Annotated in this window: 109 protein-coding genes, 5 tRNA genes and 2 pseudogenes (1 of these 116 running past the window's edge); 47 read left to right on the plus strand and 69 right to left on the minus strand. The window is 59.3% G+C overall.

Annotated elements, in window-relative coordinates:
- The 3 genes from HU727_RS16010 to HU727_RS16025 all read left to right on the plus strand — a co-directional run.
- The coding region (locus HU727_RS16010; RefSeq protein ID WP_217847134.1) for a hypothetical protein at positions 1–427 on the plus strand (427 nt) is incomplete at its 5' end.
- Positions 428–430: 3 nt separating this feature from the next.
- On the plus strand, positions 431–736 hold the full coding sequence (locus tag HU727_RS16015) for a hypothetical protein (protein WP_186532522.1): 306 nt from the start codon (positions 431–433) through the stop codon (positions 734–736).
- Positions 737–1,061: 325 nt separating this feature from the next.
- Complete coding sequence (locus HU727_RS16025) at positions 1,062–1,889, plus strand: glycosyltransferase family 2 protein (protein WP_186532689.1); 828 nt, start codon at positions 1,062–1,064, stop codon at positions 1,887–1,889.
- Positions 1,890–2,403: 514 nt separating this feature from the next.
- Here HU727_RS16025 and HU727_RS16030 read toward each other — a convergent pair.
- From HU727_RS16030 to HU727_RS16055, 6 genes are all read right to left on the minus strand, one after another.
- The gene (locus HU727_RS16030) at positions 2,404–2,604 is read right to left on the minus strand and encodes a hypothetical protein (protein ID WP_186532523.1); all 201 of its coding nucleotides are present in this window, start codon (positions 2,602–2,604) and stop codon (positions 2,404–2,406) included.
- 11 nt (positions 2,605–2,615) lie between these two features.
- Entirely contained in the window at positions 2,616–2,858 is a 243-nt protein-coding gene (locus HU727_RS16035; RefSeq protein WP_186532524.1) for a hypothetical protein, read from the minus strand.
- 96 nt (positions 2,859–2,954) lie between these two features.
- A complete protein-coding gene (locus HU727_RS16040) occupies positions 2,955–4,022 on the minus strand; it encodes a lipocalin-like domain-containing protein (protein WP_186532525.1) in 1,068 nt (355 codons plus the stop codon).
- Positions 4,012–6,483: an ABC transporter permease gene (locus HU727_RS16045; RefSeq protein WP_186532526.1), complete on the minus strand. Its 2,472-nt coding sequence runs from the start codon at positions 6,481–6,483 to the stop codon at positions 4,012–4,014. Before HU727_RS16045 ends, HU727_RS16040 begins: the two co-directional genes overlap by 11 nt.
- Positions 6,480–7,133, minus strand: a complete 654-nt coding sequence (locus tag HU727_RS16050; RefSeq protein ID WP_186532527.1) for an ABC transporter ATP-binding protein — start codon at positions 7,131–7,133, stop codon at positions 6,480–6,482. The genes HU727_RS16045 and HU727_RS16050 overlap by 4 nt, the downstream gene beginning before the upstream one ends.
- 231 nt (positions 7,134–7,364) lie before the next feature.
- The gene (locus HU727_RS16055) at positions 7,365–9,062 is read right to left on the minus strand and encodes a sulfatase-like hydrolase/transferase (RefSeq protein WP_186532528.1); all 1,698 of its coding nucleotides are present in this window, start codon (positions 9,060–9,062) and stop codon (positions 7,365–7,367) included.
- Positions 9,063–9,450: 388 nt separating this feature from the next.
- Here HU727_RS16055 and HU727_RS16060 point away from each other — a divergent pair, with 388 nt between their 5' ends.
- The 16 genes from HU727_RS16060 to HU727_RS16135 all read left to right on the plus strand — a co-directional run bounded on the left by HU727_RS16060 (position 9,451) and on the right by HU727_RS16135 (position 27,311).
- Positions 9,451–10,803, plus strand: a complete 1,353-nt coding sequence (locus HU727_RS16060) for a UDP-glucose dehydrogenase family protein (RefSeq protein ID WP_186532529.1) — start codon at positions 9,451–9,453, stop codon at positions 10,801–10,803.
- Entirely contained in the window at positions 10,800–11,834 is a 1,035-nt protein-coding gene (locus HU727_RS16065; protein ID WP_186532530.1) for an NAD-dependent epimerase, read from the plus strand. The genes HU727_RS16060 and HU727_RS16065 overlap by 4 nt, the downstream gene beginning before the upstream one ends.
- Positions 11,835–11,848: 14 nt before the next feature.
- On the plus strand, positions 11,849–12,595 hold the full coding sequence (locus tag HU727_RS16070) for a sugar transferase (protein WP_186532531.1): 747 nt from the start codon (positions 11,849–11,851) through the stop codon (positions 12,593–12,595).
- Positions 12,595–13,242 carry a CpsD/CapB family tyrosine-protein kinase gene (locus HU727_RS16075; RefSeq protein WP_186532532.1) on the plus strand — a complete coding sequence of 216 codons (648 nt, stop codon included), beginning with the start codon at positions 12,595–12,597 and terminating at the stop codon, positions 13,240–13,242. The genes HU727_RS16070 and HU727_RS16075 overlap by 1 nt, the downstream gene beginning before the upstream one ends.
- 21 nt (positions 13,243–13,263) lie before the next feature.
- Positions 13,264–14,286 carry a polysaccharide biosynthesis/export family protein gene (locus HU727_RS16080; protein ID WP_186532533.1) on the plus strand — a complete coding sequence of 341 codons (1,023 nt, stop codon included), beginning with the start codon at positions 13,264–13,266 and terminating at the stop codon, positions 14,284–14,286.
- Between the two features lie 16 nt (positions 14,287–14,302).
- The gene (locus HU727_RS16085) at positions 14,303–15,895 is read left to right on the plus strand and encodes a GumC family protein (protein ID WP_186532534.1); all 1,593 of its coding nucleotides are present in this window, start codon (positions 14,303–14,305) and stop codon (positions 15,893–15,895) included.
- On the plus strand, positions 15,892–16,983 hold the full coding sequence (locus HU727_RS16090) for a glycosyltransferase family 4 protein (RefSeq protein WP_186532535.1): 1,092 nt from the start codon (positions 15,892–15,894) through the stop codon (positions 16,981–16,983). The genes HU727_RS16085 and HU727_RS16090 overlap by 4 nt, the downstream gene beginning before the upstream one ends.
- Positions 16,980–18,347, plus strand: a complete 1,368-nt coding sequence (locus HU727_RS16095) for an O-antigen ligase family protein (RefSeq protein ID WP_186532536.1) — start codon at positions 16,980–16,982, stop codon at positions 18,345–18,347. The genes HU727_RS16090 and HU727_RS16095 overlap by 4 nt, the downstream gene beginning before the upstream one ends.
- Positions 18,344–19,312 (plus strand): glycosyltransferase family 2 protein, encoded by a 969-nt coding sequence (locus tag HU727_RS16100; protein WP_186532537.1) that lies wholly within the window; start codon positions 18,344–18,346, stop codon positions 19,310–19,312. The genes HU727_RS16095 and HU727_RS16100 overlap by 4 nt, the downstream gene beginning before the upstream one ends.
- Complete coding sequence (locus HU727_RS16105) at positions 19,305–20,441, plus strand: glycosyltransferase (RefSeq protein ID WP_186532538.1); 1,137 nt, start codon at positions 19,305–19,307, stop codon at positions 20,439–20,441. The genes HU727_RS16100 and HU727_RS16105 overlap by 8 nt, the downstream gene beginning before the upstream one ends.
- A gap of 13 nt (positions 20,442–20,454) precedes the next feature.
- Positions 20,455–21,456, plus strand: coding sequence for a polysaccharide deacetylase family protein (locus HU727_RS16110; RefSeq protein ID WP_186532539.1), 1,002 nt, complete (start codon positions 20,455–20,457; stop codon positions 21,454–21,456).
- A complete protein-coding gene (locus HU727_RS16115; RefSeq protein WP_186532540.1) occupies positions 21,453–22,760 on the plus strand; it encodes a lipopolysaccharide biosynthesis protein in 1,308 nt (435 codons plus the stop codon). Before HU727_RS16110 ends, HU727_RS16115 begins: the two co-directional genes overlap by 4 nt.
- Positions 22,757–24,676 (plus strand): hypothetical protein, encoded by a 1,920-nt coding sequence (locus HU727_RS16120; protein ID WP_186532541.1) that lies wholly within the window; start codon positions 22,757–22,759, stop codon positions 24,674–24,676. The genes HU727_RS16115 and HU727_RS16120 overlap by 4 nt, the downstream gene beginning before the upstream one ends.
- A gap of 61 nt (positions 24,677–24,737) precedes the next feature.
- Positions 24,738–25,427 carry a GNAT family N-acetyltransferase gene (locus HU727_RS16125; RefSeq protein WP_186532542.1) on the plus strand — a complete coding sequence of 230 codons (690 nt, stop codon included), beginning with the start codon at positions 24,738–24,740 and terminating at the stop codon, positions 25,425–25,427.
- Between the two features lie 4 nt (positions 25,428–25,431).
- Positions 25,432–26,622: a GNAT family N-acetyltransferase gene (locus HU727_RS16130; RefSeq protein WP_186532543.1), complete on the plus strand. Its 1,191-nt coding sequence runs from the start codon at positions 25,432–25,434 to the stop codon at positions 26,620–26,622.
- Complete coding sequence (locus HU727_RS16135) at positions 26,619–27,311, plus strand: GNAT family N-acetyltransferase (protein ID WP_186532544.1); 693 nt, start codon at positions 26,619–26,621, stop codon at positions 27,309–27,311. Before HU727_RS16130 ends, HU727_RS16135 begins: the two co-directional genes overlap by 4 nt.
- Positions 27,312–27,464: 153 nt before the next feature.
- Here HU727_RS16135 and HU727_RS16140 read toward each other — a convergent pair whose 3' ends face one another.
- A complete protein-coding gene (locus tag HU727_RS16140) occupies positions 27,465–28,262 on the minus strand; it encodes a class I SAM-dependent methyltransferase (RefSeq protein ID WP_186532545.1) in 798 nt (265 codons plus the stop codon).
- Positions 28,263–28,578: 316 nt separating this feature from the next.
- Between HU727_RS16140 and relB the strand changes: the two genes are divergently transcribed.
- A complete protein-coding gene (relB, locus tag HU727_RS16145; RefSeq protein WP_186532546.1) occupies positions 28,579–28,770 on the plus strand; it encodes a type II toxin-antitoxin system RelB family antitoxin in 192 nt (63 codons plus the stop codon).
- Positions 28,760–29,029, plus strand: coding sequence for a type II toxin-antitoxin system RelE/ParE family toxin (locus HU727_RS16150; protein WP_186532547.1), 270 nt, complete (start codon positions 28,760–28,762; stop codon positions 29,027–29,029). The genes relB and HU727_RS16150 overlap by 11 nt, the downstream gene beginning before the upstream one ends.
- 81 nt (positions 29,030–29,110) lie before the next feature.
- Here HU727_RS16150 and HU727_RS16155 read toward each other — a convergent pair whose 3' ends face one another.
- The gene (locus tag HU727_RS16155) at positions 29,111–30,010 is read right to left on the minus strand and encodes a LysR family transcriptional regulator (protein ID WP_186532548.1); all 900 of its coding nucleotides are present in this window, start codon (positions 30,008–30,010) and stop codon (positions 29,111–29,113) included.
- A gap of 249 nt (positions 30,011–30,259) precedes the next feature.
- On the opposite strand from HU727_RS16155, the gene HU727_RS16160 reads away from it, so the two are divergent.
- A complete protein-coding gene (locus tag HU727_RS16160) occupies positions 30,260–31,276 on the plus strand; it encodes an alpha/beta hydrolase (protein WP_186532549.1) in 1,017 nt (338 codons plus the stop codon).
- Between the two features lie 162 nt (positions 31,277–31,438).
- On the plus strand, positions 31,439–32,866 hold the full coding sequence (locus HU727_RS16165) for a mechanosensitive ion channel family protein (RefSeq protein WP_186532550.1): 1,428 nt from the start codon (positions 31,439–31,441) through the stop codon (positions 32,864–32,866).
- A 178-nt stretch (positions 32,867–33,044) separates the two neighbouring features.
- On the opposite strand, the gene ycaC is transcribed toward HU727_RS16165, so the two are convergent.
- The 6 genes from ycaC to HU727_RS16195 all read right to left on the minus strand — a co-directional run bounded on the left by ycaC (position 33,045) and on the right by HU727_RS16195 (position 38,845).
- Positions 33,045–33,668 carry an isochorismate family cysteine hydrolase YcaC gene (gene ycaC / locus HU727_RS16170; protein WP_016774080.1) on the minus strand — a complete coding sequence of 208 codons (624 nt, stop codon included), beginning with the start codon at positions 33,666–33,668 and terminating at the stop codon, positions 33,045–33,047.
- A gap of 68 nt (positions 33,669–33,736) precedes the next feature.
- The gene (locus HU727_RS16175; RefSeq protein WP_186532551.1) at positions 33,737–35,575 is read right to left on the minus strand and encodes an amidohydrolase; all 1,839 of its coding nucleotides are present in this window, start codon (positions 35,573–35,575) and stop codon (positions 33,737–33,739) included.
- Between the two features lie 41 nt (positions 35,576–35,616).
- Entirely contained in the window at positions 35,617–36,243 is a 627-nt protein-coding gene (locus tag HU727_RS16180) for an antibiotic biosynthesis monooxygenase (protein WP_186532552.1), read from the minus strand.
- Positions 36,236–36,649 carry a DoxX family protein gene (locus HU727_RS16185; protein ID WP_186532553.1) on the minus strand — a complete coding sequence of 138 codons (414 nt, stop codon included), beginning with the start codon at positions 36,647–36,649 and terminating at the stop codon, positions 36,236–36,238. Before HU727_RS16185 ends, HU727_RS16180 begins: the two co-directional genes overlap by 8 nt.
- A gap of 242 nt (positions 36,650–36,891) precedes the next feature.
- The gene (locus tag HU727_RS16190; RefSeq protein ID WP_016774077.1) at positions 36,892–37,815 is read right to left on the minus strand and encodes a LysR family transcriptional regulator; all 924 of its coding nucleotides are present in this window, start codon (positions 37,813–37,815) and stop codon (positions 36,892–36,894) included.
- 55 nt (positions 37,816–37,870) lie between these two features.
- A complete protein-coding gene (locus HU727_RS16195) occupies positions 37,871–38,845 on the minus strand; it encodes an MBL fold metallo-hydrolase (protein WP_225919856.1) in 975 nt (324 codons plus the stop codon).
- Between the two features lie 246 nt (positions 38,846–39,091).
- Between HU727_RS16195 and HU727_RS16200 the strand changes: the two genes are divergently transcribed.
- On the plus strand, positions 39,092–39,523 hold the full coding sequence (locus HU727_RS16200; protein WP_186532555.1) for a helix-turn-helix domain-containing protein: 432 nt from the start codon (positions 39,092–39,094) through the stop codon (positions 39,521–39,523).
- A gap of 134 nt (positions 39,524–39,657) precedes the next feature.
- On the plus strand, positions 39,658–42,483 hold the full coding sequence (locus tag HU727_RS16205; protein ID WP_186532556.1) for an ATP-binding protein: 2,826 nt from the start codon (positions 39,658–39,660) through the stop codon (positions 42,481–42,483).
- Here the strand turns inward: HU727_RS16205 and HU727_RS16210 are convergent.
- Both HU727_RS16210 and HU727_RS16215 read right to left on the minus strand, forming a co-directional pair.
- Complete coding sequence (locus HU727_RS16210; protein ID WP_186532557.1) at positions 42,448–43,908, minus strand: ATP-binding protein; 1,461 nt, start codon at positions 43,906–43,908, stop codon at positions 42,448–42,450. The two genes, HU727_RS16205 and HU727_RS16210, sit on opposite strands and share 36 nt — an antisense overlap.
- A gap of 90 nt (positions 43,909–43,998) precedes the next feature.
- Entirely contained in the window at positions 43,999–44,949 is a 951-nt protein-coding gene (locus HU727_RS16215; protein ID WP_186532558.1) for a GlxA family transcriptional regulator, read from the minus strand.
- Positions 44,950–45,166: 217 nt separating this feature from the next.
- On the opposite strand from HU727_RS16215, the gene HU727_RS16220 reads away from it, so the two are divergent.
- On the plus strand, positions 45,167–45,889 hold the full coding sequence (locus HU727_RS16220) for a pirin family protein (protein WP_186532559.1): 723 nt from the start codon (positions 45,167–45,169) through the stop codon (positions 45,887–45,889).
- Between the two features lie 88 nt (positions 45,890–45,977).
- Here HU727_RS16220 and HU727_RS16225 read toward each other — a convergent pair whose 3' ends face one another.
- Positions 45,978–46,853: a LysR family transcriptional regulator gene (locus tag HU727_RS16225; RefSeq protein WP_186532560.1), complete on the minus strand. Its 876-nt coding sequence runs from the start codon at positions 46,851–46,853 to the stop codon at positions 45,978–45,980.
- Between the two features lie 110 nt (positions 46,854–46,963).
- On the opposite strand from HU727_RS16225, the gene HU727_RS16230 reads away from it, so the two are divergent.
- The 3 genes from HU727_RS16230 (at position 46,964) to HU727_RS16240 (ending at position 50,280) form a co-directional block, all read left to right on the plus strand.
- A complete protein-coding gene (locus HU727_RS16230) occupies positions 46,964–48,163 on the plus strand; it encodes a YbfB/YjiJ family MFS transporter (protein WP_186532561.1) in 1,200 nt (399 codons plus the stop codon).
- 60 nt (positions 48,164–48,223) lie between these two features.
- Positions 48,224–49,222 (plus strand): NAD(P)H-quinone oxidoreductase, encoded by a 999-nt coding sequence (locus tag HU727_RS16235; RefSeq protein WP_186532562.1) that lies wholly within the window; start codon positions 48,224–48,226, stop codon positions 49,220–49,222.
- Between the two features lie 113 nt (positions 49,223–49,335).
- Positions 49,336–50,280, plus strand: coding sequence for an alpha/beta hydrolase (locus tag HU727_RS16240; protein ID WP_186532563.1), 945 nt, complete (start codon positions 49,336–49,338; stop codon positions 50,278–50,280).
- A 103-nt stretch (positions 50,281–50,383) separates the two neighbouring features.
- On the opposite strand, the gene HU727_RS16245 is transcribed toward HU727_RS16240, so the two are convergent.
- Positions 50,384–50,713, minus strand: a complete 330-nt coding sequence (locus HU727_RS16245) for a hypothetical protein (RefSeq protein ID WP_186532564.1) — start codon at positions 50,711–50,713, stop codon at positions 50,384–50,386.
- Between the two features lie 176 nt (positions 50,714–50,889).
- Between HU727_RS16245 and HU727_RS16250 the strand changes: the two genes are divergently transcribed.
- Positions 50,890–51,105 carry a hypothetical protein gene (locus HU727_RS16250; protein ID WP_186532565.1) on the plus strand — a complete coding sequence of 72 codons (216 nt, stop codon included), beginning with the start codon at positions 50,890–50,892 and terminating at the stop codon, positions 51,103–51,105.
- Between the two features lie 88 nt (positions 51,106–51,193).
- Here the strand turns inward: HU727_RS16250 and rtcA are convergent, their stop codons facing one another.
- The 3 genes and pseudogenes from rtcA to HU727_RS16265 all read right to left on the minus strand — a co-directional run bounded on the left by rtcA (position 51,194) and on the right by HU727_RS16265 (position 53,869).
- Positions 51,194–52,219, minus strand: coding sequence for an RNA 3'-terminal phosphate cyclase (gene rtcA / locus HU727_RS16255; protein ID WP_186532566.1), 1,026 nt, complete (start codon positions 52,217–52,219; stop codon positions 51,194–51,196).
- Positions 52,220–52,228: 9 nt separating this feature from the next.
- Positions 52,229–52,483 (minus strand): annotated as a pseudogene (locus tag HU727_RS26130) (DNA polymerase beta superfamily protein); the annotation flags it as partial.
- 159 nt (positions 52,484–52,642) lie between these two features.
- Positions 52,643–53,869, minus strand: coding sequence for an RtcB family protein (locus HU727_RS16265; RefSeq protein ID WP_186532567.1), 1,227 nt, complete (start codon positions 53,867–53,869; stop codon positions 52,643–52,645).
- Between the two features lie 193 nt (positions 53,870–54,062).
- Here HU727_RS16265 and rtcR point away from each other — a divergent pair, with 193 nt between their 5' ends.
- Positions 54,063–55,667 carry an RNA repair transcriptional activator RtcR gene (rtcR, locus tag HU727_RS16270; RefSeq protein ID WP_186532568.1) on the plus strand — a complete coding sequence of 535 codons (1,605 nt, stop codon included), beginning with the start codon at positions 54,063–54,065 and terminating at the stop codon, positions 55,665–55,667.
- 434 nt (positions 55,668–56,101) lie between these two features.
- On the opposite strand, the gene HU727_RS16275 is transcribed toward rtcR, so the two are convergent.
- Positions 56,102–56,431, minus strand: a complete 330-nt coding sequence (locus HU727_RS16275; RefSeq protein WP_225919855.1) for a hypothetical protein — start codon at positions 56,429–56,431, stop codon at positions 56,102–56,104.
- A 757-nt stretch (positions 56,432–57,188) separates the two neighbouring features.
- Here HU727_RS16275 and HU727_RS16280 point away from each other — a divergent pair.
- Positions 57,189–57,440 (plus strand): hypothetical protein, encoded by a 252-nt coding sequence (locus HU727_RS16280; protein WP_186532570.1) that lies wholly within the window; start codon positions 57,189–57,191, stop codon positions 57,438–57,440.
- Positions 57,441–57,452: 12 nt separating this feature from the next.
- Here the strand turns inward: HU727_RS16280 and HU727_RS16285 are convergent.
- Positions 57,453–57,874: pseudogene (locus HU727_RS16285) on the minus strand (cell wall hydrolase).
- Positions 57,875–58,010: 136 nt separating this feature from the next.
- On the opposite strand from HU727_RS16285, the gene HU727_RS16290 reads away from it, so the two are divergent.
- Positions 58,011–59,081 carry an acyltransferase family protein gene (locus HU727_RS16290; protein WP_186532571.1) on the plus strand — a complete coding sequence of 357 codons (1,071 nt, stop codon included), beginning with the start codon at positions 58,011–58,013 and terminating at the stop codon, positions 59,079–59,081.
- A 110-nt stretch (positions 59,082–59,191) separates the two neighbouring features.
- On the opposite strand, the gene HU727_RS16295 is transcribed toward HU727_RS16290, so the two are convergent.
- Positions 59,192–59,524: a hypothetical protein gene (locus tag HU727_RS16295; protein ID WP_186532572.1), complete on the minus strand. Its 333-nt coding sequence runs from the start codon at positions 59,522–59,524 to the stop codon at positions 59,192–59,194.
- Positions 59,525–60,017: 493 nt separating this feature from the next.
- Here HU727_RS16295 and HU727_RS16300 point away from each other — a divergent pair, with 493 nt between their 5' ends.
- Positions 60,018–60,245, plus strand: coding sequence for a hypothetical protein (locus HU727_RS16300; protein WP_186532573.1), 228 nt, complete (start codon positions 60,018–60,020; stop codon positions 60,243–60,245).
- Between the two features lie 55 nt (positions 60,246–60,300).
- On the opposite strand, the gene HU727_RS16305 is transcribed toward HU727_RS16300, so the two are convergent.
- On the minus strand, positions 60,301–60,444 hold the full coding sequence (locus tag HU727_RS16305; protein ID WP_186532574.1) for a hypothetical protein: 144 nt from the start codon (positions 60,442–60,444) through the stop codon (positions 60,301–60,303).
- A 72-nt stretch (positions 60,445–60,516) separates the two neighbouring features.
- Between HU727_RS16305 and HU727_RS16310 the strand changes: the two genes are divergently transcribed.
- Genes HU727_RS16310 through HU727_RS16315 form a run of 3 tightly spaced genes read left to right on the plus strand, consistent with a single transcriptional unit; the run spans position 60,517 to position 62,464 of the window.
- Positions 60,517–60,951, plus strand: coding sequence for a hypothetical protein (locus tag HU727_RS16310; protein ID WP_186532575.1), 435 nt, complete (start codon positions 60,517–60,519; stop codon positions 60,949–60,951).
- 44 nt (positions 60,952–60,995) lie between these two features.
- On the plus strand, positions 60,996–61,412 hold the full coding sequence (locus tag HU727_RS25755; protein ID WP_189673824.1) for a hypothetical protein: 417 nt from the start codon (positions 60,996–60,998) through the stop codon (positions 61,410–61,412).
- Positions 61,313–62,464 carry a tyrosine-type recombinase/integrase gene (locus HU727_RS16315; protein WP_189673815.1) on the plus strand — a complete coding sequence of 384 codons (1,152 nt, stop codon included), beginning with the start codon at positions 61,313–61,315 and terminating at the stop codon, positions 62,462–62,464. The genes HU727_RS25755 and HU727_RS16315 overlap by 100 nt, the downstream gene beginning before the upstream one ends.
- Positions 62,465–62,543: 79 nt before the next feature.
- Here the strand turns inward: HU727_RS16315 and HU727_RS16320 are convergent.
- From HU727_RS16320 to thrS, 9 genes are all read right to left on the minus strand, one after another.
- Positions 62,544–62,620: transfer RNA gene (locus HU727_RS16320), tRNA-Pro, on the minus strand.
- An 88-nt stretch (positions 62,621–62,708) separates the two neighbouring features.
- On the minus strand, positions 62,709–63,065 hold the full coding sequence (locus HU727_RS16325) for a MerR family transcriptional regulator (RefSeq protein ID WP_003179985.1): 357 nt from the start codon (positions 63,063–63,065) through the stop codon (positions 62,709–62,711).
- Positions 63,046–63,348: an integration host factor subunit alpha gene (gene ihfA / locus HU727_RS16330; protein ID WP_002553164.1), complete on the minus strand. Its 303-nt coding sequence runs from the start codon at positions 63,346–63,348 to the stop codon at positions 63,046–63,048. The genes HU727_RS16325 and ihfA overlap by 20 nt, the downstream gene beginning before the upstream one ends.
- A 3-nt stretch (positions 63,349–63,351) precedes the next feature.
- Positions 63,352–65,730, minus strand: coding sequence for a phenylalanine--tRNA ligase subunit beta (pheT, locus tag HU727_RS16335; protein ID WP_186532577.1), 2,379 nt, complete (start codon positions 65,728–65,730; stop codon positions 63,352–63,354).
- Positions 65,731–65,756: 26 nt separating this feature from the next.
- Positions 65,757–66,773: a phenylalanine--tRNA ligase subunit alpha gene (gene pheS, locus HU727_RS16340; protein ID WP_047300473.1), complete on the minus strand. Its 1,017-nt coding sequence runs from the start codon at positions 66,771–66,773 to the stop codon at positions 65,757–65,759.
- A gap of 109 nt (positions 66,774–66,882) precedes the next feature.
- On the minus strand, positions 66,883–67,239 hold the full coding sequence (gene rplT / locus HU727_RS16345; protein ID WP_002553161.1) for a 50S ribosomal protein L20: 357 nt from the start codon (positions 67,237–67,239) through the stop codon (positions 66,883–66,885).
- A gap of 27 nt (positions 67,240–67,266) precedes the next feature.
- The gene (gene rpmI, locus HU727_RS16350; RefSeq protein ID WP_002553160.1) at positions 67,267–67,461 is read right to left on the minus strand and encodes a 50S ribosomal protein L35; all 195 of its coding nucleotides are present in this window, start codon (positions 67,459–67,461) and stop codon (positions 67,267–67,269) included.
- 60 nt (positions 67,462–67,521) lie between these two features.
- Positions 67,522–68,073: a translation initiation factor IF-3 gene (gene infC, locus HU727_RS16355; RefSeq protein ID WP_172604547.1), complete on the minus strand. Its 552-nt coding sequence runs from the start codon at positions 68,071–68,073 to the stop codon at positions 67,522–67,524.
- Entirely contained in the window at positions 68,073–69,995 is a 1,923-nt protein-coding gene (gene thrS / locus HU727_RS16360; RefSeq protein ID WP_186532578.1) for a threonine--tRNA ligase, read from the minus strand. The genes infC and thrS overlap by 1 nt, the downstream gene beginning before the upstream one ends.
- A 369-nt stretch (positions 69,996–70,364) precedes the next feature.
- On the opposite strand from thrS, the gene HU727_RS16365 reads away from it, so the two are divergent.
- Both HU727_RS16365 and HU727_RS16370 read left to right on the plus strand, forming a co-directional pair.
- Complete coding sequence (locus HU727_RS16365; RefSeq protein WP_186532579.1) at positions 70,365–70,667, plus strand: hypothetical protein; 303 nt, start codon at positions 70,365–70,367, stop codon at positions 70,665–70,667.
- 290 nt (positions 70,668–70,957) lie between these two features.
- Positions 70,958–71,170, plus strand: a complete 213-nt coding sequence (locus HU727_RS16370) for a cold-shock protein (protein WP_047229330.1) — start codon at positions 70,958–70,960, stop codon at positions 71,168–71,170.
- A gap of 65 nt (positions 71,171–71,235) precedes the next feature.
- On the opposite strand, the gene HU727_RS16375 is transcribed toward HU727_RS16370, so the two are convergent.
- Both HU727_RS16375 and HU727_RS16380 read right to left on the minus strand, forming a co-directional pair.
- Positions 71,236–71,553 (minus strand): I78 family peptidase inhibitor, encoded by a 318-nt coding sequence (locus HU727_RS16375; RefSeq protein WP_186532580.1) that lies wholly within the window; start codon positions 71,551–71,553, stop codon positions 71,236–71,238.
- Positions 71,554–71,720: 167 nt separating this feature from the next.
- Positions 71,721–72,023, minus strand: a complete 303-nt coding sequence (locus tag HU727_RS16380; RefSeq protein WP_186532581.1) for a hypothetical protein — start codon at positions 72,021–72,023, stop codon at positions 71,721–71,723.
- A gap of 129 nt (positions 72,024–72,152) precedes the next feature.
- On the opposite strand from HU727_RS16380, the gene HU727_RS16385 reads away from it, so the two are divergent.
- On the plus strand, positions 72,153–72,353 hold the full coding sequence (locus HU727_RS16385; RefSeq protein ID WP_186532582.1) for a hypothetical protein: 201 nt from the start codon (positions 72,153–72,155) through the stop codon (positions 72,351–72,353).
- Between the two features lie 33 nt (positions 72,354–72,386).
- Here the strand turns inward: HU727_RS16385 and HU727_RS16390 are convergent, their stop codons facing one another.
- The 8 genes from HU727_RS16390 to HU727_RS16425 all read right to left on the minus strand — a co-directional run bounded on the left by HU727_RS16390 (position 72,387) and on the right by HU727_RS16425 (position 79,981).
- Positions 72,387–73,415, minus strand: a complete 1,029-nt coding sequence (locus tag HU727_RS16390; RefSeq protein ID WP_186532583.1) for a nucleoside hydrolase — start codon at positions 73,413–73,415, stop codon at positions 72,387–72,389.
- Positions 73,416–73,446: 31 nt separating this feature from the next.
- Complete coding sequence (gene rbsD, locus HU727_RS16395) at positions 73,447–73,851, minus strand: D-ribose pyranase (RefSeq protein WP_186532584.1); 405 nt, start codon at positions 73,849–73,851, stop codon at positions 73,447–73,449.
- Positions 73,848–74,765 carry a ribokinase gene (rbsK, locus tag HU727_RS16400; RefSeq protein WP_186532585.1) on the minus strand — a complete coding sequence of 306 codons (918 nt, stop codon included), beginning with the start codon at positions 74,763–74,765 and terminating at the stop codon, positions 73,848–73,850. The genes rbsD and rbsK overlap by 4 nt, the downstream gene beginning before the upstream one ends.
- 24 nt (positions 74,766–74,789) lie before the next feature.
- Entirely contained in the window at positions 74,790–75,809 is a 1,020-nt protein-coding gene (locus tag HU727_RS16405; RefSeq protein ID WP_186532586.1) for a LacI family DNA-binding transcriptional regulator, read from the minus strand.
- Positions 75,810–75,812: 3 nt separating this feature from the next.
- The gene (locus HU727_RS16410; RefSeq protein ID WP_186532587.1) at positions 75,813–76,790 is read right to left on the minus strand and encodes an ABC transporter permease; all 978 of its coding nucleotides are present in this window, start codon (positions 76,788–76,790) and stop codon (positions 75,813–75,815) included.
- Entirely contained in the window at positions 76,787–78,340 is a 1,554-nt protein-coding gene (locus HU727_RS16415) for a sugar ABC transporter ATP-binding protein (protein ID WP_186532588.1), read from the minus strand. Before HU727_RS16415 ends, HU727_RS16410 begins: the two co-directional genes overlap by 4 nt.
- A 55-nt stretch (positions 78,341–78,395) precedes the next feature.
- Positions 78,396–79,352 carry a sugar ABC transporter substrate-binding protein gene (locus HU727_RS16420; protein ID WP_186532589.1) on the minus strand — a complete coding sequence of 319 codons (957 nt, stop codon included), beginning with the start codon at positions 79,350–79,352 and terminating at the stop codon, positions 78,396–78,398.
- Between the two features lie 179 nt (positions 79,353–79,531).
- Entirely contained in the window at positions 79,532–79,981 is a 450-nt protein-coding gene (locus tag HU727_RS16425; protein WP_186532590.1) for a hypothetical protein, read from the minus strand.
- Between the two features lie 346 nt (positions 79,982–80,327).
- Here HU727_RS16425 and HU727_RS16430 point away from each other — a divergent pair, with 346 nt between their 5' ends.
- From HU727_RS16430 to HU727_RS16440, 3 genes are all read left to right on the plus strand, one after another.
- Positions 80,328–81,416, plus strand: coding sequence for an asparaginase (locus tag HU727_RS16430; protein WP_186532591.1), 1,089 nt, complete (start codon positions 80,328–80,330; stop codon positions 81,414–81,416).
- Between the two features lie 195 nt (positions 81,417–81,611).
- Entirely contained in the window at positions 81,612–81,881 is a 270-nt protein-coding gene (locus tag HU727_RS16435) for a DUF1654 domain-containing protein (protein WP_186532592.1), read from the plus strand.
- Between the two features lie 4 nt (positions 81,882–81,885).
- Positions 81,886–82,575 carry an endonuclease gene (locus HU727_RS16440; protein ID WP_186532593.1) on the plus strand — a complete coding sequence of 230 codons (690 nt, stop codon included), beginning with the start codon at positions 81,886–81,888 and terminating at the stop codon, positions 82,573–82,575.
- Between the two features lie 96 nt (positions 82,576–82,671).
- Here HU727_RS16440 and HU727_RS16445 read toward each other — a convergent pair whose 3' ends face one another.
- The gene (locus tag HU727_RS16445; RefSeq protein ID WP_186532594.1) at positions 82,672–83,040 is read right to left on the minus strand and encodes an SPOR domain-containing protein; all 369 of its coding nucleotides are present in this window, start codon (positions 83,038–83,040) and stop codon (positions 82,672–82,674) included.
- 250 nt (positions 83,041–83,290) lie between these two features.
- Here HU727_RS16445 and csrA point away from each other — a divergent pair, with 250 nt between their 5' ends.
- The gene (csrA, locus tag HU727_RS16450) at positions 83,291–83,485 is read left to right on the plus strand and encodes a carbon storage regulator CsrA (protein ID WP_186532595.1); all 195 of its coding nucleotides are present in this window, start codon (positions 83,291–83,293) and stop codon (positions 83,483–83,485) included.
- A gap of 805 nt (positions 83,486–84,290) precedes the next feature.
- Here the strand turns inward: csrA and HU727_RS16455 are convergent.
- Positions 84,291–84,367: transfer RNA gene (locus HU727_RS16455), tRNA-Val, on the minus strand.
- A 183-nt stretch (positions 84,368–84,550) separates the two neighbouring features.
- Between HU727_RS16455 and HU727_RS16460 the strand changes: the two genes are divergently transcribed.
- The gene (locus tag HU727_RS16460; RefSeq protein WP_186532596.1) at positions 84,551–85,834 is read left to right on the plus strand and encodes an NAD(P)/FAD-dependent oxidoreductase; all 1,284 of its coding nucleotides are present in this window, start codon (positions 84,551–84,553) and stop codon (positions 85,832–85,834) included.
- A gap of 42 nt (positions 85,835–85,876) precedes the next feature.
- Here HU727_RS16460 and HU727_RS16465 read toward each other — a convergent pair whose 3' ends face one another.
- The 23 genes from HU727_RS16465 to leuC form a co-directional block, all read right to left on the minus strand.
- On the minus strand, positions 85,877–86,848 hold the full coding sequence (locus tag HU727_RS16465; RefSeq protein ID WP_186532597.1) for an XdhC family protein: 972 nt from the start codon (positions 86,846–86,848) through the stop codon (positions 85,877–85,879).
- A 1-nt stretch (position 86,849) separates the two neighbouring features.
- Complete coding sequence (locus HU727_RS16470) at positions 86,850–88,085, minus strand: c-type cytochrome (RefSeq protein ID WP_186532598.1); 1,236 nt, start codon at positions 88,083–88,085, stop codon at positions 86,850–86,852.
- Between the two features lie 2 nt (positions 88,086–88,087).
- Positions 88,088–88,627, minus strand: a complete 540-nt coding sequence (locus tag HU727_RS16475) for a (2Fe-2S)-binding protein (protein WP_186532599.1) — start codon at positions 88,625–88,627, stop codon at positions 88,088–88,090.
- A complete protein-coding gene (locus HU727_RS16480) occupies positions 88,620–91,451 on the minus strand; it encodes a xanthine dehydrogenase family protein molybdopterin-binding subunit (RefSeq protein WP_186532600.1) in 2,832 nt (943 codons plus the stop codon). The genes HU727_RS16475 and HU727_RS16480 overlap by 8 nt, the downstream gene beginning before the upstream one ends.
- 479 nt (positions 91,452–91,930) lie before the next feature.
- Positions 91,931–92,007 (minus strand) — tRNA-Asp (locus HU727_RS16485).
- A 93-nt stretch (positions 92,008–92,100) separates the two neighbouring features.
- Positions 92,101–92,177 (minus strand) — tRNA-Asp (locus HU727_RS16490).
- Positions 92,178–92,232: 55 nt separating this feature from the next.
- Positions 92,233–92,308 (minus strand) — tRNA-Val (locus HU727_RS16495).
- Between the two features lie 167 nt (positions 92,309–92,475).
- Positions 92,476–93,252, minus strand: a complete 777-nt coding sequence (locus tag HU727_RS16500) for an SDR family oxidoreductase (protein ID WP_186532601.1) — start codon at positions 93,250–93,252, stop codon at positions 92,476–92,478.
- Positions 93,249–94,460, minus strand: coding sequence for an O-succinylhomoserine sulfhydrylase (locus tag HU727_RS16505; protein WP_186532602.1), 1,212 nt, complete (start codon positions 94,458–94,460; stop codon positions 93,249–93,251). The genes HU727_RS16500 and HU727_RS16505 overlap by 4 nt, the downstream gene beginning before the upstream one ends.
- A 73-nt stretch (positions 94,461–94,533) precedes the next feature.
- A complete protein-coding gene (gene purF / locus HU727_RS16510; protein ID WP_186532603.1) occupies positions 94,534–96,039 on the minus strand; it encodes an amidophosphoribosyltransferase in 1,506 nt (501 codons plus the stop codon).
- A 41-nt stretch (positions 96,040–96,080) separates the two neighbouring features.
- Complete coding sequence (locus tag HU727_RS16515) at positions 96,081–96,641, minus strand: CvpA family protein (protein ID WP_186532604.1); 561 nt, start codon at positions 96,639–96,641, stop codon at positions 96,081–96,083.
- Positions 96,642–96,739: 98 nt separating this feature from the next.
- Positions 96,740–97,390, minus strand: a complete 651-nt coding sequence (locus HU727_RS16520; protein ID WP_186532605.1) for an SPOR domain-containing protein — start codon at positions 97,388–97,390, stop codon at positions 96,740–96,742.
- Complete coding sequence (folC, locus tag HU727_RS16525; RefSeq protein WP_186532606.1) at positions 97,374–98,681, minus strand: bifunctional tetrahydrofolate synthase/dihydrofolate synthase; 1,308 nt, start codon at positions 98,679–98,681, stop codon at positions 97,374–97,376. The genes HU727_RS16520 and folC overlap by 17 nt, the downstream gene beginning before the upstream one ends.
- Positions 98,678–99,598 carry an acetyl-CoA carboxylase, carboxyltransferase subunit beta gene (accD, locus tag HU727_RS16530; protein WP_016773939.1) on the minus strand — a complete coding sequence of 307 codons (921 nt, stop codon included), beginning with the start codon at positions 99,596–99,598 and terminating at the stop codon, positions 98,678–98,680. Before accD ends, folC begins: the two co-directional genes overlap by 4 nt.
- 197 nt (positions 99,599–99,795) lie before the next feature.
- A complete protein-coding gene (locus HU727_RS16535) occupies positions 99,796–100,428 on the minus strand; it encodes a phosphoribosylanthranilate isomerase (RefSeq protein ID WP_186532607.1) in 633 nt (210 codons plus the stop codon).
- Between the two features lie 63 nt (positions 100,429–100,491).
- Positions 100,492–101,316 carry a tRNA pseudouridine(38-40) synthase TruA gene (gene truA / locus HU727_RS16540; RefSeq protein ID WP_186532690.1) on the minus strand — a complete coding sequence of 275 codons (825 nt, stop codon included), beginning with the start codon at positions 101,314–101,316 and terminating at the stop codon, positions 100,492–100,494.
- Positions 101,317–101,560: 244 nt separating this feature from the next.
- Positions 101,561–104,209: a motility hub landmark protein FimV gene (locus HU727_RS16545; protein ID WP_186532608.1), complete on the minus strand. Its 2,649-nt coding sequence runs from the start codon at positions 104,207–104,209 to the stop codon at positions 101,561–101,563.
- A gap of 208 nt (positions 104,210–104,417) precedes the next feature.
- Entirely contained in the window at positions 104,418–105,428 is a 1,011-nt protein-coding gene (locus tag HU727_RS16550) for an aspartate-semialdehyde dehydrogenase (protein WP_186532609.1), read from the minus strand.
- A 275-nt stretch (positions 105,429–105,703) separates the two neighbouring features.
- Positions 105,704–106,816 carry an aspartate-semialdehyde dehydrogenase gene (gene asd / locus HU727_RS16555; RefSeq protein ID WP_186532610.1) on the minus strand — a complete coding sequence of 371 codons (1,113 nt, stop codon included), beginning with the start codon at positions 106,814–106,816 and terminating at the stop codon, positions 105,704–105,706.
- Positions 106,817–106,882: 66 nt separating this feature from the next.
- On the minus strand, positions 106,883–107,965 hold the full coding sequence (leuB, locus tag HU727_RS16560) for a 3-isopropylmalate dehydrogenase (protein WP_186532611.1): 1,083 nt from the start codon (positions 107,963–107,965) through the stop codon (positions 106,883–106,885).
- Positions 107,966–108,019: 54 nt separating this feature from the next.
- The gene (locus HU727_RS16565) at positions 108,020–108,787 is read right to left on the minus strand and encodes a class I SAM-dependent methyltransferase (RefSeq protein WP_186532612.1); all 768 of its coding nucleotides are present in this window, start codon (positions 108,785–108,787) and stop codon (positions 108,020–108,022) included.
- A 138-nt stretch (positions 108,788–108,925) separates the two neighbouring features.
- Positions 108,926–109,570, minus strand: coding sequence for a 3-isopropylmalate dehydratase small subunit (gene leuD / locus HU727_RS16570; protein WP_186532613.1), 645 nt, complete (start codon positions 109,568–109,570; stop codon positions 108,926–108,928).
- An 11-nt stretch (positions 109,571–109,581) separates the two neighbouring features.
- Positions 109,582–111,000 (minus strand): 3-isopropylmalate dehydratase large subunit, encoded by a 1,419-nt coding sequence (leuC, locus tag HU727_RS16575; RefSeq protein ID WP_186532614.1) that lies wholly within the window; start codon positions 110,998–111,000, stop codon positions 109,582–109,584.
- Between the two features lie 139 nt (positions 111,001–111,139).
- Between leuC and HU727_RS16580 the strand changes: the two genes are divergently transcribed.
- Both HU727_RS16580 and HU727_RS16585 read left to right on the plus strand, forming a co-directional pair.
- Positions 111,140–112,030 (plus strand): LysR family transcriptional regulator, encoded by an 891-nt coding sequence (locus HU727_RS16580; protein WP_186532615.1) that lies wholly within the window; start codon positions 111,140–111,142, stop codon positions 112,028–112,030.
- Positions 112,031–112,094: 64 nt separating this feature from the next.
- A protein-coding gene (locus HU727_RS16585; protein WP_186532616.1) for a PAS domain S-box protein crosses the window boundary here: on the plus strand, positions 112,095–113,975 show its 5' portion. It continues 1,398 nt past the right edge of the window; 1,881 of the gene's 3,279 nt are visible here — the first part of the coding sequence; the start codon lies at positions 112,095–112,097; the stop codon falls past the right edge of the window.

Genomic DNA, 113,975 nt, shown 5'->3' on the forward strand with positions numbered 1-113,975 from the left:
ACTAGGGTTGAATACTTGTCCAGGCGGAGATAAATGGGTTCCGGGACAAAGCGCTGAAGTACCTGAAGAAAAAGCTAGGGTAAGCGACGGAGCCCCGCCTCCTCCTGACGTTCGATGGACAAATCATGGCAATAAACATGTGGCACCTAAGGCTCCTTGGCCATCTGTTGTGAAATCGACCGCCAATGGAGGTGCAGCTAAATATCTACCCGGCACGGATATCGAAGCGTTAGAGCGGCACGCGTTCGTAAATGGTCACGATGTTAACAATGGAAAACCATGGAAAGTAATTGACATGGAAAAAACCATAGGCGCCAACGACGGAAAAGAAACGCCGTACATGAGGGTAGAGTTAAGTGCAAACACAATACACAGACACCCAATATCAGAAGAATCGTTTAGAAAATTAACGAAAAATAAGAAATAATTCATGAACATTGAAAAAATAAAAAATCTTGGCGGCAAGATAACTTTTGACGAAATATCCAGCCTAGCAGGCTCAGAAATCGCACTCATCTCAGATGAATTAAGGGAAGATCTTTTCCAGGCTCTACTTCCACATGAGCAAATAATAGACATTGGATGGTATCCCGAATTCAGTGAACACGGCGCCTTCAGAATCTCATTAATTGCGATTCAAAACTGGGCATCTCCTATATACACCGAAACGGCTAAAACGTGGAACGATCTTGAAAAAGCATTAGATTGCACATTGAATAAAGTAAAAAAAACTTGATATATCGACGCGCTCGCGTCGACGACGGTCGTTAGCCGCTCGCTTATAAATATAATCTGCAAAACCGACTCATCGAAGAGCACCAAGGCTGGGGCACCCTGCGCTATGAATACGACAGCGTCGGCCAGCTCAAACATTGCCTCCTACCTGACGGCAGCAAACCTTGGGGGGGACGCTCTGCAGAGGGTTCGTTTGTTGGCTCCATTTCCTGCGTCCCGTCAGCACTCTCAATCAACCCTCCAAATTAAGCTTCACCTAAGCTTCCCCCGCTAGCATCCCGGCCCATGAACCCTGTCGTCATGAGCCGTGGATGAGTCCTTCCGACATGCAAGCTTTCAATCTCCCGAATCAGCCGCAACCCAATTTCAGCCTCGTGCTGGTCAATTACAAAACGCCGGATATCACTCGGATGTGCCTTGAATTGTTGCGCGAGCACGTTCAGGCGCAGGGTATTGCGGTGTGGGTGGTGGACAACGATTCGGCGGATGCCAGCCTTGAGTACTTGCGCTCCCTCGACTGGATCAATCTGATCGAGCGTCCGTCGCCGGGCAAGGAAGCGGGTCATATTGCCCATGGCAAGGCGCTGGATCTGGCGCTGGAGAAAGTTGAGACCGATTACTTGTTTCTGTTGCACACCGACACCTTTGTCTACGACATGGAAGTGTTCTCGATGATGATGCGCGAGTGCACGAAGAGTGCGGAGATGGCGGCGGTCGGTTGTGTTGAGCAACTTGACCGTGGGCTGCTGCGTGACACCTGGCGTTTAACTTCACGCTTCTGCAAGCACCATGTCCGCCGTGTGAAAGTCTCCTTGGGCCTGCGCTCGAAACAACCACGGCCTTATAAAGAAACACATTTGAAAAGTTTCTGCACGCTGTGGAATGCACGCTTGATGAAGTCGCACGGGCTGCACTTCTGCATGGACGATCGAGTGCCGGGTTATACCTTGCAGGATAAGATGCTCGAGTTGGGCTACGGCATCAGGTTTCTCTCGCCGCGAAAGATTTTCCGCTATCTGGATCACATCCAGGCCGGTACGGTCGCAGCGGCGGGCACTTACGGCAAGGACCATCGCCGTACGAAAATGTATCAGGCAACCCTCAAGCGTTTTCAGGGGCAGCAAGGCAAATCCGGCATGCACGCCTCGACCTGAAATCCGGCCACAAAAAAAAGGGCGACTTCAAAGTCGCCCTTTTTGTTTTCAAATTTTGTATACACATATCGTTGTGAGTTCGCCCAGTGTAATGGCCTGGCAATCCATGCACCGGTAAAGAGCCCTGACACTGGGCGAACGCCGTGGATTTTAATTGAATACGGTGAATATGTCGTCAGCGGAAACATGAAATTTTCGAACTGAAAAGTTAAAAACTGTGTTCACCGATATTTCCCGATAATTGTCCAACAAAAAACGTTTATAAGATTGTTTCCGCACACAAAGTTGTACAAGAAAAACCATATTGTAGAGTTAATACTCAACTATCGTGTTGACTGGTGACTTTCAGGATATCGGTGTAAGTGACAATTACGCTCTGCCCGACTTTCAAATCTAACTGAACGCTGCACCTCGATCGTCACCAGATCACCCTCTTTGAGAGTGGCCTAATAAGGCGACACCCGGCGGCAACATCAACTTCAGCGGCGGGCTTGCCAGTGAGCATAGACGCCGTTCAGGGCTTGACTTGCGTCTGTGGTCCACGGGTTTGTGGCTTCGCGGTCTCCTGGGCGGTGGATTCGCCGCTCGCAGTGCCTTTGCCGCTGTCCTGTCGCTGCTTGGGATCGGTCGGCCGCAGGGCGTCATTATCACGTTCGGTTTCGCCGGCCGGGCGCGGTTCATCGGGGTTGTCGTGTTGGTTGACGGTTGTGTTCATGGTGAGGGTCCTCAGGCTTCGGGGTCGTCCATTTCGCGGGCAACGTTGACCTCGGGAGTGTGCTTGTGCAGATCATCTGCCTTGGCGCGCAACAACTGCCATTGCTCAAGGTCGATGGCGCCTTGTCCGAGCAGGTCGTCGGCGATGCGCTGCAGTTCGAGGTAGTGCGCGTCAGGTGACTGCTGCCACAGGGTTTGATCGTCGAACTGGCGTTGCCAGGTATTGAGGTCTGGGGGTTGCAGGTCGTCGCTCATGGATGAGTCCGGAAATGGCGGGTTTTCGGGTAGAGCCTCTTGCTGGAGGGAGAGTTCCGAACAGTTGCATTAGCGGTAGGCGACGGGTGCCTGTCCTCAGTAGCCGGTCATTTCGAGATAGCCTTGGCCGGGATGGCTGCCGCTGATGTGAACCGGGCCCTCCCAGTAAGGAATTCGCAGGTCCATCCAGGCGTTGCGGTTGAGTGCGTCGACGGCGATGTCGAGGTGTTTGTCGGGGATACGGATCGTCCATTTGACCGGCATGGATCGATCGGCGACCTTGGCGGTGTCTTGCGGCACGAGGCTGATCTGCTCGCTGCGCAAGGTCTGAATCTGACCATCGGCGGCGATCCAGGTGCCGGTCACGTACGGCGCGCCATCCTTCTGGCGCATCCGATAAAGCATCACGTGTTCGCCACTGTCCAGGTGCAGCGAAAACCAGTCCCAGCCAGTCTGATTGGCAGTCAGCGGCTGACTGCTCCACTCGCGGTCAAGCCATGCCGGGCCGCTGACCGTGTAGGTCTGGCCATCGATTTGCAACGTGCCGCTGGCCTGGAAAAACGGCTGGCTGTAGTAATACGAGGCTTGCCCTTCTTCGGATTTCTGGCTGAAGCCCTTGTCGCCCTGCAGCACCAGCGGACGGCTGGAAGTGAGGCGCAGTTGATAGCTGAATTGTTTATCGCGAGCGCTGAGTTGCATCTCGCTCAAGGGATCCTGCGCTTGACTGGCAAACATCCAGTCGTCGATCCACGCCTCGAACGGCGCCAGGCGCACGCCCGCCTGCCCCACTCCGCCCCGGGCATAACGCTCGGCGGCGTGGTGAACCGTGCGCGAAGTGACCGCCGCATGCCCGAGCCAGATTGTCTGGTTGCCCCACCCGCCTTGCTCTGCCACCGGTTTGAGGGCGCTGCGAAACAGCGTCCATTGAACGCCGAAGTCGTTGCCCTGCTGGTCCTTGAGATTGGCGGTGATGTACCACCACTCGATGCGAAAGCCATCATGCGCGCCGTGATCGGCCGGGAAACTGAATACCCGACCGGGCACCACAGGAGTGTACGACTGCGCCTGATCGCCCATGCCGGCAAAGCCCTTATCTTCAGGTGCGGGCTGATCGCAACCAGCGAGCAGTAGCGCCAGCATCAGCACGACGCCATTAATCCTCATGGGCAAATGTCCTCAGCAAGTCAGCCGGTTGCGTGCGGTACAGCGAATACAGCGGCCACGCCGAGGCCAATAAGGTCGCCAGCAACGCCAGGCCCATCAGCTGTAACAACTGCAACGGGAACACCCGCAACGGCAGTCGCCAACCGAACGCCTGCACATTGATCACCGCATCCAGGCACCACGCCAACGCGATACCCAGCGGCAGCGCCAGGAGCAAGGTCAGTACCGCCAGCAGCCAGGTCTGGCCGAGGTTGAGCAGCATCAGTTGCTTGCGCGTCACGCCCAGCGCCCACAGCGGTGCGAGTTGACCGAGGCGGCTTTGGCTCTGGGTCAGCAAGCTGATGAACAGCGCCACGCCAGCCACGGCCAGGGTCAGGCTGTTCAACGCTGCCGTCGCGGCAAAGGTGCGCTCGAACACTTGCACCGACCAGCCTTTGAGTCGCGCCTGATCGATGATGCGGCTGTCATCGAGTTCAAAGCGTGTCTGCAAGGCAGTCAGCAGCGCCGGAATCTGCGCTGGATCGATGCGCAGATTGAAACGGTTCGGCGTTAATTGCGGCCAGCCGCGCAGCAGGTGATCGCTGCTGATCAGCACATGCCCCTTGGGATTGCCGTAATCGGCGTAAATGCCAACGATGCGCGGCGACCATGTACCGTTGGGCGTCGCAATGCTCAGATGATCGCCTGCTTTGAGTTTCAATCTTCGCGCCAGTTGTTCGCTGAGCATCACCGCATCATCGGTCGCCAGTTTCCCCCACGGATCGCCGCCACTGTTATCGAGCAACGGCCAGTGCTGGCGATAGTGCGGGTGGTCGATGATGCCGAAGACATCGGCCGGCCAGCCTTGCAACGTCACCGACACTTCCCAGTTGGGCAGCACCGCCGTCACGTTTGGCTGTTGCTTGAGCCAGCGGTGCATCTCTCGGGCCTGGGCCGGGTTGGTGGGGTTGATGTACAACTCGGCGCTCAGGCGCTGTCCGAGCCAGTCGTTGAAGGTCTGGCGAAAACCGGCAGTCATGCTGCCGGCGCCGATGTTGGCGGCGAGTGCCAGAAGCAGCGCCATCAGCGCCAGACTCAGGGCCGGCAGCTGCTGGCGGCAGTCGGCGAGAAACCACTGGCCCAGCACCGAACGGCTGCGCCCCAGCAGCGGGGTCAACAACGCGCTGAGCAATACCGGCAACGCCAGCGCGGCACCGAGCAAGAGCCCGGCCATCAGCACGAAACCGCTGCTCAGGCTGTTGCCCCAGATCAACGCCGCCAACGCAATCACAAGCAGCCCCGTCGCCAGCCAACCCTGCCGGCGTAACCAGCGCGTATATTGCTGATGCCACGCCTGCGGATCGGCCACCGCCAGCAACGGCAGACGCGCCGCCCGCAGCAAACTGTTGGCCCCGGCCAGCAACGCGCCGAGCAAACTCAGACCGATACCGCTGAACCACCACACGGGACTCAAACGCAGTTGCCCTGCCACTTCAGCGCCATACAAACCGCGCAGGCTGGCGGCGACGTCCGGCAACAGGACGCTGGCCAGCCAATAGCCGCTGATCACGCCGAACAGTCCGCCGATCAGCGCCAGCACACCCAGTTCAACTACCAGACAAGCGACCAGCATTCGCGCGCTGACGCCGCATGCCCGTAGCGTGCGCAGCAAGCCTCGGCGCTGTTCCAGAGCGAGGCCGATGGCGGCGTGAACAATGAACAAGCCGACCACGAACGACAGGAAACCCAAGGCATCGAGATTGAGATGAAAGCTCTCGGTCAGCCGCGCCAGATTGTTTTCTTCACCGCTGCTTTTGAGCTGCAAGCGGTCCTTGAAACTGGCGGGCAACGCTTGATGAAACTCCTTGGGAAGCAACAGACGCGACAGTTGTTCGGGTTGTTCGAGCAGGGCTTGCGCCACGCCGATGTCGACCAGCAACAGGCCCGGCGCCATGTCTTTCTGCACGAGCAACGGCGGCAGTCGATGGCCGCCCACGGTGGGCGGTGTGTCTCCTTCACGCAAGCCCAGCAGCCGCAGAGTTTCCGGGGAAATCCAGGTGTTGCCCGGCGGGGTGAAAAATTCGACGATCCGCTCGATCGCCATGGCCTGCCCGGCCACGGCAGAATCCGCCGGCAGCGACACCGGCTCAATACCCATCAATTGCACGCGCTGGTCTTCGTGGCCCTTGAGGGTCAGCCGGCCCTGCAACACCGGCGAAACCGGCCAGCCCTCACGACGAAGTTCGATGAACCAGCGCTGGGGAAACAGCGCACCATTCGGCGTGCTCAAGCTGGCTTGCGGTTCGCCGCCAATCATCTGGCTGGCCCGCGCGTAGCTGTCGCGGGCTTGACTGTTCAGCGCCTCGACGCCGGTGAGCAGGCTGGTGGCCAGCCACAACCCGGTCAACACGCTGAAAAACTGCACAGGATGACGCCGCCAGTGGCTGAGCAGCGCGCGCAACGTCTGACGCCAAACCCTCACGCCAGCCGCCCGTTGGACAGCACCACGCGCTGCGCCAGCCGCGCGGCGACGCGTTGGCTGTGGGTGACCATCAGCAAGGTCGTCGGCGTGTCGTCGAGCAGTTCGAGCAACAACCGCAGCACGTCATCGCTGGTCGCCTCATCAAGGCTTCCGGTGGGTTCATCGGCCAGTAGCAACTTTGGCTGCGAGGCCAGTGCCCGGCCCAGGGCGACCCGTTGTTGCTGGCCACCCGACAGTTGCTCGGGATAACGCGTCAGCAAATCACCCAGACCCAGCCGCTGCACGAGATGAGCCTGCCAGCGCGAATCGTGACGCCCGGCCAGACGCGCCTGAAAAGCCAGATTGTCTTCGACGCGCAAACTGCCGATCAGGTTGAACTGCTGGAACACCAGGCCGATTTCCGTGCGCCGCCAGTTCGCCAGTTGCGCTTCGTTCATTGATTCCAGTCGATGCTTGCCGCTGCGAATGCTGCCGCTGTCGACCTTGTCGAGCCCGGCAATCAGATGCAGCAGCGTGCTTTTGCCACTGCCCGATTCGCCCATCAGTGCCAGACTGCCACCGGCCCCCAGCGTCAGGTCGACGCCTTGCAGCACCGGCAATAGCCCTTGGGGTGTGGCATAGCTTTTGAAGACGTCGCGAACCTCAAGCATGAGCAGACCTGATCAGTGAACCTGGACCTAGGATAGCGGCCTTGAGCAGGTTTTGTCCGCTGAAGATCGGGCATGCTTGTAATGGATGGGACGAATGGGAATATCGCGGATTCGCTTGAATTTTCGCCGCCTGCGCAGACGTTTTCGCGAGCAGGCTCGCTCCCACAGGGATCGTATTCCAGGGTGAGAAAGAGCCTGCTCGCGAATAGGCTCGCTCGAACTGCTCGAAATTCACTGACCCGAAGCCACACTCGGCGGCGCCTGTTTCGGCGTCACGATGCTCCCCAGATCAATATGCTTCCACTCGGGCTTGGCGCCCAGCCGCGCATTGAACCGATAGTTGAAGGTGAACTCATCCAACGTCGGCACGCTCAACGGTTTGCCATACACCGCTTCAATGCCCGCCAGGTCGTAGCCCATCGACTGCAACAGCGTCGGGAAGATGTTGTAGTGACTGGAGCGATCCTTGTTCACTGCCAGATTTTTCGACCAGTCCGGCGTCTTCAGCCCACTGCCCTGAATTACCACCAGCGGCACCAGCCCTTCCTCTTCCACCGGGTCTCCGCCGCAATGGGTGTTGAGCCCCGGGTTGCCGCGCTCATGCAGATCCTGACCATGGTCGGAGGTATAGATCAGCAGCGCATTGCTTAGATTGGCCTGGGCAAATAACCGGGCGAAGAATTCCCCGACATTCCACAACAGCGTGTTTTTGTAGGCGTTGCGGTAGAGCTCCCAGTCATCCGGCTGGCCGTTGAAACCCGTGCGCTCGCCGGTATCGGCGACTTCGGTGAACTGCCCGCGCGGCAAGGTAGGCCGGTAGGCCATGAACGCGTCCGGGTATTTGTCGTGCACCGGAAAATGCGCGCCCACCTTATTGATCACAATCAACTCGGGACGATCGTCGTTGAGCAATTCGATCAGCTTCGCCGCTGCGGCCATGTCGCGATCGCGCACGCTGGTCTGATCAAATTGCACAAAGCGGTCGATATCGTTTTTCTCGGCAACGGTCATCAGGTTCTGCAGGTTGCCGGCAGTGCGTTGGGCATCGATATACACCGTGCCCAACCCGGCCTTTTTGGCGTACTGCCAGATCGAAGGCAGCGTGCTGTTGATGCGCATGTAATCGGCGCGGGTGCCGCCGTAACGCAGGGTGACATTGGTGTCGGCGCTGCAATTGGCAATCGAGGCGGCATAGCCGTAATTGAACACATCGACACCGGCCGGTGCCTGCTTGAGATTGCTGTGCACGCCAAACGGCGCGTTGATGTCGAGGTAATTGCCGGAAACGCTTTCATCGATGATCAGCACGATGTCATGGCCAATGGCGGGTGCGTTGCGCGCCAGCGTTACCGGCTCACGCGGGCCTACGGTGTCGTGCAGCGCCTCGTAGGCGAACAGGTTCAGATAGGCCAGCGGCGTGTACAGGATGGGCAAGCCACGGGCGCCCTCGCCTGCGCGCAAAAAAAGCAGCCCACTGAGCATCAAAACGCCAACGATGGGCGCCGCCACCCGCAATGCATTCGGTATGAACAGACCATGGCGCGGCTTGAGTCCGATGCCTAACAACAGCAGCAAGCCACTGAGTACGGCATGCAGAATCGCATCCCTGTATTGATACGCCGCTTCCTGAATGAAGCCACCGGAATACACCAGCGAGACAAAATCGCTGTACCTCAGGTAGTCCGCGGTGACCCGCGTATAGACGTCAAAGAAAGCCGCTGAAGCAAACATCGCCAATGCGAACGCATGTCGAATGAGTGCCTGGCGTATATAGGCTGTTAGATATAGCGCCAACGTAAGCGCCAAAAACATCGCGCCAAAAACAAGCACATTAAAACCCCACCCGATAGCATTTAACCGATCCAGGTAATAGTCGACATAAATCAATAACCAGGCAATTAAAAGCAGCTCTTTGGCATATTTGTACATGGGGATACCGGGCGGGCGAAAAACGACAAGTCAAAGGTTTGTCGGTCAGAACCTGACACTAGCAGCCGTCCCAAAAAGCGCAAGAACTGACTGGTTTTCAGATAAAGCGTCAAAAAAACGGTGACTCAAATCTGACACACCAATAACGCTGCAGGTCTTTATTTTCGCGGCTTTCGACCACTTGTCGCTTAAATCAAATCTGAACAAATCTGCATGAAAACAACAAATTCAATCCCGACAATGACTTGATGGCTAATCGCCAAAAAACGCTCAAGTGTTATACAGATGCAACATGTCATTTTGCTGACACGCTTTCCAAACCCTGCGCTATACCCCTTTAACTATCTTCTTCCGAACTTCTTCTTTTCGCTCTATCGAGGGTGCGCAGATGGACGTGAGCGTATTTGGCACAGGCTATGTCGGACTTATACAAGCCGCCGCACTTGCAGATGTTGGTCATCGGGTTTTATGCATTGATATCGATCCGAACAAAATCAAACAACTGCAACAAGCGGTTCCGCCTATTAGTGAGCCTGGGCTGTCCGCAACGCTTGAAGAAAACATCAAGGCCGGGCGTTTATTGTTCAGCACCCAGGCCAGCGATGCGGTGGCCCACGCCGAGCTGATCTTCATCGCCGTCGGCACTCCGGCGGACGAGGACGGCTCTGCCGATCTCAGCCATGTGCTCAATGTCGCCAGGCAGATTGCCGACCTGATGGAGGCTGATCGCACGCTGATCATCAAATCCACCGTGCCGGTCGGCACTGCCGATCAAGTCCTGGCCACGGCCAACAGCGAGTTGCTGCGTCGGGGCAAAACCGACCTGCAAGTGCGCGTGGTATCCAACCCTGAATTTCTCAAGGAAGGCAGCGCCCTCGCCGACTGCATGCGCCCTGACCGGATCATCATTGGTACCCGCGATGACGCCGCCCGCGAGCAGATGAGTGAGCTGTACGCCCCCTTCTGCCGCAATCACGAAAAACTGATGTTCATGGACAACCGCAGCGCCGAGCTGACCAAGTACGCGGCCAACGCGATGCTCGCCACCCGCATCAGTTTCATGAACGAGCTGGCCAACCTCACCGAACTGCTGGGCGCCGACATCGAAGCGGTGCGCAAAGGCATCGGCTCCGACCCGCGCATCGGCTACCACTTCATCTATCCCGGTTGCGGCTTCGGCGGCTCGTGCTTTCCCAAGGATCTGCGCGCCCTGCTGCACACCGCTGAACACAACGGCATGCCGCTGAAACTGTTGCGCAGCGTCACCGATGTCAACGACAGCCAGCGGCACATCCTCTTCAGCAAATTGCGCGCGCAGTTTCCGCAAGGTCTGGCCGGCAAATCCATTGCGGTCTGGGGCCTGGCGTTCAAACCCAACACCGATGACATGCGCGAAGCCCCCAGCCGTTTCCTGATGGACGCATTGTGGGCCGAAGGCGCCAGCGTACAGGCCTACGATCCGGAAGCCATGTCCGAGTGCCGGCGCATTTATGGCTACCGCAATGACCTGCACCTGTGCGCGACCCGCGACGATACCCTTGAAGATGCCGACGCGCTGGTGATCTGCACCGAGTGGAAAAACTTCCGCGTGGTCGATTTCGAGCTGCTCGCCGAGAAACTTCGTTCCAAGGTAATCATCGACGGCCGAAACCTCTATAACCCTGAACAAGTGGCAGCTGCAGGCCTGCATTACAGCGGCATCGGCCTGCGTCACATCGCGCCCGAAGGGCTGCGGCCATGAAAATCCTGGTGACCGGTGCGGCCGGTTTCATTGGTGCCCATTGCGTACTGCGTTTGCTGCGAGACGGGCATTCGGTGGTCGGCCTGGACAATTTCAACCACTACTACGACCCGCAGCTCAAGCACGATCGCGTGCAATGGGTTCGCGAGCAGGTTGGCGATTTTCCGCTCGCCACGGTTGATCTGGCCCACGCCTCGGCCATCGACGCATTGTTTGCCCGCGAACAGCCGCAAGTGGTGATCCATCTGGCCGCGCAGGCCGGGGTGCGTTATTCGCTGGACAATCCACGGGCGTATCTGGACAGCAATCTCAACGGTTTTCTGAACATTCTCGAGAGCTGCCGGCATAACCCTGTCGAGCACTTGATCTACGCCTCGTCGAGCTCGGTATACGGCGCCAACCAGCACACGCCCTACTCCGTTAAAGATGGCGTCAATCATCCGCTGTCGCTGTATGCCGCGACCAAGAAAGCCAATGAACTGATGGCGCACAGCTACAGCCACCTGTTTGGCATTCCCTGCACCGGCCTGCGGTTTTTCACCGTCTATGGGCCATGGGGCCGGCCGGATATGTCGCCGATCCAGTTTGCCCGGGCGATCAGCGAAGGCGAGCCGCTGAAGCTGTTCAATTACGGCGAGCATCAGCGCGATTTCACCTACATCGACGACATCATCGAAAGCATCGCCCGCCTCATCGATCAGCCACCCCGCGCCAATCCGCTGTGGGACCGCGAGCAGCCCGATCCGGCCAGCAGCATGGCGCCGTGGCGACTGTTCAACATCGGCGGGCAGCAGCCGGTCGCGCTGAAAACCTACCTCGCTCTGATGGAGAAACACCTCGGTCAGAAAGCCATTGTCGAGCTGCTGCCGCTGCAACCGGGCGATGTGCTCAACACCTGCGCCGAAGCCAGCGATCTGGCCCAGGCCACCGGATTCCAGCCCCGGATAGAACTGGAAGAAGGACTGGGCCGCTTCATCGCCTGGTTTCGCGACTACTACCCCACTGCCCGTAAGCCGCTTGCGGCTGAATGAATGCGGAGGCCCCCATGACTGGACATGAACAAGGTGTACCGATCCAACACATGCGCCGTGACAAGCGCATTGACCCCGAACATCGCATGCGCCTCGACGCGGCGATCCATCGCCAGGGTCGCGGCTGGTTCAGTGGCCGCGATGGCGGGCGTCCGTGGCAACTGTCACGCACCAACCGGGTGGTCGCCTGCCTGGGCGCGCTGATGATTCTGCTGCTGATCTCGCCGCTGCTGCTGGGGGTGGCACTGGCCATCAAGTTCGCCAGCCCGGGGCCGGTGCTGTTCGTGCAGAAACGCACCGGCTATCGCGGCCGCAAGTTCGGCATGTTCAAGTTCCGCACGATGGTCTGCAATGCCGAAGAACTCAAGGAGTCGCTGCGTCACCTGAACAAACACGGGGCCGACGCCATTGATTTCAAGATCGACAAGGACCCGCGCGTCACCGGCATCGGCAGTTTTCTGCGGCGCACCAGCCTCGACGAACTGCCGAACCTGATCAACGTGGTGACCGGTGACATGCGCCTGGTCGGCCCCCGCCCGACCTCGTTCAACGCCTACCGCTACAAGGACAATCACCTCGCTCGTCTGGCGATCTACCCCGGCATGACCGGTCTGTGGCAGATCTCCGGACGCAGCAACATCGACTTCGACCAGCGCGTTGAGTTGGACCTCAGCTATATCGCCGAGCAGAGCCTTCTGCTTGATCTGAAGATTCTGTTGAAAACCCCCTTCAAAGTATTCAGCGGCCACGGAGCAAGCTAATGGACGGTTCAACCAATAAAAGCCTGAGCATCGCCAGTCCCAGCGAATCGAACCTGACTTCGACCGTGCTGGATCTCGATCTGCGGATCCTGTTCCTGACCGCCGCCAACCCCGGCGCCGGCACGACCACCAGCGCCCTGGCCCTGGCCAGTCAACTGGCGCAAATGAGCAGCGGCCAAGTGCTGCTGGTCGATGCCAGCCAGTCGGCAGACAACCTCACCCAGCAGATGAACCTCGGCAAGGAGCGCGGCCTGCGCGACCTGTTGTTCAACCCGGACAACCCGCCACTGTTGCAGGACTGCGTGGTGCAGGTGTCGAGCCTGCCCTTTCATGTGCTGCCCAATGGCCGGCCGATTCGCACGCTGGAGCACCTGACTCCCGAACGCCTGAGCCCGTTGCTCAAGCAGTTGGGCAGCCAGTACCGCTTTGTGGTGATCGACGGAGACGCGGTGTACTCCGCCGCCGACACCCTGGTCATCAGCACTCAAGTCGACGGCGTGGTGTTTGTCGTCCGCGCCGAAGACACCCGCTGGGAAGTCGCCCAGGCCGCCGTGCAACGCCTGACCCAGGCCGGGGCAAAAGTAGTCGGCAGCGTATTCAACCGGCGCAAGTACTACATGCCCAAATGGCTTTACAAAAACCTGTAAGCGAACGCAAAGGATGACGCCATGAACGCCAGAATGCTTGTCCTGCTGTTGCTGCCGCTTGCAGGCTGCTCCAGCACTTCCGAGACCCGCAACATGCCGGTGAATATTCTCACCGCCGCACCGGCCAATGCGCAGGCCACCGACATGCCGAGAGTCGAGCAGACCCTGCGCCCGAAAGATGTGCTGGATGTGATTTTCCATATCAGCACCAGCGGCTCGGACGCCTACCGCGTGCAGTCGGGTGACCAGATCGGCTTGAACTTCACCGCCGCCAGCCAGCTCAACGGCACTCAACTGGTGCTGCCCGACGGCACCATCGAACTGCCGGGCGCCAACACCTCGGTGAAAATCGCCGGTTTGACCAGCGACGAGGCCCGTCAGGAAATCCAGCGCGTCTATCAGCGCAAGCAACTGTTCCAGCCCAACCGCAATCAGCTCTCGGTGCAGATTCTGAGTCCGCTGAGCAATGAGCAGAACCTCAAAAGCGCGTTGAACCACCCGGCCACCGGCATGAGCCGGGAGATCACCGTTGGCACCGACGGCTACGCGAGTTTTCCGGACATCGGCGCCGTGCCGCTGCAAGGCATGACCGTCAACCAACTGGAGACTTTCCTCAACCAGAGGTACGCGCAACTACCGGGCCGGATGACCGTGGACGTGCTGCTCAAGTCCACCGCCGGCAACGAAATCTATGTGCTCGGCGAGGTCGCCCAGCCCGGCTCCTATCCGATCCGCCGACCGGTGTCAGTGCTTGAAGCGCTGACTCTGGCGCGGGGCACCAACGTCAAGGCGCGCCTCGATTCGGTGGTGATCATGCGGCGCAACGGCAATCAGGTGCAGGCGATGAACTACGACGTCGAGAAGGCTCTGTCCGGTGAGGCGCCACAAATCGCTTATCTGCAGCCGGACGACATGCTCTACGTACCCAAAACCAAACTGGCCAGCGCTGGCGAACTCGCCCGCCAACTGGCTGATGTGGTGCTGTTCCAGGGCGTCGGTTTCAGCTTCGGCTACCGCGTCGACAACAAAGGCAGTGACAACTGACTCTCAGGTGAACGACATGAACCCAAAAGAAAATTACCTGCACGAGTTCTTCAGGATTTTCTTCGCCAACAAGCAACTGGTGAAGCGCATCTTCCTGACCTTTGCAGTGATCGCTCTGCTGCTGCCTTTGCTGCTCAAACAGAGCTTCGATATCACCGCGCAGGTGATCGTGCAGTCGAAAAAACTCTCCCAGGGCGACGCCACCACGTCGCTCACGGTGGACAATGCGACCTTCATTCCGCCGTCGTTGGCGGACATGGAAACCGAGAGCAATATCCTCCGTTCGCCGGCGCTGATTCGCCAGACCATCAGCGAGCTGCGCGACAAGGGTCAGTACAACCCGCCGCCGGGGATGCTCAGCAAGCTGGCCGGCGAACCGTTCAAGCGTTACGTCAGCACGCCGCTGCGCGAATACCTGGTCAATCCGCTGCGTGATGCACTGGGCATGGAAACCGACCCGGTGCGCGACACGGCGCTGGACGGCTTGACCCAGGACGCTATCGACAATCTGAAAATTGAAACCCTGCCGGGCTCCAATGTCATCTCGATCGTCTACAGCTTCCCTGATCCTGCCCAAGGCACAACGTTCGTTGCCACGCTGCTGCGAAACTATCTGGTGGATCGTCAGGCGTTGCAATCGATCGAGCTGCCACACTCGTTCTACGAGACCAAGAAGCATCAATATCAGGTGCGACTCGACGGTCTGGAAGGCGCGCGACTGAGCCTGCTGGAAACTGTCGGTTCGTCCGATCCGAAAGAAGAAATCACCTTTCGCCTCAACGCGATCAATACCGAAGAGCAGGCACTCAACCTGTATCGCGATCGCTTGCTGCAAAGCCAGCGCTGGCTCGATTACCTGAAAGCCAGCCTGGCCGCCGCCAACACCAACAAACTCAATGACTACACCTTCCCGTTCACCTTCACGACGACGGTTGACAACATCGCGTTCGAGGATCGCGAGATCCGGCAGATGGGCGAGCAGTTGACCACTCAGGTCAGCCGCTACATGAACGACCTCGCGGTATTCCAGCCTGGCAGCGAGCCGATGTTACTGGCCCGCGAGCAAATTGCCCGCACACGTCAGCAGTTCCTCAAAGTGGTCAACAACCGCATCCAGGAACGTGCGATCGATCTTTCGGTGGTGAGCCAGGTCATCGAGCAGAAAACCGCGCGCATTGCCGAGTTCAAGAATCGAATTCATCAATTGCAGCAAACCCAAAGCAAGCTGCGCCAGATGGACACCGAGATCGGCGCGCTGCACGCGGCGTTCTCGACCTATGCGCAACGCTTTGCCGAAAGCAGCACGACGCGTGCGCTGGACAACGACTTGTCCAATGCCCGAGTGCTGAGTCCGCCGTACGAACCGACCGAGGCAGCTTTCCCCAAACCACTGCTGATTATTCCGTTCGGTCTGTTTACTGGCCTGCTACTGGCGATCGCCTTCGTCTACGTGCGTGAGTTCTTCGATCACCGCTTCAAGCATCCGGCGCAAATCAGCCATGAACTGGGCCTGCCGGTCCTGTTGGTGCTCAACGAGGAAACGCCGCAGGCCGGCAATCCGCACAAGCACTGGACCATGCCACGCCTGGTTCACTGGGTGCGCAATTGAACGCGGCGTCCACCCCGAGCGTCGCGCTGCCGATCATTCATTTGCTCAGCAGCGGCGGCTTCTACGGCGCCGAGCGGATGTTGCTGGATCACTGCCTGGCGACGCCGGGGCAGCACCAAGTGCTGTTCCTCGACGCTCCACCAGCCTTGATCGAGCGCTTTCGTGACGCCGGGGTGGACGCCTGCGGCTGTGCCGGGCTCGGTGGACTGCTGCGGCATTTGCACCAGCGGCGAAACGAACAACCGCTGATCAATACGCATAACTTCAAAGGACTGCTGTTCGGATGGGTCGGGGCAACGCTGTTGCGCCTGCCACTGGTGATTACTCAACACGGCTTCACCCCGCGCAGTCGCAAGCAGAAGTTCTACACCTGGCTGAGCCTGCAACTGTGCCGCACGGCGTCGGTGAACAAAGTGGTTTGCGTGGCCGAAAGCATCGCTGCGCTGCACCGTGAGGCCCGCGTGCGAGCGGAGAAACTGCAGGTGATTCCCAACGGTTTGCCAGCGGCGCAGGCCCTGCAACCAGCGGCGAATCGGCAGCGCTGGCTGGCCGGTTACGTCGGTCGGTTGAGCAGCGAAAAAGGCCCGGATCTGTTCCTCGATGCGCTGATTGCGTTGTGTCATCAGCACCCGCAACTGGATGGCGTGATGCTCGGTGACGGTCCGGAACGTGAGGCCTTGCAAACGCGCATCGCTGCGGCCGGTTTGCAGCAGCGGATTCGCTTGCCGGGCTATCAGACGGCAATGCAAGGCTGGTGGCAGCAGCTCGATGCGCTGGTGATCAGCTCGCGCACCGAGGGCACGCCGATGATCCTGCTCGAAGCGATGCAGGCGGGTGTGCCGGTGGTGGCGTTCGCGGTCGGCGGTATTCCCGATGTCTTGCAGGACCGCCACAACGGCCTGCTCGCCGCGCCGACCGACACCGCCGCCCTCGCCCGCCAGCTCGACACATTGCTGGCGGAACCGAAGTTCGCCGCGCAGTTGCGCGACAACGCAAAACGCACACAACAGGACCGCTACGACCTCAAGGCTCTGGCCGAACACTGGTCGCAGTTGTACATCCACACGGCACGGGAGGCACGCGCATGATTTTCCCGCTCTCGATGGTCAGTCTGCTGGCATTGGTTTGCCTGGCTTTACTGGCCAGTCCTTATCCATTTCTGGCGCCGGGGGCGGTGCTCGGGCTGCTGGCATTCACAGTGCTATACCGCAAACCGTCCTGGGGCCTGCTGGGCATTGCCGCGCTGGTGCCGTTTGAAGGGTTCTTCAAGGACAGCGCGTTTTCCGGGAGCAAATTTCTCGGTGCGTCGCTGGCGCTGATCCTGGTGTTGCAGTTGGCGTTGCATCAGATTCCATCGCACCGCCTGCGCAGCAATCTGTGGCGCTACCTGGTCGGCTTTATGGCGCTGTATATGCTGAGCCTGCTCACCACCGACAATCTGGGCATGTCACAGAGTCATCTGCGTGAGCTGAGTGTGGGGCTGATCCTGTTCGTGATCACCTTGTTGGTCGGCCGTGAATTGAACCTCGATCTGTTCGCCCGGCTCGTCACGCTCAGCGTCAGCGCGACCTGCGCGATGGCAATGTTTTCCAGCAAATTCCAGGACAAGGGCCGCGCCGCCGGCCTGCTCGAAGACCCGAACGCCTTTGCCCTGCTGATCGCCTTCGCCGTGCCGCTGGGCCTGCTCCTGGTGATTCGCAGCCCTAATCTGCTGCACCGTCTGTTCTGGGCCGGCTGCTGCCTCTTGCTGCTCGGCGGCATGACGAAAACCGAGTCGCGTTCGGGGCTGGTGGTACTGGCGTTGAGTCTGGCGATCGGTGTCTGGCACTACCGCCAGCAGCTCACACGCATTCGTCCACGGCATTTCGGCTTCGCCATGCTCGGCGCCGCCATCGTGCTGCCGTTGGCGATTTATGCGATGCCTGCCGGGTATCTGGCGCGCATCCAGTCGCTGAGTATCCTGAGCGCCGGGGCCAAGGCCCAGGATGAATCCCTCGGCCGGCGCGCTTCCTACATTGTCGTCGGCAGCCAGATCATCCGCGAGCATCCGCTGCTCGGCTCTGGCCCCGGTACCTTCCCGCTGCACTACGCAACCACCGGTTATGCCAAGGCGTTCTCGGCCAACCGCAAGATCGGCGATCTGTATCGTCGGGCGCATAACACTTATCTGGAAATTTTCAGCGAACTGGGTATTCCCGCCGGCCTGTTGTTTGTCGGCATGCTCGTGCAGGGTTTCTACAACCTGATCCGCGCACGACGCGCATGGCTTGAGCGGCGCGAGTGGCAGCACGCGGACCTGGTTACCCACCTTGGAATGAGTTTTCTGTCATTGACGTTGTTCCTGATGTTCCTCAGCGCGCCGAACCTGAAATACCTGTGGATCATGCTTGCGCTGACTTGGGTGCTGCGTCTGAAAGCCGAGCAGGCAACGCTGACGGAGGCCAGGGCATGAGCCGGATCAGCATTGTCATTCCGATGTACAACGAGGCCCGTCACATCGGCCGCACCCTGCTGGCCGCTCGCAAAGCCGCCAACGCTGCCGACATCAACTGTGAACTGATCGTGGTCGACAATGGCTCCACTGACGACGGGCCTCACATTGCCCGCGCATTCGGCGCGCAGGTTCTGGTGCTGCCCGGCCTGCTGATCGGCGCCTTGCGCAATCGGGGCGCAACGGCTGCCAGCGGCGAATGGCTGGCGTTCATCGATGCCGATATCGAGATGCCCAAAGACTGGCTGAATCAGCTATTCACCCTGGCTGCAGGCGACCAGGGCGACGTCTTCGGCCTGGACTTGCACACCCCCGCCGCCGCGCCATGGTTCGCCGCCGCGTGGCAGCGCCGCTCCTGGCGCTCGCCGAGCCGCGCCAGTCGCTCCGTGCAGTGGCTGCCCAGCGCGAACCTGCTCATGCGCAAAAAGTGGTTCGACAAGGTTGGCGGATTCAACGAATCCCTGCGCACCGGTGAGGACAAGGAATTCACCCTGCGTCTGCACAGACAAGGGGCTCGCTTGCTGTCGGTCAACACCAGCGTCGCCCTGCATTGGGGTTATGAAATGACCTGGCGCGAATGGATCGGCAAGGAACTGTGGCGTCAGGGCAGTCACTTGCAATTGCTGCGCAGTCACGGCCTGAGCCTGCGTCTACTGCGTTTTCCGTTGCTGTCAGCGCTGGTGTGGTTGCTCGATGCTCTGGCGATCATGGCGCTGCTCACGGGCTATGCAAATCAGGCATTGATGCTGCTGATGCTGGGCCTGCTGCCAAGTCTGTTGCTCAGCATGCGGCAAAGCATCCGCCAGCTTGATGTCAGCCTGACCTTGCAACTCTGGGGCCTGCACTGGGTGCGCCTGCATCTGGCCAGTGCGGCATTGATTCTCGGTCTGTGTCATTGGAACGCCAGGAGGCCCGCCCGTGGCTGAATTGATTTTTTGCCTGTGCCTGTTGCTGCCGGCGTACGCCTACATCGGCTACCCGCTGCTGCTGACGCTGCTGGCCCCGCTGTTCCCGGCCTGGCGACATGCCGTGGCACCGCCGCTGAACATCAGCATTATCATTGCCGCGCACAATGAGGCGCGGCACATCGAGCACAAGTTGCGCACGCTGCTGGCCCAGGAGTATCAGCCCGCCGCGCTGCAGATCATTCTGGCCAGCGACGGTTCGACCGATGACACCGTGGCCTGCGCGCACAAAGTGATTGATCCGCGCATCACCGTGCTCGACCTGCCGCGCCAGGGCAAAGCCGCCACACTGAATGCCGGCGTCGCCGTAAGCTCAGGCGACATTCTGGTGTTCACCGACGCCGACAACCAATGGTCGCGCGACACCCTCGGCCACTTGCTCGCGCCGTTGAGCGATCCGCAAGTCGGTGCCTGCGCCGGGCACATGGTGATCCCCGTCACCGGCGGTGGCCTGAGCATCGGCGACAGCCTCTATCGGCATTATGAAGGCTGGTTGCGCCGGGTCGAAAATCGCACCGGCTGCATGGTGTCGGCCGATGGTGCCCTTCTGGCGCTGCGCCGCGAGTTGTTCCAGGACGTGCCGTCCGAGGTCAACGACGACTTCTTCATCAGTACCTGCGCACCAGTGGCGCACAAACGTATCGTCTACGTGCCCCAGGCCCAGGTGATCGACCAGGGCGTCGACGAAGCGGACAAGCAATGGCGCCGTCGCCAGCGGGTCACCGTCGGTGGTCTGCAGAGCCTGGCGCAACGCAGCGAGCTGCTTAATCCGTTCAAGCACGGCCTGTATTCGATCGCATTGATCAGCCACAAATTGATCCGTCGACTGGCGCCGGTGCTCTTGCTGCCACTGCTGCTGAGCAATTTCTGGCTGTGGAACGAGCACGGTTTCTATCGCCTGAGCCTGGCCGGGCAATTGATTGGCTACTCGATTGCGATCGCCGGCCTGCTGGATTCGCAACACCGTTTACCCAAACCTTTCCGCCTCGCGGCATTCCTGCTGGTCACGCTGGCAGGCATGAGCGTCGGCCTGTGGCAGTTCCTGCGCGGGCAACGGTACGCACAGTGGAATCCTGACCAGAATCGTTGAGAGGACTCATGCCATGGCGATCAAACAACTGATAAAACGCACCAGCGGCTGGCTCTATCTCAACTCGTCAGTGGGGCGCAACCAGTTGCAGGGGGCCGGGGTCATCCTGATGCTCCACCGGGTGCTGGCCAACGACCGCGCCGCCAACCTGCCACACCGCAACGAACTGTGCGTCGGCCCGCAAGCGTTCGAGCACCTGCTGATGTGGCTGCGCAAGCATTTCGATTGCGTGCCGCTAATGGAGTTGCTGCAGCCCAACGCCCTGCGCAACGAGCGCCCGCGCGTGGCGCTGACCTTCGACGACGGTTGGCGTGACAACGCGGTCAACGCCTATCCGCTGCTGCAAAAACATCACGTGCCCGCGAGCATCTTTCTCTCCACCGATTTCATTGGCAGCCGCCAACGTTTCTGGTGGGAAAGCGTGGGTGAAACGCTGTGGGGCAGTCACGGTGAAAAGGCTCGCATGCACTTGATCGAGCAACTGCGTATTACCGGTCATCCGCTGCCGGTGCTGCTCGACGATATCGATGTCGACCGGCGCAGCCTGGCGCTGCTGCATTACCTGCAAGGATTGAAGAGCCTTGAACCGCAAGAGCTTGAACGTCTCACCGACGCGTGCCCGGCAGAGTCCCTGCCGCAAGCGCTGGACTGGCATCAGGTGCGCGCCATGGAAGCGTCCGGCCTGGTGCGTTTCGGCCCGCACGGCGCCAGCCATGCGATCCTCACCGGGCTCGATGACGCGCGCCTGTGCGCAGAGATCAGCCGCAGCCGCGATGCCCTGCACAACGGCTGCAATCGGCCATTGCCGGTGTATTGCTACCCCAACGGCGACAACGATGAGCGCGTGCGCGAGCAGGTTGCCAATCATGATTATCCGTTTGCCCTTGGCACGGCCAGTGGACTCTATCGCGGCGTCGGCGATCCTCTGAACCTGCCGCGTTTCGGCGTCAGCCAACGCACCGCGCGCAATCCGGAACTGCTGTCGTTACGAATCTTTCGCGGGGCACGCCCATGAGTCGCGGCAGCTATCTCAAGCATCTGGCACTGAGCATGGGCACCAAACTGGCGATGATCGCCTTGCGCCTGCTGCGCAATGTGTTGCTGGCGCGGATTCTGGGCCCGAGTGAACGTGGTTTGTTCGCCTTGCTCAGCACCTTGCCGGATCTGATCAGCGCGGCCACCAGCGGTGGCTTGAATTCGGCCATCGGTTATCAAGCGGCCAACCAGAAGCCGATGGGCCTGCTGCTCGCTCAGGTGCTGGTATTCGGCTGTCTTCTGGCCGGACTGCTGACGCTGCTGGTGGTCGCCCTAGCGCGAGAATTTGGCAGCGAACTCGATGTCACGATGCAGCTAGGTCTGCTGGCGTGGCTGTTGCTGCTGGCAGTGCCGCTGACAGTTATCAAAAGCGGCCTGCTGACATTGCACAACGCGTCGGGCGGCGTGGTCGCCTTCAATGTTCTGCGTCTGGTCGAATCCCTGGCGCCGCTGCTGCTGTTTCTTGCACTGTTCTGGATGTGGAAAGAAGCGGCACTCGAAGCCGCACTGATCAGTTGGCTGGCCGGTATCAGCCTGGTGGTACTGGTGGGCTGGAGGTGGCTCAAACGCGCGCAGCCGCTGCAACTGCAATGGGATCGTGCGAGCCAGAACGAGCTGTTGCGCTTCAGTGCGCGCAGCCATCCGGATCTGCTGTTTCAACAGGTCATCCTGCGCTCCGACTATTTGTTTATCGGCGCGCTGCTGGGCAGCACGGCGCTCGGTCACTACGCCATGGCCAGCGCCGCCGCCGAACTGCTGCTGATCGTTCCGGAAGCCGTCACCACGCCGCTGATGAAGCGCCTGCTGCAGCAGGACGAAGGCATGGACAAGGTCACTCCGCTGGCGCTGCGCCTGACCGCCACGGTGATGTTCGGTGCCTGCATCACCATGGCGCTGATCGGCGAATGGCTGATCGTCACCCTGTTCGGCGTTGCCTACCAACCGGCTTACCCGGCGCTGCTGGCGTTGCTGCCGGGGCTGTTGGGCCTGTGCTACGCAAGCATTCTGCGCCTGGACCTGATCGGCAAGAATCGCCCTGCGACCGTCTCGCTGCTGATGGGTGTGGGGGCGCTGCTCAACCTGGCGCTGAATCTGCTGCTGATCCCGAGCTACGGCATCGTCGGCGCAGCCGCGGCATCCTCGATTGCCTATCTGGCAGTGACCCTGGCAATGCTGGTGCTCTATTGCAGACTCAGTGGCGTACCGTTCTGGCACTCCTTGTTCATCCTGCCCGGTGACATCAGCCCGATGTGGTTGATGTTGCACCGCCGGAAAGCAGCATGAAACGCCTGATCCTGCTGCTCGGATTCGGCTTGACGCTGAACGCTTTCGCGGCGCCCATGCAGTGGGGCGAAATACGCGACGGCAGTCTGTACCTGCAAACCGATCGCCCGGACACGGTCACCGTGCGCTGGGTCCCCGCGTGGCAGGCGGAGGCTAATGAAGAGCATATCTATCTGCTCGACGGCTCGGGCCGCTTGCAAGATGACCGCTTGATCGAGGCCACTGAAGTTCGTGGTTCGCAGCGCTGGCCGCTGGTGCCGGGAGCTGCCAGTTATCGCCTGGAGATTCCCGGCTACAGCTTCCGCAGTTACCGCGTCGAGCATGACGATAAGACCGTGGCGCTGTTCAGCCCGGCAAAGGTGCATTTCAGCGTCGAAACCCGTCATGGCGATGAGCTGTTTTTCAAAGTGGCACCGGGGGAACACGCGGTGCTGAACGGCAAATTCCACGGCGGTATCAACGCGCTGCAGGCGCAGCGCATGGACCGTGGGCAACAACGGTCACTGGCCCTCAAGCCGTACCGCGCCTATTGGCAATTCGATCACGTGGCCTTACCGGTCAGCGACCGTGCTCAGGTCTGGCGCTTACGCCTGCAGGGCAGCGGCAAAGCGGCATTCTGGCTCGACGGCACGGCCAACCTGTTTGCGCAGAATCCACAGCACTTGCAGCCGTTGCGCGAAGACCCGGGCCAGACCCGATTGACCCTGCGCGACAAGGTGCTCGGTCGCACGCCGGATCTGGGCATTGCCCTGCCCTATCTTGTGCCGCCCGAAGCCAGTCATGCCGCACTGGATGCCTTGAAACCGAGCGCGGCGAGTTATTACAGCTTCGTTGACGTCACTTCGAAAAACGCCCATTTCGAAGACGCGTTTCGCAAGCTTTATCAAGACCGTTTCGGCATCCGCCAGGACATCACCCTGCTCGCCGGCACCGGGCGCCAAGCCGATCTGCGCGCTGATGTGCAAAGCAACAGAGGCCTAGACGCCTGGCTTGCGGGCACGCGTGCGCTGGATGGTCTGGGCACGCATTACATCGGCTTCGCCGACGAGCCGAACCTCAACTATTCAAGCTTTGAAGACTATCGAACGATTTTTCTCAGCATGGCTCGACAGGTACGCAACGATCCGGCCAACGCCAAGGCCGGGGTGCGTATTGCGATGCCGGCCAGTTCGCGCCTGGTTAACGGCCCGTTCGCCGATAACGCAGCGGACAAGCGCGGCATCGATTGGGCCCGGCGGCTGCTCAGCGAATCCGCCGATCAGGTCGACGCATTGGCCTGGCACGAGTGGATGATCCGTGACCTGCTCGCGACCCGGGTCTACCGCGACAGCGTGCGTCGTGCGGCTGATCTTGTTGGTCTCGACAGTCAGGGTCAACCGCGCAAGGCCTTGTTGCTGGACCAGACCAACCTGTCCAGCGGCTCGAGCCTGAGCCCCTACGACCAGGAAACCCATTACGCCGCGCTGTGGTGGGCGTCGGTGGTTATCAATGCCTCCCAGGATGGCTTGTTGACCATGCTCAACTGGTTTCAGGCAGCCGACGAACCGCCGTATGCCAAGGGCATGGTAAGCGTACTCGACAACGGCAGCTTCGAGCTCAAACCGGTCGGCCTGGCTCAGCAATTTATCCAGCAACACTGGTTGCCACGGGTGTTGCAGCTGGACAACGACGCGTTTGAAGTCGATGTGCTGGCCATGGCCAACGACGAGCAGCGTGCACTGCTCGGGGTGAACAAAGGCACCCGCCTGCAACACGTTGATCTGAGCGGCGCCAAGTGCCCGCTCAACCACGGCGCCCTGCGTTTCTTCGGCGCCGACAATCGCAGCCGCGAAGCACCGTTTGCCTGCGAAAACGGGCGCGTGCGTTTCGAATTACCGGGGCAAACCCTGTTTGCCTTGAACTGGAACGCTTCATGAACCGCCATTCTGCCGTGCGAGCGTCGTGCTGTGCGTGGCACCTTCATCAGGAGAAGAGACCATGGATATCTTGCAAAAACTCAGCGGACATATCCGTCGCAAAGGCCTGCGAGCGACCTTTGCGAAGATCCGCAGAATGTACATTTTTGCCCACCGGCAACTGTTGTGGATGGAGCGGGATCTGGTCAGCCCCGTGCCGCCGCACAGCCTCAAACCCTACCCGCCGCTGCGCGTAATGGACATCACCGCAGACAACGCCAGCGCCTTCACCCGTTACTTCGGCGACCGTGTCGGCGTCATGGCCGAGCTGGCCAGTGAAGGTCACACCGGGCATATGCATGTCGACGAGCAAGGCGATGCCGTGGCGTTTATCTGGGGCACGCCGCGCGATTATCTTGATCGGCATTACTACGGTTGCCGGTTCCCGGTGAAACCCGGCGAGTTCTTCGAATTCGGTGGCGAAATGGCCCGCGCCTACTGGGGCACCGAATTGTCAGTCGATGTGCAACTGCTCATGTGGAAAGCCATGGCCATGAAAGGCTGCAGCAAAGTGGTCGATGTTTGTGATTCGACCAACCTGCCGGCGCTCAAGCTGCATCTGCGCATGGGCTATACCGAACAACGGCGGATTATGAATATCTACACGCTGTTTGGCCGCTGGCGCTTCTACCGCGAAACCTACTACAGCGGTTCGCGCCTGACGGCACTGCGCCAAACGCCCCGTCCATCTGTCAAAGCAACGGCGGCCTGAACTCATGGCGATGCGATTCGAATGGCGCACCTCCCTGTGCACTGCCGACTTCCCGGTGAACGCGTACGAGGCACTGCGCCTGCGCGTAACCGACCACACGCCGTTCAACCACCTCGGCTGGTTGTGCGCCGCAGAGCAGGCGCTCGATCAGCATCAATGCCTGGTGGTCTTGCTGGGCTGGGACGGCGACGAACTGTGCCTGTGCCTGCCACTGGTAGCGGGTCGAAAGCGCTTCGCCGGTTTGCGCTTTCGCACCGTGCATCATTTGGGTTACCCCATGGCGGACCGCCTGGCGCTGTTGTCGCTGCTGGATGCCGAAACCATGGGACAGGCGTTACACCTGATCCGCCAGCGTATCCCCCACGCCCTGCTGCAGCTCAATGAGCTGACCGAACCGGTGGGCGAGCAAAGTGTGCTCACCGACTGGATGGCCCGCAGTTCGACGGGCGAACGCCGGCTGAGCTGCCGGGTTCCGGTGCATCTGATCAGCGATGCAGACCGTCAGGAAGTCTCCGGCGATCCGCGTTACAAATTGCGCCGGGCGCGCAAACGGATTGCCGCGTGCGGCGCCCAGGTGCGGCGAATCACTCCCGATGCGCTTTCGATGCCTGCGCTTTTGCAGGCGCTGCGCGAAGTCGAGTCAGTCAGCTGGAAAGGTGACGAAGGCGTCGGGATTTTCGCCACCGAACGTAGTCGTCAATGGATGGAAAGTGCCTTCACCGCACTGGCCGCCCAAGGGCTGGTGCGGGTCGTCACGCTGGAGCTTGACGGCCGCTGCATCAGTTATCGCCTGGGCTTGCTGGAACAGGGTCGGCTGTATGACTACAACCTTGCATTTCTGCCGCAGCACGCAGACCTGGGCAGCGGTCGCGTGCTCCTGGAGGAATGGATTCGCTGGGGCCTGGACGAACAATGGCGCTGGATCGATGCGTCGCGGGTCAGCCTGGAGAACTCCAGTCATCAACTGCACGAGCGCATGACCGGACAACTGGAACACTGGCGCTGGAGCTTCTACTCGTGGCGCCCCAGCGGCGTGCTGCTGGGTCTGGGCCTGCGTCTTTGGTACCTCGTCAAACCGGCGCTGCAAAAATGGCGTCCACAGCGTGCCGGCAACCCGACGCCGGCAAACACATCCCAAATTCAACCGGCAACATCATCCACAACACCTGGGCTAGCGCCTCGGAGGGCATCATGAGCGTCATCGAAAAACTGCTTCTGCGCATCAAACAGAGAGGCCTGCGCCGCACCCTTGGCGCGCTGTGGAAACGTTACGTCTTTGCGCACCGCGAGCTGCTGTGGATGGAGCGCGACCTGGTCACCCCGATTGCCCCGAACAAACTGCGCCCCTGCGAAGGGTTGCGCAGAGTCGACATCACCGAGGACAACGCCACGGCATTCAGCAAGTACTTTGGCGACCGCGTGCAGACCATGGCCGAGTTGGCCGCTGAAGGGCACACGGGGCACATGTACCTGGACCAGGACGATCACACCGTCGGGTTCGTCTGGGCCAGCGCTCGCGACTATTACGACCGCCACTTTTACCGCTGCACGTTCGCGGTCAAGCCCGGTGAATACTTCCAGTTCGGTGCCGAAATTGCCCGGCCCTATTTCGGCAGCAGCTTGACCGTCGATGCACAGACCGCGCTTTGGCAAGTCATGGCTGCCCGAGGCTTCGAAAAGGTGGTGGATATCTGCGACAACGCCAATATCCAGGCCCTGAAGATGCATATGCGCCTGGGTTATCAGGAACAAGGGCGTATCACCCATGTTTACGACCTGTTCGGGCACTGGCGCTTCTTCCGCGAAACGCGCTACAGCGAGTCAAGACTGGAGGCACTGCGCACGCCGCAGAGGCCAGTAGTGACGGCGACGGCGCAGGCTTGATTCAGGCTTGAGCTATGTGGCGGCTTTGGGGCCGCCATCGCTGGCAAGCCAGCTCCCACAGGGTTATGCGGCGTACGGGTAATTCTCATACGCCACCAAAACCTGTGGGAGCTGGCTTGCCAGCGATGAGGCCTGTAGCCGCACTGATAAACCTCAGGCCTTGCTCGCCATCAACGTAAAGCACATTGGCATCTGCGCCTTTTGATGCATATACCGGTCATACACTTCTTCCCGATTCGAATGCGCATATTCATTGAAGTGCGCGATGTTCAAACCCGCCGCAATCGCACCGCTGAAAATCGCCCCCAGCGTATGCACGAACCAATACGATTGCGCAGCTGGCTGCTCAACTTTGCCCGAGTAAACAATCGGTTCTGCCTGCACAAACGGCTCGGCACGAAAGTAGGAGCTGACGAGGCGAAACGGATCTTCGGCTGCCGGGTCGACCATCTCCAGAAACGGGTGGGTTTCGTAAATCACCAGTTGCCCACCGTGCTTCAGCACCCGCGCGACATGGCGCAAGAATTCGCCGATGTCGGGCATCCAGTTGAGCACGCCAATGGTGATCAGCGCGACATCGAAGCGGTTGTGCAATGAAGCGGGCAAATGATGGATATCGCTTTCGATGAATTCGGCGTCGTACGGTGAGCGGCGGTTCAGCTCGCGGGCCTGTTCGAGAAAGGCTGCGGATTGATCAACACCGACCACACTGCGCGCACCAAGCGCGAACAGCGACAGGCTTTCCCGGCCGTTGTTGCAGCCCAGTTGAATCACGTCTTTACCGTCAACCTCCAACACAGCGCGCAAGGTGTCGTCGATGCAGGAAAAATCCGCCTGCGCGACGTCGTTGAGCAATGCCTGCCAGTCTGGCGACTCCTGATGATGGCGGGCGGAATCGTTCCACGCCTGTCGATTGCTCTCGATGGCGGTTTGAGGGTTGGGCACTTCCATGGCGCACTCCGGATGAGGTTCTTGATTGAGCGGAGTGAGTTTAGAGCAGACGGGCGTTTGCGATTGTTGCGATGTTGTAAGCGCACCGGGCATAGCATCAGTCAGACCAAGTGAGTCCTACAGAAAAAGGAAGGCGTTTTGGTAAACATGAACGTTTTCCTACACCTTCTGACGGTTGGCCGTCGGAAGCGCTCAGTCTAGGATTTGTCAGAACAACCTGTTATCAGCGGAGTTCGACAACGTGCAATTCATCCAGACAACGACGACAGCAATCACTGTACCGAATAGACTGCCAGGCATTGATCCCGGAGGCACTATGGACAGCAAAATCTTCCCCGTAGATTCAGCGCTTGAAACCGATGAGCAGACCGCCAGCTATGACCGTTGGTTGCGAGCCAAGGTGCAGGCATCCAGGGATGACCCGCGTCCGAGCATCGCGCATGAAGACGTGATGGAGCAAATGCATGCCTTGATCGAATCAATGCGAAAAAAGGCCGATGCAGATTAAATGGCGGCCCGAAGCCAAGGCCGATCTGTCGAACATACTCAGATACATTGGGGAGAGAAATTTTGCAGCTGCAGCGAGTCTCTCGAAATCAATTAAAGACGCCACAACCGCCCTTCCTGTTCATCCCCATCTCTATCGTAAAGGTCGATCTCCAGGCACGCGGGAGATCGTTGTGCACCCGAATTATCTTGTGATCTATGAGGTGACGGATCAAATCGAGATTCTGGGCGTTCTGCATACACGACAGGAATATCCATGAGGTCAAAGCAGGCGAAGAACGGTGTAATGTTCTATCACTTGATATCGATCGATTACACGATCTTTCTTGGGAGCCACGCTATCAAAGATCCACGTGGCTCTGGTTAAGCCGTTCACGCAGAAACTCGACCAATGCCTGCACCGGCCTTGAAGCCTGACGATGCTGCGGATAAACCGCCGACAAGGTCAGTGGTTCAGGGCGCAGGTCATCGAGCACCGGCACAAGCCGCCCGTCTTTCAGCGCTGCGCCGACAATGAACGTCGGCAGATAAGTAATCCCCAAGCCCTGCACCGCCGCGTCCCGCAGCAGCTCGCCGTTGTTCACGCGCATGCGCCCGGTGACGTTGATCAACACCGGTTTGCCCGGCCCTTCGTTGAAGCGCCACTGCACCGAGCGGCCGTGGCCATAAGGCAGGCACTCGTGGCTGTGCAGGTCGTCGGGCTTGAGCGGCGTGCCGCGTTCGGCAAGGTAGGCCGGGCTGGCGCAGTAGACCCGTTCGATGCTGGCGATGCGGCGGGCGATCAGCGTTGAGTCTTCCAGCACGCCGATGCGCAGAGCCAGGTCGTAACCCTCGCCGAGCAGATCGACCGGACGGTCGCTCAAATCCACTTCAACCGTGACCTCGCGATAACGCTGCAGGAACAACGGCAACAGGCAGCCCAGATGCGCGACGGCAAACGACAGCGGCGCGCTCAGGCGAATCGTGCCGCGTGGCTCGGCGGTCTCGCCGGCAATGCCTTGCTCGACCTGTTCCACCTCGCCAAGCAAGCGCAGCGCCGACTCGTAGTAACTCTGCCCCAGCGGCGTGACGTCGAGCCGGCGCGTCGAGCGATTCAACAAGCGCACGCCGAGGCGCTCTTCCAGTTGCATCAAGCGACGGCTGACGAACTGCTTGGACAGACCCAACTGATCGGCCGCGGCGGTGAAGCTGCCGGAGTCCATGACCTGGCAAAAAATACGCATGTCTTCGAACGGGTTCATTGTCACTCTCTGGTGGACAGTTAAACGCTTTATAGCCGCTTTTTCACTTTTCAGCAGCCTATTAATCTGTGCTCACGGTTTGAAAACAACCCTGAACACAAGGAGCTGCCGAAGGCAGCCATCTGATCGTTGGCACGCGGAGCGTCCCCTGCTGCATTCCCACGCAGAGCATGGGAACGATCAGATCGTCCGATCGCGGCCCGAGCCTTCGGCAGCCCCTACATCACACATTCAAAAATGGAATTGAACATGAGCATCAAGAAAACCCTCGCCGCATCCCTCCTCGCCCTTCCTGTCAGCAGCGCCTTTGCCGCTGGCAGCCCGGGCGTGGAGCACAACACCCAGGCCTTCCTCAATGCCCTCGCTGCTGGCGGTGGCCGGCCGCTGGAGCAACTGAGCCCGAAAGACGCCCGTGCGGTGCTGACCGGCGCGCAGGCTTCGGTGAAGGTGGACTTGTCTGGCGTGGAAGTCAGCGACAAAGTGATCAAGGTCGACGGCCAGATCATCAACCTGAAAGTCGTACGCCCGGCCAGGGTCAAGGGCGAGTTGCCCGCGTTCATGTTCTTCCACGGGGGCGGCTGGGTGCTGGGTGACTTCCCGACGCACCAGCGCCTGATCCGTGATCTGGTGGTCGGCTCCGGGGCCGTTGCGGTGTATGTGGATTACACGCCATCGCCGGAAGCGCAGTACCCGACCGCGATCAACCAGGCGTACGCCGCGACCAAATGGGTCGCCGATCACGGCAAGGACATCGGTGTCGACGGCAAGCGTCTGGCCGTGGCCGGCAACAGCGTCGGCGGCAACATGGCGGCGGTCGTGGCGTTGATGGCCAAGGAACAGAAAACCCCTGCCCTGCGCTTCCAGCTGTTGATGTGGCCGGTGACCAGCGCACAGTTCGACGACGGCTCGTACCAGCAATTTGCCGAGGGCCATTTCCTCACCAAAGGCATGATGCAGTGGTTCTGGGACAACTACACCAGCAACCCGGCCGAGCGTGCGCAGATCCACGCCTCGCCACTCAACGCCAGCACCGAACAGCTCAAGGGCCTGCCCGCTGCGCTGGTGCAGACCGCCGAGTTCGATGTGCTGCGAGACGAAGGCGAAGGCTACGCCCGGCATCTCGACGCGGCCGGCGTACCGGTGACCTCGGTGCGTTACAACGGAATGATTCACGACTTCGGTCTGCTCAATCCGCTGAGTCAGATTCCGGAAGTGAAAGCGGCGGTACGTCAGGCGGCGGCCGAACTGAAATCTCACCTGAACTGAGGCGACACCTTGTGGCGAGGGAGCTTGCTCCCGCTTGAGGGCGCAGCACTCACAAAATCTTCGCTGCATGGATGATTTTGGGGCTGCTGCGCAACCCGGCGGGAGCAAGCTCCCTCGCCACAAATGCCCCCCACCGATGCCTATGCAACGCCGGAGAATGTCATGTCCTTTTTCCTCACCCACCTGCTGTCCTGGAGCGCCGTGCTGTTGCTGCTCGACGCTGCACTCTGGCACTACGCGCCCTTCAAGCACCGCGCGCCACGCGTCGGCGTGCGCCTGGCGCTGTTTCTGGCCTTTAGCGCGCTGGTGATCAACGCCGGCGTCAGCCCCCTGCAGGCACCGCTGTTCGCCGATGATCGCGTGGCGCAACTGGGCGCGACGGCGCTGGGGATTCTCTGGTGGCTGTACGCGGCACGAGTGTTGACCGAGGTAATTGGCCTGGCGCTGATGCGTCGCATCGGTCACAGCGGTCGCTTGCTGCAGGACGTGATCGGTGCACTGGTGTTTCTGGTCGCGATTGTTGCGGCGGCGGGCTACGTGCTGGAACTGCCGGTGAAGGGCTTGCTGGCGACCTCGGGTGTGGTCGCCATCGTTGTCGGTCTGGCACTGCAAAGCACCTTGGCCGATGTATTTTCGGGCATCGTGCTCAACACCACCAAGCCGTATCAGGTGGACGATCTGGTGATGATCGATGGCGTCGAAGGCAAGGTCTTCGATATCGACTGGCGCGCCACGCACCTGCTGACCAGCGCCGGCACCATGGCCGTTGTCCCGAACTCGGTGGCGGCCAAGGCGAAGATCGTCAACCTCAGCCGCCCGAGCAATATGCACGGCGTGTCGATCAGCATCCAAGTGCCGAACCACATCCGTCCGCGTCGGGTGCTCGATGCGCTCGATCGCACCTTGCAGGGAAGCAGTTCGCTGCTGCTCAGCCCTGCGCCAAAAGCGGTGCTCAAGGAGGCCGGCGAAACCATGTCCGAGTACGTTGCCAGCGGTTTCATCGCCGAGCTGGGCAAGAAAAGCGAAGTGCGTAATCAGCTGTTCGACCTCGCCCACCGGCATCTCGAAGCGGCAGGCATTTCGCGACATCCCGACGGTGTGATCGAACCCTCGAGCCGCGCCCGTGCGTTGCTGGACGAGGTGAAAATCTTCCGCTCGCTGAGCAGCGACGAACGCGATCGCCTCGCCGAGTCGATGGTCGCGCAGCAATACACAGCGGGTCAGGTGGTGCTGGATCTGGACGAAGTGCCGGACAGCCTGTTCGTGATTGCCACGGGCGTGGTCAGCGCGACGGTGCCGGACGGTAACGGACAGACCGAGGCCGGGCGCATGGGGCCGAGCGAACTCATGGGTGAGCAAAGCATTCTCGCTGACACGCCGTCGCAGGCGACGTTCACGGCGCTGACGTCGAGCATCGTCTACCGCCTCGACAAGCAGGTGACCCGTGAGTGCATGGAGAAGCGCAGCGAGGTGGGCCGGGCCTTGAACAAGTTGCAGGCGGTGCGTCAGCAGAACAGTCGCCTCGCGTTGATGGCCAAACCGGTGGCGGTGAAAAAAGGAGGGTTTCTGGGGTGGTTGCAGAAGCGTTGATTTGAGAGTTTGAAGATCAAAAGCCTCCCCCCCTCAGAAAGGGAGCCGATTTCCATGTGCTTCAAGAATGGAGATCGCCTCGGTATCTCACGTCGGCGTATCCCTAAAGAGCCCCTCGGTCAGTTCCCTCTCCCTCTGGGAGAGGGTTAGGGTGAGGGGCTTTTCAATCCAAACGTAATTACTTGGCAGTGAACTTGGTATAGCTGTTGATCAGGTTGCGGTAGTTAGGCAGGCGTTCCGACAGCAGATGCGCCAGGCCTTCCATATCGTTGCGCCAGTCGCCTTGCAGCTCGCAAGCCACGGCGAACCAGTTCATCAGGTGCGCACCGGCCGCCGACATCCGCGCCCACGCCGCTTGCTGCACAGTGGTGTTGAAGGTACCGGACGAGTCGGTCACCACGAACACTTCGAAGCCTTCAGCAATCGCCGACAGGGTCGGGAACGCCACGCACACGTCAGTCACTACGCCTGCGATGATCAGTTGCTTGCGGCCGGTGGCCTTGATCGCTTTGACGAAGTCTTCGTTGTCCCAGGCATTGATCTGGCCTGGACGCTGAATGAAAGGTGCGTCCGGGAACTGCTCCAGCAGCTCAGGGACGATCGGGCCGTTGGGACCGGCGTCGAAACTGGTGGTCAGAATGGTCGGCAGCTTAAAGAACTTGGCGATGTCGCCCAGTGCCAGCACGTTGTTCTTGAACTCGTTCGGCGAGAAATCCTGCACCAGCGAGATCAGACCGGTCTGGTGGTCGACCAGCAGCACGACGGCATCATCTTTGTTCAAACGCTTATAAGGAACGCTCATGGCAAAACTCCTGGGTGGATGGTTGTTGCGTGAAGCGCCGCCCTTGATGGCCGGCGCTTTTTTTGAATTCAGAATGCGAAGCAGGAACAGCCGAACGCGCCCCAGAAACCGGCGAAGTCGCTGACCGGCGCGTTCGACATCCGCGCTTTTTCATGACTGTGAGTGTGCACGGCGCACGGTCCGCTGCACTGGTGAACCTGCGCCTGCAGTGGCGAGTTTGGACGCCAGTGACCCGGCACCTTCACCACCGGCGACCAGTCCGGCAGCACCGGAATCGAGCGCGGGCCGAGGTCTTCGAAGTCGCCGGCGGCGTAAACGATCTTGCCGCCCACGACCGTCATGACCGACTCGATCCATTTGATCGCTTCTTCTTCGACGCTGAAGAAATCCGCGCTCAGTGCCGCAAGGTCCGCCAGTTGCCCGACGCGAATCTGGCCTTTTTTGCCTTGCTCGGAAGAGAACCAGGCGCTGCCGTGGGTGAACAGCTCCAGCGCCGTGCTGCGCGGCAAGCCTTCTTCATACAGCGCCAGACCGCCGACGGTGCGACCGCTGACCATCCAGTACAGCGAAGTCCACGGGTTGTAGCTCGAAACGCGTGTCGCATCGGTACCCGCGCCAACCGGCACGCCTTCGGCGAGCATGCGCTTGATCGGCGGCGTGGCTTCGGCGGCTTGCTTGCCGTAGCGATCGACAAAGTATTCGCCCTGGAACGCCATGCGATCCTGAATCGCGATGCCGCCGCCCAGCGCTCTCACCCGCTCGATGTTTTGCGGGGTGATGGTTTCGGCATGGTCGAAGAACCACGGCAGGCCGTTGAACGGAATGTCGCGGTTGACCTTCTCGAACACGTCGAGCATGCGGCTGATCGATTCGTTGTAAGTGGCGTGCAGACGGAACGGCCAGCGCTGCTCGACCAGGTGGCGCACCACCGGCTCCAGCTCTTGTTCCATGGTTTGCGGCAGGTCCGGACGCGGTTCGAGGAAGTCTTCGAAGTCGGCGGCAGAGAACACCAGCATCTCGCCGGCGCCGTTGTGGCGCAGGAAGTCATCGCCCTGATGCAACTTGACGCTGCCGGTCCAGTTCTGGAAATCGCTCAGCTCTTCTTTTGGTTTCTGGGTGAACAGGTTGTAGGCGATGCGCACGGTCAACTGGTTGTCTTTGGCCAGTTGCTCGATCACTTGGTAATCGTCCGGATAGTTCTGGAAACCACCGCCGGCGTCGATCGCACTGGTCAGGCCGAGGCGGTTGAGCTCACGCATGAACTGGCGCGTCGAGTTGACCTGATACTCCAGCGGCAGCTTCGGCCCCTTGGCCAGCGTCGAGTACAGAATCATCGCGTTCGGACGCGCGACCAGCATGCCGGTCGGGTTGCCGTTGGCGTCGCGAACAATCTCGCCACCCGGCGGGTTTGGCGTGTCGCGGGTGTAACCGGCCACGCGCAGGGCGGCGCGGTTGAGCAGCGCACGGTCATACAGGTGCAGGATGAACACCGGGGTGTCCGGCGCGGCCTGGTTGATTTCTTCCAGGGTCGGCATGCGTTTTTCGGCGAACTGGAACTCGTTCCAGCCGCCCACTACGCGCACCCATTGCGGGGTCGGCGTACGGTCAGCCTGATCCTTGAGCATGCGCAGCGCGTCTGCCAGCGACGGAACCCCTTCCCAACGCAGTTCGAGGTTGTAGTTCAAACCGCCGCGAATCAGGTGCAGGTGCGAGTCATTGAGGCCGGGAATGACGCAGCGGCCCTTCATGTCGACGATCTGCGTGGCGCTGCCTTTGAGGGCCATGGCCTCGGCATCGTTACCGACGGCGACGAAGCGGCCGTCCTTGATCGCCACGGCACTGGCCAGCGGTTTTTCACGGTCTACGGTATGAAATTGGCCATTGAATAAAATCAGATCGGCGTTCATCGCAGTTCCTCAAGCAAAGAAAAAAGAAGCAAACCCCACGCTTAACGCGGCGAGGTTTCTTGGGAATCAAGGTGTTCATGGGCCTGGCTGGCTTCCAGCCACGGAGTAAACAGACGGGTCACCGGCGGCATGACCACGTACACCACCGACAGGACGATGGTCAGGGTGATCAGGAACGTGGCAACCACGTAATTGGAAAGGAGCGGATGCAGCGCCAGCAGCGGGCCCCAGATCAATGGCACGAGCAAGGTGTGCGGCAGAATCACCAGCAGCGTGACCACAGCCTGCTTCCAGCGCGGCGGCGGCGAAGCGGCGTCGGCCAGTGGCGTAAACCAGAACTCGTTGATGGGCGCGACTTCGGTCTGATCACCGTCCGCCAGCATCGGCGCGGCTTCGGCTACCAGTGTCCGGCGCTCGGACGACTCCAGCCAGCCTTGCATCGCTTCGGTGGAGCTGAAGCGCAGCACGCACGTGTAAAAATCCAGACGCCCACGCTTGCCGCGCACAACGTCTACTCCCAGATGCCCCTCGCGTTGCCCGGCCACGCGCACGATGTTGCGCAACCACGCTTCATACGCCGACTCGAAACCGGCCTTGACCGAGTGCTTGATGATTAACGTGACAGTCTCATCGGCCCCCGGTGCTTGTGGATCACAGACTTCAGGCATAACGCAGCACTCCGGGCAAACGAACAGAAACCGCCAGCCGTCCGGGCCCGGCGATAAACACAGTGGTGAAGAGGATTAACAGCAACCAGCCGAACTGCCCTTCGGCCACACTCCATTGCGGATGCACGACCAGCAACGCGACCAGCAGCACAAAGAGAATAGGCAAGCAGGCCAATCGCGCCAGCACGCCGGCAACGATCAAGATCGGGCAGAGGACTTCGGCGAAGATCGCCAGGACCAGGGTCAGATGGGCACCGAGGTGAAACGGGTCTTCGATCAGTTGCAGTTGCGCCGTGAAATCCAGCAGCTTGGGCAAGCCGTGCACCCACAACAGAAACAACCCGCCACTGACCCGCAGGAACAGCAACCCGATGTCGCGCGCCTGTTCATCCCTCGAAACCATCATGACCGAACCCTTTGAATGTCATTGACAGGAATGATGCCAAGACAGGGGCGGGAGAAATTGGATGGGTGTGCTTAGTTGATTTTCAAGACACCGCCGGTCTGCTCTCAGCTACAAACAATGTGGGAGCGAGCCTGCTCGCGAAGGCGGCGGATCAGTTGATAAATCCTGCGACTGACACTCCGCTTTCGCGAGCAGGCTCGCTCCCACAGGGTATTGATGCGTACTGAGATCGGCGCGAGAATTCAAATCGCCGGAATATCCAGCGGCGCCGCCATGAACTGGCTGATCCGCGAGCGCAGCCATTTCTCTGCCGGATCGTTGTCATGCACCCCGCTCCAGGCCATCGACAATTGCGCGGCATCGATCGGAAATGGCGGATCTTCGGCGCGCAGGGCGCAGCCCTCCACCAGGGCACAGGCGGCGTAGTCTGGCACGGTGGCAATCATCTCGGTGCCGGCGAGCAAGGCGCGCAAACCGCTGAACTGCGGCACACCGAGCACCACGCGGCGGCAGCGGCCGATCTTGGCCAGATCCAGGTCGATATTGCCGCTCAGGTCGCCGGAAAACGACACCATCGCATGCGGACGCGCGCAATATTCGTCCAGCGTCAGCGGACCCGGACGATCATCGCCGCGCAGGACTTTGCAAGGAATGTCGCGCAACTTTTTGCGCTTGGCGTTGGCCGGCAGGTCAGTGGTGTAGCTGACACCCACCGAGATTTCCCCCGAGGCCAACAGCGCCGGCATCAGCAGATAATTGGCGCGGCGCACCACCACGACAATCCCCGGCGCCTCTTGCTGAAGCTGCCGCAACAGCGGCGGAAACAGGCCAAACTCGGCGTCGTCCGACAGACCGATGCGGAACACGTCGCAACTGCTCGCCGGTTCGAACTCCTTGGCCCGGCTGACCGCACCGGAAATCACGTCCATCGCCGGCTGCAGCTCCTTGAGAATCGCCAGGGCCCGCGCCGTCGGCTCCATGCCGCGACCGTTGCGCAGCAGCAATGGATCGTCGAACAGATCACGCAAACGCCCCAGTGCCGCACTGACCGCAGGCTGGCCCATGAACAGTTTTTCCGCGACGCGGGTCAGGTTCTTTTCGAACATCAGCGCTTCGAATATCACCAGCAGGTTCATGTCGACGCGGCGCAGATCGTTACGGTTCATGGGCATGGTTTCCTTATCGGTGTCAGCCGCTTTTTTCGGGGGGACGCGGGTCACTTTACTCGATCAACGGCACTTTCGCCCCGCGTTTATAGGGGCCGTACTCCACCGGTACCCACTGGAAATGCTTGCCTTCAGCAGCGATGTGACCGATGCCCGGAAACGGCAGATGCGCCGCCGTTACCCAGGTCTTGCTCGCCGCGGCTGCACTGAACACTGCCTGACGACTGTTGATCGCTTGCTGGCTGTTGACGTCGAAGCCGATCGACACCTCCGGGTGCAGGAACTGCACGGCCAGGTTATGCACCAGATCGCCCATGAACACGATGCTCTGGCTCTGCGAGGCGAACCGGTAAGTGGTGCTGCCCGGCGTGTGACCCGCTTCGAGGGTTGCTTCGACCAGACCCGGCAACGGCGACTCTCCGGCTGCAAAAGTCTTGAAGCGGCCGGCGGCAACGTAGGGCGCCGTGGAATCCTGAGCAATCTTGAAGAACTCTTTGGCGCCTGCCGGAGCCTTGGCCAGCGCTGCCGGATCAAGCCAATAATCAGCCTCGGCCCTGGCGGCATAAACGGTGGCATTGGCGAACAGCGGCTTCTTTTCTGCGTCGACCAGTCCACAGACATGATCCAGATGCAGGTGCGTGAGCAGAACCGTATCGACCTGCTCAGGCTTGTAACCGGCCGCCCGCATGTTGGCCGAGAGTTGTCCGGCGGTGACGCCGATGCACTGCCCCGCGCCGGTATCGACCAGAATCAGTTGTTTGCCGGTATTGACCAGAAAGGCGTTGAAGGCAGTCTGTACGCCCGGGGTCTCAATCGAACGGCGTGCGAGCAGCGCGCGAATCTGGCTCTGGCTCATGCCCTGCAGCAGCTTCGGTGACAGGTCGTTGTAACCATCGAACAACGCGGTGACTTCGTAATCGCCCACGGCCAGACGGAAATAACCTGGCGCCTGGGTGCCCACCTGCGGCGCCTGCGCCATTGCGCCTGCCGTTACAACCATGACCGCAAGGGTCGTCGCTGCCTTAACCATGCCTTTCATCCAATTCCCCTTTGAACCTGGCCGACGGCGGCCCCCGCTTTGTCGTCATCGTCGCGCAAAGCGCCGGGTGCAGACTTGCAGGGATGTGCTGAGTTCAGGCCCCGGCGATGGAATTAACAACGATTAACTCGTCAGCTTCACGCCCTCGCCCAACAATAAAAGCCTCTGCGCAGCGTTGTTTTCTTGACCTGAGGGAATGCGCCGACCGTGCCTTCCCCACCGACACGGACCTTGGCCATGGCTTATCTACAGCAAACCGTCGCCCTCGCCCCTGCTTGCGAACCGCGCAAAAACGCGAGTGGCGGACTCAGTCCCCAGCGCGAACGCTACGTCAAACAGCTGATTCTCGATCGCCTGGGTGAAAGCCTGGAGGTGGCTGAACTGGCCCGCGCCTGTTCGCTGTCTCGCAGCCACTTTTCCCGTGCCTTCAAGTGCAGCACCGGCCTGTCGCCACAAGACTGGATCCGCGCGCAGCGCCTGGCCCGGGCCAAGCTGTTGATCCAGCACACCGACCTGAGCCTGACGCAAATCAGTCTGGAATGCGGCTTCTGCGATCAGGCGCATTTCTGCCATATGTTTACTCGCAGCGAGGGCATCAATCCGTTTGCCTGGCGCTGTCGCGTGATGGGCAAACTGAAAAACAACGCCGCGCAGCCCGCCGTGTTTTGACTGCTGCCGTTACGCCACCCGTTGCACTGACGCTCAAACCTGAGGATTATGCCCGGACACCCCGGATCAGACGGCCTGCGCACGCGCCAGGCACTGATTCGCCCTGTCCGTCGCAGCACCGCAGGAGCGCACTGTTGAGTTTTTCCCCGAATCAGGCCATTGCTTTTGGCCCCTATCGGATTCATCCCGGGCAACGACTGCTACTCGAAGGCCAACAGCCTTTACGCCTGGGACGGCGGGCGATGGACATCCTCCTGATTTTGCTGGCCCACGCCGGCGAAGTGGTGAGCAAACAACAATTGATGGCCGGGGTCTGGCCGGACAGTGTTGTCGAAGACATCAACTTGCGCGTGCACATGGCGGCGCTGCGCAAGGCGCTTGGCGACGGGCAGAATGGCCAGCGCTACATCGTCACCGTGGCGCAGCGCGGCTACAGTTTTGTGGCACCGGTTGTGCTCGACAGCATCGAACAAAAGCCCGCCGTCGCCGTCGCAGGACACAACCTGCCGCTGCGCCGCACGCGGATGATCGGTCGCCAGCCAGTGGTCGATCACTTGATTGCGCAATTGCCGCGCCGACGCTGCATCACCCTCATCGGCCCTGGCGGCATCGGCAAGACCACCGTGGCCCTGCGCGTTGCCGAGCAACTGATCGGCCAGTATCGCGACGGCATCCGTCTGGTGGATCTGGCGCCCATCGCCGATCCGGCGCTGATCGGCTCGCATCTGGCCACGCTGCTCGACCTGTCCGCGCCCGACGCCGATGCGCAGACTTATCTGATCAATGGTCTGCGGGAGCGGCAGATGTTGCTGCTCATCGACAACTGCGAGCACCTGATCGACGCGGTCGCGTCGCTCAGCGAGCAGATCCTGCGTGCAGCACCTGAGGTACATATCCTCGCGACCAGCCGCGAGAGCCTGCGGGCTGAAGGCGAGTTTGTGCAGCGCCTAGAACCGCTCGATTGCCCCTCCACAACGACTCCGATGGATCCGGTGCAGGCGCTGGGCTTTGCTGCACTGCAACTGTTTGTCGAACGAGCCACGGCGGCCCGGGAAAACTTTGAACTGAGCCCTGCGCAGCTCCCGCAAGCGATCGAGATCTGCCGCCGTCTGGACGGTATTCCGCTGGCACTGGAACTCGCCGCCGCGCAAGTCAGCGCGTTGGGCATCGATGGCTTGCTCAAGCATCTGCGCGAGGGTTTGCCACCGCTGTCAGCCGGACAACACAGCAGCGCCGAGCGCCATCTGACCCTGCGCGCGACCATGGACTGGAGCTTCAATCTTCTCAACGACTGCGAGCAAACCTGCCTGCGCCGATTGGGGATTTTTCGAGGCAGCTTTACCCTCGCCTCGGCGGCGGCCGTGGTTATCGGTCAGCAGATTGAGCCCGGCGCGGTGTTTACCGCCGTCACTCAACTGGTGGCAAAATCCCTGCTCTGCGTAGAGGTGGGCGATGAAGATGTGTTTTACCGCTTGCTCGACACCACACGCCACTACTCGCTGGAAAAACTCGAACAGGCCGCCGAGCTCGGCGAAACCCGGCAACGCCACGCGGAGCGCTGCCTGACACTGATGTTGCAGGCGCAGTCGGATTGGGACAACACCCCGACGGTTCTGTGGATGGAGCGTTACGCCCGGGTGTTGGAGGATTTGCGCGCGGCGCTGGACTGGAGCCTCAACGGACCGGGACCGGATGAACTGGGCATTGAACTGGCGGCAGCGTCGGCGCCGCTGTGGCAAGAACTGTCATTGCTGCGCGATTACAGCCGTTATGTCCGCCGGGCGCTGAGTCTGCTAGAGGAAACAGCAGAGCCCTGCCCTCGCCTGCAAATCGCGTTGAAACTGGCGCTCGGCAGTGCCAGCTATCACACGTGGGGCGGCACGCCACACACCATCCAGGCCTTCGCCGACGCCTGCCAATTGGCCGAGAAACACGGCGATCTGGCTGGCCAACTCCGTGCAATATCGGGGCACATGGCAGTCAATCTGAGCTGCGGGCATTACCGCATGGCGCTGGCCCAGAGTGAGCAATTCGATCGCATCGGCCTGCATGGCGAGCCGCTGCTGTCACTCAGCACGCATCGGTTGCGCGTACTGGCCTTGCATTATGCCGGCGATCAACCGCAGGCACGTGTGCATGCCGAGCAAGTGCTGCAGCGCATGGCTCACAGCGGCCACCTCAATCGGTTCACTCACGGTTTTGGTGTGCAATATGACCAGAGCGTCGCCTCGCTGACGGTTTTGGCACGGGTGTTATGGCTACAGGGTCTGCCCGAGCAGGCCTGGCGCGCGGCACGGCAGGCGCTGGACATCGCCGTGCAGATCAACCACGGCACATCGATCTGCTACACCCTGGCGCTGGCCAGTTGTCTGATCGCCCATTACAACGGCGACCGGCAGAACGCCCGCGCCTTGCTGCAGTTGCTGCTGGAACAATCGCAGAAGCATTCCGTGCAGCTGTTCAACACCTGGGGCCGGCACTATGCGCAGGTGATCGACCCCGACAATGCCGCGCCGGTGTCAGCCCGAAGCAGCGGTTTGATCAGCGAAGTCATGGTTACGCTGGATGAACGTTTTGTCGACGATGCACTGGTGGCGCGAGCGCGCAACGGCGATGCGGGATGGAGTGCGGCGGAAATTTTACGGGCTCGGGCGACTGCATTACTGAAGGGCACCCAAAAGCCCCTTCGCGAAGAGACCCTCGCAGAAAACGCCCAAACCCGGGACGCCGAACAAACCCTGCAGCAAGCCTTGGCCATCGCCAAAACCCAAGGGGCACTGGCATGGGAATTACGCAGCGCCACAGACCTCGCTCAGTTATGGCAACGCCAGTCCCGCCACCGTGAAGCGCTGGATTTGCTCAGCCCGATCTACCAGCGCTTCACTGAAGGCTATGCCACTCCTGACTTGCGCAAGGGACGCCTGTTACTCGACAGCCTGCGCGACCAGTGCCCGGCCTGAAGCGCTGCGCGTACGACTGAGATAGCGCGCATGGCGATGCTCGAGGTCAAGCCTTTCGTCGCTGCGCCCGAGCTGATCACGCGCATAGCGGCGCAGGGTGTTGAGCATCCAGTAGCGGACCGTTGAACGGTTGGGCTCCTCGATAATCAAGGATTTGCGCGCCAACCCCTCGATGACCGCGGTCAGCCTGGAGCCGGACAGATTGGGGCAACTGATCACACTCAGTGCGGCCTCCACCGTAAACCCCATGCTGAACACCGACAGACGCAGCAGCACACGCTGTTCGATTTCCGTCAGGTACTGATAGCTCCAATCGATGGCGGCAGCCATCGACTGATGGCGCGGTACCGCGGTGCGCCGGCCTTGGCCAAGCAACTGCAGACCGTTTTCAACCTGCGCCTGTAAGCCGACCAAGCCCAACGCATCTATCTGCGACGCCGCCAGTTCGATCGCCAACGGCAAACCGTCCAGCTGACGACAGATCTCGCGCACGCCAGGCAAATCCTGTTCGCGCAAACTGAAACCATGTTGCCGCGCCCGTGCGCGACTGACGAACAACTGCACCGCCGGACAGCCCATTGCTTCTTCGACAGTTTGCAGTGCCGAGCGCTTGGGTATCGCCAACAGCGGAATGAAATGAATGGTTTCCGATTCAACGCCCAAGGCTTCCCGGCTGGTGGCCAGGACCGTCAGACGAGGCGCGGCTTGCAGCAGGGTTTCGACCAATACCGCACAGGCAGCGCGATGGTGATCACAGTTATCCAGCACCACCAAGGCGTGGCGACCGATCAGCGCTGAAAAGTCTGTCTTGAGGACGTGCAACAGATGTTCCAGCAGCGGCGCGCCCTCTTCGAGGTCGGCAAGGTCGACCCACCACGCGCCATCACGAAAGCACTGCAGTAACAATTCCGCCACACGCAGTGCCACGGTGGTTTTGCCGACACCCGGCGCCCCCGTGATGGTCATCAAACGGCACACAGGCATCTGTCGCACCAGACGACCGACAACAGCGTCGCGCCCGCTGACAGGTGTCAGTCGTGCCGGAAGATTGTGCCGGGGACTGACCACGAGCCGCGCATCGCTGTCGCCCTGCACCACCGGGGCAACAAAGCTGTAGCCACGTTGCGGCACATGCGCGATATAGCGCTGACCATTGGCGCCATCGCCGAGTGCGCGGCGCAACGCTGCGATGTGCACACGCAAATTGATCTCTTCGACCACCGACGTCGGCCACACTTGCGCGATCAAATGCTCTTTGCTCACGACTTCTCCCGCACGCTCGACCAGCGCCTGAAGAATATCCATGGCGCGCCCGCCCATACGCAGCGGCTGCTCTCCTTCGAGAATCAAGCGTTGGCGCACATGGAAGGCGTAGGGACCAAAACGCAGCACCGGTCCCGGGTTGAAGTCGTGGTGATTATTCATGCCAAGCATCTTGGCACGCCCGCGTGACGATACAACCGGTACGGCGGGCGCAGCACGGACATCCGGCGACGTCAGACGGACACAACCGCTCTAACTGAACTGTTCGCGGTATTGCGCAGGGGTCAGACCGAGTTTTTCGGCAAAGAGTGAACGCATGTGTCGGACACTGCCAAAGCCGCTTTTAAAGGCGACTGATTTCAACGGCAGGTCCGTGGTTTCCAAAAGGTTTCTCGCACAATCGATACGGGCATTCTGCAGAAATTCCATCGGCGTCATCTTGACGTCGCGGTTGAACAATCGGGCGAAGTGCCGCGCACTCATGTTCGCCAGTCGCGCCATACGCTCGACAGTAAAGGCCTCTTCAAGGTGTTCAAGCACGTAATTCTGCGCGCGGGTAATAGGCGTTTCCTGAGGGGAGACCGCCGCCATCAAAGGGCTGAACTGCGCTTGTCCGCCCTGGCGCTTCATGACCACCAGCAATACCTTGGCCACATCCTGCGCGATTTTCTTGCCGTGATCCCGGGCGACCACGGCCAGCGCCAGATCGATGCCGGCCGTCACGCCACCCGAGGTGATCAGGTTGCGATCCTCGACGTAGATTTGGTCGGTGGTCACCGTGGCTTTCGGAAAGGCCTCGATCAGCCGCTCGGTGTAATTCCAGTGAGTAGTGACGCGATAGCCGTCAAGCAGACAGGCATGGCCGAGGATGAAAGCGCCGGTGCATATCGAACCGTAGCGTTCGGCACGCGGGACCGCCGCCTTTAACCAGGCGAACAATTGCGCAAATCTCTGGTTGTAGGCGCCCGGGCCGCCCGGCACCAAGAGCAAATCATAGCGTTCGGCCGCTTCGTCAATATGAAGATCGGCCTGAACCTGAACGCCATTGGACGCCCTCAGCAGCCCGCGCTCCGTTCCTACAGTGGTCAGTTGATAATGCAAATCAGGCTTCAGATAACGGTTGGCGACTGAAAACACCTCGAGTGGCCCCGCCATGTCGAGCATCAGAAAGTCAGGGAAGAGCACCATTGCCACGGTTTTCATGGGGGTATCACACGTTTCAGAGGTTAATACGCACGCTGCAACAGGGCATTATGGCCAAGGGTGGCGTGATCAGCGCAAAACAATGCGTGAACCATAACGCAAAACTGTCAACCTGAGCAGGACAGTGTTTCAGTTTCCATCTACTTATTGCCTCGACGGGTAACCAGTAACCTTCTCCTCACTCGGACGAATTCACGTCCCGCCAGGAGATTTCATCATGCTGACTCTTCGCAAAGCCTCCGATCGCGGCCTCGCCAATCACGGCTGGTTGAAGTCGTTTCATACGTTCTCTTTCGCCAGCTACCGCAACCCGCGTGAACAGGGTTTTTCCGATCTGCTGGTGATCAATGATGACCGTGTCGCCGCCGGCAAAGGGTTTGGGCAACACCCGCACCGCGACATGGAGATCTTCTCCTACGTGCTCGAAGGCGCGCTGGAACACAAGGACACCCTCGGCACTGGCTCGGTGATCCGTCCCGGCGATGTGCAATTGATGAGCGCCGGCAGCGGCGTGGCGCACAGCGAGTTCAACCACTCGGCCACCAAACCGGTGCACTTCCTGCAAATCTGGATCGTGCCGGACGTCAGCGGCGCCAAACCACGCTATCAGCAGGAGCACTTCAGCGCGCAGAAAAAACGTGGCCGCCTGCAATTGATCATCTCGCCGGACGGCAGCCATGGTTCCTTGAAAGTCCGCCAGGATGCGCGGGTCTATGCCGGGTTATTCGACGGCGAGGAAACAGCCACGCTGGAACTGCCGGCCAATCGTTACGCCTACGTGCACGTTGCGCGCGGCAGCGTCGAACTCAATGGCCAGACGTTGCAGGAAGGCGACGGCGTGCGGGTTCGTGAGGAACAAGTGCTCAACCTGAGCAACGGTGTCGATGCCGAGGTGCTGGTGTTCGATCTGCGCCCTCAGGAGTTGCCAGAAATGCCATGAGGCGGCTCATTCATTCTAAAAACGGCCTTGAGAAAGGCCGTTTTTTTATTGGGTCGGCATCGTCGATGGCTGCCCAAGCTCCAGTCAGCTACTCGTTTTCCAGCGCAAAAGCCTCGACGATCTGCTCAATGACAGCCCGCACCCGTGCGGTGTGCCGCAGATCGGCATGGGTAACCAGCCACACTTCATAGGGCAACGGTCCGGCACGTTCCGGCCAGAGCCTGACCAGGCCATCACGCTCGCCCATGTAGACCGGAATTTCCCCTACGCCCAGGCCGGCGGCAATCGAACGACGCACCAACAGACTGGAGCTGAGCGTGGCGACGATGCGCCCTCGATTCAACGGCTCGCTGGCCAGGGTCAGGTCCTTTTTACTCTGAAGATACGGTTGATACACCACCAGATCATGGCCCTCGAATGCACTGCCGGGCTGCGGCTCTCCTTTACTGTCGATATAGGCTTTGGAGGCGAAGAGTCCTACGGGCCAGCGTGCAATTCGCCGGGCGATCAGATCGGGATTATCCGGCCGGGTATTGCGTACCGCGATATCCGCTTCGCGCTTGGCCAGACTGAGGATCTGCGTTGACGCATCCAGCTGGATTTGCACATCGGGGTGCTGATCATGCAGGCGCGCCATCGCCGGGATGATGAAGTCGATGGCCAGCGAGTCGGTGGTACTGACCCGCACGTTACCGGTCAGGCGGTCGTCCAGCCCATGGATGTGCCGCTCAAGCTCAAGCGCCGAGTGCTCCATTTTCTCGACACTTCTAAGCGCGGCTTCACCCAGGGCCGTCAATGCGTACCCGTCTGAAGTACGCAAAAACAACGTCGCACTCAAGGACTTTTCCAAGGCAGCAACGCGTCGTCCGACCGTGGCTTGATCCACGCCCAGAACCCGCGCAGCCCCGCGCAATGTCGACTCACGGCAGACCGCCAGAAATACCCGCGCATCATCCCAGTTCATGCTGACCCTCACCGAAGCATTTTTGCATCATCCTGCCGCTTAATCGCTGCATATGCGCAGCAAAGATAGCCGATAAGCTGAGCGCCATACACCTTCATGAGAGCGTTATCATGCGTACTTCACACTCTTGCGGGGTCTGGCTGCCGATCTTCGCCGGGCTTTGTGCAAGCCTGGTCAGCATTGGTCTGGCGCGTTTCGCCTACACACCGCTGATCCCTTCGCTGATTCAGGCGCAGTGGTTTTCGGCCAATGACGTTGTCTATCTGGGCGCGGCCAATCTCGTCGGCTACCTGATCGGCGCCCTCCTCGGCCGCCCCATGGCCCATCTGTTCGGCAACCGAAACGCCCTTCGCGTGATGATGTTGGCCGTCACGGCGGCGTTCTTTGCCTGCGCTTATCCGCTGTCGGTGAGCTGGTTCTTCGGCTGGCGGTTGCTCTCCGGTATCGCCGGCGGCGCGATCATGGTGCTGGTCGCGGCAACTGTGCTGCCCCACGTTCCTGCGGCGCGCCGAGGCTTGGCCAGCGGTGCGATTTTCCTTGGCATTGGTCTGGGGATTGCCGGTTCAGGGACAATCGTGCCGCCGCTGCTGACCCTCGGCTTGCAGGCAACCTGGCTGGGCCTGGGCGCGCTGGCGCTGCTGCTGACGGCAGCAAGCTGGTTTGGCTGGCCCGTCGATATCGCGCACGCCGTAGCTTCCCACGCAACGTCCGCCGATGAGCCGACACCGCCGGGCGTTTACCTGCTGTTCGCCCAATACGCATTCATGGCCGCCGGGCTCGTACCTGCGATGGTGTTTTTGGTCGATTACGTGGCACGGGGCCTGGGTGCCGGGGCGCATACCGGTGCGATGGTCTGGGTAATGTATGGCTTGGGGGCGATTGTCGGGCCGGTGAGTTACGGTTTTCTGGCCGACAAACTTGGCGCCCGAACCGGCATTCGCCTGGTGCTGGTAATACAAGCCGTTGCCCTCGGTCTGCTGGCCGTTTCCCATTCGTTTCTGGCGTTGGCGGTACTGGCGGTGATCCTCGGCTCGTTTCCGCCGGGTATCGTGCCGCTGGCTCTGGCGCGCGTGCACGAACTGGTGCCGTCTCATCACCGTCAGCAGATCGCCTGGAGCCGGGCCACCGTATCGTTCGCCACCTTTCAAGCGCTGGCCGGGTTCGCTTATTCGGCGCTGTTCAACGCCTCGGGCGGCCATCACACGCAGCTGTTCGTAATAGCCGCAGGCGCAATCGTGGTCGCCTTGCTCCTGGAGCAAGCCATGCGCTGGCTGCCCTCCCGCGTTGAAACACGGTGCACTGCGAACTGAAGGGAATCATTGCGCGTCGCCTGCGCTCCCATCTACACGACCTTCTTTACAGGAATCGACATGTCACTGCCCAATGAAATGACCCGTATCGAAATCACCCAACCCGGCGGCCCCGACGTTCTGCAAGCCAGGCGTGCGCCTTTGCCCACCGTTTCGCAAGGCCACGTGCTGATCCGCGTGCGGGCTGCCGGAATCAATCGCCCGGACGCCTTGCAGCGCGCCGGCAAATATCCGATGAAGCCCGGCATGGACCCGATCCCCGGCCTGGAAGTGGCTGGCGAAGTGGTTGCGCTCGGCGCAGGAGTCAACCAGTTCGCTGTCGGCGATCGCGTCTGCGCGCTGACCAATGGCGGTGGCTACGCCGAATATTGCGCGGTTCCGGCCGGGCAGACTCTGCCTGTTCCTGACGGGGTCGATTGGGTCCAGGCCGCCGCAATTCCGGAAACTTTCTTTACTGTGTGGGCCAACCTGTTCGGCCTCGGCGGCGCCAAGGCTGGTCAGCGCGTACTGATTCACGGCGGCACCAGCGGCATCGGGACCACTGCGCTGATGCTGTGTCGCGAATTCGGTATCGAGGCGTTCGCCACCGCTGGCAGCGCTGAAAAATGCGCCGCTATCAGCCAGTTGGGCGGGCAGCCGATTAATTATCGAGAAGCAGACTTTGCGCAGGTAATCGCCGAGAAAACGGGGGATCAAGGCGTGAACGTGATTCTCGACATCATGGGTGGCTCATATCTGAACGGGAACATCAGCGCACTGGCAATGGATGGGCGACTGGTGATGCTGGGGTTCCTCGGCGGCGCCCGCGCCAACGACATTGATTTATTGGCGATCCTGGGTAAACGCGCAGTGGTCACCGGTTCGCTGCTGCGCGCACGCACGGCTGCGGAGAAAGCCGCCATCGCTGACCAACTGCGCGAACACGTGTGGCCTGCCCTCGCCGCCCAGCGCTGCCTGCCGATCATCGACAAGGTTTACCCGCTCGCCGACGCGGCTCAGGCCCATGCCCGAATGGAAGGTGGCGATCACATCGGCAAGATTGTGCTGCAAGTGGCGTGATTGACTGCAGCATCTTGTAATCGTTGCGCATGCACGGTGGTCGAAAATAATCACGCGCAGACCAAGGCATCTGGTAAAAAGCGTTCTTTGTCTGCGCCGTGGTGAAACGTTTAATGTTCCTGTCCTTCCTGACTCGTCTGAGACGCCGTCGCCTGGCGTACGCCTTGATGGCCGCGCTGATTATTGGCGTGCCGTCGAGTTGTGCCGTGCTGGAACACACCGAACGCACATTGCTGTTTCGCATCGAGCCGGGTAATGCCGGCTGGTATCGCGGTTTGCCCGGCAGCGTTCAGGAACTCGATCTGCAACCGAAAAGTTTCAAGGCCGGGCAGAACATCCATGCCTGGTGGTGGCCTGCGGAACGTGCCAATGCGCCGGCGATCCTGTATTTGCACGGCGTGCGCTGGAACCTCACCGGGCAATTGTTTCGTATCGAGCAACTGCGTGCGGCGGGCTATTCGGTCCTGGCCATCGACTATCGCGGCTTCGGCCAGAGTAAAGGCGATCTGCCTTCGGAAAGCAGCGTTTACGAAGACGCTCGCGTGGCCTGGGAGCGCTTCCAACTGCTGCAACCGGACCCGAACAAGCGCCTGATCTACGGCCATTCTCTTGGCGGCGCCGTGGCAATCGATCTGGCGGCTGAGTTGGGACAGAGCGCCGCGCGCAACCACACGCCCCTGCCCGTGCGCGGTCTGGTAATCGAGTCGACTTTCACTTCGCTGGCCGATGTGGCCGCCGCCGTGGCCAACACCTCGCTCCCCGTGCGCTGGCTGCTGTCGCAGAAATTCGATTCCATCGACAAGATCGCCGACATTCACATGCCCTTGCTGGTGGTGCATGGCCTGGCAGACGCCTTCGTACCATCAAGGTTCAGCGAGCAGCTGTTCAACGCGGCTGAACAGCCCAAGCGTCTGCTGCTGGTACCTGGCGCAACGCACAACAACAGCATGGCGCTCGGTGGGCAGGGTTACCGCAAGGCTCTGGATGCGTTGATGCAGACCAAACCGTTGCCACGGGTTGCGGGGCCGGCCTTGCTGAAAGGTTCTCGCGAGTCCTGATCGAAGCATTGGACAATGCGCCCTCCCGTCCATGAGATGGATTGAGTGCGCTAAATCACCCAGTTACAGAAAAAGCCCAGCCTGAGCAGGTTGGGCTTTTTGCTTAACGCCGAGCCAGTTCGTGGCGAACGCATTGCTCGTAATAAGTTTGCTTGACCGCACCAGGCTTGAGCTTTGAGCTGCTGTTGTAAGTCTGCTCGGTAATTCCCATCGCCGTCATGCGCATCCACGGCTGCTGGAACCGGCGGACCTGCAACTGTTTACGCGCACCGTACAGCGAGACCCCGGACAGTTTTGATCGCTGCGCCCCGGCAGCGATGTCCGAACCCCAAGTGCAGGCAAAGCGATGGCCTTTACTCAACTCTTTCGCCTGCACTCCCGAGGCAATGAAAGCCAGGGAAAGCGTCGCAACGGTGATGACAATCGTCCGCATATAGCCAACCTAACCTTTTGAAAAAAGGCGATTTTGCCGGGATAGCCAAAAGCCGGGGGCCAGCAATTTGCCTCCTTTGAACATTGAAACTAGCGCAACCCAGGGTGATATCAATATGATGCACACACTGGCCACCATCGACTGGGGCCAGAGGAAAATACATCCAAGGAATGCACATGAAAGATTTCGTCATCGGCGTCAACAACATCGTTCTCTACATCGCACTTGCGGTCATCTGGATCGTCTCTATCTTCATGCTGAGCCAGAGCTTTCTCTCGGGGCTCGGCATGTTCGTAGGCGGCACCCTGAGCTGGTGCATCATTTCCGGCTTCTGGTTTGTGCAATCGGCTACTTATGAAGAACTGCGTAAGCTGAACTCGAAAACCAGCTGATCGGCACCAGGTATTCGATAAATGAAAAAGGCCAATGTCATGGACATTGGCCTTTTTTATTTCACTTCACCGGTCAGGAGTTTGCCGTTCAGCTTGCGAGGACCTCTATGCGCAATAGGTCCGCGCCCTTCTCCAGACAGTCGATTCGAACGGGCAAAAACCGCTCGATAACAGCAATATTGCTGCGCAGATGATCCGTCATGCGCGGCGTAGTGAACGTCCCGCCACCGGCCAGCGCCATCGGCAGCAGCAACTGGTCGGCGAGATGCTCAGCGACCGCAGCACCGCTGCGCACCCAGTCGATGGCCTGATTGATCGCGACATCGACCACCTTCTCGGCGCGTAACGACACTTGGCCAAACGCGCTGAAGACTTCAGTGACATGCTCGAAAGCATATTCAAGCAACAACACATTGCCCGGACCGCGCGCCGGATCAACCGCCACCTGCTGCAGCGCCTCCGGTGGCCAGTTCAAACGTTTGGCCACCTGATTCAGTTCACGCTGAGCAACGTTCGGCGTAAGGCCGGCAGTCAGCGCCCATGCATGTTGTGAAATCGCATCGCCGCGATCACACAGATCCAGCCGGGTCAGGCTCGAAGGCTGCACCCTTACTTCAATTTCTCCACCGCCGGCCGGCACAAAACCATGGCGCAACAGCTCCAGCTCGACATCGCCGCCCATGCGCCGCAGCAAAGGCAGCCAGCTGCGGGAGAGAAAATCGGTCGGCGGTGCCAGCGGGTTGTGTGTGCCACCGGAGATCGTCACCCGACTCGACTGCGGTGCTTGCAATAATGCTGGCAGTAACGTCTGCAACACCAGCGTGCAACTGCCCGCCGTTCCGATAGCGAACTGAAAGTCACCTGCGCGAATCTCGCCCGGTTCGAAGCTCAGCGCTTGAGAATCCAAATGCGCACCGCAGACCGTTGCGCCACACACCTCGGCCGCCGCCATGACGGCAGTCAGGTGCTGGCGCAGCAGCCCCGGACGGCTGCGTCGGGCGCGGATTTGTTTAATGTGAAACGCCCGGCCAGTCACCATCGACAGGCTCAAAGCACTGCGCAACACCTGGCCGCCGCCGATGGCGCCGTCCAGTTCAATCACTTCCTGTTTCATTGTAGTTCCTTACGCGTAGCGTCCGACGGTATCCCTGAGATAGCGATCCAGCCGTCGCGAGTCTTCCTGCGTTCTCAATAAAGTCGGCACGTCGCGCTCAAGCTCAGCCGCGATGAACCGATGCAGCGCCGGGCGACGCGGCCCGTAGGCGCTCTCGTCAGCATTGCGTTTGAGCGCCAGCAGTTCGTCCACTTCGTCGAGCAATGCGCGGTCGTCGACCGTCGACAACAGGTCAACGAACGTCATCGGCGGCCGCCCTCTTCCTAATCGCCGTCGGTCGAGGCGAAACCCCAGGCCCGACTCAGGCGTACAACACCGTGACATTGCGCTCACGCTCCAGTCGCGCCAGCTCAGCCAGCACCCGTGCGCGCATCGTGTTGCACAGTGGGTGACGCTCTTCGAATTCCATGATTTGTTTCCCTTTTATCCTTTAACGCACACCACCTGACGCAGGGTGTGCAGCACTTCCACCAACTCACGCTGAGCGTGCATGACTTTGTCGATGTCCTTGTAGGCCATCGGAATTTCATCGATCACCGCTTCGTCCTTGCGGCACTCCACGTGGGCAGTGGCACGAATCTGATCCGCGACGGTGAACGTATTTTTCGCCTTGGTGCGGCTCATGGTCCGGCCAGCGCCGTGGCTGCAGGAGTTGAACGACTCTTCGTTGCCCAGACCGCGAACAATGAAACTCTTGGCGCCCATCGATCCTGGAATAATCCCCAGTTCACCCTTCTTCGCCGAGACCGCGCCTTTGCGGGTAATCAGCACGTCTTCACCAAAGTGCCGCTCTTTTTGCACGTAGTTGTGGTGGCAGTTGACCGCTTCCAGTGCCACGTCGAACGGCTTGCTGATGATCTGGCGCGTGGCCTGAATCACCGCGCGCATCATCAGTTCGCGGTTCTGTCTGGCAAAATCCTGTGCCCATCCCACCGCTTGCACATAATCATCAAAGTGCTGACTGCCTTCTTCGAAATACGCCAGGTCACGATCCGGCAGGTTGGCGATGTGCTGACGCATATCCGCCTGAGCCATCTGGATGAACAGGTTGCCAATCGCATTGCCGACACCACGCGATCCGCTGTGCAACATGAACCAGACCCGGTTGGCTTCATCCAGGCACACTTCGATGAAATGGTTGCCGCTGCCCAGCGTCCCCAAGTGTCCACGGTTGTTCGTGTTCGCCAGTTTCGGATACTTGTCGGTAATCAACTTGAAGCGCGGCTGCAAGCCCGCCCAGGCTTGATCGGCTTGCTGCGGAATCTCATCCCACGCGCCTTTGTCGCGCCGCGAACGGCCCGAACTCCGGCCATGGGGCACCGCTTGCTCAATGGCGCTGCGCAGTCCGTGCAGGTTGTCCGGCAAATCGTCCGCTGTCAGCGATGTACGCGCGGCAATCATGCCGCAACCAATATCCACGCCCACCGCCGCCGGAATGATCGCGCCGACCGTTGGAATCACGCTGCCAATGGTCGAGCCCTTGCCCAGGTGCACGTCGGGCATGACCGCCAGATGCTTGAAGATGAATGGCATTTTCGCCGTGTTCATCAACTGCGCACGGGCCTCGTTCTCTACCGGGACGCCTTCGGTCCAGAGTTTGATCGGCTTGCCGTTGGCGACTTCGAGAAGTTGGTAGGTTTGTTCTTTCATGGCTTCTTGTCCTGTTCGTTTCCATCAGCATTGCAGCCGCTGTGCCAGCCACGCAATTTCATTCTGAAAATCTCATATCTCACTGATTTTAAAAGGTAAATTTATGAGTAGAGGATTTTTAAGAGATGCGCATGAGACAAACCCGAAGAACAAAATTATCATTGCATATCGTCTTTTATCTTTTGAGATAGACATGTACAAGAAGCGCACCGTCGCCATCGGATTCATCGGAGCCACCCTCGATCGCGTCGGTAAGGGCGCCAACCGGTGGAATCACTGGAGGCCAACAGTAGGTTTGTGCCAGCAAGCAGATCTAACGATCAATCGGCTTGAATTGATTCACGGCCTCGATGCTCGCGACGTCAGCCTCGCCGAGCGAATCCGCATCGACATTCAGCAGATTTCTCCAGAGACAGAAGTACGCCTGCATCCGATGTCGTTACGCAACCCTTGGGATTTCGAAGAGGTGTACGGCGCCCTGCACGACTTCACCACCGCTTACGTTTTTGACACAGAGCGCGAGGATTATCTCGTGCATATCACCACGGGCACTCACGTCGCGCAGATCTGCTGGTTCCTGCTCACCGAGGCACGCTACCTGCCGGCACGCCTGATTCAGACTTCGCCCGCCAGACGCAAGAGTGACGATGAGCCGGCGTGCGGCACACACGCGCTGATCGACCTCGACCTCTCGCGTTACGACCGCATCGCCTCGCGTTTTGCCAACAAACGCCTCGAGGGGCTGGAGTTCCTCAAATCCGGCATCGCCACGCGCAACGCCGCGTTCAATCGCTCCATTGAGCAGATCGAACGTGTTGCGGTGCGCTCGACAGCACCGATGTTGCTGATCGGTCCGACCGGGGCCGGCAAATCTTTCCTCGCCCGACGCATTTACGAACTCAAACGCAACCGCCATCAAATGCAGGGGCGCTTTGTCGAAGTAAACTGCGCCACCCTGCGCGGCGACGGTGCAATGTCCGCCCTCTTCGGCCACACCAAAGGCGCCTTCACCGGCGCGCAAAATGCCCGCGATGGCCTGCTGCGCGCCGCAGACGGCGGCATGTTGTTTCTCGATGAGATTGGCGAACTGGGCGCCGATGAACAAGCGATGCTACTCAAGGCGATCGAAGAGAAGCGCTTCTTCCCGCTGGGCTCGGACAAGGAAGTCGAGAGCAACTTTCTGATCATCGCCGGCACCCACCGCGACCTGCGCAATCGTGTCGCCGAAGGCCTTTTTCGCGAAGACCTGTACGCACGGATCAACCTGTGGACGTTCGATCTACCCGGCCTCGCCGGCCGCCGCGAAGACATCGAGCCGAACATAGACTTCGAGCTGGAACGCCATGCCCGCGAGCATGGGCAACTGGTGCGCTTCAACCTGGAAGCGCGCCGCCGCTACCTGGCGTTCGCCAGCTCCCGAGAAGCTGCGTGGTTGGGCAATTTCCGCGAGCTGTCGGCATCGATAACGCGGATGGCGACGCTGGCCGACAGCGGGCGCATTGATGAAACCCAGGTGCAGGAGGAGATCGATCGACTTCGATACGCCTGGGGCTTGGCGCAACCGACCGGGCTAACAGAGGATTTACCGGGAGACAGCGAAAGCATGGACCTGTTTGATCGCTTGCAGTTGAGGGCCGTCATTGAGGTCTGCCGGCAGGCGGACAGCTTGTCGGACGCGGGCCGACAGCTGTTCGGTGTTTCGCGACAGGCAAAGGCGCAACCCAACGATGCGGATCGGCTGAGGAAGTATCTGGGGCGATTCGGGCTTGAGTGGGCCGAGATTACAGGCACGAAGTAAAAGTACAGCACCTGTCAGCGTTGAGTTGCACTGCATAAAAGCTCACCCGACCTAATCATGACCGTAGAAAAATTGAATTAGCCACCTGATCACCCAGTCAAGAATTATGAACGCAGTAAATCTGACGAGGTGACAGCAATGACTATCCAGGCAGAGACACTGGTACAACTGACTGAAGCGCTTCAAGAGCGAGGCATGAAAATGGTTTCAGACGTTCACTTCACCCGCGCACCTTACCGATGCAACCATCGCTGGGTTTGCATCGTAGAGTAACCGCCGGCATCGCTGGCGGCTTGGGTCAGGTTAACCGGCGCGGGCGGCGCTCGGCTGCCGCGTCTGGCATCTTTGAATTTGAGATCAGACATCGACGGCACGATTGATCGGTGTGGATCTACCGATGTCCCCGAGAAGGTCAATTTATGAGGGTGGCGCGGTCATTCCCGATTCGCCGACCGGCCGATTTCTTCGCGTGTAGGCATTGTCCAGTCAGAAGCTCGTTTCTCGTAGATTGATTCCTCAGACTCGCCGGGCTCATAGCAGAAACATATCAGGTAAAGAACAACCGCCAGCGATGCCATTCCCGCTCGTGCAACAGGATCCGCTTTTTTGGATAGCGCTCCGCCAGCCGCGATTTGAGTTGTTTTGCCTCTGATAAACGCAACCAGCGCCTGACCAAACAAGCACTGTAAAAGGAGTACAGTCCAAAAGCTCTGCCATTGCCCGGCAAATCGAATGAAAGCGTTGGCGAGCGAAGCAGTAATCATCAGGGGCACTAGTACGTAAAGGTAGCACCTCAAAAACCTTATAATTCGGCTTCCTTTATCCAAACCACTTGCTCCCCATCTAAGAATATTCATGCCAGGTTTGGTTTATCGGCCGAAGCACAACGATCTAAGCCCCCCCTGTTTTAAGTGGGCTACCATAGCGGATCGAATTTGGCATATCGACTAGTTTGTCGGAGGCAAGGGATCAAGAAAGCACTGGCTTTAAGCGCAATAGCCGCAAGCCAACCGATTCGCAGCGACTGGCTCTGGCCATCCTAAGGAGAAATGCCGGATGAACCCCGCAAAAGTCCCGGCCATGAAAAAGCCGAACTGGCTAGAGTTCGGCTAAGTCATTGAAATATATGGTCGGGACGGAGTGATTCGAACACTCGACCCCTAGCACCCCTAGCACCCCTAGCACCCCATGCTGGGGACTGTAGCAACCCAAGCAATTGTTTTATAACAATAACATCCCTTTTTCAGGGTAGCAAAACATCCGACTTTTTGTGCCTATACAAACGAAAACACGCGGCCTCCATAAGAGGTTTTGCGCACCCTCCTCCGGCGTCCTGCCGACAAACACCAATCCAAAATCCTACAGCTCGTCGCTTACCCTCGCCCACTCGCCCAGCCTCGATTACTGTACATGCAACCAGTAATCAGCAAGGCATTCCCGTGGACCCCCTCTATATAGAAGACACCGACGATTTGGCTGGGCAACCCGACCCCGCTCGAAACCTGCCGACACCAGCTCAGGATGTACGAGAACGAGTTCGAAGCGCTCACTCTCAAGCTCAATCGAGCGCTGGCGAATATCGAAGGCTTGGTCAGAGACAATGATGCACTCAGGCTGGAGAGGGATTCTCTCAAGGCCAAGCTTCAGTACGCCGAAGGGGATTTACTGAGCGAGAGGCGAAGATTCGCCGACGTCGAGCACAGCAGAAACCATCTGTTCAATGAAAACCAGCGCCTGCTCAGGGAGCTTCGCGATAACGAGGAGGAAGAGTGAGCCTGATTCGGGCTACGGAACATTCTTGAAGAAGATGTGGTGACCGAGCTTGAGTGTCTGTTTGGCCTTCGCCGCCCATGCCGGCGCCTTGATGCTGGTGGCGTAGTAGTGGGTGGCGCCGCCGGTACGGTCCGGCACCTTTCCGTCGATCACCTGGTCAGCAGCAATCCGGCACTGGGCAAGCTCGCGGAACGGGATCTCCTTCACGCCGATCAGGAACTGATAGTTCGGGTCGGTCTTGTTCCAGCAGCTGAACTGCCATGGCTTTTGGCACACGCCGGCGTAGCCCTCCCCCACCACGACTTCTCCTTGCCATCGAACACGCGGTTGCGGATCGTCCAGGCCACGGCGATCTGGCCGGCAGGTCCCTCGCCTCTCGCCTCGCCCCAGATCGTGCGCGCGAGGATGTCTCGGTCTTTTTCGGTAACAGTCATCACTTTTCTCCAGGCAAAAAATACCCGCTCGATGGCGGGCTGATTAGGGCGTCGAAATGAATTGTATCGAGGGCGGTATATTCAGATAATAGCAGGATACAATCATCCTACAGCGAAACTCTAATAGGAATAACAAATGCGACAAGAACGCATTGAGTGGATAGATGCTTTAAAATTCGTTGGAATATTTTACATTTATCTAGGACATATGGGACCGCCAGCCGGAAAAATATATACATTCGTCTTCACCTTTCACGTTGCATTATTCTTTTTTATATCAGGCTGCTTCGCCGAGTCAGGAAAAAACAAAAAAATATTGCCTTTTATCGCTGCCAAATTTAGACAGCTAATGATTCCCTATTTCATTTACTCAGCAATTTCAATTTTTTTATACATTCTATCAACACCGGACAGCTCTGAATTCACAAACCTTATGGGCTATCTTACCGATGCAGCGCTAGGGGTTAGAGACCACACCATTTACGCCCCGGCACTTTGGTTTTTACCGTGCATATTTATCACATCAATAATATTCAGACTCCTACAAAGTTTAAGTCCAAAAAAATACATTATACCGCTAATAATATTAGCTTATCTCACGGTTAACTTATACTCATTGAATTTTTTCCCAATGTCTCAGCCTGTTCTATGGCTCAACATAGATAGCGCCCTTTACTACATAATATTCTATTGCTTGGGTTGGTTATCGATAGATAAAATAAAAACGACCAACTGGGCGATCTCCTCAACAAACCCTATAGGAATCGTTATTTTCCTCCTACTATCGGCACTATGCTCCGTGGTTTTTATAAAGGGAATTGGATACCCACTAAAAACACTAGACATCCCAATGCCGCTTATATTCCGAACTTTATTCAACATTGGCATAGTGATGCTAATCATCATATTCCACTTCTTTATAGCTAATGCAATCTCTGGAATCCCAATGGTTAATACCTTGGGAAAAGACACGCTAACTCTATGCGGAACAGAAACAATCACCAAATCTATTTTGTCAGCTAGCGCAACAACTATAGGCCTAAGCCTAAATATTTTCAGTGGCTTCTCGGCTGTAGTCTTTACAACTGCAATGCTCGGCTTTTCCTATTACGCGGTGCTACCTATCAAAAACCACATTACAAAGCACCATGCCATGAACAAATTTGGTAGCCAAGCCAAGAGACCAAACACAAGTGTAGCTTCATAAAGCGTCAGATGGATGCTCACCCATAAATCAGACACACACAAAGGATTGCCTGCAACAACCCGCCCTGCTTTTAAAAGCAGCAATCGAGCGTAATTAAATGGGATGGATTTTCAGGAGGGTCTAAAGGGGCGACTGTGGGAATAATCAGGATTATTTATTCCCCACGCCATCACTGCCTTACGGTAGTTGCGCCAGTCGCGAAGAACAAGCGGCGCGGTGGCCAGATCGTTCTCGTCCTCGATGTAAAGCAGGTTGTTGGCGATGAATGCCATTTCCTCTGTTCGCCACTCTGTCTCTAAGGTCACATCGTCGGGCGATGGATTCAGGTGTGCCTGCACTTCGCTATCCGACATCGGGATCAGGTCGGGGAGGATGTATTCATCCTGACTTCCATCGGATTCGTAGGCATAAACCATCCCTTCAGCGTTTTTGAAATACTTCATCATCGCAACTCCATCCAGGCGCCAAGCGTCGCCGTGCCGCTGGTGATCGAAACTGCATATGTAGTCCCGGGCGGCACAATGAAAGAAAAGTTCAAGGTATTGACCCCTGTAGCAGAGGTTGTAAGTCTGAGGATTGTCAGCGAACCCACGATGCACGAAAGAAAGCCGGCCGTGCCCTGCACTACCCACCCTGATACGGCAATCGAACGATTCGTTGAGTTCGTGTACCCAGTGGTGAGGGCTCGGCTTGACGTGACATCTGTCCAGGTCTGACCCATGCCAAGCCCAGCATGCTGCCAAGAGCCGTCTCCTTTCAGAAACTTCTCTTTGTCGGCAATCAATTACAGCGACGTGCCTTCCGCCGCTATTGCTGCCGCGAACCTCAGAAACAAACTCAACTTCGGGAGTGTGACGCCATGATCACCAAGTGCTTACTCGGCTGCACCCTCTTCTTCTGGCTTCCATTGATACTGACCATAAAGGCGGTGATCGGATGAGCAACAAGCTGCGTGAAGACATTACCGCGTACATGTGCAAGCAGAGCATGTCGGTCGGGGGCTGGTTCTGCGCTTGGTGGTTTAGACACCACATCGATCATGGCGCGCTCGGCACGCGAGCAATCCGAAAGGAACTCGAACGGATGGAGAAAGCCAGGCTGGTGCGCTCTGATCACTCCCAAATGAACAACACCAAATGGCAATTGACCGAGGTGACGCCATGATCGCCCTTGCCTGGTTCGCCTACGTGTACTGCTACTAGGGGCCGCGGTGATTACCTCAGGCTTGCTTTTTCGCCTTGGCCCATCCGCACACCATCAAAACCAAGCCGGGAATCCAAAAGGCAGGCGCGGTAATGGCAAAACCGCAAACAGCCATCGGTAGCCCAGTTAGAAACAACGGATTTCGAAACGCCTTCTCCATAGCAACCTCTCCTTAAGAATATCTCTCATTAAATCACAATGCCTGCCGGTGTGCGGCGGGCGAGGAATTCGCATGTCTGAGAAAAATATCAAAGCCATCATGGACCAGGCCCAGGTGTTCGCCAGCAGCTGGTCAATGGTTGGCGGGCCGTTCGCCGCAGACGATCAGCTTGAGCGCGCAGAAGAAGAAAAGGTGGAACTGCAGAAGCTCGTAACCCATGCGCTTGAAGGATCGGTCAACGCCCCGCAGGACGTCGGCGAAATGATCCAGTCGTTACTGGCTTGGCATAAGCGGCAGGCCGACCAGTTGCAGATTATCAGCGACAACGCAAAGGAAGGCGTAACGCTCCAACTCGGCATCGAGGACCCCGTCGAGATCGCCCTGACAAAAGACATGGCTAAAGGATTGCGGATCGGGCTTGTACTCGCCCTGGAACGCCTCGGCAAATTACCGATCAGTGTCAGCCATGACGGCGATGACGACCCCGATCTGGATGACGACGAATAACCCATCACCACCCTCTGTCGCCACGCGCGGCATGGAGCACCCCTATGTCAAATCGCAGCGCGGCTCAGGTCGCGCCCATCCTCCCGCGCTTCATTCGCGCCGGCGAGGCATACGGCTACCTCGGCATGTGCCGGGACGAATTCAACAAAACGGTTCGCCCGAACGTCCGCGAATTCCCGATCGGGAAACAGGGGATCGGTTTCGACCGTCTCGAGTTGGACGAGTGGGCCGACCGCTACATCGAGTCGATGGCAATTGAAAAGGCCGCCACTCAGGACAACAATCGCCCTCGCAGCGAGCGCCAGGGCAAGAAGAAAGGAGCAACGCCGTGGCCCAAAAAGCAATCACCGGCCTCCAGCAAATGCCGAACGGCATCTGGAAGATCGACAAAAAGTACAGAGGAGAACGAATTCAAGAGAGTACTGGCACTTGTAACCGCGCCGAAGCAGAGCAGTACCTGATCCACAAGCTGGAGCAGTTACGCCAGCAGAAGGTGTACGGCGTCCGGCGGGTCAGGACGTGGCGGGAGGCGGCGACTCGCTTCCTCCTTGAGGTCAAGGATCAGGCCTCTATACACATCTCGGCCACTTATATGGAGCAGCTCGACCCGTTTATTGGTGACATGCCGCTGACCCACATCGATGACGATGCGCTCGCGCCATACATCAAGTCGAAGCTAAATCCTGCGGTAAGTAAGCCGGTCACGAACCGGACAGTGAATATCGCGCTCCAGCGGGTCATCCGTGTGTTGAACCTCTGCGCGCGCAAGTGGCGTGACCAGGAGCGCCGGCCGCTGCTGGACGTGGTGCCAATGATTTCCCTGCTGGACGAGAAGACGAACAGCCGAAAGCCTTACCCGCTTTCATGGGAAGAGCAGTCGATCCTGTTCGCCGAACTCCCGGCGCACCTTCAGACCATGGCGATGTTCAAGGTCAATACAGGTTGCCGGGAGCAGGAAGTCTGCAAGCTTCAGTGGAATTGGGAGATTGCGGTACCTGAGCTGGGAACGAGCGTGTTCCTGATACCGGCGGGATTTGGGGGAAGGAGTGCCAGGTCTGGCGTGAAGAACCGAGACGAGCGTCTGGTCGTGATGAATGACGTTGCCAAGTCAGTGATCGAGAAGCAGCGCGGCAAACATCCGCTCTACGTTTTCCCGTTTGGCAAGCCAGATGGTGATGGGAATGAAACGACGGTTCACCGCATGAATGACTCGGCCTGGAAGAAGGCGCGGATCCGGGCGGCGAAGAAATGGCAGGAGAAATTCTTGCGGCCGGCACATGACGGCTTTGCCAGAATCCGAATTCACGACTTGAAGCACACCTTTGGGAGAAGGCTGCGTGCTGCTGGCGTGACTGAGGAGGATCGCAAAGCGCTGCTCGGCCACAAGAACGGCAGCATCACCAGTCACTATTCGGGCGCTGAGCTCGGGCATCTGATTGAGGCTGCAAACATGGTATCAGCAACCGATTCGCGTGGGCCTGTGCTGACAATCTTGAAGAGGAAGCAGGCGTGAGAAATGGAGAAGTCACGCAAATGTCACGCGCATGAAAAAGGCCAATGCTGTGAACATTGGCCTAAGTCATTGAAATATATGGTCGGGACGGAGTGATTCGAACACTCGACCCCTAGCACCCCATGCTAGTGCGCTACCGGACTGCGCTACGCCCCGACTGATTTTGCATCTGCTCTCCACTTCGAAGAGCGCTCAAGAATATAGCGCAAGCATTTGAAAACTGGAAGTATTCAAACGAAGCTTTTTATTTCTTGAGTACCACCAGAACGTCTTCCAGCTCGGCAATCATCTGCCGAATCATCTGCTTGTACTGAGTGGTGTCGTCTTTGGCTTCATCGCCGGATAAACGCAGGCGCGCTCCGCCGATGGTGAAACCCTGATCGTAAAGAAGCGCGCGGATCTGCCGGATCATCAGCACGTCCTGGCGCTGATAATACCGGCGGTTTCCGCGGCGTTTGACGGGGTTGAGTTGAGGAAACTCCTGCTCCCAATAGCGCAGCACGTGTGGCTTTACGGCACACAGCTCGCTGACTTCACCGATGGTGAAGTAGCGTTTGCCCGGGATGACGGGTAGTTCGTCGTTATGACTTGGTTCCAGCATAAGCCTCAACTCGGGCCTTCAACTTCTGCCCTGGACGAAAGGTGACCACACGGCGAGCCGTGATCGGGATTTCTTCCCCCGTTTTCGGGTTGCGGCCAGGCCGCTGGCGTTTGTCCCGAAGGTCGAAATTGCCAAAACCGGACAATTTGACCTGCTCGTTGTCTTCAAGAGCGTGCCTGATTTCTTCAAAAAACAGTTCGACCAATTCCTTGGCTTCCCGCTTGTTCAGGCCCAGCTCTTCATACAGACGTTCCGCCATCTCAGCTTTCGTCAAAGCCCCCATACGTCACTTCCTTAACGTGGCGTTCAACCTTTGTTCGAGCGAGGTGAGGATATTTTGCGTCGTCGAATTCACCTCATCGTCATTAAGAGTGCGCGATGGATGCTGCCAGGTCAAGCCAACTGCAAGGCTTTTTCTATCAGGATCAATACCTTTACCCTGATACACGTCAAACAGCCTGAGCTCTGTGAGCCATTCGCCTGCATTTTCACGGATTACATCCAGTACAGCCGAGGCTGCGACGTCTTTATGCGCAATCAATGCAAGGTCACGACGCACTTCAGGAAAGCGCGACAACTCGTGGAATTTAGGCATTTTACCAAGCGCCACTTCCGCCAGAACCAGCTCGAAAACGAACACCGGACGATCAAGGCCCAGAGTTTTCGACAATTCAGGGTGGATCGCGCCGATAAAGCCCACTTCACGGCCTTCGCGCTCGATGCGTGCGGTTTGACCCGGATGCAACGCCGGGTGCTTGCCCGGTGCGAACGTGAACGAATCCAGCGCGCCCGCGAAGCCGAGCACGGCTTCCACGTCAGCCTTGACGTCGAAGAAGTCGACGGTGTCGCGACCTTGCGCCCAGCCTTCCGGCAAGCGGCTGCCACAGACAACACCAGACAACATCGGCTCCTGCTTCAGACCGTCCAGTTGACCGACAAAACGCAAGCCGCTTTCGAACAGACGGACACGATCCTGCTGACGGTTGAGGTTGTGCTGCAGCGCCTTGACCAGACCCGGCCACAGCGAGGAACGCATCGCCGCCATGTCATTGGAGATCGGATTGGCCAGCAATAGCGGTTCGACGCCCGGATTGAAGAGTTCGAACTGTCGCGGATCGATGAAACTGTAGGTGATCGCTTCCTGATAACCACGAGCCACCAGCAGACGGCGCAGTTCCGGCAGATCGCTGCGCGCTTCGGCCTTGGCCTGAGGTGCCAGACGCGCCTGCGGGTAACGGACCGGCAGACGGTTGTAGCCGTACAGACGAGCCAGCTCTTCGATCAGATCGACTTCCAGGCTGATATCGAAGCGATGGCTTGGCACTTCTACGCGCCACTGCCCTGCTCCGTCTGCGGTAATGTTCAGACCCAGGGCGCTGAGCAGACGCTCAACCTGTGCCGAATCCATTTCCATGCCGAGCATCTGTGTAATGCGTTGCGAACGCAAAGTGATCGGCGCGATCGACGGTAGATGTTGCTCGCTGACGGTCTCGATGATCGGGCCGGCTTGGCCGCCGGTGATTTCCAGCAGCAGGCCGGTGGCGCGCTCCATGGCTTCACGGGCCAGCTGCCAGTCCACGCCACGTTCATAGCGGTGCGATGCATCGGTATGCAGACCGTAGGACCGAGCCTTGCCTGCGACAGCGATCTGGTCGAAGAATGCAGACTCCAGGAACACATCACGCGTGGTCGCGGATACACCGCTGTGCTCGCCGCCCATAACACCGGCGATCGCCAGTGCGCGAGTGTGGTCGGCAATTACCAGGGTGTCGCTGCGCAGAGAGACTTCCTGGCCGTCGAGCAGAACCAGCTTTTCGCCTTCTTCTGCCATGCGCACACGGATGCCGCCATTGATTTCGGCGAGATCGAAAGCATGCAACGGTTGACCCAGTTCGAGCATCACGTAGTTGGTGATGTCTACCGCGGCGTCGATGCTGCGCACGTCGGCGCGACGCAGACGCTCAACCATCCACAACGGAGTCGGCTTCGACAGGTCAACGTTACGGATAACGCGACCCAGGTAGCGCGGGCAGGCGGCAGGCGCCAGCACTTCTACCGAGCGTACTTCATCGTGCACGGCTGGAACGGCTGCAACCACCGGGCGAGTAACCGGAGCGGCATACAGCGCACCGACTTCACGGGCAAGACCCGCCAGCGACAGGCAGTCGCCACGGTTCGGAGTCAGGTCGACCTCGATGCTAGCGTCTTCCAGGTCCAGGTACACACGGAAGTCTTCGCCGACCGGCGCATCGGCCGGCAGCTCCATCAGACCGTCGTTGCCTTCACCGACCTGCAGCTCGGCTTGCGAGCAGAGCATGCCGTTGGACTCGACGCCGCGCAGCTTGGCTTTCTTGATTTTGAAGTCGCCTGGCAGTTCAGCGCCGATCATGGCGAACGGGATCTTCAGGCCCGGACGCACGTTTGGCGCTCCGCACACGACCTGGAAGGTTTCCGCGCCATTGCTCACCTGGCACACACGCAACTTGTCGGCATCGGGGTGCTGCTCGGTGCTCAGCACCTCGCCCACGACCACGCCACTGAATACGCCGGCGGCCGGCGTAACGCTATCGACCTCAAGACCGGCCATCGACAGACGAGCAACCAGCTCGTCACGATCTACCTGCGGGCTAACCCAGCCACGCAGCCATTGTTCACTGAATTTCATCCTGCTCTCCTAAGAATTCGTTACGACTAGCGAAATTGCGCGAGGAACCGCAAGTCGTTGTCGAAGAACAGACGCAAATCGTTCACGCCGTAACGGAGCATGGCCAGACGCTCGACGCCCATGCCGAAGGCAAAGCCGGAAAACTCTTCCGGATCGATGCCGGACATGCGCAACACGTTCGGGTGCACCATGCCGCAGCCCATCACTTCCAGCCAGCCGGTCTGCTTGCACACGCGGCAGCCTTTACCGCTGCACATCACGCATTCCATGTCGACTTCGGCGGATGGCTCGGTGAACGGGAAGTACGAAGGACGGAAACGTACGGCCAGCTCTTTTTCGAAGAACACCCGCAGGAATTCTTCGATGGTGCCTTTGAGATCGGCAAAATTGATGTCGCGATCAACCAGCAGGCCTTCGACCTGGTGGAACATCGGCGAGTGGGTAATATCGGAATCGCTGCGATACACGCGACCTGGGCAGACGATGCGGATCGGCGGCTGCTTCGATTCCATGGTGCGGACCTGTACCGGCGAGGTATGGGTGCGCAGCAACATGCTGGCGTTGAAATAGAAGGTGTCATGCATCGACCGGGCCGGGTGATGGCCTGGGATGTTGAGCGCTTCAAAGTTGTGATAGTCGTCTTCAACCTCGGGGCCTTCGGCAATGCCGTAGCCGATGCGGGTGAAAAACTGCTCGACACGCTCCAGAGTCCGGGTAACCGGATGCAGACCACCGGAGGTCTGGCCACGGCCCGGCAACGTCACATCGATGGATTCGGCAGACAGTTTGGCAGCCAGTTCGGCTTCTTCAAACAGCGCCATGCGCGCGTTGAGAACGCCTGTAACACGCTCCTTGGCAACGTTGATCAGGGCGCCAACTTGCGGACGCTCCTCTGCCGGCAGATTCCCCAGGGTCTTCATCACCTGAGTCAATTCGCCCTTTTTGCCAAGGTACTGAACCCGGATTTGCTCCAGGGCATTGATATCTTCAGCGCTTTGCACGGCCTCTAGTGCTTGAGAGACCAGCGCATCCAGGTTTTCCATGTACAGACTCCAGATACAAAATAGGGGAAGAGCTTGAAGGCTCTTCCCCTATTTATGACGTTTAACACCTGACCCCACAGAGGTGAGGCCGGGTGACTGTCGGGGGTACTTAAGCCAAGGTGGCTTTAGCTTTCTCGACAATCGCAGCAAACGCCGCTTTTTCGTTCACTGCCAGATCAGCCAGAACCTTACGGTCGATCTCGATGGACGCTTTTTTCAGGCCAGCGATGAAACGGCTGTAGGACAGACCGTTAACACGAGCACCAGCATTGATACGAGCGATCCACAGAGCGCGGAACTGACGTTTTTTCTGACGACGGTCACGGTAGGCGTATTGGCCTGCCTTGATTACCGCTTGCTTGGCAACACGGAATACGCGGGAGCGTGCGCCGTAGTAGCCTTTAGCAAGTTTCAGAATTTTTTTGTGACGCTTACGGGCAATGACGCCACGCTTTACACGAGCCATGAGTTACTTCCTCTATTCTTGACTAAATTAACGAAGGCGCAGCATGCGCTCGACTTTTGCCACGTCAGACGGATGCAGCAAGCTGCTACCGCGCAGTTGACGCTTACGCTTGGTCGACATTTTAGTCAGGATGTGGCTCTTGAAAGCGTGCTTGTGCTTGATGCCGTTAGCAGTTTTCAGAAACCGCTTGGCAGCACCACTTTTGGTTTTCATTTTTGGCATGTTCGGATACTCCGCATTCAGTTGATAAACATAATCAGAAGGCCTGCCGTGCCCTGTTGATTACTTCTTCTTTTTCGGGGCGATGACCATGATCAGCTGGCGTCCTTCCATCTTAGGATGCTGTTCGACCGAACCGTACTCGAGCAGGTCAGCTTCAACCCGCTTGAGGAGTTCCATCCCCAGCTCCTGGTGGGCCATCTCACGGCCGCGGAATCGCAAGGATACCTTGGCCCTGTCCCCATCACTCAGGAAACGTACCAGGTTGCGCAGTTTTACCTGGTAATCCCCTTCCTCCGTCCCTGGACGAAACTTGATTTCTTTAACCTGAATCTGCTTCTGGTTCTTCTTCGCCGCGGCAACCTGCTTCTTCTTCTCGAAGATCGACTTGCCGTAGTCCATCACCCGGCAAACCGGTGGGACTGCGTCTGCGGAGATTTCCACCAGATCAAGCTTTGCTTCTTCAGCGATACGTAGCGCTTCATCAATCGAGACGATGCCAATCTGCTCGCCATCAGCGCCAATTAACCGAACCTCGCGTGCCGAGATATTCTCGTTGATCGGGGCTTTCGGTGCAGCTCGTTTATCTTGTCTCATTTCACGCTTAATAATAATTACTCCGAATCTGGGCGACCACGCCGGGAAACCGCTTGCGCGAGAAACTCAGCGAACTGGGCGACGGGCATCGAGCCCAGGTCAGCACCTTCACGAGTACGCACAGCGACAGTCTGCATCTCGACTTCCTTATCTCCGATAACCAAAAGATAGGGAACCTTGAGCAAAGTATGCTCGCGGATTTTAAAGCCGATCTTTTCATTTCTCAAGTCGGACTTGGCACGAAAACCGCTTTCGTTGAGAGTTTTTTCAACTTCAGCAACAAAATCTGCCTGTTTATCAGTGATATTCATGATCACTGCCTGGGTCGGCGCGAGCCACGCAGGGAAGGCACCTTCGTAGTGCTCAATCAGAATCCCGACGAAACGCTCGAACGAGCCGAGGATCGCACGGTGCAACATCACTGGGTGTTTGCGGCTGTTGTCTTCAGAGACATATTCAGCGCCCAAACGGACAGGCAGGTTAAAATCGAGCTGCAAGGTACCACACTGCCACACCCGACCGAGGCAATCTTTCAGCGAGAATTCGATCTTCGGACCATAGAACGCGCCCTCGCCCGGCTGCAGATCGTACGGCAGGCCCGCTGAATCAAGGGCTGCAGCCAATGCGGCCTCAGCGCGATCCCATAACTCGTCTGAACCGACGCGTTTTTCCGGACGAGTGGACAGCTTCATCTCGACGTCGGTGAAACCGAAATCGCGATAAACATCCATGGTCAGCTTGATGAAAGCAGCGGATTCGGCCTGCATCTGCTCTTCGGTGCAGAAGATGTGCGCGTCGTCCTGAGTGAACGCTCGTACGCGCATGATGCCGTGCAACGCACCCGATGGCTCGTTACGGTGGCAGGCACCGAACTCGGCCAGACGCATCGGCAACTCGCGGTAGCTCTTCAGGCCCTGATTGAACACCTGCACGTGGCATGGGCAGTTCATCGGCTTGATAGCGTAGTCGCGATTTTCCGACTGGGTGGTGAACATATTGTCGGCGTAGTTGGCCCAGTGCCCGGATTTTTCCCATAGGCTGCGATCAACGACTTGAGGAGTCTTGATCTCAAGATAGCCGTTGTCGCGCTGGATCTTGCGCATGTACTGCTCGAGCACCTGGTACAAGGTCCAGCCGTTCGGGTGCCAGAACACCATGCCCGGGGATTCTTCCTGGGTGTGGAACAGGCCTAGACGCTTGCCGATCTTGCGGTGATCGCGCTTTTCAGCTTCTTCGATGCGCTGGATATAAGCCGCCAGCTGCTTCTTGTCTGCCCACGCGGTGCCGTAAACGCGCTGCAGTTGCTCGTTCTTGGCGTCGCCACGCCAGTAGGCGCCCGACAGCTTGGTCAGCTTGAAGGATTTCAGGAAACGCGTGTTCGGCACGTGCGGGCCGCGGCACATGTCGACGTATTCTTCGTGATAGTACAGACCCATGGCCTGCTCGTTCGGCATGTCCTCGACCAGACGCAGCTTGTAGTCTTCGCCGCGGGCCTTGAACACTTCGATCACTTCGGCGCGCGGAGTGACTTTCTTGACGACGTCGTAATCCTTCTCGATCAGCTGCTGCATGCGCTGCTCGATGGCGGCCATGTCTTCCGGCGTGAAAGGACGCTCATAGGCGATGTCGTAATAGAAGCCTTCGTCGATGACCGGCCCGATCACCATCTTCGCAGTCGGGTACAACTGCTTGACCGCATGACCGACCAGGTGAGCGCAGGAGTGGCGAATGATCTCCAGCCCCTCTTCATCCTTTGGCGTAATGATTTGCAGGGTCGCGTCGCTGCTGATGATGTCGCTGGCGTCGACCAGTTGGCCATTGACCTTGCCGGCCAGTGTGGCTTTGGCCAGACCTGCACCAATGGATGCGGCGACCTCAGCTACGGAAACCGGGTGATCGAATGAACGTTGACTGCCGTCGGGAAGAGTAATAGTTGGCATGGCGCCTCCTCTCCTAGTGGTGACCCCTACCAAAGGTCACGTGGGTTGGGATGAGCCAGTACAAGATCCGATCCAGGCCATTCAATGACGAACGCCTGCCTTACAGCGGCAGGAGCCTTGCGGCCAACCGGAAAACCGAACCAGAGTGACTGGGATTCAAATCGGGAATATTCGCACGCCGACCGCACCGGGACTGAAGGTCATCGGCGCCTGAGAACGCTTGAGCCCGGCATGCTAGCACAGATGAGCGGTCGCTTACGCCCTGATTTAGCACAAGGCGGATCGTCCATTTTTATGCCAGAGTGCTGAACTTGATAGGCCCTTGCGCCCTCAGATAACAAGACATTGACCCACAAGGAGCATCCTCGCATGCGTCTGAAAAGCTTATTCGCCGTCGTCGCCCCCGTCGTTCTGCTGCTGCCACTGAGCGCCCATGCCGACTGGCCGAAAGGCGAGCGCGAGAAGTACATGACCCAGTGCACCCAGGCAGCCACCCAGCAAATCGGTGCTGCTGCGGCGAAATCCCACTGTGCTTGCGGTGCCGACGCCATCAAGTCCTATCCGGCCAGCGATATTCAGGCGCTGATGGACAACAAGGCAACCCCCGAGCTCCAGCAGAAAGCGCTCGGCCAGATCGCCAAATGCAAGGCAAATCCTCCGGCTAAAAAGTAAAAAAACCGGCCGTGATTGTCCGGTAAAGGCCAGAGAAAAGTGCTCGAATTGAGCGTTTTTGGACGATTTATGCAAGTTTTACAGGTTTTTTTATCGCCTTTACGTTTCGCTGCAGCCCTTTCAAACCGGGGCTTTCAGCGCAAAGAGGTGATAAAGAAAACACGACTGATTGGCAAACAGCACGTCCGGGGGGCTCCCAAATCGAACATTTCGACTATGATACCCCGGTGTGCCCAGTTGGCCTGAGCAGCACAGTACTACTGAAAATATATGTTTCTTGGAGATACACCATGTCTAATCGCCAAACCGGCACCGTTAAATGGTTCAACGATGAAAAAGGCTTCGGCTTCATCACTCCTACAGGTGGCGGTGACGACCTGTTCGTACACTTCAAAGCTATCGAATCCGACGGTTTCAAAAGCCTGAAAGAAGGCCAGACCGTCTCTTTCGTGGCTGAGAAAGGCCAAAAGGGTATGCAAGCTGCACAGGTTCGCCCAGAGTAATTTCTCGGCGCGCTAAAAAAACCCCGTCCAGGTGACGGGGTTTTTTATGCCTGACACAAAAACGATCAGCCGCAGTTGACGCGAGTGACGACCAGATTGTTGTCGGTGTTCAGGTTCAAACGGTCGGAGCGGTATTCCAGAGTGATCATATCGGTAGGCTTCAGGAAGCGAGCATTTTGCGCTCCAGCCTTGGCACGCGCCTGATCGAGCAATTCAGGGGATGCTTTCTTGCCGATGGCAAACTGCGCTGCCAATGCTTCGCAGCGGCTACTTGTGGATTCAGCGGCCACGGGATCCTTTGCCGACTCGCTGGAAGTTGTGCTGCAACCGGCCAACAGAGCAGCGGCCATAAGTGCACCCAGTGTCGCGAACTTCAAAGGCATGAAGCCTCCTTGTTTTCAAATGTTTAAGCAGAGATCGTGCGACCGCCAATGCGGCGTTTGGTTTCACGGCCAACGCCATGGCCCTGCCCCACGAACAGAAAAACGCCGAGTGTGCCTGAGCTGCGCTCAGGGCTCATCACTCAATCGTGACTGGATATTAACGGCGCTCAATAAACGTCGATGTAGTCAAACGGCGGGTTTGGCCAGTTGTCTTTGAGCGCGTTAAAGATCTGGGTCACCCAGACTTCGTCACTGGCTGCGACATTGCCCACATAGCCCGAGCCCTTCGCCCACGTTTCGAGGCGAAACGACAAACCGTCGATGTCCTGCCCACCGGTCACGCTGGACAGATAGGCAATGCCGTCTCTGGTCACGCGCAATTGGGTGTGTTCGTCGTCGCTGGCCGAGGCGAGGAGTTGACGCACAGCCTCGAGTGTCAGGCCGTCGGGGGTTTTCAGATCGATCTGCACAGCGGAGGTCCCTGGAAAGCCGAAAAGACCAAGTGTCGCATAGCGCTCCGCTCATGCCTAAGTCGCAGTGCCAAATACCGCGCAAAATGGTTAACTCGAACTCAGACTTCCCGACCTTTCGAGCCTCCCATGACCAGCGTATACATCGATGCCGACATCAAAGCCAAATGGGTGGACGGGCACAGTTCCTACAGCCCGGGCACGCCGGAAGAACTGGCGTTGATCGGCATCGATTTGTTGGTCAGAGAACTGGGGATAGAAGCGGCACAGGATTTTATCAATCGAGTTTTCGAGCGACACCTGAGCGGGCAGGCCGAACCGGCACAATGAGAACCCGCAGGTGGGTACCTGCGGGCTGATTGCTTACTTCAGACGCTTCAATCGCTCGGTCAGCAGATCGAAGAAACCCTGGGCGTCGCCGTTTTCCACCCAGAACGCATTTTTCGGTGCCTTGAGGCCGTCGTACCAGTCAACAATGGTCTGCCCGAAAGTCGGCCCTTCCCGGCTATCGACTACAACGTTGACCGGCCGGCCCGTGAACAGCTCTGGCTTGAGCAGATAAGCGACAACGGTCGCGTCGTGCACTGGCCCGCCAGGAATGCCGTAGTGCTCCATATCGCCTTTGATGTACTCGTTGAGAATGTCGCCGACAATTTTGCTCGCATTGTTGTTCAGCGCAGCAATCTGCTTGAGGCGGGCATCGCTGGTGAGGATCTTGTGCGTCACGTCCAGCGGCAGGTAAGTCAGCTTCACGCCGCTCTTGAGCACCACTTCAGCGGCCTGAGGATCCGCGAACAAGTTGAATTCAGCCACCGGAGTGATGTTGCCGCCATTGAAGTGCGCTCCACCCATGATCACCACTTCCTTGATGCCCTGGACAATCTCGGGCTCCTGGATCAGCGCCAGTGCCAGGTTGGTCTGCGGACCGAGCATGGCAATGGTGATGCTGTGCGGTTTGGCGCTTTTCAGGGTATCGATCAGATAGTTGACCGCATTGCCTTTCGCCAGGCCTTTCTTCGGCTCGTGAACCGTGACACCTGACAAGCCTTCCTTGCCATGAATGTTCTCGGCGTAGATGGGCGTGCGCATCAGCGGTTTGGGCGCACCGGCATAAACCGGCACATCTTCGCGCCCTGCCCATTCGCGAGCCAGCCGCGCGTTGCGTGAAGTCTTGTCCAGACGCACGTTGCCGGCGACGGTCGTCAGGGCCCGGATATTCAATTCATCCGGCGACGCCAGGGCAAACAGCAGGGCGACCACATCGTCAGCGCCCGGATCGGTGTCGATGATCAGGTCGATTTTTTCGGCCGCCTGAGCGCCGGTCGCGGTTATCACGGACAAAAGCAGCAGGCTCCGGATCAATTGATGGAGTTTTTCAGCATAACGTTGCATGGCGCATTCCTTGTGCAGGTGAAATCGAAGATCAGAATGTAACCCCGGCGACGAGTACGATGTTGCAGTACGGCTGACATTCTCCCGTACGAATGATCGCCTTGGCTTGTCGGCTGAGTACTTTGAACTGCTCGTGGGTGAGCAAATCCCTACGCCCCAGCGCCCCCTCCTCGTTCAACGCGTCGAGATTGGTCAGCGCCGTCGGTTCTTTGTCGAAAATTTCCTTGGCCAGTACATGGCTTTCCACCTGCATTTCGCTGAGCACGACGTTCAGCGTGCTGACGAAATCAGGAATGCCATGAGTCAGCGCCAGGTCGATCAATTCGACTCCCGGCGGCACCGGCAGGCCGGCGTCACCAATTACCACCATGTCACCATGGCCCAGAGATGCGATCAGCCGCGACAGCGCGACGTTGAGCAACGGAGTCTTTTTCATGCGAGTTTGAACGCCTGTACTTCGGACATTGTTGGGATGGACGGCTGCGCCCCAGCGCGGGTGACTGACAGCGCAGCGGCGATCTGACCGTAGCGAATGGCTTCAGCTTCAGATTTGCCGCTGGCCAGGGCAGCGGCAAAACCGCCAACGAAAGTGTCACCGGCCGCGGTGGTATCGACAGCCTTTACTGCCGGCGCAGGAAAATGCTCGAAGCCCGTTCCATTGGCAAACAACGAGCCCTGCGCACCGAGGGTGACGATGACTTTGCCCGCGCCCATGGCAATCAGTTGAGTGGCGGCGTTCTCAGCCGTCTGCAGCGAGTCGACTGTTACGCCGCTCAGTGCAGCCGCCTCGCTTTCGTTGGGAATCAGGTAATCGATGGCGGCGAACCAGTCCGCCGGCAAGGGCCGACTGGCTGGCGCCGGGTTGAGAATCACCGTTTTGCCCAGCGCTCGCGCACGCTTGAGCGCATGGCCGACCGTCGCATCCGGAATCTCGAGCTGGCAGATCACCACATCTGCACCCTGCAACACCGCATCAAAGCGCTCGACCACCGCTGGGGTCAGCGCACCATTCGCGCCGGCGACAATCACGATTGCATTCTGGCTGTCGTCATCAACGACGATCAGCGCTACGCCACTGGAGCCTTCAACCGCGCTCACCGCCTGGCAGTCGATTTGCTCGGCCTTTAATGCGTCGCGCAATTGCACGCCATAGTCGTCACTGCCTACACAGCCGACCATGGACACCCGCGCACCCAGCCGCGCAGCAGCAACCGCCTGATTTGCGCCCTTGCCCCCAGACACGGTGGCAAAGGAATGTCCGATCAGTGTTTCACCGCCACGGGGCAGCCGCGGCGCGCGGGTGACCAGGTCCATATTCAGACTGCCAATTACCACTACATTTGCGGTCATACATCACTACTCATCAATTCGGTTTCAGCGATATTCGGTGAACACGCCGGACAGCGGCGCGGTCGATTCGCGCAGCACAATGCTCGGGGTCACGATGCGTTGATCGGTGCCTGAATCTGGCGATGCGATTCTTCGCAACAGCACTTCGGCCGCCATCTCGCCCAGCTGCAGGATCGATTGGCCGACTGTGGTCAGCGCCGGATACACATATCGGCTCATCTGAATGTCGTCGAAGCCGATCACCGACAGCTCGGCCGGTACCCGCACGTTGCGTTCGGCCGCTGCGCGCAGCACGCCGATGCCAATCATGTCGTTACCGGCAAAAATCGCGCTGGGCGGATTGCTTTCGAGCAGCCGGGCAGCGGCGTTGTAACCGCCAGTGCTGGTGAAATCGCTTTCCAGCATGCGCGCCTCGCGCACCTCGATGCCTGCCTCTTTCAGCGCCCGGCAGTACCCGGCCTGACGCATCTGGGCCACGCTGGTACCCGCTGGCCCGCCAATAGTGGCGATGTCTCGATGCCCCAACTCGAGCAGGTGACGCGTCGCCAGATAAGCGCCGTACTCGTGGTCGATGCGCACCAGATCAGCGTTCACACCTTCCAGGCCACGGTCGACAATCACCATCGGCGTTTTCACCCCGGCCAATCCCTCGGCCAGACCAGTGTCACCGCCAGCCGAGGCGACGATGAGTCCGTCGATGCGCTTTTCCAGCAGCACGCGCAGATAGCTGCGCTGCTTTTCAGGGTTGTCATCGGAGTTGCAAAGGATCACGCAATAGCCGTTACGCTCGCAGTAATCCTCGATTCCCCGCGCCAGCTCCGCAAAGTACGGGTTGAGGCTGTTGGGCACCAGCAAGCCGATGGTGGCGGTGGTCTTGGCTTTCAATGAGCGCGCGACAGCACTTGGCACGTAGTCGAGGCTTTTGATCGCGGCTTCGACTTTCAGGCGAACTTCCTGGCTGACCGGCCGGGAGTTGTTCACCACGTGCGACACGGTCGTGTAGGAAATGCCCGCGAGTGCCGCTACATCCTTGATGGTTGCCATGGTTCAGCCCCGTCGACTGGCGCGTTGACTGCGATAGGTGTCGAGCACCACGGCAATGACGATCACCGCACCGGTGATGATGCGCTTGGTCGGCTCTGTTGCACCAATCTGTGCGAGACCGGCCGCCAGCACGGAAATGATCAACACACCAAAGAACGTACTGATCACCGAACCGCGCCCGCCCATCAGGCTGGTGCCGCCAATCACCACGGCCGCGATCACTTGCAGTTCGAGGCCGGAACCGGCGTTGGGATCCGCCGCTTCCAGACGGGAAATCTGGAACAGCGCAGCGATACCCGCCAACAATCCCATCAGGCTGAACACCAGAATCTTGTAAGGCTTGGGGTTGATCCCCGCCAGACGCACCGCTTCTTCATTGGTGCCGATGCCGATCAGATAACGACCGAAAACAGTACGAGTCAAAACCGCCTGCGCAATGAAGATCACAAGCAAAGCAATAATGAACGATGGGGAAATACCAAACGCGATCGGATTCGACAGCCAGCCGAACGCATCGCCAATGTAGGCGGTACGCGATCCGGTCATCTGATAAGCCACACCCCGAGCCATTTCCAGCACGCCGAGGGAAACAATGAACGACGGAATTCGCCACGCCACGGTAATCGACCCGGTGATCGTGCCAGCCAATGCCGCCACCGCCATGCCGAGCAAGGCCGCCGGCAAGACGCTCCAGCCCCAGCCCAGAATGGCAACGCTGACCGTCGACGCTGCCAGCGCCAACACCGACCCTACGGAAAGATCGATGCCACCGATAATGAGCACGAAGGTCATGCCCACCGCCAGAACCATCAGGTCGGGAATCTGGTTGGCCAGGGTGCTGAAGGTGTTATACGACAGGAAATGGCTGCTCAGGACCGAGAACAGCGCAATCATCGCCAGCAAGGCACCGGCCAGGCCCAGATAGGTGCCCAGGCCGTAGAAGTTGCCACTACGTTTACCGGCGGAAGATGCAATTTTCATGGGAGATCCCTAGGCGCCGCTTCGTTGAGCAACGCATCACGTTTTTGGTAGCCGGCGAATGCGGCGGCAAGCAAATCATCCTGAGTCCAGCTGTCGCGCTCGAAGGTGTCGATCAGGCGCCCCGCTGACAGCACGCCGATCCGGTCGCAGATCAGCATCAGCTCGCGCAGGTCACTGGACACCACGACCAACGCCTTGCCCTGACGGGTCAATTCGCCGAGCAAACCGTAAATATCGAACTTGGCCCCGACATCGATGCCGCGCGTGGGCTCGTCGAACAACAGCACGGAACAATCGCGCTCCAGCCAGCGGCCAATCACTACCTTCTGCTGATTACCGCCGGACAGCTCTGACACCAATTGCGTCGGACTGGAACTGCGGATGCGCATGGCCTCGATCTGGCGCTGTGCCAGGGAAATCTCGTCGGCATTGTTGACGAAACCGCCGCTGGAAATTTCCGGCATATTGCCCAGCGCGATGTTGGCGCTGATCGATTGACTGAGCAGTAGACCTTCGCCCTTGCGGTCTTCGGTGATCAGGGCAATGCCATGACGCACAGCATCGGCAGGCGAGCGCACGCTTACCACCTGCGCCGGCGAGCCGAGGGCGATGGTTCCGCTGTCAGCAACGTCGGCACCGAAGATCAGCCGTAATAACTCCGTACGCCCTGCCCCGATCAGTCCGGAGATGCCAAAGATTTCCCCGGCACGCACTTCGAACGAGACATCGCTGACTTTGTCCGAACGCGTCAGTCCCTGAACCGTCAGGGCCGGTGCGCCGATCTTGCGCGGCCCCATGTCGATGTGTTCGCCCAGTTCGCGGCCGACCATCAAGGTGACCAGTTGCTCGCTGTTGTAGTTGGCCATCGGCTCGATGCACACCAGATTGCCGTCACGCAGCACGGCAATACGCTGCGCCACCCGTGCCAATTCTTCGAGGCGGTGAGAGATATAAATGATGGAAACGCCACGAGCCTGCAATCGCGTGATCTGCTCGAAGAGCATTTCGACCTCGCGTGCCGTGAGCATCGCGGTTGGCTCATCGAGGATCAGAACGTGGCAATCGCCGATCAGGTTGCGCGCGATTTCGACCATCTGTTGATGACCGATGCCCAACTCGCCAACCAGCGTATCTGGATCGATTGCGTCGAGGCCCACTTGCGCCATGGCTTCGATCGCTGCCTTGCGCAGTTGCTTGCGGCTGATCCAGCCAGCACTGCTGGGCAGATTGTCGAGAAACAGGTTTTCCGCCACCGACAGCGTCGGCAGCAGATTGAGTTCTTGCATGACCATGCGCACGCCAAGATCTTCGGCCTGGGTACGACTGCCCGGGCAATAATCCTTGCCCTGAAATTGCATCTGGCCAGCAGTGGGCGTAACCAGACCACCGATGATTTTCGACAGAGTACTTTTACCGGCACCATTCTCACCGGTCAGCGCCAGCACTTCACCGCGCATCAGCGTCAGATCGATGCCAGTGAGCACCGGTTGCGCATAGGTCTTGCCGATACCGCTGACCGAGAGGACAGCGTTCGGGGCGGAAACTGACATAGAAATCTCCATGCGCTCACCCGAATGGGCGAGCGCCATTGTGTCGCCAGATGACTTACTTGGTAACCAGCTCAACCGGTGTTTCAATCACACCGTTGGCACCGCTGTCGACTTTCTCGCCCTTGATGATTTTGAGCGCAGTTTCAATGCCGAACACCGCTTGTCTGGCTGCGAACTGATCGGCAGTCGCCAGTACGCGACCGTCCTTGAGCATGGGCTTGATGGCGTTGATGTTGTCGTAACCGACGATTTTCACCTGCCCTGCCTTGCCAGCGGCACGGACTGCGGAAACGGCGCCGACCGCCATGCTGTCGTTACCGGCCAGCAATGCCTTGATCTGTGGGTATTCGCTGAGCATCGAAGAGGCAACCTGATTGCCCTTGTTGATCTCCCAGTCGCCAGATTGCAGCGAGACCAACTTGATCTGCGCGGCTTCCATTGCGTCCTTGAAGCCGGCCGTACGCGCCTGAGCATTGGTGGTCGTGGAGACGCCTTCGATGATGCCGACCTCGTCACCCGCCTTCAGTTGTTTGGCCAGGTATTCGCCGACCAGACGAGCACCTTTGCGGTTGTCAGGCCCTACGAACGGAACGTTGATGTTTTTGCTTTTGACGACGGCAGGGTCGAGCTGGTTGTCGATGTTGATAACCGTAATACCGGCGTCTACGGCCTTCTTGATCACCGGTACCATGGCCTTGGAGTCAGCCGGTGCGATCACCAGCGCGTCGACTTTCGAGACGATCATCTGTTCGACGATACGGATCTGGTTGGCGGTATCGGTCTCGTCCTTGATGCCGTTGGAAATCAGGTCGAAATCAGCGGAGTGTTCTTTCTGGTAAGCCTTGGCGCCGTCTTCCATGGTCAGGAAGAATTCGTTGGCCAGGGATTTCATGACCAGCGCGACTTTGGGTTTTTCTACGGATTCGGCGAACGCCGAAGAGACAGGCAGTGCGGCGGCTGTGGCAGCCAGCATAGCGACAGCAAGAAGACGTCCAGCGAATGGCAGCTTCATGGGTTCACTCCGATCTTATATTATTGTGAGCAACGTTTGCACTGGCGTAAGCTACATTGCGGCCATGCGCTGCGCAAACGTTTGCGTAGACCGAACTATGAGAATCCCGCCGACATTTGTCAACATTCAGAAGTCGTCATTTATTGTAGGGCGAATCGCTGACTCGCCCTCTCGGCACTTCATGCGGTCGTGTTGACGAGGCCGCCGCTGGTAGCACTTTTGGTCATTTCCTTTACCAGTGCACCCGCTACTTCCGCCATTGCAGCGCTGGTCTGCGCGATCTGACCTTGAATGGACATGACCGCCTGAGCCTTGGCTTCAGGCGTCGGATAGCTCGCTGCCTGCGCAGCGGCGAGTTGCTGCTGCTGTTCCTGGAGCTGCTTCTGCAATTCCTGCATGCGCTTGAGCAACGTCTTGATGGTGACGTTTTGATTGCCGCCACTTTCAGTCTTGCTGTCTTCCTGAACGGGACCGCCACCGGTTCTGACCTGGGTCTTTTCGGTTTTCTCGGTACCCAGCGCCTGACTGGATGCCTCATTGGTCGCATCGTTCAGGGTATTGATCGTCGCTGCAGTTTTACCGCCAATGGTGATCGCAGCAGGATTGGCAAAACCGACCGTCAGTGACATGTGAACTCCTAAAATTTGGTTTCCTTGAAGACGCATCGGCTTATTAGCGCATTTCTTTAGCCGATATTTCTGACCCAGCAGACCTTGAGTTACACAGCAAGCATTACGTATCGGAGAGCCGAACACATAAGTGCCTGTCGTTCGGAATCCCGGATAGCCATGCTCGTAGGAATGTTCTGACAAGCGGTAAATACTGATTTAAATCATTGGGTTAAACATTTTCCGCGGGCACAGTACGAATGGTATGAATCCTGCTCTTCTACCTGCTCCTCAAGCATTCAGATCAGCTTGGGGCGCATCTAGATGAACCTGCATCAGCACCGTCTCACGACTAGAGAGAAAAATAATGAAATCTGCTTTGAATACTTTGGTTCCGGGCGCATTGGCCCTCCTCCTGCTTCTGCCTACCGCCCTTCAGGCAAAAGAAGTCGAAACTCAGACCAAACTGGCGAACGTCGTTGTACTCGCCACGGGCGGCACCATCGCTGGCGCCGGTGCCAGCGCAGCCAACAGCGCGACCTATCAGGCGGCGAAAGTGGGTGTCGAGCAGCTGATTGCCGGCATTCCCGAGCTGAGCAAACTGGCCAACGTGCGCGGCGAACAAGTCATGCAGATTGCCTCGGAGAGCATCACCAACGACAACCTGCTGCAATTGGGCCGTCGCGTCGCGGAACTGGCTGACAGCAAGGACGTCGATGGCATCGTCATCACTCATGGCACCGATACTCTGGAAGAAACCGCTTACTTTCTGAACCTGGTCGAAAAAACCGACAAGCCGATCATTGTCGTTGGCTCGATGCGTCCCGGCACCGCGATGTCGGCGGACGGCATGCTCAATCTCTACAATGCCGTTGCCGTGGCCGGCAGCAAAGAAGCACGCGGCAAAGGCGTGCTGGTCACCATGAACGACGAGATCCAGTCCGGTCGTGACGTCAGCAAAACGATCAACATCAAGACCGAAGCGTTCAAAAGCGCCTGGGGCCCGATGGGCATGGTGGTCGAAGGCAAATCCTACTGGTTCCGCCTTCCGGCCAAGCGTCACACCATGGACTCGGAATTCGACATCAAGAACATCAAGAGCCTGCCTGACGTGGAAATCGCCTACGGCTACGGCAACGTGAGCGATACCGCCTACAAGGCACTGGCCCAATCCGGCGCCAAAGCCATCATCCACGCTGGCACCGGCAACGGATCGGTGTCCTCTCGCGTGGTTCCGACCTTGCAGGCGCTGCGCAAGGATGGCGTGCAGATCATTCGCTCGTCACATGTCAATGCCGGCGGTTTTGTCCTGCGTAACGCCGAGCAGCCTGACGACAAGTATGACTGGGTTGTCGCGCACGACCTGAACCCGCAAAAAGCCCGCATCCTGGCGATGGTCGCCCTGACCAAAACCAACGACAGCAAAGAACTGCAGCGCATTTTCTGGGAATACTGATTGACCTTCGCCTGATCAGCTCGCGATCGGGCAATTGCTCACCGCCTGCCAGCTTGGCAGGCGGTGCCTCGCCTACACCCTTCAAGCTTTTTCCCACAAAAACTCGTCAGGCGTTACACCAAAATTGGAAAAGCGCTGTCAGAGGATTTTCTTGAATTTTAAGCAGTTGCGAAATTGCCTACAGTTAAATACTGTATGCACGTACAGCTTAATAAGGATAACCTCGTGGCCACCTCTCCTGCTGCTCCTGACGCTTATGAACGCATGGGTATGCGCGTTCAGAAAATCATCAATTCTCCCACCGCACAAAAATCCAAAGCCGCACTGATTTTCCGTTTGCCGGATGAGCCAATGGATGACTGGGAGCGATTGCTCGAGGAAATCGACGAGAACGACAACGTTACCCTCGCTTATCGCGATGACGGTGGTGTGCAGATTTTTTGGGTTGTGCCGAAGGAAGATTGATTCAATGAGTGTCCGCTGTGTTGCTTTACTGTTGTTATTTATCGCCATGGGAGCCCAGGCCGGCGCTCCGCGTACATTTTCGGAGGCCAAGAAAGCGGCGTGGAAACTGTATGCACCGCAATCCACCGAGTTTTATTGCGGCTGCAAGTACACCGGTAACAAGGTCGATCTGAAGGCTTGCGGGTATGTTCCCCGAAAGAACGCCAAGCGTGCTTCAAGAATCGAGTGGGAGCACATTGTGCCGGCGTGGCAGATCGGCCATCAGCGGCAATGCTGGCAGGACGGTGGACGCAAGAACTGCACTCGATACGATCCGGTTTATCAAAAGGCCGAAGCAGATTTGCATAACCTGGTACCGAGCATCGGCGAGGTCAACGGTGATCGAAGCAATTTCAGCTTCGGATGGCTGCCGGTGCAATCCGGCCAGTACGGCTCGTGCTTGACCCACGTCGACTTCAAAGCCAAGAAGGTCATGCCCCGCCCTTCGATTCGCGGCATGATCGCGCGGACCTATTTTTACATGAGCAAGCAGTATGGCTTGCGTCTGTCCAAACAGGATCGAAAGCTCTACGAGGCGTGGGACAAGACCTATCCGGTGGAAGACTGGGAGCGCCAGCGCAATCAAAGCGTGGCGTGCGTGATGGGGCGTGGCAATGCCTTTGTCGGCCCGGTGAACCTGAAAGCCTGCGGCTGACCGGAGCGCAAAAAAGGCCTTTAGCACTATGCTCAAGGCCTTTTCTCATGCCCGGCGCTTTTTCATGCTGAAAAACGCCTGAGCCCGAAACATCGATTATGGCGTGAGCGGATGCTCGATCACGACCGACTCAATGTTCTGCTTCTTGGCTTTTACCAGAGCAGCATCCACCTGCACCTTCCGAGCCTCGGCATCAGCTCTGGAATTGAACGGACCAATCAGAATCCGGTTTTTACCGCTGCCGTCCTTGACGACGGTCGGAACAAAAGCGTGCTCGATCAACCAGCCACTCAGATCACTGACTGCCTGAGGGGTTTCGCCACGCACTTCCAGATCCCACTGTGGCGCGGAGGCCGCCGCCGGCGCGGCCGCGACCTTCGTCTCAGGCTTCGGCGCATCTACATTCCTGCCTTCACCGCAGCCTGCCAATGCCAGTGCCGCTACCAGCCAAACCAATTTGCGCACAACGCTTTCCTCGGAATTCGTAAAGCGGCGATCTTAACATTCAAAAATACTTCGCGAGCCCCGCAAAATGGGCGCAAAACAACGAGAATGATGATTGCAGGCTCTGTATAGTTACGCCCTGGGAATTAATGCCGCTTCTGCGCGTCAGAAAGAGGCACCCAAACCGTGAGACTTCGCACTAATCTATAGATACCACCGACCTCTGCACTGTCTGAATCAGGTGCCCTACAAAGCAATCAAGGAGAAGACCATGCTGATACTCACCCGCAAAGTCGGTGAAAGCATAAACATTGGTGATGACATCACGATCACCATCCTCGGAGTCAGCGGCCAACAGGTTCGCATCGGCATCAACGCTCCGAAAAACGTGGCAGTGCACCGCGAAGAAATCTACCAACGTATCCAGGCCGGCCTGACCGCTCCGGAAAAGCCACAAACGCCCTGAACCACACTGCCTTACGTAGCCAGTCCCTTTGCCCCGTGCAAGACTGGCTAAAGATTCACGCGCCGTTTCGCCATCCGCATTTCAACCCGCTGGGCACGGCGCCTGAAGCACTACCCCCTCCGCTTGCCCCCCTCTCCTCTCGTGTGCCGATATTACCTTTCACTCTTTGAGCTGGCTGTCGGACGTTTCCGATAGAGCGCGGAGAATGTCGTCCTCTAAGCCAATACCAGTTCGTTGAATGCCCTGCCGCGCGTAAGCACCGCCCATAAACCCAGGGCAAAGGCGAATAAACGAACGGCTGCGAGAACCCACGGACTCAGCATCGACGCATTCCGTTTATAAGTGTCGAAAAGTGGTCAGTCAGTAGTAGACGAAAAAACAGCGCCACGCTCGAAGCGATGACGATGACAGAGAAGAAAGGTGCCGCGCGCCAAATCGCAGGCAAAAAAAATCCCAAGCAGCTGATGGAAGCTTGGGATTTAAAAATGCATAAACCGTGGTGGTGAACGCGGGACGGATGTTACTTAAATTCACACTCTCCAACAAGGCTTTTTCGATAACTGGCTGGAAGAAAAAAAGCTGTAAGCCGCTAAATATCCACACGTTTTTTATGACGACAGGAAAAAAGAACGCACCAAAATGGCGCTTTCACGATTTGGCGCAACAGTGGTCCATGGAGGCTCGATACCGCTGAACAGACAGAGCCGAATCGCTAGAAGGAGGCACAGCAAAAAATCGCAGACAACAAAAAAGGGCTCACCTTTCGGTGAGCCCTTCCAGACCGCCCAGCAGAGCGGATTTTGTTTGGTAGGCGCGATTGGACTCGAACCAACGACCCCCACCATGTCAAGGTGGTGCTCTAACCAACTGAGCTACGTGCCTGCTGTGAGGCGGCATTCTACGGAATTCCGGAGGGGTGTCAACACCTTTTTTTCACCTAACCCTATGAATATGCAAAATATTTAATTTCAGCTCAGCGACGCAGACTTTGCGGTGGCTGGCGAAGGTTTTTCAACTCGGGTAGGATCGGCGCACTCGTAAAATATATTAAACAGAGGCAGCAGGATGGCGAACACCCAATACCCGGAATCTTATTACGCTGCGTCGGCCAATGCCGTACCGCCACGTCCTGCGCTGCAGGATGATGTGGAAACGGACGTCTGTGTGATCGGCGCCGGGTATACCGGACTGTCCTCCGCTTTGTTTCTGCTGGAGAACGGTTTTCGCGTGACAGTGCTGGAAGCGGCCAAGGTCGGTTTTGGTGCCTCGGGGCGTAACGGCGGGCAGATCGTCAATAGTTATAGCCGTGACATTGATGTCATCGAGCGCACGGTCGGCCCCAAGCAAGCGCAACTGCTCGGTCAGATGGCCTTTGAAGGCGGCCGGATCATTCGTGAGCGTGTGGCCAAATACAACATCCAGTGCGACCTGAAGGACGGCGGCGTGTTCGCTGCCCTTTCCGCCAAACAGATGGGTCACCTCGAATCGCAAAAGCGCCTCTGGGAGCGCTTCGGGCACACGCAACTCGAACTGCTCGATCAGCGCCGCATCCGCGAAGTGGTTGGCTGCGACCAGTACGTAGGCGGCATGCTCGACATGAGCGGTGGCCATATCCATCCGCTGAACCTTGCGCTCGGCGAAGCGACGGCGGTCGAGTCTCTCGGCGGGACTATCTACGAGCAGTCCCCCGCCGTGCGCATCGAACGCGGCGCCAACCCGGTCGTGCATACACCGCTGGGAAAGGTCAGGGCCAAGTTCATCATCGTCGCCGGTAACGCCTACCTGGGTAATCTGGTGCCGGAACTGGCAGCCAAATCGATGCCGTGCGGCACTCAAGTCATCACCACCGAGCCACTGGGTGATGAACTGGCGAAAGCGCTGCTGCCGCAGGATTACTGCGTCGAAGACTGTAATTATTTGCTCGACTATTACCGTCTGACCGGCGACAAACGCCTGATCTTCGGCGGCGGCGTGGTCTATGGCGCGCGCGATCCGGCGAACATCGAAGCGATCATCCGCCCGAAGATGCTCAAGGCTTTTCCGCAGCTCAAGGATGTGAAGATCGACTACGCCTGGACCGGAAATTTCCTGCTGACCCTTTCGCGTCTGCCGCAGGTGGGTCGCTTGGGCGACAACATTTATTACTCGCAAGGCTGCAGCGGCCATGGCGTCACTTATACGCACCTGGCGGGCAAGGTACTGGCCGAAGCGTTGCGCGGTCAGGCTGAGCGCTTTGACGCATTTGCCGATCTGCCGCACTACCCGTTCCCGGGTGGGCAATTGCTGCGTACGCCGTTTGCGGCACTTGGCGCCTGGTATTACGGACTGCGCGATAAATTCGGGATGTAAAAAAGGGCCGCAATAGCGGCCCTTTGATTTTGAACTCAAAGCTCAGAGCTGATCGCGAGCAATCCCACTGCGGAGTCGCACGATGTCCGACAGCACCGCCAAAGCGATTTCCGCCAGCGTCTTGCTGCCGAGGTTAAGGCCGATCGGCGCATGAATCCGCGCCAGCTGCGCCTCACTCAAACCGCCAATGCGCCGCAAGCGCTCGAAGCGTTTCTGTGATGTTTGCAGCGAACCCATTACGCCAATATAGAACGCTTCAGTGCGCACCGCTTCCATCATCGCCAGGTCGTCGATGCGTGGATCATGGGTCAGCGCCACCACAGCCGTGTCCCGATGGCAGCCACCGTCGGCAATGAACACCGAGGGCAATTGCCGACGAATTTCCACGCCGTTGAGTACCACGCCTTCAAGCACTTCTTCGCGCGGGTCACAGAGAATCACTTCAAACCCGAGACCGACCGCAAACTCGGCGCACGCCTGAGCAACGCTGGAATACCCGGCCAGCAACAAGCGCTGCGCCGCACCGATACGGATACGCACACGATCGACTTTTCGTTCAATGCGCGCGCCCTGCTCCTGATCAGCGAACAGACAACGCGCGCCGCTGGCCAGAATGACCTCGCGAATCAGACGGCGCTGGCCGAGCAGCGCCGATTCCAGCTCACGCAGATGCGCCTGCACCGGACAGCCAGCGTCAAATTTCTCTACCAACACCTCAAGAATGCCGCCACACGGCAGGCTGACCCGCGAGCGCGGATCATCGCCTTCGCCGTAGCGCACGACGCTGACCGGTTCGTCAAACGCACCTTCGGCAACGCGCTCGAGAAAATCTTCCTCAACGCAACCGCCCGACAGCGATCCGATCCACTGCCCGCCGTCGCTCACCGCCAGCAGCGAACCCGGCGCGCGCGGCGCCGAGCCGTAGGTGGCCAGCACGGTGCACAGCCAGATGCGCTGCCCCGCCACCGACCACTCCAGCGCTCGTCGCACCACTTGCAGATCGAGATGCTGCATATCAGTGGGCCTTGTGCTCGAGGGTCGGCGCGTCGGCTTGCAGCTTCTGCACGTCACTTACCGCCAGCTCAGCGCTCTGGCCACCCCAACCTTGACGCAGATAATTAAGCAGATCAGTCAGTTGGCCGGCACTGAGCTTGCCGGCGAAGCCCGGCATCGGCTGCATATGCTCAAATCCGGAAAACTTCTGCTCGCCGATGCCATCCTCGATCACCCGCAACAGATTGCGCGGATCTTCCAGGCGCAACGTCGTATTGCCGCGCATGGCCACGGCAATGTGCGGTTTGCCTTCACCGCCTGCGGCGTGGCATCCGGCACAGACGTTCAGGTATTCCTGACGGCCACGCTGAGCACTCGGGCTGAGCTTGTCCAGCGGCACTTCGACGAGTTCCTTGGCCGGCGGCGGATTATCACCGAGCAGGAACGTCGCCATCGCTGCCAGATCCGGATCGCTCAGACCCTGAGTGCTGTTGTGAAACACCGGAAACATCTCATTGAACATCGTCCCTTGCGCGCTCATGCCGTGCTTGAGAAAGGTGCTCAGATCCTGATGATTCCAGCCGCGCGCGGCAAGGTCAGTGGCCAGCAGGCTCGGCGCCAGATAACCATTGAGAACGCCGCCAGTCATGCGCTTGTCCATTTGCATCGCGCCAGGCAGGCCGCGTGGCGTATGGCATTCGCCGCAGTGACCGAGGACATCGACCATGTACTGGCCGCGCTTCCAGGCTTCACTTTTACCTTCGGCAGGCTCCAGCTTGACGTCTTTGCCGTACAACATGTTCCAGCCGGTCAGGCCCAGACGGACGTTGAAGGGGAAGCTCAGACGCGTAAACGGAGCGGCGCGCTCGATGGGCTCGATGGTCTTCAGGTACGCGTGAATCGCATCGGAGTCAGCGCGCGGCATCAAGTGATACGAGGTGTATGGCATCGCCGGATACAGGTTCGCGCCATCGCGACGCTTGCCTTCGGCGAGTGCCGCGAAGAACTCCTCATCGTTGTACAGCCCGATGCCGTGCTCCTTGCTCGGAGTGATGTTGGTGCCATAGATCGTGCCGAATGGCGAAACGATTGGCAGGCCGCCCGCATAAGGCGCGCCGCCCGGCGCGGTGTGGCAGGCCATGCAATCGGCGGCGCGGGCGAGGTATTCGCCGCGCTTGACCTGATCGTCGGCGTGGGCAACCAACATCGGCGCAGCCAACCCAGCCGCCAAGGCCAGGCGGGTCAGTAATCGCTTCATACTCAACCCTCCTTGACCAGGCCGAGATCGGTCAGCACGTTACGCGTGGCGCTGTAGTAGCGCACGTATCCTGTGCAGCGGCAGACGTGATGGCCGAGGCTGTCTTCGATGACCTGCTCCAGCTGGCTTTTGACGATGGGCTGGCGCTGCAGCTTTTCCACCAGCACCGTAGCGGCGTTGACGAAGCCGGGTGCGCAATAGCTGCACTGAAAGGCGAATTCGTCGACAAAGCGTTGCTGGATCGGATTCAGCTCGATGACCTGGCCATGCTCGTCGCGACTGGCGTGCCCTTCAATCGTGCGGACTTTCTTGCCCTCGAAATAGTGCGCACCGGTGATGCAGGTACGCACTTCTTCGCTGGTGCCATCAGGGTTGTCGACGATGACCACGCATGCGTGACAGATACCCTGGCCGCAGCCCAGACGGGAACCGGTAAGGTTTTTGTATTCGTGCAGATAGTCGATCATCGGCAGGTCATCAGGGATGTCCACCGGGCCGACGGATTGACCATTGAGGGTCAGTTGAAGCGGACGGTTAGGCATTGAGGGCCTCCTTGATGCGCGCAGCAGTAATGGGAAGATCGCGAACACGTTTGCCGATGGCGTGGGCCACGGCGTTGCCGATAGCGCCGACGATCGGGATCATCACCACTTCGGCAATGCCTTTGGACGGATCACTTGGCGACAGTGGTGGCAGAATTTCCGCCGTCTGTTTCCACACCGCCACGTGACGCGCCATCGGCAGACGGTACCGGTTGAAGTTCCAGTCGCCCTCCCCCGGCCCGCCTTCGTACAGCGGCATTTCTTCCATCAACGCGTGACCAATGCCCATGGCGATACCGCCTTCGAGCTGGCCCTTGACCAACTCTTCAACCAGCACTCGACCGCACTCGATCCACGAATGGTGGTTGAGCACTTCGACTTCCGCGGAGCCCTTGTTGACCTTCAACTCGACCAGCGTGGCGACCGGGCTGTAATACGTCACGGCAGCGTTGTTCAGTTGAACCACTGGATAATTGACGTTCTGACGGTCCAGCAGATGGAAACCGGCGCTGTTCATCTGCGCTTTTTTCGCTTGCGGCGCACCGTCACCGTACTTCACCGCCAGCCCGTCGAGCGGAAGGCGTTCGCGCACGCCGTCGATGCTGTATTCAGCCTCGGCCCAGCTCCAACGGTTAAAACCGTGCACCGTGGCGCCCGTCACCAGACCACGTTCGTGTGCACGTTTGGCCAATTCTTCGAAGCTCAGCGGCTGCATGCCGTTGGCGGTGAGCTTGCCATCGACCCAATGCGCATCTTCGCGGCGAACCACGTAAGGGTTGGCCTGACCGCCATAGGGGCCCTGACGCCAGATCTCCAGCGCTGCCGGCCACAGACCGTGGTTGAACAGCACGCGTGCCGCTTCGCGGGTCGCATGGCTGAAGTAATACGCTGAGTTGGTCGCCGACGACGCCGAGGCCAGCTTGCCGACCCAACGCGGGTTGCGCAGCAGGTTGTCCTGCTCGGTCTGGCTCATGATGTAGGGATTGCCGCTGGTGAGCAGCTGCATCTCCTTCCACTCGGTTTCGCCGGTCTTCACTTCGTGCGCCGGGCTGCCGAGGAAATCGGCGACAACCAACGCTTGCGACGTGGACATGCCAGTGCCGATTTCAATGCCGATGTGGCGCAGGGTGATGCGGCCGTCAGCGGTGTATTCGATGCTGGCCATCGGCGCCTCGGAGCCAGTGCCGAAGTCTTTCTGGCAGATCGCGAAACCGACGCCATACCAGTTATCCGGGTCAGCGGCTTCACGCTGCTTTTTGATCGCGTCGCGGTTCTTCCAGACTTCGTGCACCGAGGCCTTGTCGAGAATCTCATGCAGGCGCAGCGCACCGGCAGGAATCGCACCCTGGGTGTTCTTCATGCCGGAACGCAGGGCGTTCTTGCGCCGCAAATCGATCGCGTCGACACCCAGGCGATTGGCGATTTCGTCGACCATCATTTCAGTCGCCGCCATGCTCTGCAAGGTGCCATAACCGCGCATCGAGCCCGCTTCGACCGCCCGCGAGTGATAAGCCGTCACCTGCAAATCGTTCTGCGGCATGTAGTAGATCGACTGCGCGGCCGTGGCGCCAACCGCCGCCACCGAAGGGCTGTAGTTGACCCGGCCGCCACCATCGACGCTCATTTCGGCACGGAAAATCTTGAAGGTGTAATCGTTCTTGTCCACGGCCAGTTGGTAGCGGATGTCGAACGGATGACGCTTGATGCCGCTCTGAAATTGCTCGTAGCGGTCGTTGGCCAGACGCACCGGCACACCGGCACCGTACAGCGCGGCCAAGGCGGCGTAGTAAACGAAGATGTTGTGGTCTTTGGAGCCGTACCCGACGGTGTAACCCGGGTGCATGTTGAGGTTGGCGAGACCGAAACGCGACGGCCCGATCATCTTCGCCGTCTCGGTCGCGGTTTCCAGCGGGCACTGAGTCGCGACAACGAAATGCAGGGTCTTGGTTTTCGGGTCGTACCAGCCGTTGCCGTTGTCCGGCTCCAGGGCGGCCGGCTCGATCGAGGGTGTCTTGTAGCGCTCGTCAAACACCAGCCAGTTGTCCGGCGGTGTGTCGATCTCTTGCTTCATGCGATCGGCGTAGAACAGGCCACGCTCGGTCAAGTTGCCGTGCAGATTCGGCGATGCGTTCCACACCGGGCGACGGTTTTTCAGCATCGGAAACAGGATCGAATCCTTGAGACTGGCGAACTCGTCTTCGTCCGCCGACGTGGCGCCACCCACGCGCACGTAGCGGAAACTGCCGTAGGGATCTCCCTCGTAGAACGGCACTTTGGCGCCGTAACGAATCGCTTTGTCATTGAATTTGAGCTGGTTTTTGGCCTGACGAAAACGTTCGAAGTCGTTCCAGATCAGGATCGCCACCGGGTGACCAATGAACATCGGCACCTTGCCTTCCGGCAGCAACGGATCAGGTGCGTGCTCTTCGGGGAAGACGATACCGTCCTTGTCCAGGTCGGCGGCAGTGACGATGCGGTCTGGCTGCAGATCGGCACCGAGCCACGCCAAATCATAACCATCGTAGATGCGGTCAGCCTTGATGGTTTTCAGCAACATGGCGTGGCCTTGCTGCTCAGGCCAGCCGGGCATGTCCTTGGCACGGATGTCGCGGGCGAAGACTTTGCTGCCGCAGACTTTGGACAAGGCATCGTTACGTTGACGCGCCTTGCCGTTGTTACCGAGCCACTTCTCGGAAGGCACAGTGACGCTGTTTTCCATCAAGGCAGCCAGCGCCTGACTGCTGAGCGGCGTGAGCGTGACGCTCACGCCCGCCACCAGCCCGCCCTGTAGGAACGAGCGCCGGGATATTTCACGGTTGGACATGGATCATCCTCTGGGCGGTTATACGTCCGCCCTTTTGGTTATGTACTGGGAATCTCGAGTCGTGCAGAAGCTCTTTCTGGCGAAGCAAAGAGCTGTGTTGACAGTGCAAAGCTGACCGAAAGGTTAACTTTAAAGGTTTCTGCGTCCGTAGCAAACAAGCAGTTACAAAAAGCTGACTGTTTAATCAAAAAAATCAATGCGACGCGGCACCGCAGGAGACTCGCAGACTTTCTGGCAGGAGCTGTCGAGCGCAACGAGGCTGCGGTCTTTTGATCTTGTTTTTACGGTCAGGATCAAAAGATCGCAGCGTGCCTCAGCTCCTACAGGGGGATTTGTGCAGGAATTAGAGAGGGAGAGGAATAGCCAAATTTCAGACACAAAAAACCCCGGTCTTTCGACCAGGGTCTTTGCTATCGATCCGACTCTGCCAATGGCAGACTTCGGCGCTTCAAGGCGTTCAGTAGTCCTTGAAGCAGATATGGCGCAGCGGACGGGACTCGAACCCGCGACCCCCGGCGTGACAGGCCGGTATTCTAACCGACTGAACTACCGCTGCGTATCGCTTTGAGCTTGCGCTCAAGTAACTCGTTTTGACTGAAAGCTTCGGTGCTTTGCAATCGCGAACCAGACAAGGTCTGCTTCGTAAATATGGCGCAGCGGACGGGACTCGAACCCGCGACCCCCGGCGTGACAGGCCGGTATTCTAACCGACTGAACTACCGCTGCGCGTCGGTGCAGGCACTTTCAGCCTACTCTCTTGCTTGCGCAAGCTTCTCGGGATTGGTGGGTGATGACGGGATCGAACCGCCGACATTCTGCTTGTAAGGCAGACGCTCTCCCAGCTGAGCTAATCACCCGTTTGCATCTCCGAGGCCGCGAAATTTACGCAGGTGCCGAAGCTAAGTCAATAGCAGGATTGAAGTTTTTCTGAAAAAGACAAAATTCCTTCATTCTTGAAGATGTCACCGACTGGTAAACCGCCTTCACGGGCAGGCTCGCTCCTACGGGATCGCGGCTTCGCTTGTTATTCCGTGTAAATCATCTTTTTGGTCATGCCGCCGTCGACGATGAATTCCTGGCCAGTCACAAACCCGGCGTTCCTCGACAGCAGCCATGCGACCATCGCCGCCACATCCTCAACCGTCCCTACCCTGCCCGCCGGATGCTGGGCATGATCGGCATCGGCCAAGGGTTCGGCGCGCCGTACCGAGGGATCCCGCGCATCGATCCAGCCCGGACTGACCGCGTTTACCCGAATTTCCGGACCGAGGCTGATGGCCAATGCATGCGTCAGCGCCAGCAATCCACCCTTGCTCGCCGCATAGGCTTCGGTGTCCGGCTCCGACTGCCCTGCGCGGGTCGAGGCCAGGTTGACGATCGAACCGTTGTGCGCACGCAGATACGGCGCGCAGTGCTTGGCCAGTAACATCGGTCCGCTCAGATTCACCGCGAGCACGCGATTCCAGTAAGCCAGATCGAGACTTTCCAACGTGATGTTGTGCGGATCCGCCACGGCGGCGTTGCAGACCAGCGCATCGAGTCGACCAAACTGCCCCAGCACCTCGGCGACACCCAGCGCGACCTGACTTTCGTCCGCCACGTCCATGGCGATGAACCAGGCGTTGTCGCCCAGCACCTTCGCCACTTTCGACCCGCGCGCCCGATCAAGATCGGTCAGCACCACTTGCCAGCCTTCACTGATCAGCCACGCCGCGATCCCCAGACCGATACCGCGCGCGGCACCCGTCACCAGCGCAACGCGGCCATGGGTATTGGCCGTCGGCGTGGACAACTCGATCACAACGCTGCCAGACCGCGCGCCAGGTCGGCTTGCAGGTCTGCGACATCTTCCAGACCGACCGCCACGCGGATCAGGCTGTCACGGATTCCCGCCGCTTCTCGCTCCTGGGGAGCCAGACGACCGTGGGACGTGGTGCTCGGGTGGGTGATGGTGGTTTTGCTGTCGCCCAGGTTGGCGGTGATCGAAATCAACCGGGTGGCATCAATGAAGCGCCAGGCGCCCTCTTTGCCGCCCTTGACCTCGAAGCTGACCACGGCACCGAAGCCCTTCTGCTGGCGCTGGGCCAACTCATGCTGGGGATGGCTCTTGAGACCGGCGTAATGGACTTTTTCGATACCGTCCTGCTGCTCCAGCCACTCGGCCAGCGCCTGGGCGTTGGCGCAATGTGCTTTCATGCGCAGGTTGAGAGTTTCCAGACCTTTGAGGAAGATCCACGCGTTGAAGGGGCTGAGGGTCGGCCCGGCGGTACGCAGGAAACCGACCACTTCTTTCATCTGCTCGCCACGGCCGGCCACTACGCCACCCATGCAACGGCCCTGACCATCGATAAATTTGGTCGCCGAGTGCACGACTACATCCGCACCGAGCCGCAGCGGCTGTTGCAGCGCCGGGGTGCAGAAGCAGTTGTCGACCACCAGCATCGCGCCCTTGGCGTGAGCGATTTCTGCCAGCGCAGCGATATCCACCAGCTCGGCCAGCGGATTGGACGGCGATTCTACAAATAGCAGCTTGGTGTTTGGCTTGATTGCCGCGTCCCAAGCCGAAAGATCGGCCAACGGTACGTAATCGACCTCGACGCCGAAGCGCTTGAAGTACTTCTCAAACAAGCTGATGGTCGAACCGAACACACTGCGCGAGACCAACACATGATCACCAGCGCTGCACAAGCTCATGACCACGGCCATGATTGCAGCCATGCCGGTCGCCGTGGCAACTGCCTGCTCGGCACTTTCCAGCGCGGCAATGCGCTCTTCGAACGCACGCACGGTGGGATTGGTGTAACGCGAGTAAACATTGCCCGGCACCTCGCCAGCAAACCGCGCCGCCGCGTCGGCAGCAGTGCGGAACACATAACTGGAGGTGAAGAACATCGGATCACCGTGCTCGCCTTCCGGCGTACGGTGCTGACCGGCACGGACGGCCAGGGTATCGAACGCTACGCCTTCGAGGTCGCTGTCGAGCCGACCGGCATCCCATTCCTGACTCATGCTGTCACTCCTTGCTGTGTTCTCGAAAGATGAATATCAGATACAAAACCGGCCCCTCAGGGCCGGTGGAAACTCAGTTGTTGTACAGATCGATGATCGCACTGACCGCCTGGGTCTTGACCTTCGAGGCATCGTTACGCGCCTGCTCGATCTTGTCCAGATAAGCCTCGTCGACATCGCCCGTGACGTACTTGCCGTCAAACACCGCGCAATCGAAGTTCTCGATCTTGATCTTGCCGCCACCGACCGCTTCGATCAAGTCAGGCAGGTCCTGATAGATCAGCCAGTCAGCCCCGATGAGGTCGGCCACGTCCTGAGTCGAACGGTTGTGGGCGATCAGTTCGTGGGCGCTCGGCATATCAATACCGTACACGTTCGGATAACGCACTGCAGGCGCCGCCGAGCAGAAGTAGACGTTTTTCGCGCCGGCTTCGCGGGCCATCTGGATAATCTGCTTGCAAGTCGTGCCGCGTACGATCGAGTCATCGACCAACATCACGTTCTTGCCGCGGAACTCCAGCTCGATGGCGTTGAGCTTCTGGCGTACCGACTTTTTGCGCGCGGCCTGCCCCGGCATGATGAAGGTCCGGCCGATGTAGCGGTTCTTGACGAAACCTTCGCGGAATTTCACGCCCAGATGGTTAGCCAGTTCCAGTGCCGCCGTACGGCTGGTGTCCGGAATCGGGATAACCACGTCGATGTCGTGTTCCGGGCGCTCGCGCAGGATCTTCTCGGCGAGCTTCTCGCCCATGCGCAGACGAGCCTTGTAAACCGACACGCCGTCAATGATCGAGTCTGGACGCGCCAGGTAGACGTGCTCGAAGATGCACGGGGTCAGCGACGGGTTGGTCGCGCACTGACGGGTGTGCAGTTTGCCGTCTTCAGTGATGTACACCGCTTCGCCCGGCGCGAGATCGCGAATCAGGGTGAAACCGAGCACATCGAGCGAAACGCTTTCCGAGGCGATCATGTACTCGACGCCTTCGTCGGTGTGACGCTGACCGAATACGATAGGGCGAATGCCGTGCGGATCACGGAAACCGACGATGCCATAACCGGTGATCATCGCAACCACCGCGTAACCGCCGACACAGCGGTTGTGCACGTCGGTCACGGCGGCGAACACGTCTTCTTCGGTCGGCTGCAGCTTGCCGCGCTGGGCCAGCTCGTGAGCGAACACGTTGAGCAACACTTCCGAGTCGGAACTGGTGTTGACGTGACGCAGATCGGATTCGTAGATTTCCTTGGCCAACTGTTCAACATTGGTCAGGTTACCGTTGTGCGCCAGGGTAATGCCGTAAGGCGAGTTGACGTAAAACGGCTGGGCTTCGGCCGAGGTCGAGCTGCCCGCGGTCGGGTAGCGGACGTGGCCGATACCCATGTGGCCGACCAGACGCTGCATGTGACGCTGCTGGAACACGTCACGCACCAGGCCATTGTCCTTGCGCAAGAACAACCGGCCATCATGGCTGGTCACGATACCGGCAGCGTCCTGGCCGCGGTGCTGGAGCACGGTTAGCGCGTCATACAGCGCCTGATTGACGTTCGACTTACCGACGATACCGACGATGCCACACATGCGACGCAACCCCTACTTAATGGATCTGAACTGAGCAACACTCACTGAGGCGTTTTCGCCGCCGGCAAGAGTTGCTCCTTGAACGGAATCTCAGCGGGTACGCTGATTCCGCTGGCAAGCCACTGACTGCTCCATCCCAGTATCAGGTTTTTGGACCAGTCGGCGACCAATAGAAACTTGGGCACGAGCTGTGATTCTTTCCACCACCCGTCCTGCTGTACCGGCCCCAGGCTCAACAGCCCGACCGCCACGACCACCAGCAACACGCCACGCGCAGCGCCGAAGGCCATGCCGAGGAATCGATCGGTCCCGGACAACCCGGTGACGCGAACCAACTCGCCGATAAGATAATTGATCATTGCGCCCACGATCAGTGTGGCGACAAACATGATGGCACAGCCCGCAATCACGCGGGCCGATGGGGTTTCGATGTATCCGGCGAAGTACTCGGACAGTGAGCCACCGAACATCCAGGCAACCGCTCCTGCGATGATCCAGGTCACCAGCGATAATGCTTCCTTGACGAAGCCGCGGCTCAAACTGATCAAAGCGGAGATGGCGACGATTGCAACGATCGCCCAGTCAACCCAGGTAAATGGCACAGTGCAGCCTACAGACGGATAAGGCGGCGCATTTTAGCAGAGCGCATGGCTGTCGGTAAGCTGCGATTGTCAGTGCTTTTCAATCAGGGTGATAGATTTCAGCCACGTTCAGGCTGAAAACGGACAACGAAGCCCTTGAGGTTCTGCTGGCGACTCAACAGGTCACGCAGACGATCAGCTTCGGCACGCTCGATCAACGGACCGACGAACACCCGATTCTTGCCATCGGCCGAACGGATGTAGGCGTTGTAACCCTGACTGCGCAGGTTTTTCTGCAGACTTTCGGCGCTGGCGCGACTCGACAGACTGGCCAGCTGTACCGACCAGCTCACCGACAGACCGTTGGCATCGACGCGGCTCTGCGTGGTGTCAGGCTTGCTCGTTGCGGACGTGATCGGCTGGGCCGGCGCCGGGATCGGCTTGGCAACCGGCGGTGGCGTCGCGGGTCGGGCGATTTGCGCAGGTATGGTCGGCGCCGGGGCAACTGTAGCGGCAGGCGCGATGTCCTCAGCCACCTCTTCGTCAGTCGGCACAGGCTCTTGCGGCAGCGCTTGCGGCTCAGGCACGGCCACCGGGTCCATATGCACTTGCGGCATGGCCGGGGCCTGCGGCGCAGCTGGCGCCTCTACGGTCACCTGGCGCTGTTCGTCCTGACGGGAAAACAGCATCGGCAGGAAAATAACCGCCAGCGCCACCAGCACCAACGCACCGACCATGCGCTGCTTGTACGCTTTATCCAGCAAAGCCATTTGCCGCTTCCTCCGTGGAGCGCCGGGACAGCCATTGAAGGGCCTCGGCGACACAATAAAATGATCCGAACAACAGAATCTCGTCGTCGCTGGTCGCTACAGCGCACTGCCCTTCCAGAGCGGCCGCCACGCTGTCGTAAGAAGTAACCGAAGCACCCAGATTATGCAGGGCTGCCTGCAACTCGGTCACCGGACGGGCGCGCGGCGAATCCAGCGGCGCAACAGCCCAATGCTCGACACTAGCATTCAATTCGGCAACAACACCATCCAGATCCTTGTCGGCCAGCAGCCCGAACACCGCGAGGCGCTTGCCAACCGGCGGACGCGAAGCCAGACGACGAGCCAGATATTCAGCGGCATGCGGGTTGTGACCAACATCCAGCAACAGATTCAAACGCTTGCCGTGCCATTCGAACGACCGCCGATCCAGGCGCCCAACCACACGAGTCGCCTGCAATGCCGCGACAATCTGCTCGGGATCCCACGGCAACCCCAGCAGCAGATAGGCCTGCAAAGCCAGGGCGGCGTTTTCCATCGGCAGATCGAGCAGGGGCAAGTCGCGCAATTCGACGGCTTGGCCCTGTGCATCGGTACCGCGCCACTGCCAATGCCGCTCGGTGATACCGAGATCGAAATCGCGTCCACGCAGGAAAAACGGGCACGCCAGTTCACGTGCCTTGTCGAGCAGCGGTTGCGGAGGATTGAGGTCGCCACACAGAGCAGGCTTGCCGTGACGGAAAATTCCGGCCTTTTCAAACGCTACCGATTCGCGGGTATCACCCAGATAGTCGGCATGATCGACGCCAATACTGGTAACCAGCGCGAGATCGGCATCAACCACGTTGACCGTGTCCAGACGCCCGCCCAGCCCGACTTCCAGCACCACGGCATCAAGCCCGGCCTGCTGAAACAGCCAGAACGCCGCCAGGGTGCCCATTTCAAAATAGGTCAGGGAAGTATCGCCGCGCCCGGCTTCGACCGCCGCAAACGCTTCGCACAGCTGGGCGTCAGTGGCTTCGACACCATTGAGCTGCACCCGCTCGTTGTAGCGCAGCAGGTGCGGAGAATTGTAAACACCCACGCTCAGGCCCTGCGCCCGGAGCAACGAAGCAACGAACGCACAGGTTGATCCCTTGCCGTTGGTGCCGGTGACCGTGATCACCCGAGGCGCCGGCTGGCCCAGCCCCATGCGGGACGCTACCTGTTGCGAGCGTTCCAGGCCCATGTCGATGGCCGAAGGATGCAACTGCTCGAGGTAGGCGAGCCATTCACCAAGGGTGCGCTGGGTCATACGTTGGCAGGCACCGGTGGCACTACGATCGGTTCGATTGGCGCGGCGACGAATTTTGGCGTCGGCTTACCGGTCATCTGCGCGAGCAGGTTACCCAAACGCGGGCGCAGTTCCTGACGATGAATAATCATGTCGATGGCGCCGTGTTCCAGCAGGAATTCGCTGCGCTGGAAACCTTCTGGCAGTTTTTCACGCACGGTCTGCTCGATCACGCGCGGGCCGGCGAAGCCGATCAGGGCTTTAGGCTCGCCGACGATCACGTCGCCCAGCATCGCCAGACTTGCGGAAACACCACCGTAGACCGGGTCGGTCAGTACAGAGATGAAAGGAATACCCTCTTCACGCAGACGCGCCAATACTGCCGAGGTCTTGGCCATTTGCATCAGCGAGATCAGCGCTTCCTGCATGCGCGCACCGCCGGAGGCAGCGAAGCAGATCATCGGGCAACGGTTTTCCAGCGCATAGTTGGCGGCGCGAACGAAGCGCTCCCCAACGATGGCGCCCATGGATCCGCCCATGAAGTTGAACTCGAAGGCCGAAACCACCACCGGCATACCCAGCAAAGTACCGCTGACGGAGATCAGCGCATCTTTCTCGCCGGTCTGCTTTTGCGCCGCGACCAGACGATCCTTGTACTTCTTGCCGTCGCGGAATTTCAGACGGTCAACCGGCTCCAGGTCGGCGCCCAGTTCGTTGCGACCTTCGGGGTCGAGGAAAATGTCGATACGCGCACGTGCGCCGATGCGCATGTGGTGGTTGCACTTGGGGCAGACGTCCAGGGTCTTTTCCAGCTCCGGACGGTACAACACAGCCTCGCAGGACGGGCATTTGTGCCACAGACCTTCAGGCACCGAGCTCTTCTTGACCTCCGAGCGCATGATCGAAGGGATCAGTTTGTCTACTAACCAGTTGCTCATGCTTTCTTTCTCCAGTACCGGCGGCCCGAACGCTCTGGTTCGCAGCCCCGCGTATGCCCTTGAGCTAAATTCATGTGTGTGGCGATGATTGCCGGACGTCACGGTCAGCGCGAAACATGACCTGCGTGCATCCCGAAACCCTCAGCCGCGCCTGCTTTGTGCAGGTGCATTGATGGACGGCGGCAGACTGCCAGCCGTCACATCGACGATGTATTGGCACGCACCGCGTTGATGAATGCGCGAATCCTGTGGTGATCCTTGATGCCTTTGCTTGCTTCGACCCCGCCGCTGACATCCACCGCGTACGGCTTGACCCGCGCTACCGCGTCGGCAACATTTTCCGGCGTCAGGCCACCCGCAAGAATCAACGGTTTACTCAAGCGCTGCGGAATCAGTGACCAGTCAAACGCCTCGCCGGTTCCGCCGGGCACCCCTTCAACATAAGTGTCGAGCAGTACGCCGCTGGCGCCGGGATAGGCATCGCAGGCAGCAGCAATGTCATCGCCAGCCTTGACCCGCAACGCCTTGATGTAAGGACGGTGCCATCCTTCGCATTCTTCAGCGCTTTCATCGCCATGGAACTGCAACAGATCCAGCGGCACGGCATCGAGGATTTCCCCCAACTCGCAGCGGCTGGCGTTGACGAAAAGCCCCACGGTGGTCACAAACGGTGGCAACGCCTTAATGATGGCCGCCGCCTGCTGCACGTTCACCGCACGCGGACTCTTGGCGTAAAACACCAGACCTATCGCATCGGCGCCGGCTTCGACGGCGGCCAGTGCATCTTCTATGCGCGTAATGCCGCAGATCTTGCTGCGAACGGCTGACATGTCAGGAAAACCTCAGGGCAAATCCGAAAACGTCCCGGATGGTAACAAAAGCGTTCGAGGGCGTCAGCCGTCAAGTTCGGAGAAACCCGTAAGGAAATGTGGCCCGATAAATCGCTCAGGCAACGGGAATTCGTCGTGATACTCGACTTGCACCAGATACAACCCGTAAGGATGCGCGGTTACGCCGCCGGAACGACGCTCGCGACTTTCCAGCACTTCCTTCATCCACTCCACCGGGCGCTCACCGGCGCCGATGGTCATCAACACGCCAGCGATATTGCGCACCATGTGGTGCAGGAAGGCGTTGGCACGGATATCGAGCACGATCATCTTGCCGTGCCGGGTCACGCGCAGATGGTGCATCTTTTTGATCGGCGACTTGGCCTGACACTGTCCGGCCCTGAACGCGCTGAAATCATGGGTGCCGATCAGGTATTGCGCAGCCTCGGCCATGCGCTCGACGTCGAGGGGCCGGTGATTCCAGGTGATTTCTTCGTTGAGATGCGCCGGGCGGATCTGATCGTTATAAATCACATAGCGATAACGCCGGGCGATGGCCTTGAATCGTGCGTGAAAATGCGCAGGCATGACCCTGGCCCAACTGACACTGATGTCATGGGGCAGATTGATGTTGGCGCCCATGACCCAGGCCTTCAGCGAACGATCGACCTGAGTGTCAAAGTGCACCACCTGTCCGCAGGCATGCACGCCGGCATCGGTACGCCCGGCGCACTGCAGGGAAACCGGCGAGTTGGCGACTTTCGACAAGGCCTTTTCCAGCGCTTCCTGCACCGTCGCCACGCCGGTCAACTGGCGCTGCCAGCCGCTGTAGCGCGAACCTTTGTACTCAACGCCCAGTGCGACCCGGTAAAAGCCGTCGGGCGCCATTTCGGCGACGGGGTTATCTATGTTTGCCAAGGTGGGACAGCCTGCTGATTTTGCGAAAGGCGGGCATTATAAGGCGGTGGGCCGGGGATGCCAGTTCAAGATCAAAAGATCGCAGCCTTCGTCAGCTCCTACAGAGAACGCAATCTCATGTACGAACTGGCGAAGGCTGCGATATTTTTTGGTTCCTGAAACCCAAACAAAAACGGCAGCCTCACTGGGCTGCCGTTTCCGTTTACCGCTGAGCTTACGCCAGGTTCGACAGCATGTCCTTGGCTTCGCCGCGCTGCGTCTCGTTGCCCTCGGTCAACACCTCGTTGAGGATATCCCGGGCGCCATCCGCGTCGCCCATGTCGATGTAAGCCTGGGCCAGATCGAGTTTGGTGGCGGCTTCGTCAGTACCGGCGAGGAAGTCGAAATCGTCTTCGCCCAGATCATCGCCCAACGCTGCGTCCGCCTCGGTGAAGGTCGGTTCGGCAATGCTCTGCGACAACCGATCCAGCTCGGCGTTGACGTCGTCGAGCTCGGCCGCGAAGGCGTCCGGTTCGGCGGCAGGGTTGGTGTCCATTTCGTCCGCAAGCGACAGGTCGAAATCGGCCGGCAATTCCAGATCATCCTGGGGCTCATCAGCCACGACTGGTGCCTCGACGGGCGGCAGATCTTTCACGCCGTCGTCCAGATCCAACAGGAAGTCGTCTTCCGCCAGGGTGGTCGGCGACGGCTCGGCGCCCAAATCCATGTCGAGATCGAAATCCGACAGATCGTCCAGATTTTCCTTCATCTCGGTCTGCTCTTGCAGCACCGAAGCAAAGCTCAGATCGTCTTCAGCCGGAAACGCGTCCAGCTCCGCCGGTGCTTCTGGCTTAACGGCAGGCGCTGGATCGATCGGGGTGATGGTGTCGAGATCGTCCAGGCTCAAATCGAAAGCCGTGTCCAGGTCATCAGCTGCTGGCTCGGTCGTTTCCGGCTCGTCCTGCAGCAGATCCTTGACGTACTGCGCGTCCAGCTCGGCAGCGACGGCAGCCGCCGCCAACCCACCGGCCGCAACAACCGCCATGGCCGGGAAGCGGCTTTTCAATGCTTCCACTTTGGCGAAGTTGTCACCGTTGGCCATCAATTGACGTTCCTGAGCGACGAACGCATCGCGATCGCCCTGCTGGCCGTAAACTTCCATCAGTTTGAGTCGCAGATCGCTGCGTTGCGGCTCGAGACTGACGCCCTCCTCCAGCAACGCGGCGGCCTGATTCAGGCGACCGGCGTTGATGTGCGATTGCGCTTTGTCGAGCACGTCGTCGGAGCGCTCGGCGGCCGGGGCGACCAGTGGCGCCGCGATCGGCGTCGCCATCACCACCGGGGCGACGACCGCTGCAGGCGCCGGCGCCGGAGCAGGTGTATTGAGCTTGACGCTCGCCGCTGGCGTTTCCAGGCCTGCGAAACTGCTTTCCGGCAGATCGTGTTCGGCCGAGAACTCTTGCTCTTCCGCCAGCGCTCGCGCCATGCGCAGGTGCTTTTCAGCTTCCTGCTGCGCTTTGCGACGACGCGCCAGCAACAACAGCAGAAGCAGCAGAACCACCGCACCGCCACCGATCAGGCCCAGCAGAATCGGATTGGTCAGCAGTTCGTTGAAGGCTTTGTTGTCATCGGCGGCGGCAGGCGTTTCAACCACCGGCTCGACGACCGGTTCAACCGGCGTTTCGGCCGGCGGAGCAATCGCCGATTCTGGCGTTGGCGAGGCAGCAGCGGCTTCGGCCGGGGTGGCTGGCGGGGTCGAGGCCAACTCGGCGGTGATTGCAGGCACTGGCGGCACGGCGCCGTTGGCAGCCGGTGCAGCGCCCGAACCATCGGCCTGCATCTTCGCCAACTGGTTGTTTTTCAGCTCGATCAGCTTTTGCAGCTTGTCGAGTTGGCTTTGCAGATCAGCCATGCGGCTCTTCAGTTCCTCGTTGTCACGACGGGTCGTGTCGAGGTTTTCCTGGGTGATCGCCAGTTTGTTGCTCAGCGCCCTGGCATCGCCCGCCGGGCCTTTTGCGCCGGGCCTGGCGCTTTCGGCAGAAACCAGGCTCAGGTTGTCCTGAGTGTCTTGCGCCGCACCGGTATTGCCACGACCACGATTGGTCGCATCAAGTTGCTGCTGACCGGTGCCAGGCTTTGCCACGTAGCGACGACCTTGACGCCAGGCTTCGTTCTGCGCCGCCACCTCGGCAATCGCCGCGGACTGTGGCAACGCCGTGCTTTGAACCGGATCCGGCAGACGCAGCACCTGTCCGATTTTCAGGCGGTTGATATTGCCATCAATGAACGCATTCGGATTGAGCGCCTGAATCGCCAGCATGGTCTGCTGTACCGACCCGCCGTTGCGCGCCTTCGCGGCGATTTCCCACAGAGTGTCGCGCGGCGTGGTGGTGTATTGATTGCGATGGGTTGTGCCAGTGGTCGGCGCGGTGATCGTCTGCGACGGTGCCGGTTGCGCGGCGGCGTCAGCGGTCTGCGGCGAGAACTTCGACGGATCCAGCAGCACGCTGTAATCGCGCAGCAGACGGCCATTGGGCCACATCACTTGCACGAGGAATTTCACCATCGGTTCCGACAGCGGCTGGCTCGAAGTCACGCGCAACACGCTTTTGCCGTTGGCGTTGAGCACCGGGGTGAACGTCAGATCACTCAGAAAGGCCTGGCGATCGACGCCGGCCTTGGCGAAGTCTTCGGGTGAAGCCAGGCTTGGCACCACCTCGGCGGCGGTGAGGTCCTTGACGTCGAGCAGCTCGATTTCAGCCACCAACGGCTGGTTCAGGGTCGACTTCAGGGTCAGCTCCCCGAGCCCGAGGGCATGCGCCATACCGGAGGACAGCGCCGAGGCGGCCGCTATTGCTAACACCAGTTTGCGAACTTGAACCATAGCCTCATCCTTTGTTTGAACGTTCCTCGGCCAGCGAGAAGCTTCTGAATACCGCTGCCGTAAGGCATTGCGCGCGACGACGACAGCCGCCGCGCACGATCATTTCTTTGCTGCCCCGGAAAGTCCCGGAGGGTGACACGTTATCGAGCGCCTCGGGCAAGCATAGCGCTCACCTAGAATCAGTCGACAAATTGTTGCCAAGTATCTTTTACAGCAGGTCTTTTATCAACAACTCAGCCAACTGCACCGCGTTGAGGGCCGCGCCTTTGCGTACGTTATCTGACGTCAGCCACACATTTAGTTCCGCCGGGTCGTCGACTCCGCTGCGCACACGGCCAACGTAAACCACGTCCTGCCCCACCGCATCGCCGACGACAGTCGGGTAATCACCGGCATCGACCAGCTCGATACCGGGTGCAGCCTCAAGCGCTGCATTGATCTTTTGCAGGTCGACAGCCTTGGCTGACTGCAAGGTCACGCTAATGCTATCGCCAAAAAACACCGGGGCTTGAACGCAAGTGGCGGAAATCTTCAATAAAGGTTTCGCCAACACCTGCCGCAGTTCGCGCACCAGACGTTTTTCCAGCAGCGTGTGGCCTTGCGCATCAGGCGTGCCGACCTGGGCCAGCAGGTTGAACGCCATCTGCCGATCGAAGAATTTCGGCTCCAACGGGCGCATGTTCAACAGTTCGGCGGTCTGGCGCGCCAGCTCGCTGACAGCTTCGCGGCCTTGGGCGGAAACGGCCAGATTGGCGGTGACATTGACGTATTGCAGCTCGATCAGATCGAGCAACGGCGCGAGCACCACGGCAAGTGCGGTGGCCGTCGGGCTCGGGCTGCTGACCTGGAACGGGGCTTTGAGGGTGGCGAGTATTTCGGCGTTGGCCTCTGGCACCACTTGCGGCGCCTGATCGGCCGGCAAAGCGCCGGACAGGTCAATCAGCGAGCAACCGGCGGCATGGACGCGGGCCGCGTAGCTCAAGGTGATCGCGGGGCCTGCGGCGAAAAATACCAGTTTGACCTTGCTGAAATCGAACTCGTCGACCTCACGCACGCGCACGTTTTTGTTGCGAAACAACACCGAACTGCCGGCCGACTCGCTGCTCGCCAGCAAATGCAGGTTGCCGACCGGAAAGTCGCGCTCTTCGAGAATCTGTACGAGGGTTTCGCCGACAGTACCGGTGGCGCCGATAACGGCGATATCGAAAGTCTGGGTCATGGAGCTACCTCTGGCAAAACGGGGGGAGCGGCACTTTACCGGGTGGGTGGCGCACAGGCAATTTTCTGCCGGGGATTTGCGGCGGCTGTGACGGCCTCATCGCTGGCAAGCCAGCTCCCACAGGTTTCTGCGGTGTGCATGAATTTTGTGGACCACCCCGACCACTGTGGGAGCTGGCTTGCCAGCGATGAGGCCAGACCGGGCAACCGGAGATATCCAGGCATAAAAAAACCCGCGCCTTGTGCAGGCGCGGGCTCTCTCATTACGTCAAACGATCAACGCTCCAGCAGGATCCGCAGCATGCGACGCAGCGGTTCGGCCGCGCCCCACAGCAACTGGTCGCCAACCGTGAAGGCACCGACGAACTGCGAGCCCATGTTCAGCTTGCGCAGACGGCCGACCGGCACATTCAGGGTGCCGGTGACCTTGGTCGGGCTCAGCTCCTGCATGCTGATGTCGCGGTTGTTCGGCACCAGTTTGACCCAAGGGTTGTGCTGGCTGATCAGCCCTTCGATATCGGCGATCGGTACGTCTTTGTTCAGTTTGATGGTCAGCGCCTGGCTGTGGCAGCGCATGGCGCCGATGCGTACGCAGATGCCGTCGACCGGGATCGGGCTCTTGAAGCGACCGAGAATCTTGTTGGTCTCGGCCTGGGCCTTCCACTCTTCACGACTCTGGCCGTTTGGCAGTTCCTTGTCGATCCAGGGAATCAGGCTGCCGGCCAGCGGCACGCCGAAGTTTTCGGTCGGATACGCTTCGCTGCGCATGGCCTCGGCCACACGGCGGTCGATGTCGAGGATCGCGCTGGCCGGGTCGGCCAGTTGATCGGCAACAGCGGCGTGGGTCGCGCCCATTTGCTTGATCAGTTCACGCATGTTCTGCGCGCCGGCACCGGACGCCGCTTGATAAGTCATGGCGCTCATCCATTCGACCAGTCCGGCCTCGAACAGGCCGCCCAGGCCCATCAGCATCAGGCTGACGGTGCAGTTGCCGCCGATGTAGTTCTTGGTGCCCGCGTCCAGCTGCTGGTCGATGACCTTGCGGTTGACCGGGTCGAGAATGATCACCGCGTCATCGTTCATGCGCAGGCTCGACGCCGCGTCGATCCAGTAACCCTGCCAGCCGGCTTCGCGCAGCTTGGGGAATACTTCGCTGGTGTAGTCGCCGCCCTGACAGGTCAGAATCACGTCGAGGGTCTTCAGCTCGTCAATGCTGTAAGCGTCCTTGAGCGGAGCAATGTCCTTGCCCACGGACGGGCCTTGGCCACCGACATTCGATGTGGTGAAAAACACCGGCTCGATAAGATCGAAATCCTGCTCTTCCAGCATCCGCTGCATGAGCACGGAACCGACCATCCCGCGCCAACCGATCAGACCTACACGTTTCATCGCAACTACACCTTCTTGAAAAGTGGGCCGCTGCTTTGTATTGAATTTCGCAGCGGGCCCGAGAGATTACAGATTCCGCAGCGCGGCGACTACTGCGTCGCCCATTTGCTGCGTACCGACTTTGGTACAACCGGCCGAATGGATGTCACCGGTGCGCAAGCCCTGATCGAGCACGACGCTGACGGCTTTTTCGATGGCATCGGCGGCATCGTGCAGATTGAAGCTGTAACGCAGCATCATCGACACCGACAGAATCGTCGCCAACGGATTGGCAATGCCTTTGCCGGCGATGTCCGGCGCCGAGCCGTGGCAAGGCTCGTACATGCCCTTGTTGCTGGCGTCCAGCGAGGCCGAAGGCAGCATGCCGATGGAGCCGGTGAGCATGGACGCTTCGTCGGACAGAATGTCGCCGAACAGGTTGTCGGTGACGATCACGTCGAACTGCTTGGGCGCACGCACCAGTTGCATGGCGGCGTTGTCGACGTACATGTGGCTCAGTTCGACGTCCGGGTAATCCTTGGCCACCTGCTCGACCACTTCCCGCCACAGTTGGCTGGAAGCGAGCACGTTGGCCTTGTCCACCGAGCAGAGTTTCTTGCCACGCACCATGGCCATGTCGAAACCGACACGGGCGATGCGGCGGATTTCGCTTTCGCTGTACGGGAGGGTGTCGTAGGCCTGACGCTCGCCGTTGTCCAGGGTTCGGGTGCCACGCGGCGCGCCGAAGTAGATGCCACCGGTCAGCTCACGAACGATGAGAATGTCCAGGCCGGCCACGATTTCCGGCTTCAGACTCGACGCATCAGCCAGTTGCGGGTACAGGATCGCCGGACGCAGGTTGCCGAACAGGCCCAGTTGCGCACGGATTTTCAGCAGGCCACGTTCAGGGCGGATGTCACGTTCGATAGTGTCCCATTTCGGGCCGCCGACCGCGCCCAGCAACACGGCGTCGGCAGCACGGGCGCGATCGAGGGTTTCGTCGGCCAGCGGCACGCCGTGCTTGTCGATGGCCGCGCCGCCGATCACGTCGTGGCTCAGCTCGAAGCCCAGGCTGTACTTCTCATTGGCCAGTTCCAGCACCTTGACGGCTTCGGCCATGATTTCGGGACCAATACCGTCGCCTGGGAGAATCAGAATCTGCTTGCTCATGCTTTCCTCGTGTCTTCAATCAGAGCGCCGTTCACGGCGCGCCGGGAAAAATTCTTATCGTTCGGCCATCAGTACCAGCACATCCGTACTGAAGGAACCGTCGGCATCAATCTCGAAATATTCGCGCACTTCGTTACCCATCGACAGCTGCAACTGGCGGATCGCCGCGCGCATCACGTCGGGCGTGCGCATGCGCTCCACCCAACTGGTGTATTCCAGACGCAGGCGCTGACGCGTGGTGCTGCGCACATGCAGACCGGCCTCGCTGGCCTGCCGCAACCACTCGCCAGCGGAATAATCGCGCACATGGCTGGTGTCGCGCAGCACTTCGACGCTTTGCAGGTAAGTGTCGAACAACGGCGTGCCTGGTGATAACACATCAACGAACGCCGCCACACCGTCCGGTTTCAGCACCCGGCGCACTTCGCGCAGGGCCAGGCCGAGATCGCTCCAGTGATGCGCCGAATAACGGCTGAAGACAAAATCGAATTCGCCATCGGCAAACGGCAGACGCTCGGCGGCGCCGTTGACGGTGACAATGTTAGCCAGGCCGCGATCAGCGGCAGCGCTGGCGACGACATCGAGCATTTGCTGCGACAGGTCGTAAGCCACCACTTCCCTGACCAGCGGTGCCACGTGAAAACTGACGTGACCGGCCCCACACCCCAAGTCCAGCAACCGGGCTGCGCCCTGCCCGGCCAGTTCGGCCTGCAGCAGTGCGAACTCAGTGCCCTGGGCGTGAACGGCGCTGCTCAGGTAAGCGGCCGCCTGTTCACCGAATTGCTTCTGGACAACCTGACTGTGCTGCGCGGTGCTGGTCATGGGTCACATCCTGTAAGTTGTGTTGTTTGAGCTGCCGCCTTCGCGAGCAGGCTCGCTCCCACAGGGGAATGCATTTCAAATGTGGGAGCGAGCCTGCTCGCGAAGAGGCCCGCCCTGACTACATCAATCTCACATCAATCACGCCTCGCGGAACAACCAAGGCTGGCTGATCCGATGTTTCGCCTCAAACGTCGCAATCGCATCGCCGTCCTGCAGGGTCAGGCCGATATCGTCCAGGCCGTTGAGCAGGCAATGCTTGCGAAACGCATCGATCTCGAAGCGGTACACCTTGCCGTCGGGACGGGTCACGGTCTGCGCTTGCAGATCGACCTGCAATTGATAACCCGGCTCGGCCTCAACCTGCTTAAACAGTTCATCAACTTCGGCGTCGCTGAGGATGATCGGCAGCAAGCCGTTCTTGAAGCTGTTGTTGAAAAAAATGTCGGCATAGCTCGGCGCAATGATGCTGCGGAAACCGTACTCTTCCAGCGCCCATGGCGCGTGTTCGCGGCTGGAGCCGCAGCCGAAGTTCTCACGGGCCAGCAACACGCTGGCGCCCTGGTAACGCTCGGCGTTGAGAACGAAGTCCTTGTTCAGTGGCCGTTTGGAGTTGTCCTGATACGGCTGGCCGACATCGAGATAACGCCACTCGTCGAACAAATTCGGACCGAACCCGGTGCGCTTGATCGACTTCAAAAACTGCTTGGGAATGATCTGATCGGTGTCAACGTTGGCACGATCCAGAGGCGCGACAAGACCAGTGTGCTGGGTAAAAGCTTTCATGCTGCGCTCCTTTAAATCAATTCACGAACGTCGATGAAACGGCCGTTCACCGCTGCCGCCGCCGCCATGGCCGGGCTGACGAGGTGGGTACGGCCACCGGCGCCCTGACGGCCTTCGAAGTTACGGTTGGAGGTCGAGGCACAGTGCTCGCCCGACTCCAAACGGTCCGGGTTCATGGCCAGGCACATCGAGCAACCCGGCTCACGCCATTCGAAACCAGCCTCAAGGAAAATCTTGTCCAGACCTTCGGCCTCGGCCTGCGCCTTCACCAGGCCCGAGCCCGGCACGACGATGGCCTGCTTGATGGTCGAAGCGACCTTGCGGCCCTTGGCGATCACGGCAGCGGCGCGCAAATCTTCAATGCGCGAGTTAGTGCAGGAACCGATAAATACGCGATCGAGCTGAATGTCGGTGATCGCCTGATTGGCGGTCAGACCCATGTATTTCAAGGCGCGGACGATCGAGTCGCGCTTGACCAGATCCATCTCTTTGGCCGGGTCCGGCACGTTTTGGTCAACGGCCAGAACCATTTCCGGCGAAGTGCCCCAGCTGACCTGCGGTTTGATTTGTGTAGCGTCGAGTTCGACCACGGTGTCGAAGGTGGCGTCGGCGTCGGAAACCAGTTCTTTCCAGGCTTCGACGGCCATGTCCCATTGCTCGCCTTTTGGTGCGAATGGACGGCCCTTCACGTAATCGATGGTCTTTTGATCCGCCGCCACCAAACCCACGCGGGCGCCGGCTTCGATGGACATGTTGCAGATGGTCATGCGGCCTTCCACGGACAAGTCGCGAATGGCGCTGCCGGCGAATTCGATGGCATGGCCGTTACCGCCAGCGGTACCGATCTTGCCGATCACCGCGAGGACGATGTCCTTTGCGGTCACGCCGAACGGCAATTGGCCTTCGACGCGTACCAGCATGTTCTTCATTTTCTTGGCGACCAGGCACTGAGTGGCGAGCACGTGCTCGACCTCGGAAGTGCCGATACCGTGGGCCAACGCGCCAAACGCGCCGTGAGTGGAGGTGTGCGAGTCGCCGCAGACCACGGTCATGCCCGGCAAGGTCGCGCCCTGCTCCGGACTGATGACGTGGACGATGCCCTGGCGGACGTCGTTCATCTTGAACTCGACGATGCCGTATTCATCACAGTTGTCGTCGAGGGTCTGCACCTGCAAACGCGACACCTGGTCGGCAATGGCTTCGATACCGCCCTTGCGCTCAGGTGTAGTCGGTACGTTGTGGTCCGGGGTCGCTATGTTCGCATCGATGCGCCAAGGCTTGCGCCCGGCCAGACGCAGGCCTTCGAAGGCTTGCGGCGAAGTCACTTCATGGATGATGTGACGGTCGATGTAGATCAGCGCTGAGCCATCGTCGCGCTGTTTGACCAAATGCGAATCCCAGAGCTTGTCGTAGAGCGTTTTGCCGGCCATCAGACGGTTCCTCATCAGCTTGTTTCTATGCCCTGGGCTTATCGATAACCCTTTGGCTTGTGAGGCCGATCCTATGGGGTTAGATTAAATAACTCAAATTCATATTTTTCATGCTTTGGATAACCAACTGGAATGGGACATGGACCTGGCTAACCTCAACGCCTTTATCGCCATCGCCGAGACGGGCAGTTTCTCCGGCGCCGGCGAGCGGCTGCACCTGACGCAACCGGCCATCAGTAAACGAATCGCTGGCCTGGAACAGCAATTGAAGGTGCGCCTGTTCGATCGACTCGGCCGCGAAGTCAGTCTGACCGAAGCCGGACGCGCCCTGCTGCCGCGGGCTTATCAGATTCTCAACGTGCTCGACGACACCCGCCGCGCCCTGACCAACCTGACCGGCGAAGTCAGTGGCCGCCTGACCCTGGCCACCAGTCACCACATCGGCCTGCACCGTTTGCCGCCTCTATTAAGGGAATTCACGCGCCGCTACCCACAGGTGGCGCTGGATATTCAGTTCCTCGATTCAGAAGTGGCCTACGAAGAAATTCTCCACGGCCGCGCAGAACTGGCGGTCATTACACTGGCGCCGGAGCCGCACGCCCTGGTCAAAGCGACGCCCGTGTGGGACGACCCGCTGGATTTCGTGGTGGCCCCGGAGCACTCGCTGATCAACAACGGCGCCGTCAGTCTGGCGGACATCGCCGGCCATCCAGCGGTGTTCCCCGGTGGCAACACCTTTACCCACCACATCGTCCAGCGCTTGTTCGAAGCGCAAGGCCTGACGCCGAACATTGCGATGAGTACCAACTACCTGGAAACCATCAAGATGATGGTTTCCATCGGCCTGGCCTGGAGCGTACTGCCGCGCACGATGCTTGATGAGCAAGTGGCGAGCATCGCATTGCCGGGCATACAGCTCACTCGCCAGCTAGGCTATATCTTGCACACCGAACGGACGCTATCGAATGCAGCGAAAGCCTTTATGGCATTGCTGGATGCACAAATCGATCGGCCAGGGATTCAGGCCTGACTTGTGCTACTCCTATAGAGCCGCCCCCTGTGCCTAACGCCACTCAGCCCAAGGCCCGCTGACAATGCCGAAATCTGTTGACCGAATTCCGCCGATGCCGCGTATCCAGGCTGTTGATCCGCGACATTCCGAGCAGAGCTGGGAGAGCGCGCCACAATTGCTGGCCGCGCTCAACGGTGCGCGGCTCGGTGCCTGGTATTGGGACATCGAGCGTGGGCAGATCAGCTGGTCGCGGGGCACCCAGGCCTTGTTCGGTTTTGACCCGAGACAACCCTTGCCCGCCGATCTGGAATACCTCGATCTGCTGCCGCCGGAAGACCGCGCAAAAACCGTTCGCGCCTTCCACGCGGTGATTGCCGGCGCGCCCATCGAACAGGCGATGCACCACCGCATCCGCTGGCCCGACGGCAGCCTGCACTGGCTGGAAATCAGCGGCAGTCTGCTGCCGGACAAACACGGCCGCCCGAGAATGATCGGGGTGATCCGTGAAATCACCCATCAACGCCAACGCGAACAGGCCCTCAGCAGCTCGGAGAAACGTTTCGCTACACTTTTCCACCTGTGCCCGAACATGGTGCTCCTGACCCGCCAGGAAGACGGCCTCATCAGCGAGGCCAATCAGTATTTCGAAAGTCTGTTCGGCTGGCCGGTGCAAAGCGCCATCGGCCGCACGACGCTCGAGCTGGGCCTGTGGGTGCACCCCGAGCAACGCGCCGAACTGGTCAGAAAAACCAAGGCCAAGGGCGAACTCGTCAGCATGGAAGTGCAGTTTCGCGCCAGCAACGGGCAGGTTCACGACGGCATCCTCAGCGCCCAGAAGGTTGAGCTCGAAGGCCAGCCCTATCTGCTCAGCACCTTCCTCGACACCACCGAGCGCAAAGCCGCCGAACATGCCCTGAAGGACAGCCAGGAACGCCTCGACCTGGCGCTCGATTCAGCGCAACTCGGCACCTGGGACTGGCACATTCCCAGCGGGATGCTCTACGGCTCGGCGCGCGCCGCGCAATTGCACGGGCTGGAGCCGATCCCGTTTCATGAGTCTTTCGAAGCGTTTTTCGAAGGGGTACCGGGCGAGGAACGCGAAACCATGCGCGACGCCTACCGTAGCCTGCGTGAAGGCCCCGCCGGCAACTACCAACTGACCTATCGCGTGCAATTGCCCGACGGCAGCTCGCGTTATCTGGAAAGTCGCGCCCGCCTCTATCGTGATGACAGCGGCGCGCCGCTGCGCATGGCCGGCACGCTGCTGGACATCACCGATCAGGTGGAGCGCGAACAGCGCCTGGTCGCCTCGGAGGAGAAATTCGCCACATTGTTTCAGGTCAGCCCCGACCCCATCTGCGTCACGCGCCAGGAAACCGGGGAATTCATCGAGATCAACTCAAGCTTCAGCCAGACCTTTGGCTGGAGCGCCAGCGACGTGATTGGTCACACCGCCGAAGAAATCGGCCTGTGGGACGCCTCGGCGAAGAGCCTGCAACGCATCGAGCGGGTGATTCGCGAACAGGGCCTGAGCAACGTCGCCATCCTTGTCCAGCACAAGGACGGCAAGTCATTGACGTGCGTGATTTCCAGCCGGCAGATCAGCGTCGGCAACCAGCCATGCATCGTCACTACGCTGCGCGACATCACCCAGCAGCAACGTTCGGAAGCGGCACTGAAAGCCAGCGAAGAGAAGTTCGCCAAGGCGTTTCACTCCAGCCCCGACGCCATCACCATCACCGAGCGCGACACCGGGCGCTATCTGGAGGTCAACGACGGATTCTGTCGCCTCACCGGCTATCGCGCCGACGAAGTGGTGGGTAAAACCGTCTATCAAGTGGGAATCTGGGCCGAGGAAAAACAGCGCGCGGCATTGCTGGCCGAGCTGCAAATCAAGGGACGCGTGCACCATCAGGAAATGCTTGGGCGCAACAAGCGCGGGGAAATCCTGACCGTGGAAGTC

The organism is Pseudomonas khorasanensis (assembly GCF_014268505.2).
GTDB lineage: Bacteria > Pseudomonadota > Gammaproteobacteria > Pseudomonadales > Pseudomonadaceae > Aquipseudomonas > Aquipseudomonas khorasanensis.

Coding starts and splice junctions, on each gene's coding strand:
- HU727_RS16080 (WP_186532533.1), top strand. CDS start 13,264: ATGAACGCCAGAATGCTTGTCCTGCTGTTGCTGCCGCTTGCAGGCTGC.
- HU727_RS16050 (WP_186532527.1), bottom strand. CDS start 7,133: ATGCTTGAGGTTCGCGACGTCTTCAAAAGCTATGCCACACCCCAAGGG.
- HU727_RS16110 (WP_186532539.1), top strand. CDS start 20,455: ATGGCGATCAAACAACTGATAAAACGCACCAGCGGCTGGCTCTATCTC.
- pheT (WP_186532577.1), bottom strand. CDS start 65,730: ATGAAATTCAGTGAACAATGGCTGCGTGGCTGGGTTAGCCCGCAGGTA.
- HU727_RS16470 (WP_186532598.1), bottom strand. CDS start 88,085: ATGAAGCGATTACTGACCCGCCTGGCCTTGGCGGCTGGGTTGGCTGCG.
- HU727_RS16030 (WP_186532523.1), bottom strand. CDS start 2,604: ATGAACACAACCGTCAACCAACACGACAACCCCGATGAACCGCGCCCG.
- HU727_RS16370 (WP_047229330.1), top strand. CDS start 70,958: ATGTCTAATCGCCAAACCGGCACCGTTAAATGGTTCAACGATGAAAAA.
- HU727_RS16165 (WP_186532550.1), top strand. CDS start 31,439: ATGTCCTTTTTCCTCACCCACCTGCTGTCCTGGAGCGCCGTGCTGTTG.
- HU727_RS16545 (WP_186532608.1), bottom strand. CDS start 104,209: ATGGTTCAAGTTCGCAAACTGGTGTTAGCAATAGCGGCCGCCTCGGCG.
- HU727_RS16015 (WP_186532522.1), top strand. CDS start 431: ATGAACATTGAAAAAATAAAAAATCTTGGCGGCAAGATAACTTTTGAC.
- asd (WP_186532610.1), bottom strand. CDS start 106,816: ATGAAACGTGTAGGTCTGATCGGTTGGCGCGGGATGGTCGGTTCCGTG.
- leuC (WP_186532614.1), bottom strand. CDS start 111,000: ATGGCCGGCAAAACGCTCTACGACAAGCTCTGGGATTCGCATTTGGTC.
- HU727_RS16565 (WP_186532612.1), bottom strand. CDS start 108,787: ATGACCAGCACCGCGCAGCACAGTCAGGTTGTCCAGAAGCAATTCGGT.
- HU727_RS16300 (WP_186532573.1), top strand. CDS start 60,018: ATGAGCAACAAGCTGCGTGAAGACATTACCGCGTACATGTGCAAGCAG.
- relB (WP_186532546.1), top strand. CDS start 28,579: ATGGACAGCAAAATCTTCCCCGTAGATTCAGCGCTTGAAACCGATGAG.
- HU727_RS16465 (WP_186532597.1), bottom strand. CDS start 86,848: ATGCAGCATCTCGATCTGCAAGTGGTGCGACGAGCGCTGGAGTGGTCG.
- HU727_RS16480 (WP_186532600.1), bottom strand. CDS start 91,451: ATGTCCAACCGTGAAATATCCCGGCGCTCGTTCCTACAGGGCGGGCTG.
- HU727_RS16305 (WP_186532574.1), bottom strand. CDS start 60,444: ATGGAGAAGGCGTTTCGAAATCCGTTGTTTCTAACTGGGCTACCGATG.
- HU727_RS16025 (WP_186532689.1), top strand. CDS start 1,062: ATGCAAGCTTTCAATCTCCCGAATCAGCCGCAACCCAATTTCAGCCTC.
- HU727_RS16190 (WP_016774077.1), bottom strand. CDS start 37,815: ATGAACCGTAACGATCTGCGCCGCGTCGACATGAACCTGCTGGTGATA.
- HU727_RS16425 (WP_186532590.1), bottom strand. CDS start 79,981: ATGTCACTGACGGTCGGTTTTGCCAATCCTGCTGCGATCACCATTGGC.
- HU727_RS16195 (WP_225919856.1), bottom strand. CDS start 38,845: ATGGTTAAGGCAGCGACGACCCTTGCGGTCATGGTTGTAACGGCAGGC.
- purF (WP_186532603.1), bottom strand. CDS start 96,039: ATGTGTGGCATCGTCGGTATCGTCGGTAAGTCGAACGTCAATCAGGCG.
- HU727_RS16315 (WP_189673815.1), top strand. CDS start 61,313: ATGCCGAACGGCATCTGGAAGATCGACAAAAAGTACAGAGGAGAACGA.
- HU727_RS16230 (WP_186532561.1), top strand. CDS start 46,964: ATGCGTACTTCACACTCTTGCGGGGTCTGGCTGCCGATCTTCGCCGGG.
- HU727_RS16135 (WP_186532544.1), top strand. CDS start 26,619: ATGAGCGTCATCGAAAAACTGCTTCTGCGCATCAAACAGAGAGGCCTG.
- HU727_RS16130 (WP_186532543.1), top strand. CDS start 25,432: ATGGCGATGCGATTCGAATGGCGCACCTCCCTGTGCACTGCCGACTTC.
- rbsD (WP_186532584.1), bottom strand. CDS start 73,851: ATGAAAAAGACTCCGTTGCTCAACGTCGCGCTGTCGCGGCTGATCGCA.
- HU727_RS16520 (WP_186532605.1), bottom strand. CDS start 97,390: ATGGCTTTGCTGGATAAAGCGTACAAGCAGCGCATGGTCGGTGCGTTG.
- HU727_RS16290 (WP_186532571.1), top strand. CDS start 58,011: ATGCGACAAGAACGCATTGAGTGGATAGATGCTTTAAAATTCGTTGGA.
- leuB (WP_186532611.1), bottom strand. CDS start 107,965: ATGAGCAAGCAGATTCTGATTCTCCCAGGCGACGGTATTGGTCCCGAA.
- HU727_RS16415 (WP_186532588.1), bottom strand. CDS start 78,340: ATGTCAGTTTCCGCCCCGAACGCTGTCCTCTCGGTCAGCGGTATCGGC.
- HU727_RS25755 (WP_189673824.1), top strand. CDS start 60,996: ATGTCAAATCGCAGCGCGGCTCAGGTCGCGCCCATCCTCCCGCGCTTC.
- HU727_RS16365 (WP_186532579.1), top strand. CDS start 70,365: ATGCGTCTGAAAAGCTTATTCGCCGTCGTCGCCCCCGTCGTTCTGCTG.
- HU727_RS16265 (WP_186532567.1), bottom strand. CDS start 53,869: ATGAAAGAACAAACCTACCAACTTCTCGAAGTCGCCAACGGCAAGCCG.
- HU727_RS16580 (WP_186532615.1), top strand. CDS start 111,140: ATGGACCTGGCTAACCTCAACGCCTTTATCGCCATCGCCGAGACGGGC.
- csrA (WP_186532595.1), top strand. CDS start 83,291: ATGCTGATACTCACCCGCAAAGTCGGTGAAAGCATAAACATTGGTGAT.
- rtcA (WP_186532566.1), bottom strand. CDS start 52,219: ATGAAACAGGAAGTGATTGAACTGGACGGCGCCATCGGCGGCGGCCAG.
- leuD (WP_186532613.1), bottom strand. CDS start 109,570: ATGAAAGCTTTTACCCAGCACACTGGTCTTGTCGCGCCTCTGGATCGT.
- HU727_RS16120 (WP_186532541.1), top strand. CDS start 22,757: ATGAAACGCCTGATCCTGCTGCTCGGATTCGGCTTGACGCTGAACGCT.
- HU727_RS16035 (WP_186532524.1), bottom strand. CDS start 2,858: ATGAGCGACGACCTGCAACCCCCAGACCTCAATACCTGGCAACGCCAG.
- HU727_RS16475 (WP_186532599.1), bottom strand. CDS start 88,627: ATGCCTAACCGTCCGCTTCAACTGACCCTCAATGGTCAATCCGTCGGC.
- HU727_RS16410 (WP_186532587.1), bottom strand. CDS start 76,790: ATGAAAATTGCATCTTCCGCCGGTAAACGTAGTGGCAACTTCTACGGC.
- HU727_RS16460 (WP_186532596.1), top strand. CDS start 84,551: ATGGCGAACACCCAATACCCGGAATCTTATTACGCTGCGTCGGCCAAT.
- HU727_RS16245 (WP_186532564.1), bottom strand. CDS start 50,713: ATGCGGACGATTGTCATCACCGTTGCGACGCTTTCCCTGGCTTTCATT.
- HU727_RS16505 (WP_186532602.1), bottom strand. CDS start 94,460: ATGAGTCAGGAATGGGATGCCGGTCGGCTCGACAGCGACCTCGAAGGC.
- HU727_RS16180 (WP_186532552.1), bottom strand. CDS start 36,243: ATGCCTGAAGTCTGTGATCCACAAGCACCGGGGGCCGATGAGACTGTC.
- HU727_RS16250 (WP_186532565.1), top strand. CDS start 50,890: ATGAAAGATTTCGTCATCGGCGTCAACAACATCGTTCTCTACATCGCA.
- HU727_RS16065 (WP_186532530.1), top strand. CDS start 10,800: ATGAAAATCCTGGTGACCGGTGCGGCCGGTTTCATTGGTGCCCATTGC.
- accD (WP_016773939.1), bottom strand. CDS start 99,598: ATGAGCAACTGGTTAGTAGACAAACTGATCCCTTCGATCATGCGCTCG.
- ihfA (WP_002553164.1), bottom strand. CDS start 63,348: ATGGGGGCTTTGACGAAAGCTGAGATGGCGGAACGTCTGTATGAAGAG.
- HU727_RS16100 (WP_186532537.1), top strand. CDS start 18,344: ATGAGCCGGATCAGCATTGTCATTCCGATGTACAACGAGGCCCGTCAC.
- ycaC (WP_016774080.1), bottom strand. CDS start 33,668: ATGAGCGTTCCTTATAAGCGTTTGAACAAAGATGATGCCGTCGTGCTG.
- HU727_RS16070 (WP_186532531.1), top strand. CDS start 11,849: ATGACTGGACATGAACAAGGTGTACCGATCCAACACATGCGCCGTGAC.
- HU727_RS16085 (WP_186532534.1), top strand. CDS start 14,303: ATGAACCCAAAAGAAAATTACCTGCACGAGTTCTTCAGGATTTTCTTC.
- rpmI (WP_002553160.1), bottom strand. CDS start 67,461: ATGCCAAAAATGAAAACCAAAAGTGGTGCTGCCAAGCGGTTTCTGAAA.
- HU727_RS16125 (WP_186532542.1), top strand. CDS start 24,738: ATGGATATCTTGCAAAAACTCAGCGGACATATCCGTCGCAAAGGCCTG.
- pheS (WP_047300473.1), bottom strand. CDS start 66,773: ATGGAAAACCTGGATGCGCTGGTCTCTCAAGCACTAGAGGCCGTGCAA.
- HU727_RS16200 (WP_186532555.1), top strand. CDS start 39,092: ATGGCTTATCTACAGCAAACCGTCGCCCTCGCCCCTGCTTGCGAACCG.
- HU727_RS16420 (WP_186532589.1), bottom strand. CDS start 79,352: ATGAAGCTGCCATTCGCTGGACGTCTTCTTGCTGTCGCTATGCTGGCT.
- HU727_RS16150 (WP_186532547.1), top strand. CDS start 28,760: ATGCAGATTAAATGGCGGCCCGAAGCCAAGGCCGATCTGTCGAACATA.
- HU727_RS16095 (WP_186532536.1), top strand. CDS start 16,980: ATGATTTTCCCGCTCTCGATGGTCAGTCTGCTGGCATTGGTTTGCCTG.
- rplT (WP_002553161.1), bottom strand. CDS start 67,239: ATGGCTCGTGTAAAGCGTGGCGTCATTGCCCGTAAGCGTCACAAAAAA.
- HU727_RS16225 (WP_186532560.1), bottom strand. CDS start 46,853: ATGAACTGGGATGATGCGCGGGTATTTCTGGCGGTCTGCCGTGAGTCG.
- HU727_RS16115 (WP_186532540.1), top strand. CDS start 21,453: ATGAGTCGCGGCAGCTATCTCAAGCATCTGGCACTGAGCATGGGCACC.
- rbsK (WP_186532585.1), bottom strand. CDS start 74,765: ATGACCGCAAATGTAGTGGTAATTGGCAGTCTGAATATGGACCTGGTC.
- HU727_RS16055 (WP_186532528.1), bottom strand. CDS start 9,062: ATGTACAAATATGCCAAAGAGCTGCTTTTAATTGCCTGGTTATTGATT.
- truA (WP_186532690.1), bottom strand. CDS start 101,316: ATGGCGCCCGACGGCTTTTACCGGGTCGCACTGGGCGTTGAGTACAAA.
- HU727_RS16160 (WP_186532549.1), top strand. CDS start 30,260: ATGAGCATCAAGAAAACCCTCGCCGCATCCCTCCTCGCCCTTCCTGTC.
- HU727_RS16310 (WP_186532575.1), top strand. CDS start 60,517: ATGTCTGAGAAAAATATCAAAGCCATCATGGACCAGGCCCAGGTGTTC.
- HU727_RS16185 (WP_186532553.1), bottom strand. CDS start 36,649: ATGATGGTTTCGAGGGATGAACAGGCGCGCGACATCGGGTTGCTGTTC.
- HU727_RS16390 (WP_186532583.1), bottom strand. CDS start 73,415: ATGCAACGTTATGCTGAAAAACTCCATCAATTGATCCGGAGCCTGCTG.
- folC (WP_186532606.1), bottom strand. CDS start 98,681: ATGACCCAGCGCACCCTTGGTGAATGGCTCGCCTACCTCGAGCAGTTG.
- HU727_RS16215 (WP_186532558.1), bottom strand. CDS start 44,949: ATGAAAACCGTGGCAATGGTGCTCTTCCCTGACTTTCTGATGCTCGAC.
- HU727_RS16210 (WP_186532557.1), bottom strand. CDS start 43,908: ATGAATAATCACCACGACTTCAACCCGGGACCGGTGCTGCGTTTTGGT.
- HU727_RS16385 (WP_186532582.1), top strand. CDS start 72,153: ATGACCAGCGTATACATCGATGCCGACATCAAAGCCAAATGGGTGGAC.
- HU727_RS16075 (WP_186532532.1), top strand. CDS start 12,595: ATGGACGGTTCAACCAATAAAAGCCTGAGCATCGCCAGTCCCAGCGAA.
- HU727_RS16325 (WP_003179985.1), bottom strand. CDS start 63,065: ATGCTGGAACCAAGTCATAACGACGAACTACCCGTCATCCCGGGCAAA.
- HU727_RS16040 (WP_186532525.1), bottom strand. CDS start 4,022: ATGAGGATTAATGGCGTCGTGCTGATGCTGGCGCTACTGCTCGCTGGT.
- HU727_RS16435 (WP_186532592.1), top strand. CDS start 81,612: ATGCACGTACAGCTTAATAAGGATAACCTCGTGGCCACCTCTCCTGCT.
- HU727_RS16220 (WP_186532559.1), top strand. CDS start 45,167: ATGCTGACTCTTCGCAAAGCCTCCGATCGCGGCCTCGCCAATCACGGC.
- HU727_RS16240 (WP_186532563.1), top strand. CDS start 49,336: ATGTTCCTGTCCTTCCTGACTCGTCTGAGACGCCGTCGCCTGGCGTAC.
- HU727_RS16140 (WP_186532545.1), bottom strand. CDS start 28,262: ATGGAAGTGCCCAACCCTCAAACCGCCATCGAGAGCAATCGACAGGCG.
- HU727_RS16375 (WP_186532580.1), bottom strand. CDS start 71,553: ATGCCTTTGAAGTTCGCGACACTGGGTGCACTTATGGCCGCTGCTCTG.
- HU727_RS16550 (WP_186532609.1), bottom strand. CDS start 105,428: ATGACCCAGACTTTCGATATCGCCGTTATCGGCGCCACCGGTACTGTC.
- rtcR (WP_186532568.1), top strand. CDS start 54,063: ATGTACAAGAAGCGCACCGTCGCCATCGGATTCATCGGAGCCACCCTC.
- HU727_RS16440 (WP_186532593.1), top strand. CDS start 81,886: ATGAGTGTCCGCTGTGTTGCTTTACTGTTGTTATTTATCGCCATGGGA.
- HU727_RS16175 (WP_186532551.1), bottom strand. CDS start 35,575: ATGAACGCCGATCTGATTTTATTCAATGGCCAATTTCATACCGTAGAC.
- HU727_RS16060 (WP_186532529.1), top strand. CDS start 9,451: ATGGACGTGAGCGTATTTGGCACAGGCTATGTCGGACTTATACAAGCC.
- HU727_RS16405 (WP_186532586.1), bottom strand. CDS start 75,809: ATGGCAACCATCAAGGATGTAGCGGCACTCGCGGGCATTTCCTACACG.
- thrS (WP_186532578.1), bottom strand. CDS start 69,995: ATGCCAACTATTACTCTTCCCGACGGCAGTCAACGTTCATTCGATCAC.
- HU727_RS16280 (WP_186532570.1), top strand. CDS start 57,189: ATGTACGAGAACGAGTTCGAAGCGCTCACTCTCAAGCTCAATCGAGCG.
- HU727_RS16430 (WP_186532591.1), top strand. CDS start 80,328: ATGAAATCTGCTTTGAATACTTTGGTTCCGGGCGCATTGGCCCTCCTC.
- HU727_RS16535 (WP_186532607.1), bottom strand. CDS start 100,428: ATGTCAGCCGTTCGCAGCAAGATCTGCGGCATTACGCGCATAGAAGAT.
- HU727_RS16295 (WP_186532572.1), bottom strand. CDS start 59,524: ATGAAGTATTTCAAAAACGCTGAAGGGATGGTTTATGCCTACGAATCC.
- HU727_RS16235 (WP_186532562.1), top strand. CDS start 48,224: ATGTCACTGCCCAATGAAATGACCCGTATCGAAATCACCCAACCCGGC.
- HU727_RS16275 (WP_225919855.1), bottom strand. CDS start 56,431: ATGATTACTGCTTCGCTCGCCAACGCTTTCATTCGATTTGCCGGGCAA.
- HU727_RS16155 (WP_186532548.1), bottom strand. CDS start 30,010: ATGAACCCGTTCGAAGACATGCGTATTTTTTGCCAGGTCATGGACTCC.